The 87088-nt window shown below is 64.6% G+C and carries 82 protein-coding genes and 1 pseudogene (1 of these 83 only partly in view); 38 read left to right on the plus strand and 45 right to left on the minus strand.

The features are described from left to right. Positions 1–382, minus strand: the start of a protein-coding gene (locus GGD67_RS08590) for a helicase-related protein (RefSeq protein WP_179732149.1). Its footprint begins 3041 nt before the window's first position; 382 of the gene's 3423 nt are visible here — the first part of the coding sequence; its start codon is at positions 380–382; the stop codon falls past the left edge of the window. 810 nt (positions 383–1192) lie between these two features. Continuing rightward, positions 1193–2002, minus strand: coding sequence for a DUF3108 domain-containing protein (locus tag GGD67_RS08595; RefSeq protein ID WP_179732253.1), 810 nt, complete (start codon positions 2000–2002; stop codon positions 1193–1195). A 589-nt stretch (positions 2003–2591) separates the two neighbouring features. On the opposite strand from GGD67_RS08595, the gene rpmB reads away from it, so the two are divergent. Then, positions 2592–2903 carry a 50S ribosomal protein L28 gene (rpmB, locus tag GGD67_RS08600; RefSeq protein ID WP_018316488.1) on the plus strand — a complete coding sequence of 104 codons (312 nt, stop codon included), beginning with the start codon at positions 2592–2594 and terminating at the stop codon, positions 2901–2903. A 128-nt stretch (positions 2904–3031) separates the two neighbouring features. Here rpmB and GGD67_RS08605 read toward each other — a convergent pair whose 3' ends face one another. The 3 genes from GGD67_RS08605 to GGD67_RS08610 form a co-directional block, all read right to left on the minus strand. After that, positions 3032–3511: a hypothetical protein gene (locus tag GGD67_RS08605; protein ID WP_179732151.1), complete on the minus strand. Its 480-nt coding sequence runs from the start codon at positions 3509–3511 to the stop codon at positions 3032–3034. Between the two features lie 3 nt (positions 3512–3514). Next, positions 3515–3643 carry a hypothetical protein gene (locus tag GGD67_RS39685; RefSeq protein WP_283814098.1) on the minus strand — a complete coding sequence of 43 codons (129 nt, stop codon included), beginning with the start codon at positions 3641–3643 and terminating at the stop codon, positions 3515–3517. 274 nt (positions 3644–3917) lie between these two features. Beyond that, the gene (locus GGD67_RS08610; protein WP_179732153.1) at positions 3918–5666 is read right to left on the minus strand and encodes an AIPR family protein; all 1749 of its coding nucleotides are present in this window, start codon (positions 5664–5666) and stop codon (positions 3918–3920) included. Between the two features lie 164 nt (positions 5667–5830). Between GGD67_RS08610 and GGD67_RS08615 the strand changes: the two are divergent. The 3 genes and pseudogenes from GGD67_RS08615 to ftsZ form a co-directional block, all read left to right on the plus strand. Continuing rightward, a pseudogene (locus GGD67_RS08615) lies at positions 5831–5992 on the plus strand (phospholipase effector Tle1 domain-containing protein); the annotation flags it as partial. A 154-nt stretch (positions 5993–6146) separates the two neighbouring features. Then, positions 6147–6641 (plus strand): hypothetical protein, encoded by a 495-nt coding sequence (locus GGD67_RS08620; RefSeq protein ID WP_246784341.1) that lies wholly within the window; start codon positions 6147–6149, stop codon positions 6639–6641. A gap of 51 nt (positions 6642–6692) precedes the next feature. Beyond that, positions 6693–7949: a cell division protein FtsZ gene (gene ftsZ, locus GGD67_RS08625; protein ID WP_179732156.1), complete on the plus strand. Its 1257-nt coding sequence runs from the start codon at positions 6693–6695 to the stop codon at positions 7947–7949. A gap of 566 nt (positions 7950–8515) precedes the next feature. Here the strand turns inward: ftsZ and GGD67_RS08630 are convergent. After that, entirely contained in the window at positions 8516–9364 is an 849-nt protein-coding gene (locus GGD67_RS08630) for a hypothetical protein (protein WP_246784340.1), read from the minus strand. On the opposite strand from GGD67_RS08630, the gene GGD67_RS08635 reads away from it, so the two are divergent. Together GGD67_RS08635 and GGD67_RS08640 are read left to right on the plus strand one after the other, a co-directional pair. Beyond that, the gene (locus GGD67_RS08635) at positions 9363–10688 is read left to right on the plus strand and encodes a DUF2235 domain-containing protein (protein WP_179732158.1); all 1326 of its coding nucleotides are present in this window, start codon (positions 9363–9365) and stop codon (positions 10686–10688) included. The two genes, GGD67_RS08630 and GGD67_RS08635, sit on opposite strands and share 2 nt — an antisense overlap. Before the next feature lie 342 nt (positions 10689–11030). Beyond that, entirely contained in the window at positions 11031–11276 is a 246-nt protein-coding gene (locus GGD67_RS08640; RefSeq protein ID WP_026201681.1) for a PilZ domain-containing protein, read from the plus strand. Positions 11277–11505: 229 nt separating this feature from the next. On the opposite strand, the gene GGD67_RS08645 is transcribed toward GGD67_RS08640, so the two are convergent. The 5 genes from GGD67_RS08645 to cobS all read right to left on the minus strand — a co-directional run bounded on the left by GGD67_RS08645 (position 11506) and on the right by cobS (position 17695). Beyond that, positions 11506–11913 (minus strand): hypothetical protein, encoded by a 408-nt coding sequence (locus GGD67_RS08645; RefSeq protein WP_018320584.1) that lies wholly within the window; start codon positions 11911–11913, stop codon positions 11506–11508. 326 nt (positions 11914–12239) lie between these two features. Continuing rightward, a complete protein-coding gene (locus GGD67_RS08650; RefSeq protein ID WP_179732160.1) occupies positions 12240–13352 on the minus strand; it encodes an NADH:flavin oxidoreductase/NADH oxidase in 1113 nt (370 codons plus the stop codon). A 220-nt stretch (positions 13353–13572) separates the two neighbouring features. Continuing rightward, positions 13573–14655 carry an esterase-like activity of phytase family protein gene (locus GGD67_RS08655; protein WP_179732162.1) on the minus strand — a complete coding sequence of 361 codons (1083 nt, stop codon included), beginning with the start codon at positions 14653–14655 and terminating at the stop codon, positions 13573–13575. Further along, complete coding sequence (gene cobT / locus GGD67_RS08660; protein WP_092261307.1) at positions 14652–16556, minus strand: cobaltochelatase subunit CobT; 1905 nt, start codon at positions 16554–16556, stop codon at positions 14652–14654. The genes GGD67_RS08655 and cobT overlap by 4 nt, the downstream gene beginning before the upstream one ends. Before the next feature lie 140 nt (positions 16557–16696). Beyond that, positions 16697–17695, minus strand: coding sequence for a cobaltochelatase subunit CobS (cobS, locus tag GGD67_RS08665; RefSeq protein WP_092261308.1), 999 nt, complete (start codon positions 17693–17695; stop codon positions 16697–16699). Positions 17696–17988: 293 nt separating this feature from the next. Between cobS and GGD67_RS08670 the strand changes: the two genes are divergently transcribed. Next, positions 17989–18648, plus strand: a complete 660-nt coding sequence (locus GGD67_RS08670; protein WP_179732164.1) for a DedA family protein — start codon at positions 17989–17991, stop codon at positions 18646–18648. Positions 18649–18808: 160 nt separating this feature from the next. Here GGD67_RS08670 and GGD67_RS08675 read toward each other — a convergent pair whose 3' ends face one another. Beyond that, positions 18809–20026 (minus strand): citrate synthase family protein, encoded by a 1218-nt coding sequence (locus tag GGD67_RS08675; protein ID WP_179732166.1) that lies wholly within the window; start codon positions 20024–20026, stop codon positions 18809–18811. A gap of 81 nt (positions 20027–20107) precedes the next feature. On the opposite strand from GGD67_RS08675, the gene GGD67_RS08680 reads away from it, so the two are divergent. Further along, the gene (locus GGD67_RS08680) at positions 20108–21202 is read left to right on the plus strand and encodes a citrate synthase/methylcitrate synthase (RefSeq protein WP_179732168.1); all 1095 of its coding nucleotides are present in this window, start codon (positions 20108–20110) and stop codon (positions 21200–21202) included. Between the two features lie 407 nt (positions 21203–21609). Here GGD67_RS08680 and GGD67_RS08685 read toward each other — a convergent pair whose 3' ends face one another. Next, positions 21610–22242 (minus strand): J domain-containing protein, encoded by a 633-nt coding sequence (locus GGD67_RS08685; protein ID WP_018320576.1) that lies wholly within the window; start codon positions 22240–22242, stop codon positions 21610–21612. 105 nt (positions 22243–22347) lie between these two features. Here GGD67_RS08685 and GGD67_RS08690 point away from each other — a divergent pair, with 105 nt between their 5' ends. After that, positions 22348–22617 (plus strand): BolA family transcriptional regulator, encoded by a 270-nt coding sequence (locus GGD67_RS08690; protein WP_179732170.1) that lies wholly within the window; start codon positions 22348–22350, stop codon positions 22615–22617. 38 nt (positions 22618–22655) lie between these two features. Here the strand turns inward: GGD67_RS08690 and GGD67_RS08695 are convergent, their stop codons facing one another. From GGD67_RS08695 to GGD67_RS08705, 3 genes are all read right to left on the minus strand, one after another. Next, a complete protein-coding gene (locus GGD67_RS08695) occupies positions 22656–24008 on the minus strand; it encodes a hemolysin family protein (protein ID WP_018320574.1) in 1353 nt (450 codons plus the stop codon). A 67-nt stretch (positions 24009–24075) separates the two neighbouring features. Further along, positions 24076–25218 carry a 3-dehydroquinate synthase gene (gene aroB / locus GGD67_RS08700; protein ID WP_179732172.1) on the minus strand — a complete coding sequence of 381 codons (1143 nt, stop codon included), beginning with the start codon at positions 25216–25218 and terminating at the stop codon, positions 24076–24078. Next, the gene (locus tag GGD67_RS08705; protein ID WP_179732174.1) at positions 25215–25838 is read right to left on the minus strand and encodes a shikimate kinase; all 624 of its coding nucleotides are present in this window, start codon (positions 25836–25838) and stop codon (positions 25215–25217) included. The genes aroB and GGD67_RS08705 overlap by 4 nt, the downstream gene beginning before the upstream one ends. 222 nt (positions 25839–26060) lie before the next feature. Here GGD67_RS08705 and GGD67_RS08710 point away from each other — a divergent pair, with 222 nt between their 5' ends. The 4 genes from GGD67_RS08710 (at position 26061) to GGD67_RS08725 (ending at position 30448) form a co-directional block, all read left to right on the plus strand. Further along, positions 26061–26207: a hypothetical protein gene (locus tag GGD67_RS08710; RefSeq protein ID WP_014439243.1), complete on the plus strand. Its 147-nt coding sequence runs from the start codon at positions 26061–26063 to the stop codon at positions 26205–26207. A gap of 17 nt (positions 26208–26224) precedes the next feature. After that, positions 26225–27184: a site-specific tyrosine recombinase XerD gene (gene xerD, locus GGD67_RS08715; RefSeq protein WP_179732176.1), complete on the plus strand. Its 960-nt coding sequence runs from the start codon at positions 26225–26227 to the stop codon at positions 27182–27184. 272 nt (positions 27185–27456) lie between these two features. Then, a complete protein-coding gene (locus GGD67_RS08720) occupies positions 27457–28419 on the plus strand; it encodes an acetyl-CoA carboxylase carboxyltransferase subunit alpha (protein WP_018320570.1) in 963 nt (320 codons plus the stop codon). A gap of 514 nt (positions 28420–28933) precedes the next feature. After that, positions 28934–30448, plus strand: coding sequence for a murein L,D-transpeptidase family protein (locus GGD67_RS08725; RefSeq protein WP_179732178.1), 1515 nt, complete (start codon positions 28934–28936; stop codon positions 30446–30448). Positions 30449–31537: 1089 nt separating this feature from the next. Here the strand turns inward: GGD67_RS08725 and GGD67_RS08730 are convergent. From GGD67_RS08730 to GGD67_RS39180, 8 genes are all read right to left on the minus strand, one after another. Beyond that, complete coding sequence (locus GGD67_RS08730; RefSeq protein ID WP_018320564.1) at positions 31538–32233, minus strand: ABC transporter ATP-binding protein; 696 nt, start codon at positions 32231–32233, stop codon at positions 31538–31540. Further along, entirely contained in the window at positions 32226–32957 is a 732-nt protein-coding gene (locus tag GGD67_RS08735; RefSeq protein WP_179732179.1) for an ABC transporter ATP-binding protein, read from the minus strand. Before GGD67_RS08735 ends, GGD67_RS08730 begins: the two co-directional genes overlap by 8 nt. Further along, on the minus strand, positions 32947–34059 hold the full coding sequence (locus GGD67_RS08740; protein ID WP_179732181.1) for a branched-chain amino acid ABC transporter permease: 1113 nt from the start codon (positions 34057–34059) through the stop codon (positions 32947–32949). Before GGD67_RS08740 ends, GGD67_RS08735 begins: the two co-directional genes overlap by 11 nt. Positions 34060–34065: 6 nt before the next feature. After that, the gene (locus GGD67_RS08745) at positions 34066–35283 is read right to left on the minus strand and encodes a substrate-binding protein (RefSeq protein WP_179732183.1); all 1218 of its coding nucleotides are present in this window, start codon (positions 35281–35283) and stop codon (positions 34066–34068) included. 2 nt (positions 35284–35285) lie between these two features. Next, positions 35286–36143, minus strand: a complete 858-nt coding sequence (locus tag GGD67_RS08750) for a branched-chain amino acid ABC transporter permease (RefSeq protein ID WP_179732185.1) — start codon at positions 36141–36143, stop codon at positions 35286–35288. Between the two features lie 36 nt (positions 36144–36179). Next, positions 36180–37694, minus strand: a complete 1515-nt coding sequence (locus GGD67_RS08755) for an amidase (protein ID WP_179732187.1) — start codon at positions 37692–37694, stop codon at positions 36180–36182. A 168-nt stretch (positions 37695–37862) separates the two neighbouring features. Next, entirely contained in the window at positions 37863–39047 is a 1185-nt protein-coding gene (locus GGD67_RS08760) for a substrate-binding domain-containing protein (protein ID WP_179732189.1), read from the minus strand. Then, positions 38938–39189, minus strand: a complete 252-nt coding sequence (locus GGD67_RS39180; RefSeq protein ID WP_179731495.1) for a hypothetical protein — start codon at positions 39187–39189, stop codon at positions 38938–38940. Before GGD67_RS39180 ends, GGD67_RS08760 begins: the two co-directional genes overlap by 110 nt. 37 nt (positions 39190–39226) lie before the next feature. Here GGD67_RS39180 and GGD67_RS08770 point away from each other — a divergent pair, with 37 nt between their 5' ends. After that, positions 39227–39670: a MarR family winged helix-turn-helix transcriptional regulator gene (locus GGD67_RS08770; RefSeq protein ID WP_018320557.1), complete on the plus strand. Its 444-nt coding sequence runs from the start codon at positions 39227–39229 to the stop codon at positions 39668–39670. A gap of 199 nt (positions 39671–39869) precedes the next feature. Here the strand turns inward: GGD67_RS08770 and GGD67_RS40050 are convergent, their stop codons facing one another. Together GGD67_RS40050 and secA are read right to left on the minus strand one after the other, a co-directional pair. After that, on the minus strand, positions 39870–40274 hold the full coding sequence (locus GGD67_RS40050) for a DUF6006 family protein (RefSeq protein ID WP_084674919.1): 405 nt from the start codon (positions 40272–40274) through the stop codon (positions 39870–39872). A gap of 495 nt (positions 40275–40769) precedes the next feature. Further along, positions 40770–43610, minus strand: a complete 2841-nt coding sequence (secA, locus tag GGD67_RS08775) for a preprotein translocase subunit SecA (protein WP_179732196.1) — start codon at positions 43608–43610, stop codon at positions 40770–40772. Positions 43611–43962: 352 nt separating this feature from the next. Between secA and GGD67_RS08780 the strand changes: the two genes are divergently transcribed. Next, the gene (locus GGD67_RS08780) at positions 43963–44877 is read left to right on the plus strand and encodes a peptidylprolyl isomerase (RefSeq protein ID WP_092261324.1); all 915 of its coding nucleotides are present in this window, start codon (positions 43963–43965) and stop codon (positions 44875–44877) included. Positions 44878–45007: 130 nt separating this feature from the next. Continuing rightward, complete coding sequence (gene argJ / locus GGD67_RS08785; RefSeq protein ID WP_179732198.1) at positions 45008–46249, plus strand: bifunctional glutamate N-acetyltransferase/amino-acid acetyltransferase ArgJ; 1242 nt, start codon at positions 45008–45010, stop codon at positions 46247–46249. Between the two features lie 191 nt (positions 46250–46440). Here the strand turns inward: argJ and GGD67_RS08790 are convergent, their stop codons facing one another. After that, positions 46441–47766 carry a TadE/TadG family type IV pilus assembly protein gene (locus GGD67_RS08790; RefSeq protein ID WP_018320553.1) on the minus strand — a complete coding sequence of 442 codons (1326 nt, stop codon included), beginning with the start codon at positions 47764–47766 and terminating at the stop codon, positions 46441–46443. Between the two features lie 137 nt (positions 47767–47903). Between GGD67_RS08790 and mutT the strand changes: the two genes are divergently transcribed. Then, the gene (gene mutT, locus GGD67_RS08795) at positions 47904–48314 is read left to right on the plus strand and encodes an 8-oxo-dGTP diphosphatase MutT (RefSeq protein ID WP_018320552.1); all 411 of its coding nucleotides are present in this window, start codon (positions 47904–47906) and stop codon (positions 48312–48314) included. 97 nt (positions 48315–48411) lie between these two features. On the opposite strand, the gene GGD67_RS08800 is transcribed toward mutT, so the two are convergent. Continuing rightward, a complete protein-coding gene (locus tag GGD67_RS08800; protein ID WP_179732257.1) occupies positions 48412–49281 on the minus strand; it encodes a methyltransferase domain-containing protein in 870 nt (289 codons plus the stop codon). A 145-nt stretch (positions 49282–49426) separates the two neighbouring features. Here GGD67_RS08800 and GGD67_RS08805 point away from each other — a divergent pair, with 145 nt between their 5' ends. From GGD67_RS08805 to GGD67_RS08820, 4 genes are read left to right on the plus strand one after another with little or no spacing between them, the layout of a single operon-like run. Further along, positions 49427–50236 carry a ComF family protein gene (locus GGD67_RS08805; RefSeq protein ID WP_179732200.1) on the plus strand — a complete coding sequence of 270 codons (810 nt, stop codon included), beginning with the start codon at positions 49427–49429 and terminating at the stop codon, positions 50234–50236. Positions 50237–50271: 35 nt separating this feature from the next. Next, on the plus strand, positions 50272–50547 hold the full coding sequence (gene grxC, locus GGD67_RS08810; protein ID WP_018320549.1) for a glutaredoxin 3: 276 nt from the start codon (positions 50272–50274) through the stop codon (positions 50545–50547). Then, a complete protein-coding gene (locus GGD67_RS08815) occupies positions 50544–51422 on the plus strand; it encodes a carbon-nitrogen hydrolase family protein (RefSeq protein WP_179732202.1) in 879 nt (292 codons plus the stop codon). Before grxC ends, GGD67_RS08815 begins: the two co-directional genes overlap by 4 nt. Beyond that, entirely contained in the window at positions 51419–51901 is a 483-nt protein-coding gene (locus GGD67_RS08820) for a DUF1178 family protein (protein WP_018320547.1), read from the plus strand. The genes GGD67_RS08815 and GGD67_RS08820 overlap by 4 nt, the downstream gene beginning before the upstream one ends. Here GGD67_RS08820 and GGD67_RS08825 read toward each other — a convergent pair. From GGD67_RS08825 to GGD67_RS08840, 4 genes are all read right to left on the minus strand, one after another. Beyond that, the gene (locus tag GGD67_RS08825; protein ID WP_179732204.1) at positions 51898–52797 is read right to left on the minus strand and encodes an EamA family transporter; all 900 of its coding nucleotides are present in this window, start codon (positions 52795–52797) and stop codon (positions 51898–51900) included. The two genes, GGD67_RS08820 and GGD67_RS08825, sit on opposite strands and share 4 nt — an antisense overlap. A 278-nt stretch (positions 52798–53075) precedes the next feature. After that, positions 53076–53345, minus strand: a complete 270-nt coding sequence (locus GGD67_RS08830) for a GIY-YIG nuclease family protein (RefSeq protein ID WP_409411116.1) — start codon at positions 53343–53345, stop codon at positions 53076–53078. A 100-nt stretch (positions 53346–53445) separates the two neighbouring features. Further along, positions 53446–54219, minus strand: a complete 774-nt coding sequence (gene ubiG, locus GGD67_RS08835; RefSeq protein WP_018320544.1) for a bifunctional 2-polyprenyl-6-hydroxyphenol methylase/3-demethylubiquinol 3-O-methyltransferase UbiG — start codon at positions 54217–54219, stop codon at positions 53446–53448. 14 nt (positions 54220–54233) lie between these two features. Further along, positions 54234–54701: a PH domain-containing protein gene (locus GGD67_RS08840; protein WP_018320543.1), complete on the minus strand. Its 468-nt coding sequence runs from the start codon at positions 54699–54701 to the stop codon at positions 54234–54236. A gap of 149 nt (positions 54702–54850) precedes the next feature. Here GGD67_RS08840 and GGD67_RS08845 point away from each other — a divergent pair, with 149 nt between their 5' ends. The 3 genes from GGD67_RS08845 to prfA all read left to right on the plus strand — a co-directional run bounded on the left by GGD67_RS08845 (position 54851) and on the right by prfA (position 59892). Then, a complete protein-coding gene (locus tag GGD67_RS08845) occupies positions 54851–56107 on the plus strand; it encodes an aspartate kinase (protein ID WP_179732206.1) in 1257 nt (418 codons plus the stop codon). Positions 56108–56481: 374 nt separating this feature from the next. Beyond that, positions 56482–58749 (plus strand): phosphoenolpyruvate--protein phosphotransferase, encoded by a 2268-nt coding sequence (ptsP, locus tag GGD67_RS08850; protein WP_018320541.1) that lies wholly within the window; start codon positions 56482–56484, stop codon positions 58747–58749. A 57-nt stretch (positions 58750–58806) separates the two neighbouring features. Next, a complete protein-coding gene (prfA, locus tag GGD67_RS08855) occupies positions 58807–59892 on the plus strand; it encodes a peptide chain release factor 1 (protein ID WP_018320540.1) in 1086 nt (361 codons plus the stop codon). A gap of 8 nt (positions 59893–59900) precedes the next feature. Here the strand turns inward: prfA and GGD67_RS08860 are convergent, their stop codons facing one another. After that, positions 59901–60371 carry a MarR family winged helix-turn-helix transcriptional regulator gene (locus tag GGD67_RS08860; protein WP_179732208.1) on the minus strand — a complete coding sequence of 157 codons (471 nt, stop codon included), beginning with the start codon at positions 60369–60371 and terminating at the stop codon, positions 59901–59903. Between the two features lie 122 nt (positions 60372–60493). Continuing rightward, positions 60494–60973, minus strand: coding sequence for a hypothetical protein (locus GGD67_RS08865; RefSeq protein ID WP_246783478.1), 480 nt, complete (start codon positions 60971–60973; stop codon positions 60494–60496). A gap of 390 nt (positions 60974–61363) precedes the next feature. Between GGD67_RS08865 and GGD67_RS08870 the strand changes: the two genes are divergently transcribed. The 4 genes from GGD67_RS08870 (at position 61364) to GGD67_RS08885 (ending at position 66223) form a co-directional block, all read left to right on the plus strand. Further along, complete coding sequence (locus GGD67_RS08870) at positions 61364–62698, plus strand: substrate-binding protein (RefSeq protein ID WP_179732212.1); 1335 nt, start codon at positions 61364–61366, stop codon at positions 62696–62698. A gap of 104 nt (positions 62699–62802) precedes the next feature. Continuing rightward, positions 62803–63678, plus strand: a complete 876-nt coding sequence (locus GGD67_RS08875; RefSeq protein ID WP_179732214.1) for a branched-chain amino acid ABC transporter permease — start codon at positions 62803–62805, stop codon at positions 63676–63678. 11 nt (positions 63679–63689) lie between these two features. Then, positions 63690–65528, plus strand: coding sequence for an ABC transporter permease subunit (locus GGD67_RS08880; RefSeq protein WP_179732215.1), 1839 nt, complete (start codon positions 63690–63692; stop codon positions 65526–65528). Next, entirely contained in the window at positions 65525–66223 is a 699-nt protein-coding gene (locus GGD67_RS08885; RefSeq protein ID WP_179732217.1) for an ABC transporter ATP-binding protein, read from the plus strand. Before GGD67_RS08880 ends, GGD67_RS08885 begins: the two co-directional genes overlap by 4 nt. Positions 66224–66249: 26 nt before the next feature. Here the strand turns inward: GGD67_RS08885 and GGD67_RS08890 are convergent, their stop codons facing one another. Further along, a complete protein-coding gene (locus GGD67_RS08890; protein ID WP_018320533.1) occupies positions 66250–66675 on the minus strand; it encodes an HIT domain-containing protein in 426 nt (141 codons plus the stop codon). A gap of 90 nt (positions 66676–66765) precedes the next feature. Between GGD67_RS08890 and prmC the strand changes: the two genes are divergently transcribed. After that, positions 66766–67662 (plus strand): peptide chain release factor N(5)-glutamine methyltransferase, encoded by an 897-nt coding sequence (gene prmC, locus GGD67_RS08895; RefSeq protein ID WP_179732219.1) that lies wholly within the window; start codon positions 66766–66768, stop codon positions 67660–67662. A 462-nt stretch (positions 67663–68124) separates the two neighbouring features. Next, on the plus strand, positions 68125–68913 hold the full coding sequence (locus GGD67_RS08900) for a DUF4167 domain-containing protein (RefSeq protein WP_018320531.1): 789 nt from the start codon (positions 68125–68127) through the stop codon (positions 68911–68913). A gap of 90 nt (positions 68914–69003) precedes the next feature. Here GGD67_RS08900 and GGD67_RS08905 read toward each other — a convergent pair whose 3' ends face one another. Beyond that, positions 69004–69750: a methyltransferase domain-containing protein gene (locus tag GGD67_RS08905; RefSeq protein WP_018320530.1), complete on the minus strand. Its 747-nt coding sequence runs from the start codon at positions 69748–69750 to the stop codon at positions 69004–69006. 108 nt (positions 69751–69858) lie between these two features. Between GGD67_RS08905 and gloB the strand changes: the two genes are divergently transcribed. Both gloB and GGD67_RS08915 read left to right on the plus strand, forming a co-directional pair. After that, complete coding sequence (gene gloB, locus GGD67_RS08910; protein ID WP_018320529.1) at positions 69859–70626, plus strand: hydroxyacylglutathione hydrolase; 768 nt, start codon at positions 69859–69861, stop codon at positions 70624–70626. A gap of 66 nt (positions 70627–70692) precedes the next feature. After that, positions 70693–71115, plus strand: a complete 423-nt coding sequence (locus GGD67_RS08915; protein WP_018320528.1) for a cupin domain-containing protein — start codon at positions 70693–70695, stop codon at positions 71113–71115. A 48-nt stretch (positions 71116–71163) separates the two neighbouring features. Here GGD67_RS08915 and GGD67_RS08920 read toward each other — a convergent pair whose 3' ends face one another. The 3 genes from GGD67_RS08920 to GGD67_RS08930 all read right to left on the minus strand — a co-directional run bounded on the left by GGD67_RS08920 (position 71164) and on the right by GGD67_RS08930 (position 74305). Continuing rightward, entirely contained in the window at positions 71164–72033 is an 870-nt protein-coding gene (locus GGD67_RS08920) for a DMT family transporter (RefSeq protein WP_179732221.1), read from the minus strand. Between the two features lie 114 nt (positions 72034–72147). After that, entirely contained in the window at positions 72148–72873 is a 726-nt protein-coding gene (gene phbB, locus GGD67_RS08925) for an acetoacetyl-CoA reductase (RefSeq protein ID WP_018320526.1), read from the minus strand. A gap of 253 nt (positions 72874–73126) precedes the next feature. After that, on the minus strand, positions 73127–74305 hold the full coding sequence (locus tag GGD67_RS08930) for an acetyl-CoA C-acetyltransferase (protein ID WP_026202376.1): 1179 nt from the start codon (positions 74303–74305) through the stop codon (positions 73127–73129). Positions 74306–74625: 320 nt separating this feature from the next. On the opposite strand from GGD67_RS08930, the gene phaR reads away from it, so the two are divergent. Both phaR and GGD67_RS08940 read left to right on the plus strand, forming a co-directional pair. Further along, complete coding sequence (gene phaR / locus GGD67_RS08935) at positions 74626–75222, plus strand: polyhydroxyalkanoate synthesis repressor PhaR (RefSeq protein ID WP_018320524.1); 597 nt, start codon at positions 74626–74628, stop codon at positions 75220–75222. A gap of 188 nt (positions 75223–75410) precedes the next feature. After that, positions 75411–76028, plus strand: a complete 618-nt coding sequence (locus GGD67_RS08940) for a trans-aconitate 2-methyltransferase (protein WP_179732223.1) — start codon at positions 75411–75413, stop codon at positions 76026–76028. Between the two features lie 127 nt (positions 76029–76155). Here GGD67_RS08940 and GGD67_RS08945 read toward each other — a convergent pair whose 3' ends face one another. Next, positions 76156–77043, minus strand: coding sequence for a branched-chain amino acid aminotransferase (locus GGD67_RS08945; RefSeq protein ID WP_179732225.1), 888 nt, complete (start codon positions 77041–77043; stop codon positions 76156–76158). 219 nt (positions 77044–77262) lie between these two features. Here GGD67_RS08945 and GGD67_RS08950 point away from each other — a divergent pair, with 219 nt between their 5' ends. Beyond that, positions 77263–78198 (plus strand): alpha/beta hydrolase, encoded by a 936-nt coding sequence (locus GGD67_RS08950; RefSeq protein ID WP_179732226.1) that lies wholly within the window; start codon positions 77263–77265, stop codon positions 78196–78198. 9 nt (positions 78199–78207) lie between these two features. Here the strand turns inward: GGD67_RS08950 and GGD67_RS08955 are convergent, their stop codons facing one another. Next, positions 78208–78453, minus strand: coding sequence for a hypothetical protein (locus tag GGD67_RS08955; RefSeq protein ID WP_018320520.1), 246 nt, complete (start codon positions 78451–78453; stop codon positions 78208–78210). Between the two features lie 213 nt (positions 78454–78666). Between GGD67_RS08955 and GGD67_RS08960 the strand changes: the two genes are divergently transcribed. Continuing rightward, entirely contained in the window at positions 78667–79539 is an 873-nt protein-coding gene (locus GGD67_RS08960; protein WP_179732259.1) for a hypothetical protein, read from the plus strand. 233 nt (positions 79540–79772) lie between these two features. Then, positions 79773–81356 (plus strand): diguanylate cyclase, encoded by a 1584-nt coding sequence (locus tag GGD67_RS08965; protein WP_312009935.1) that lies wholly within the window; start codon positions 79773–79775, stop codon positions 81354–81356. 16 nt (positions 81357–81372) lie between these two features. On the opposite strand, the gene GGD67_RS08970 is transcribed toward GGD67_RS08965, so the two are convergent. The 3 genes from GGD67_RS08970 to GGD67_RS08980 form a co-directional block, all read right to left on the minus strand. After that, the gene (locus GGD67_RS08970; protein WP_179732228.1) at positions 81373–81933 is read right to left on the minus strand and encodes a carboxymuconolactone decarboxylase family protein; all 561 of its coding nucleotides are present in this window, start codon (positions 81931–81933) and stop codon (positions 81373–81375) included. 123 nt (positions 81934–82056) lie between these two features. Next, entirely contained in the window at positions 82057–83202 is a 1146-nt protein-coding gene (locus GGD67_RS08975) for a PLP-dependent cysteine synthase family protein (RefSeq protein ID WP_179732230.1), read from the minus strand. Between the two features lie 43 nt (positions 83203–83245). Further along, a complete protein-coding gene (locus GGD67_RS08980; protein WP_179732232.1) occupies positions 83246–83710 on the minus strand; it encodes an Lrp/AsnC family transcriptional regulator in 465 nt (154 codons plus the stop codon). 158 nt (positions 83711–83868) lie between these two features. Between GGD67_RS08980 and GGD67_RS08985 the strand changes: the two genes are divergently transcribed. Continuing rightward, positions 83869–84885, plus strand: a complete 1017-nt coding sequence (locus GGD67_RS08985; protein ID WP_018320514.1) for a 1-aminocyclopropane-1-carboxylate deaminase — start codon at positions 83869–83871, stop codon at positions 84883–84885. A 126-nt stretch (positions 84886–85011) separates the two neighbouring features. Here GGD67_RS08985 and recQ read toward each other — a convergent pair whose 3' ends face one another. After that, positions 85012–86877, minus strand: coding sequence for a DNA helicase RecQ (recQ, locus tag GGD67_RS08990; RefSeq protein WP_179732234.1), 1866 nt, complete (start codon positions 86875–86877; stop codon positions 85012–85014). Positions 86878–87088: the final 211 nt, after the last annotated feature.

The following is an 87088-nucleotide window of genomic DNA, read 5'->3' on the forward strand; positions in this document are numbered from 1 at the left end:
TGCGATCGGTGAAGACATGGCCGCGTTCGAGATCGGAAGCGATCTGGACCTCGTCGACGGCGAGGAAGGAAAGGTCGAGGTCCCGCGGCATCGCCTCGACGGTCGAGACCCAATAGCGCGGATTCCTGGGCTTGATCTTCTCCTCGCCGGTGACGAGCGCGACCGCTTCGGCGCCGACCCGGCCAGCGATCTTGTTGTAGACCTCGCGCGCGAGCAGGCGCAGCGGCAGGCCGATCATCCCGGACGGGTGCGCCAGCATCCGCTCGATGGCGAGATGGGTCTTGCCGGTGTTGGTCGGCCCGAGCACCGCAGTGACGCCGGCGCCAGGCACCCGATCGGACGGCGCGCGCTCGGAAGCGAAGGGGGAGGAGGAAAAGGGCATCTGGGGGATTAGGTAGTGGCGATTTGGGCGAATGTCAGTGCTGTCTGGGGCGGGGGCGGGGCTTGGGGGCTGATCCGCCCACCATCAGCCCGTCATCCTGAGGCGCGAGCCATGCGGCGCATCGCGCCGCATGGGAAGCCTCGAAGGATGAACGGCCCGGGTGCCAACCCAGCGAATGTCCGCGGCGCCAGCCGGGCCCGTCGCCCTTCGAGGGCCGCTGAAGAAGCGGCCACCTCAGGGTGACGGGATGTGGCAGCGGAGAATCCGGCGCCTCCCCAAACCTCGCGCAACTGTCTCACTTTGCGACGCTTTTCCCGTTGGCTTTAAGCTTCGGAACGACTCTAGAACGAATCGCGGCCGAATCGCTGACTCCCTCTGGAGTCATGTTCCGTTCACGCAACATGTCGCGGGAGTCTTGTTGGCTGCAACTAGATGGAGTTTTGGGCCGCCGTACAAGTGACGTTTCGATGGCGCAAACCCTTAAGTTGGGGACGACGCGGAGTCGAATCAGAATCGGGGAGGAGTCAAATGGATTCCAAGATCGAGGCCGCCCAAACTCGTTTTCGCGAAAACAACCCCATGCACAGTAGGGGTGTGCTTGAAATCACGACACTTCTTCCGTCATCCTGAGGTGCGAGTGGCGCGGTGCCCCGCACCGCGCCGGGAGCCTCGAAGGATGGACGGCCCGGTTGCGACGGCTGGCGCTGGTTTCCTCGCGGTGAGAGCCGGGCTGTCGCCCTTCGAGGGCCGCCAAAGAGGCGGCCACCTCAGGGTGACGAGTTAACAAAGGACAGGCGCGGAAACAGCCGCTTACTGCGTCTTCGCCACCCTTGGCGGCTGGGCCGTGGTGATGAAGCTGGTGGCTTCCAGCATGGCCGGCCCCAGCGGCGTCGGCACTTTCAGCCAGAACGGGACCAGGATGCGGGTGCCGGCGACGGGGGCAAACGCGATCTCGATGTTGCGCTGGGCGGCGAGGTATTTGATCACGGGGCGGTCGGGGATGTAGCCGGCGACGGGAACGAAATAGAGCGAACAGACCACCACCGGGCCATGATAGCCCTTCTCCGCCTTCACGCTCTCCATGCGCTTGAAATCGAGCTTCAGATCGTAGCGCATGCGGCCATCGAACACGGGCGCCGAGTTGTGGCAGGCGTCCGGCGAGACGGGGTCGCCATTGCCGGGCACGCGCAGCAGCGAGGCCGTCATGGGGTCCCAGACGCCGCGGCGATGTGCGTCGGTGACGACGATACGGTCCGGATCGACCGGCGGCTCCGGCAGAATGGCAAAATCCTTCACATTGCCCTTGTCGAGCGTGATGCGGATCTCTTCGGTCTTCTTCGAGGTGGTGGTGGAGGCCTGGTAGCCGGTCGCAACCAGCGCGCCGCCAACGATGCGCCCTTGGCTAGCGCCGGTGCCGGACCCGCCGGTGAACGACTTCAGCAGCCCCGAGGTGCCGCCCGCGGCCGCCGCCGAGAACACGTCGTCCTGGATGTCGATGTTCCATGCGCCCTTGCCGACGGGAATGCCGGCCAGCGAGGCCTCATACTGCGCCTCGAGCTTGCCCTGCGCCGCCGCCGGCACCGCGCCCCACGCCACCACCACGCCGCAAAGCGCCGCCAGCCAGCCGGCAATGCGCGGGCGGACTGAGCGCTGTTCAGGCGCAAGAGGGGACGGTGTGAGCACGAAACAATCCAATCGGGGCGCGACGGTTGTTACTTAAGCCAAAAACCGCGGCAAACAATGTGTCCGGGCGGGTCGAGCCGGGAACTCCACCGGAGTCTTCAGGCGCGAATACGCCCTTTATGTGATGGTAAGGCGCGACAAACATTGCCGTTTTGGTGATCGGCGGTAGCCGCGGGCTCCCAGCCTCTCCCGCTTGCGGGAGAGCACAGGCCGCCTTCGGCGGCCGTCCTCTTGAGAACGCCGAGGCGGAGCCTCGGCTATGGCGAAGCGCGGGTGAGGGCTTTCTCCTCTGGGGGGCACTAGCTAGTGTCCCCCAGAGGAAAGAGCCCTCTCCCCCACCCTCTCCCGCAGGCGGGAGAGGGAGCGCACCACCCCGGCGGCCCCAAAAGACCGCCCAAAACCTTGACTGCCCGCCCCTTCCCCCCTATACGTCCGCCCGCTCCCTGCAAGGACAAAAGAATTAGCCCCCGTGGCGCCCAGAATGGCGGCCGCAATCGTTGGGGGATCGAACTCAAGGATTTATGCCATGTCTCGCCGCTGCGAACTGACGGCCAAGGGCCCCCTCGTCGGCCACAAGGTCAGCCACTCCAACATCAAGACCAAGCGCCGCTTCCTGCCGAACCTGGTCAACGTGACCTTCATCAGCGAAGCCCTGGAGCGCAACGTGCGCCTGCGCGTCTCGACCAACGCGGTCAAGAGCGTCGACCACAATGGCGGCCTCGATGCCTTCCTGCTCAAGGCCAACGCCGACGTGCTGTCGCCGCGCGCCCTCGAGCTGAAGCGCGCCATCCAGAAGAAGGTCGGCCCGACGGCCGCGCCAGCCAAGAAGGCCAGCTAAGTTTTTTAGGTTAGGGCGGGGGCTAAGTTGCGTCGCGTGGCGTAGGCTTAGCCAGTAGAGTTTTGAGTCGCGGCCGGATCGAAAGATCCGGCCGTTTTTGTTTTTTGGGGGGGGCGACTTATCGCGGCTTAGCGCGCCTTCTTGGTTTTCTTAGTCTTCGCGTTCTTTGCGTTCTTGACCTTCTTAATTTTCTTTTTCGTCCTTGTAACCATCGGCACCGGTCCCCGTTTAGGGGGCGAACGTTCAGCGCGGTCGTTAAGTGCGGCCTCAAGATCCTCTATTGTCTCGTTCAATTTGATTATCGAGGCAATTAATCGCCTGATCGCCCTTTTGTTTGGTTTCGCGTCTTCCTGACCATAATGATTTACTTCTTCTTGAATCTCATTTCGGAGCTTTATCTTTCCATTCTTCAGTTCATCTAAAGCGCGCGCTGTGCCTAGACTCACTGCCAACTCTCGCTCTAGATCACCAAGATCTATTTGCTGCAATGCAGCCCTTACCTCCCATTGGCTATCGTTAAAATCGCCGAGCACCCGCCGAAGGCGGGCCGGTTGGATCTTCTTGTTTTCCAAAACGTCCGCGAGAAGGCTAATAACGCCGTCCGGCATGAACTAGATAGTGCGCAGAGCGGAGCACACACGCTCTCTTGCTCTTTTGTCTTTCGCGCTTTTCTCAGGAAGCAAACGCTTGAATGCATCAACCAGCACCAATCCTGTTTTAACAATCGTCAATGCTTCCATGGATTGTCCTCCGCCAATATCCTCCAAAGTGACCAGCCGTTCCTTGAGTCTCGTGATTCCAACTCCTCGTCCTCGAGCTAAAGCGCGTTACGTAGAAGAAGGTTGAGATACCGCGCCGGCGAAGAAGGAGAACAACGCTTTTCAAAAAGACAAGATCCGGCGCGTAACGCAGGCTAAGCTAGTAAGGTTTTGCATTGCGGTCGGATCGTAATATCCGGCTGTCCTTGTTCTTGCGGCTTGCGGGAGCCTCTGGTTCAGCCTTGAGATCGTGCAATTAATCCACTTTGACCTTGGACGCGAAACGCTTGTAGACCGACTTGTTCGCCCCGCTCACAGACGCCGCCACGTTCCGAAACGCCGGGATCGCGCTTCTCACCAATTCAGCGGTGATGCGGTTGTTAGAAAAAGCTGAGTTCAGCACGGTAACTAGCGCGAGCAGCGGGTCTAAGACTTCCATCCATAACTCTTCAGCATCCTTTGGGGACATTTTATCGCCGAAGGAAAGCCGGAATTTGTTGGGGATTGCTCTCCCGACTACGGTCTCCAAGCAGTCGGCCATCGCCGCACAGATCAGTAGCAGTGCTCCCTTCTTATCCATGAAGCCAAGCTGATCCTGCTCGATTCCTGTGAGAGACTCGCCCGACCGCGATTTCTCTACCAAGGCCATCTTCTTTTTCCCGATCGCTTTGAAAAGCGAATATACAAACACAATATGCTTCGCTGTGGTCTCCTGATTGAAGTATCGGGAGTAAGTTTGATCATCGACCCAAATTTCAGATTTTCTATTGTATGCCGTCGCGGGATCGCCGTGAAATGCCGCCAGTGCTTGTCCCACGGTGTAAGACGGAAGTGCGTTAGGGCGTCTCTTAATGGTGTCGCTTGCTCCGCCCCGTCTTCCACCTTCGTACTCTGCGTCTGGAATTGCCTGAAATTGATCCTTCAGCCGTTTCTGGATTGCGTCATTGCTTCTGAAATCAGATGCAGAAATCTTGTTTTGGCTGTTGTTGTACTTGATTATGTTTTCGACGAGCTCTTCATCTTTTGTCCAAATGAATCGAATGGGTACTGTCAACTTTGATGCGGGCCTGTGGTCGAGAGACCCAATTGCTCCTGTCGTCTGGGCTCCGTTCACAATAGAGAGCCCCTTTGCTTTTAGCCTATAGCCCTTCTTGAGCTTTCTCGGCGTCAAGCTGTTCACAAGGGCAGTGACACCGTTGTTGAAAACCCAGAAGTTATCGGGCTCGCTCTCTGCTGTAGCTTTTATGCCGTTGTTGATATTGGAATCGCTTAGTCGAGAGCCGAGGTAGTCGCGAATGTTCGCACTGAATAGCTCAGTCCCGTGTTTTTGATACAGATCGAACAGAGTGCGACCTGGTAAAGAAGTTTGGAATGCGGACCAGTTTTTGCCGGAAATTTTGAAGCCATCGGGTACAGAGAAATCGAAGTCGCCGGTCACCAGGATTGGTGACTCGCTAGAGCGATACAAAGCTCGCAAAGTCTCTGCGCCGATCTCTCGGCCCATAATTCTAACCGTAGAAGCGGAATTCAGCTTCTTTACTGCTGCGTCGGCAGCATGCTCCACAGCAAGCAGTTCGTTCTTCACGTTCACGCTTTCCGGCAAGTTGTGAACGTACCATATGTAGATCTCGCGAAGCGTTCCACTGTGCACCGCCTCGCGCAGTTCCTCCGCGGTAGGCTTCAGTCTGGCAGGAAGCTTGTTAAAGGGACTCGATAAAAGCCAAGCGATCGCGGTGTTAAGATCGGACGCCTTGTTTGCCGGAGCAGATGGCTTCTTATTCCTCGCCACAAGACATTGCGCCACGATGCAGCGGTTCTCCTCCTTGTCGAAGTAGAGGAGATCACATTTTTTGTCGTCGTTGCCCCCTGTAACGATTTCGTTGCCAAGGGTGTCAAGATCATCGAACGCGAATTGAAGTCCTAAGGCAAAAAGCCCGATTGCATCGTCACCAAACTTCGATTGGCCGAAACGAGCATTGTACGCTTCCTCCCATGCCTCGGTCATCATCCGCCCCTAGGTTGACGCTTCGCCAAGCTAGTTCCAAGCGCCGCCGTCACGCAAGGGATGGGTTTAAGTTTTCTGGGCACAACGCATGATTGAGAATGACTTCAGCTTAATTCCTCATTTCCGCTATACTCGCCCCGGTAGCATCACCGGAGGTACATCCCGTGGAGCGCGACCGCAAAGTCGAGCCGAAAAACCTCGTCATCTTCTGTGACGGCACCGGCAACGAGATCTCCGACAACATCTCCAACGTCCTGAAGCTCTATCGCGGCCTGCGCAAGACGGACAGGACGCAGCCGCGGCAGATGGTGCTCTGCGATCCCGGGGGTCGGCTCGGTGGCGGGCACTCGTAAACACCCTCCGCGCGCGTTAACCGTTCATTAACCAACGCATCCTAGCCTGCTGTAATCGTCCAGCCATCATTAGCTCGAAATGCCTTCCCGGTTCGCTCCAGGAGAAGCGCCGATGTGCGTTGCGTTGTTGACGTATGCCGATCTCAGTGCCCGCCTCAATATCTCGCGCGAGGCCGCGCGGTCGCTGGCAAGGCGACGCCGGCTGCCGCGCTCGCGTTCGGATGACGGCAAGGCCCTGGTGAGCGTTGATCTCGACGAGCTCCGGTACACGCCCCGCCCGCGACGTGCCCGCCGGGCAGACCCCATCGCCGCCTCCATGGCAAGGATCGAGGCCGTCAAGTCCGAAGCCTTCAAGGCGGAGATCGCGCGGCTCGAAGACGTCGCAACCGCCTACAGGGCGGTGTTCGAACGCGAGCGGGAGCGCGCCGATCGCCTCGCCGTCGAGCTGCAGCAGGCGACCGCCGAGACCATGGCAGCCAATTCGTGGGCGTCGCGACTGGAAGACGAAGTGACGGCGCTGCGGAGCGATCGCCGGGGCGGCTCGATCGCGGGACACGCCGCGCGTCGATTGGGACATCTGGCCGCCGCCATCGTCAAAGCAGATCGCGCGGCTTGCAGGTAGCACTCGAAGACTTCTCCATCCCCGGCTTGCCGGACCAATCGCGAGGGAAAAATGGCTGGCAATATCGATATTCATGAAATGAAGGCCCGCATCGTCGTGTTCGGTGTCGGCGGCGCAGGCGGCAATGCCGTCAACAACATGATCACGGCCGGGCTGCAAGGGGTCGAGTTCGTGGTCGCCAACACCGACGCGCAGGCGCTGGCCATGTCGAAGGCGAAGCACCTCATCCAGCTCGGCACACATGTCACCGCAGGCCTCGGCGCCGGCTCGCAGCCGGAACTGGGCCGCGCCGCAGCCGAGGAGGCCATCGATGCGATCCGCAATCAGTTGACCGGCGCGCACATGGTGTTCGTAACCGCCGGCATGGGCGGCGGCACCGGCACCGGGGCTGCGCCGGTCGTCGCCAGGACCGCGCGTGAGCTCGGCATTCTCACGATCGGCGTGGTCACCAAGCCGTTCTACTTCGAGGGCCAGCGCCGCATGCGCTTTGCCGAGGCCGGCATCGAGGAGCTGCTGAAGACGGTCGACACCCTCCTGATCATCCCGAACCAGAACCTGTTCCGGGTGGCCAGCGACAAGACCACATTCGCCGATGCCTTCGCCCTTGCCGACCAGGTGCTTTATTCGGGCGTGGCCTGCATCAGCGACCTCATCGTCAAGGAAGGCCTGATCAATCTCGATTTTGCCGACGTCCTCTCCGTCATGAAGGAGAAGGGCAAGGCCATGATGGGACGAGGCGAGGCCTCCGGCGAGAAGCGCGTGCTCGCCGCCGCCGTCGCCGCGATCTCCAATCCGTTGATCGAGAACCCCTCGATCAAGCGCGCCAGTGGCCTCATCATCTCCATCACCGGCGGCAAGGATCTCATGCTGTACGAGGTCGACGAAGCGGCCAGCCGCATTCGCGACGAGGCCGACCCGGACGCCAATATCATCGTCGGCGCGTCCTTTGACGAAAGCCTAGAGGGCATCGTCCGCGTCTCGGTGGTGGCGACCGGTATCGACAATCTCGACCCGGCGCAGGCGCTGCCGGTGGAAACCGCCCTCACGCAGCTCGCCGGCAGGCTGCGCAACGACAGCCGGCGCATCGCCGATCGCATCGAGCGCAGCGCACCGGTTCCGCAAGCGGGCAGCCCGCCGCTCCGCCCGCAGCCGCACCACCCGGTGGGGCCACCGGCACGGCCGGGTCTGGACCATGCGCGGCAGCCGGCGCTTCAGCCGCTCGATCCTTACGGCCGCGCGCCTGCGCGCAATGCGCCCGACGAGGCCGTTCTCGATATCCCGGCCTTCCTGCGCCGCGCCGCCAACTGAGGGGGTGGCGAGAGCCGCGGTTGCCAATTCCGGAACTCAATCGCCGCTACGCGACAACGCGCTGAGATTAGCCTTGTTCTAGCCAGGCACGTGGTGGCTCCCTCTCCCGCTTGCGGGAGAGGGTTGGGGAGAGGGTGCTTCCGCAATGGGACACTCCCGATGTGGAAAGAGCCCCCACCCGGCGCTTCGCGCCGACCTCCCCCGCAAGCGGGGCTATCGCATATGAATTTCACGAGGACCGTGGGCTTGCTCCGCCTCTCCCGCTTGCGGGAGAGGCCGACGCGCCCCGGGCGATGCGAAGCATCGTCCCGAGCGCGGCGGGTGAGGGTTCTCACCACTCGGGGACATTCGCCGCGATTCTCAACAATCCCAATGCGGAGACAGCCCCCACCCCAGCCCTCCCCCGCAAGCGGGAGAGGGAGCCGACTGCCAATGCCGCCGCTTCGTGCACGCCATCAGCGATAGCCCTGCCCGCAAGCGGGAGAGGGTGAGCGAGCCCGCGGCCCGCTCGATCCAACCAAAAGCCATCCTGCTCCAGATCCGCGCGCTTAGAGCGCGCAGATCATTCACGCTGCCGTGCTGCGCGGGCTCTCCGCGGTTTCCTTCTTGTCCGGTTCCTTGTCGCGCGACAGCCAGGCCGGAAAGCGAAGCAGGCGTTCGTTGGTGTCTTTCGGCAGCTCGATCGGCGGCGCTTCAACGGCCGAACTCGGCAAGTCCAGCGCGGCCTGTCCGGATCGCACTGCATCCGCACGCTGATCCAGTTCGCGCAAGAGGGGATCGAGCACGCTGTCGATCTCGGTCGCCACCGACACGAGGAAACTATTGAGCTCGCGCGCCTCGGGCACGACAGCCGCAGCCGATTCGATCGCGCTGGAGAGACCGTCGACGACGGGCGCAAACGCGCCGGCGGCTTGCTTCACTCGCGTCTTGATCATTTCGATCTCGCTCAGGACGCGCTCACGCTCCCGCCTTTTCTTCTCTTCGATGAGGCGCGCTTCGATTTCGGCGATCTGGGCCGTCAGGGTCGTGGCTTCGGATGCGAGCGCATCGCGTCGTCCGCGCGCGCGATCGAGATCGCGGCTGAGATTGTCCACTAAGTCGTCCTTTCCGAACATGGCTTTGCTCCGTAGGACAGGCGCTTTGCCCTGTAGGACGGCCTTGGCGCGAACCGCCAGCCTCGCCACCGACCGGATGGCCGGATCGGGCGAAACAGGCATCAACCTTGGTCGCGTCACATGGGCCGACATGGTGATCCCCCCATCGTCAACATTAGGCAACCGCATGGTTAACAAGAGGTTAATATCAACAGATGATGGGCAATGGGGCTCGGTGCCCGCGAGGCCGCCTTCGTCTCCTCGCTGCCACCTCTTTCCGCTATACTCGCCCCGGTAGCATCCCCCCGAGGCGCATCCCATGGACCACGCGCGCGACCCCGCCCCCAACCCCTCCCCGAAAAACCTCGTCATCTGCTGTGACGGCACCGGCAATGAGATCAGCGAGAACATCTCCAACGTCCTGAAGCTCTATCGCTGCCTGCGCAAGACCGAGAAGACGCAGCCGCGGCAGATGGTGTTTTACGATCCCGGCGTCGGCACGGTGACGGAGCCGACGACGTGGCACCGGCTCAAGGCCAATATCAATCTGGTGCTGGGGCTCGCCACCGGCTACGGGCTCGATGACAACGTGCTGTCAGCCTATTGCTTCCTGGTCGAGCATTACGCGCCGGGCGACAAGATCTATCTGTTCGGCTTTTCGCGCGGGGCCTACACGGTGCGCGTGCTGGCGGGGCTGATCCACAAGGTCGGGCTGATCAGGCCGGAGCAGGCGAACCTCGCCGGCTCGGGCCTCGTCGCCTACAAGCAATATTCCGGCACCGGGCGCGGCAACGACATCGAAGACCTCAGGAACGTCGCCTTCGACGACCAGGGGCCGCTGCCGAAGGACGAGTTCGATCTCGCGGCGCAGTTCGCGCGCATCACCTCGACGCGCTGGCCGACCATCCACTTCATCGGCGTGTGGGACACCGTGGCGAGCGTGATCGTGCCGCGCGCCGACCGGCTGTTCTGGCCGAGCCTGGAGGAGCTCGCCTTCACGCTGCGCAACCCCAGCGTCAAGATCTTCCGGCAGGCGATCGCGATCGACGAGCGGCGCTGCATGTTCCGCCTGAAAAAATACGAAGAGCCGCAGGAGTTCTGGAGCAACCGCTACGTTCCTGATGAAAAGAAGGTGCCGCAGGACATTCTGCAGGTGTGGTTCGCCGGCGTGCACAGCGACGTCGGCGGCGGCTATCCGGAAGCCGAGAGCGGGGACTCCAAATATCCGTTGCTGTGGATGATCGACGAGGCGGAGAAGGCGGGGCTGAACTTCAACCCCGCGACCATCAAGCAGCTCGCCTGGGGCATCCAGCGCAAGAACTCGCCGTTCCAATATGTCGAGCCGGCCTACACCGGGAAGACGGGCATGCTGCACAATTCGATGACGGCGGGCTGGCGGCTGCTGGAGTTCTTGCCGAAGAGCGCGAAGTACAAGGAGTGGCCGGAGCGAAAGGTCTATTTCGGCTTCTACATCCCCGATTGCGAGCCGCGCCCCATCCCCGAAGGCGCGCATGTGCATGAGAGCGTGTTGAAGCGGATGGCGGTGGAGCCGGATTACCGGCCGGTGAATCTGCCGAAGGATTATGTGACGGTGCCGATGCCGGTGGGGCCGCAGCATGCGGAGGCGGAGACGGTGGGGGTGTGAGGAGGGCGGCGCTCTCATTGACGGGTGCAGGTGCGCGCCAACATCACCGCTGTCGTCCCTGCGAAAGCAGGGACCCATAACCACAGGGAGGGGTCTGGCGACGATCAGTCGTTCGGGATTGCTACCGCGCGCAATCGATGAATCACGCGGTATGGGTCCCTGCTTTCGCAGGGACGACAGGGGAGTCTGAGGCGAACCCCCACCCCGCTACCGCCGCTTTCTTCCTTCGCCGCTACTTTTCATTAAAATTCTTCCGCCCGCCTTAGCTGGATCGCATCATCTGCGTTCCATCATTGGCTCCGAACCCGCCGCGAGAACCTGCGGAATTGGAGGAGAGTGCCAATGTATCCGCGTAAATATGCCCGCGTGAAGCCTGCCGGGCTGGTGTCGCGCCAAGCCAAGATCATCACCGACCCGCGCGCGCCTGTCATCAACTGCACGCTGATCGACTATTCGCCCGGCGGCGCCTGCGTCGATCTCGGCGGCCAGGTGAACATCCCCGACCGCTTCGAGCTGCTGCACGTCAACACCAAGAAGCGCTGCCGCATCGCCTGGAAGCGCGGCACGCGCGTGGGCGTGGTGTTTTGAGGGACGCTGGAGTCACAAGCGCCGCTGCGCTGTAGGTGCGCTCCCTCCCCCGCTTGCGGGGGAGGGCTGGGGAGAGGGTGTCTCCGCAGAGGGATTCCCCCAGCGGAGAGAGCCCCCACCCGGCGCGCGGGACGATGCTTCGCATCGCCCGGAACGCGCCGACCTTCCCCCGCAAGCGGGAGAGGTTGTAGCGAGCCCGGAGCACGATTGTTCTCCAACAATTCCCCCGTTACTTCCGCATCCTCGCTTTGGCGCCGCCGACGATCTGCATGGCGACGCCGGCGATCCAGCCGAGCAGAGCGAGCCAGGTCCAGACCAGATGCGGATCGAGGCGGAGCACGATGACGGCGACGGAGGCGAGCGCGGTGAGCGTGGCGCAGAGCGTGCCGGCGGCGCTGAGGAATTCGGCGGCGTCGATCTCGCTATGCGCTTCGTCGAACGGCAATTGCGGCGTGTCGATGCCGAGATAGAAGCCGACGAAGCCCAGCACCATCATCACCAGCAGAAAGCCCTGCGTGGTGAGCGCTGATATCGCCGATCCCACATAGGCGCCGACGAACAGCCCGCACGCCGCGCCGGCCATCGCAAGCCCGACACGCTCGAACACATGAGCCGTATTGCGAACACGAAACCGCATGGCAGGCCTCCGCGAGGAGTTGGGTCGCGCAAGGTTAGGCCAGTTTTGCGGGGGGTGGAAGCTGGGGGGATTTACGGATGCGGAAGGTGAGGGGCGTGCGGAGGATGCCGTTGCGTGAGAGACGCGAAAGGCACGCCACATTCTCCGCTGTCGTCCCTGCGAACGCAGGGACCCATAACCACAGGACGTGGTTTGACGAAGACTCTTAGTTAAGTTGTCAACGCACACCGCGGATCATCGATGGATCACGCGGTATGGGTCCCTGCGTGCGCAGGGACGACGGTGGTGCGCCGCTCTCGCACCACACGCGCCTCAACCACACACACCTACCGCGCCCCGAACGTGGTCTTGCCGAACAGCGCCTTCTGCGTCGAGGGCTGCGAGCGCCAGTATTGCGGCGGGGCTTCGACCTCGCCGCCGACATCGGCGGCGGCGTGCCAGGCCCAGCGCGGGTCGTAGAGCATGCCGCGGGCGAGCGCGATCATGTCGGCCTTGCCGGATGCGACGATCTCCTCGGCCTGCTTGCCCTCGGTGATCAGGCCGACGGCGATGGTCGGCAATCCGGTCTCGCGCTTGATGGCCTCCGCAAACTGCACCTGGTAGCCGGGGCCGAGCGGGATCTTCTGCAGCGGCGAGACGCCGCCGGAGGAGGCGTCGATCCAGTCGACGCCGCGCGCCTTCAGCGCGTTGGCGAACTCGATCGTCTGCGCCAGATCCCAGCCGCCCTCGACCCAGTCGGTCGACGACACCCGCATGCCCACGGGCTTGTCGTGCGGGAAGGCCGCGCGCACGGCGTCGTAAATTTCGAGCGGGAAGCGCATGCGGTTCTGCAAAGACCCGCCATATTCGTCGGTGCGCTTGTTGGAGATCGGCGATAGGAACTGATGCAGGAGATAGCCGTGCGCGCCGTGCAGCTCGATGGCGTCGATGCCGATGCGCTCCGCGCGCTTGGCGCTGTCGACGAAGGCCTCGCGGATGCGCTTGAGGCCCGCTGCATCCAGCGCCAGCGGCGCCGCCTCGCCCTCCTTGTGCGGCAGCGCCGATGGCGCCACCGTCTGCCAGCCGCCCTGCTCCACCGGGATCAGCTGGCCGCCGTCCCAGGGCCGCGCGCTACTGGCCTTGCGGCCCGCATGGGCGAGCTGCATCGCGATCGCGGTGGAGGAATGCTTGCGCACCGAAGTGAGCACCTGTTTCAGCGCGGCTTCGGCGGCATCGCTGTAGAGTCCGAGACAGCCCAGCGTGATGCGGCCGATCGCCTCGACATGGGTCGCCTCGATGCAGAACATCGCCGCGCCCGACAGGCTGAGATTGTTGATGTGGGTGAAGTGCCAGTCATTGGCGACGCCGTCGTCGGCCGAATATTGGCACATCGGCGACACCACGATGCGGTTCTTCAACGTCAGGCCGCGCAGCTTGATCGGGGAAAACAGGACGCTCATGCGGGGGAGTTCCGGGGATGAGAGGGGCAGTTGAGAGAGTGTAGTGGGCGGGCGGCGGATTGCCAGTTGCGCGAGGGGAATGGCGGGTAGTGGCGGCACGCATTGCGACCGCGGCTTGACGCGAGACCGCGCCACACATTCTGCCGTCGTCCGGACAAGCGTCAGCGCAGATCCGGGACGACAGTGGAGATTGGGGGCGCCCCGGGACGACGGCGGAGAACTACTCCGCCAGCGTGAACTGCAGCAGCAAGGTCCGCTGCAGCATCGAGAAATTGTCGTCGGAGATCAGCGTCAGCACGGTCTCGCCGTCGGCCGTGACGTGGGCGTCGATGCCTTCCATGTTGTCGATCTCGTGGCCGAGATCGGCGGCGAACAGCGCGGGGCCGTCGACCAGCGCGCCGGGGTTGATGGATTTCAGGGGGATCGAGCGGATGCGGATGTTGACGCCGGTGAACCAGGAGAATTTGCGTTCGAGGATCAGAAGCTCGCCGCTCGCCAGCAGCACGGCGTCGCTGATGTCGTATTTCTCGGTACAGCGCACGCTGAACTGGCCGGGCGAGGGCCCGCCGATCAGGAAGGCTGTGAGGTTGCCGTCATGGTCCAGCCCGCGCTCCGAGAAGGCGATCAGGGTGCCCGCCAGCGGCATGTTCTGGTCTTTGCCTTTGGGCACGACGACCAGCGCCTCCAGCCCCTTGTTGGAGGGCAGCTTGCGGATTCCCGCCGGCACCGGCACCACCTCGCCGCGCGCGCGCGTGCCGCCCTTGGAGAAATCGTAGCGCAGGATCTGGTTGACGCGCTCGAGCCCGACATAGACGAAATTGCCGTCGCGCGCGATCGATTCCGAATCCCACCACAGCCGCTTTTCCGTGATCGGCCGCCCCTCGGCGCCGAGCAGCGGCGCGGCCTCGACGTCGTCGAGGCCGGTCATCTTGCCACCGGAATAGCGGATGCGACCCGTGAACCAGCCGCCCTGGTCGGACACCGCGAGGAAGCCCTCGCCCTTGGCGTCGAGCCGGATGCCGGACAGGCCGCCAAAGCCGCGATAGCGCGAGGTCAGCACCAGGCCGCTGCGATATTCCAGCGAGCCGAAGCGCGTCCGCGTGCGGTCACGCGGCTCGAAATTGGGAATGACGCGCGCGTTGACCTCGACGCTGACGGGCTCGACGACAGCGTTCTCGACCTGAAGCGGACGCGGCGGCGGCTCGGCCACCCCTTGCGCCAGCGCGAAGCGAGAGGCCGCGAGAGTGGAGAATCCCGCCGCAGCGTGCCTGAGGAAGCTGCGGCGGGATGGATGCGTGCTCACGAATGCAATTTGCGTCGCGGGCGACCGGCCGGCTGGGTGGGTGCGGTGTTGGTCTCGCTGAAGAGTTCGGCGAGCTTCTCGGTGATGGCGCCGCCGAGCTCTTCGGCATCCACGATCGTCACCGCGCGGCGGTAATAGCGCGTCACGTCGTGGCCGATGCCGATCGCGATCAGCTCGACCGGCGAGCGGGTCTCGATCTCCTCGATGATGTGGCGCAGGTGCCGCTCGAGATAGTTGCCGGGATTGACCGACAGCGTGGAATCGTCGACCGGCGCGCCGTCCGAGATCATCATCAGGATCTTGCGCTGCTCGGGCCGGCCGAGGAGGCGCTTGTGCGCCCAGTCCAGCGCCTCGCCGTCGATGTTCTCTTTCAGCAGGCCCTCGCGCATCATCAGGCCGAGGTTCTTTCGCGCACGACGCCAGGGGGCGTCGGCGGACTTGTAGATGATGTGGCGGAGATCGTTGAGGCGGCCGGGATTGGCCGGCTTGCCGGCGGCCAGCCACGCTTCGCGTGATTGCCCACCCTTCCAGGCGCGCGTGGTGAAGCCCAAAATCTCGACCTTGACGCCGCAGCGCTCCAGCGTGCGCGCGAGGATGTCGGCGCAGGTCGCGGCGACCGTAATGGGTCGTCCGCGCATCGAGCCGGAATTGTCGAGCAGCAGCGTCACCACGGTGTCGCGGAACGTCGCCTCCTTCTCGTGCATGAAGGACAGCGGATGATAGGGATCGGTGACGACGCGCGACAGGCGTGCGGGGTCCAGAATGCCCTCTTCGAGATCGAACTCCCAGGCGCGGTTCTGCTGCGCCATCAGGCGGCGCTGCAGGCGGTTGGCGAGGCGGGCGACGATGCCCTGCAGATGCGCGAGCTGCTTGTCGAGATAGGCGCGCAGGCGCTCCAGCTCGTCATGGTCGCAGAGATCCTCGGCCGCGATGATCTCGTCGAACTTGGGCGCGAAGGCGTGGTATTCCGGCCCGCGCGGCTCGTTCTTGCCGTGCTGGTTCGGACGCGTCGCCTCGCCCGGGGTCTCGTCGTCGCCGAGCTCGCCGTCGTCGAAGGTGTCGGAGGTCGAGGCCTGCGCGCTTTCCATCGCGCTCTCGCTCATCTCCTCGCTCGACGCCTGCGCCTGGTCGGCACTCATCTCCTGCGCAGCGTCGGAATCGGGCGAGCCCTCGGCGCCGGACTGGTCGTTGTCGCCGTCCTGGTTCTCGTCGTTCTCGTCATCGTCCTCGCTGTCGGCGTTGCGCTCGTCGCCGATATCGAGCGCCGTCAGGAGATCGTGCACGGCGTCGCCGAACCGGGTCTGGTCCTCGACCAGGGTGTCGAGCCGGTCGAGCCGCTTGCCGATCTTGTCTTCGAGGATGGGACGCCAGAGATCGACCATCTTCTTCGCCGCGGTCGGCGGCGCCATGCCGGTCAGGCGCTCGCGCACCAGCATCGCCAGTGCGTCCGCCAGCGGCGCGTCGGCGCGGTCGGTGATCTCGTCGAACTTGCCGCGGTGGAAATGGTCGTCGAGCATCGCGGTGAGATTCTTCGCAACGCCCGCCATGCGGCGCGCGCCGATCGCCTCCACCCGCGCCTGCTCCACCGCCTCGAACACGCCGCGCGCCTGCGGATTGCCGGGCATCAGCTTGCGATGCAGTTTTGCATCGTGACAGGCGATCTTGAGCGCGATGGAATCGGCGTGACCGCGCACGATCGCCGCATCACGCTTGGTCATTTTGCGCGCGGGCTCGGGCAGCCGCGCCTTGCCGGGCGCAAGGCCCGGCCGCTCGGCCGCGAAGGAGACGTCGAGCTCCGGCGTCTTGGCGATCGCCTTGAGACAGGACGCCACCGAGCGCTTGAACGGCTCGGTCGGCGCTTCCTTGGTGTTACGGAATTTGGAGTTGGAGGTGGTGCTCATCTCGATCTCACCGTCGTCCCCGCGAAAGCGGGACCCATAGCCACCGGCGGTAGTCAGTCAGGGAAACTATCAGCGCGCTTCAATCGAGACATCACGCGGTATGGGTCCCGGCGTTCGCCGGGACGACACACCGAGAGAAATCAGCTCAGTGCCACGTTGACCGCCGATTCCGGCAGCTCCGCGTTGAAGCAGCGCTGGTAGAACTCGGCGACCAGGGGACGCTCGAGCTCGTCGCACTTGTTGAGGAAGGTGACGCGGAACGCAAAGCCGATATCGCCGAAGATGTCGGCATTCTCAGCCCAGGTGATCACCGTACGCGGGCTCATCACCGTCGACAGATCGCCGTTGGCGAAAGCGTTGCGGGTGAGATCGGCAAGGCGCACCATCTTGTTGACGATGTCGCGGCCTTCCTGGGTGCGATAGTGCTTGGCCTTCGCCAGCACGATCTCCACTTCCTCGTCATGGCTGAGATAGTTCAGCGTGGTGACGATCGACCAGCGGTCCATCTGGCCCTGGTTGATCTGCTGGGTGCCGTGATAGAGGCCCGAGGTGTCGCCGAGGCCGACGGTGTTGGCGGTCGCGAACAGCCGGAAGGCCGGATGCGGCTTGATCACCTTGTTCTGGTCGAGCAGCGTCAGGCGTCCGGAGACTTCGAGCACGCGCTGGATCACGAACATCACGTCCGGGCGGCCGGCGTCGTATTCGTCGAACACCAGCGCGACGTTGTTCTGCAGCGCCCAGGGCAGGATGCCGTCGCGGAATTCGGTGACCTGCTTGCCGTCGCGGACCACGATCGAGTCCTTGCCGACGAGGTCGATACGGCTGATGTGGCTGTCGAGGTTGACGCGGACGCAGGGCCAGTTCAGGCGGGCGGCGACCTGCTCGATATGGGTGGATTTGCCGGTGCCGTGATAGCCGGTCACCATCACGCGGCGGTTGCGCGCGAAGCCGGCGAGAATGGCGAGCGTGGTGGCGCGGTCGAAGCGGTAGTCGGAATCGACTTCGGGCACGTGAGGATCGACTTCGGAATAGGCGGGGACTTCGAGATCGCTGTCGATCCCGAACACCTGCCGCACCGACACCTTCATGTCGGGCTGACCGGAAACTTCCTCAACTTTGGACAGAGCGGCGGTCGTCATCAATCCTCCGAGGTCCCGGGCGGTCCCGAAACCGGTTATTCGCACGTTGGCTGCGGCTGGGTGCTGAAAATCAACCTATCAGAGACAACGTGCCGGCAGAAGCCCGGCCACCAATCAAAGTTCCGTTGTCTTTTCATTTAGATAGGCAAGGAACGCAGATTTTGGAGGGCTGCCTTGCGAATCACGCCCAAATTCGGGCGCGTCACGCCCGTTCCGTGCGAATGGCACTTTGGCCGTATGCGGTTACTTATGTAGGGTCCAAAGCTCCGAGCTCCAGCCCCTCAAGAGACGACGTGACGTCCTTCCTTGATCCCCTCATATCCTTCGTTTCCGCCCATCCGTGGCTGGCCTATCTGACCCTATTCCTGGCGGCCCTGCTCGAAGCGGTCCCGGTGGTGGGATCGGTCATCCCCGGCTCGACTATCATCCTGGCGCTGAGCGCCCTGGTTCCGGGCGGTGAGCTGAAGCTGCCATGGGTGCTGCTGGCGGCCGCCGCGGGCGCCGTGCTGGGCGACGGCTCGGCCTACTGGATCGGGCACCGGCAGCAGCGCGAGATCCTCAACACCTGGCCGCTGACCAACTATCCGCGCGTGGTCGCGGAGAGCGAAAGCTTCTTCCACCGCTTCGGCACCTGGGCGGTGTTCTTCGCCCGTTTCGTGCCGCCGATCCGCGCCTTCGTGCCTGTGACCGCCGGCGCGCTCGGCATGGCGCCGGCAAGATTCTACGCCGTGGCCATCCCGGCGATCCTGGTCTGGGCTCCCGCCCACGTGCTGCCGGGCGTGCTGGCGGTATCGGCCCTGCACGAATACGCCGGGCTGCATCACCACGGCCATGTCGGCAAGCATATCTGGATGCTGACGGTGGTTGGGGTTGCGATCGTTGGCGGCGTTGGCGTGTGGATCTACCGGCGGCGGAATGGCAGCGGTGTCGCGGCGGCGAAGCGGCAGGGGTAGGCTGCCGCCACACCAAAGGTGTCGTCCCTGCGAAAGCAGGGACCCATAACCCCAGGGAATAATTTGGCGAGACTGGGCCGTTCGGTACGCCTGCCGATCGCGCCGATAAATCACGCGGTATGGGTCCCTGCTTTCGCAGGGACGACAGCAGAGAGATATTCTAACTAACCCCCACCCTTCTCCCCGGCGCAGGCCCCACATACCTCGCCCTTGGCCTGATCAATTTCCCGAACTGCAACTGCTCGCTGGCGTGCGCGATCCAGCCGACGCTGCGGGCCATCGCGAACAGAGCGAGCTCGCTGCCGGCGGGGAGGCGCAGCGCGTGCACCAGCACCGCGAGGGCATAGTCGATGTTGACGAATTCGCCGGTCGCCTCTGCGATCCGCTCCGGCACCTCGCGCGTGAACTTTCGCGGCGCGCCTGCACGAGACAGCGCATTCAGCAGCGATTGCGCGCGGGGATCGCCGCGCTTGTAGACGCCATGCCCAAAGCCGGCAAAACGTTCGCCGAGCGCGACGCGCTCACGCACCATCGGGGCGACGTCGCGATCGATCAGGGTCTTGACGAGCTGCGAGGCCAGCACGCTCGCGCCGCCATGTTTGGGCCCCTTCAATGCGGCGAGACCGGCGATCACGGCATCGTAGAGATTGAGGCCGGTCGAGGCGGCGCAGCGCGCGGTGAAGGTCGAGGCGTTCAGCTCGTGATCGGCGAGCAAAACGAGGGCGCGGCGGATCAGATCGGGCGCGTGCTTGTTATCCGCCGCCCAGGCTGTTGCGATCTGCTGATGCAGCGGCTCGGCCGAGGGTTCGGCATTGAGCATGGTCGCGACCAGCAGCCGGACGATGCGACCACCGACCATGGCGCGGCCGTCGGGCGCGCGGGTGAAGGCACGGGGATCGACGCTCGCGGCCAGCGCGAGCACGGCGATGGCGCGGTCGATCGGCGCGGCCCGGCGTGCGGCTTGCCCGATCGTGCGCATTTCTTCGGAGAGCGCGGGCTGATTGTCCGGGGCGAATGGATCGACCTCGGAGACATCCCAGAGCAGCGTCGCCGTGTGCTCCAGCGTGTCGTTCTCGGCGAGATCGACGCAATTGACGCCGCGATAGATCGCCCCCTCTTCGGTGATGGTGGAGATCTCCGTGTCCATCACCGGCAGGTCGGCGTCGAAGCTGCGCAGGCCGCGCGGCTCCGGCGACGGCACCCGGCGCTCCTTCAGCGCGCGGACGTCCTCGGCACGGTAGCGGTTTTTGCGCGAATCCGGCGTCGGCTCGGAGCGGATCAGGCCGCGGCTGACATAGGCGTAGAGCGTGGCCGGCGAGATCGCGAGCTCGGCGGCGGCTTCCCGGGCGGAGAGGTAAAGCCCCTCGGAATTATTCATATTGATTTATGTAATCAAGATTGATCAATCTGTCGAGAGGGCCGAATTTTCCCTGGTGCAACGCAAAGGGAGATTTGGGTCATGAACATCCACCTCACCAAAAGCCAGATCGGGCTGGACGGCGTTCCCGCGGCCGAGACCGTGCTGAGCCATGTCGACGGCGAGCGCGGCGAACTGATCATCGCCGGCGAGCATGTCGGTCGCCTCGCCGCTCTCTCGAGCTTTGAGGGCGTCACCGCCCGGCTCTGGAACGGCGCCAGCAAGACCACCCTCACCGAGGCCAATGTGCGGGCGAGCCTCGGCCTTGCGCGCGAACGCGCCTTCGCGCGGCTGCCGGACCTGCTGCCGGCAACGCGCGGCATGGGCGTCATCGACGGGTTTCGCGCGGCGGTCGCGGGGCTGCGCGCGGAGAACGGGCTGGAGCACGAGGCGACGATCGTCGGCGCGTTTCCGGTGATCGCAGGCGCGCTGGTGCGGCGCGCCAAGGGGCTCGAGCCGGTCGCGCCGGATCCCAATGTCAGCCATGCTGCCGATACGCTTCGGATGTTGCATGGGCGCGCACCGGCCGCACGCGAAGTCACCGCGCTCGATGCCTATCTCGTCACCGCCAGCGACCACGGCATGAACGCCTCGACCTTCACCGCGCGCGTGGTGGCTTCGACGCAGGCCGATCTGTTTGCCGCGGTGACCGCGGGCTATTGCGCCCTCACCGGTCCGCTGCATGGCGGCGCGCCGGAGCCGGTGCTGGAAATGCTGGACGCGATCGGCTCGCGCGAGCGCATCCAGCCCTGGGTGGATGCGGCGCTGGCCCGCGGCGAGCGGATGATGGGCTTCGGCCATCGCGTCTACCGCGTGCGCGATCCGCGCGCCGATGTGCTCAAGACCGCAGTCGAGGCGCTGGCGTCCAACGGCACCGATTTGCCCTTCGCCGGCGAGGTCGAGGCCTACATCCGCGCCGCCTTGCGCAAGAAGAATCCGGAGCGGCCGCTGGAGACCAATGTCGAATTCTTCACCGCGATCCTGCTCGATGCGCTGGCGATCCCGCGGCAGGCGTTCACGCCGATCTTCGCAGTCGCGCGCGCCGCAGGCTGGACCGCGCATGCGCGCGAGCAGCAGCGGACCGGGCGATTGATCAGGCCGAGCTCGTCGTATGTGGGGGCGATGCCGGAAGCTTAAGAGCGGATGTTTCCGCGAGCCCGGAAATCGTAGGGTGGGCAAAGGCGCACTTGCGCCGTGCCCACCATCAATCCGAAATCGCAACAGGCGCGTGGGCACGCTTCCGCCGTCGCTCTTCGAGCTATGGCGGACAAGTCGCTTTGCCCACCCTACGATACTAGCGCAAGAGGAGACGGCGTAGCCAATCACTCCGCCGTCGTCCCTGCGAAAGCAGGGACCCATACCGCGTGATTTATCGATAAGAGGCAGGTGAGAGTACCGCCGCGAGACTCTTCAGCTACGAATCTTCGCCAAACGTCTCCCTGGGGTGGGTCCCGGATCTACGTTCCGCTTCCCTGCGTTCGCAGGGACGACACCGAGGGTGTGGCGCCGGGGTGCCTGGCACCTACACAGCGCGCGCAAAGGCCCTACGCCTCGCGCACCACCGTCTTCAGATAATTATAGGCCTTGATGATCTCGATCAGGCGATCTTCCGTCGAGCGGTCGCCGCCATTGGCGTCGGGGTGGTGCTGCTTGACCAGCGCCTTGTACTTGGTCTTGACGTCGGCGAGCGTGGAATCGGGGCCGAGGCCCATGACCTGGAGCGCCTTGCGCTCGGCGTTCATCACCTTGCGCGTCTCGGCCTTGGGCTGAGCATCCGGGCCCTTCCGCCAGCCCGCGCGGCCGTTGATCTCGCTGAACATGCTGAACGGGTCGGCCGCCATGTCGATCTCGGCTTCCGCACCCTTCTTGCCGCCATTGGCGCCCATCTTCCAGGTCGGGCGGTGACCGGTCAGCGCATCCTTCTGATAGCGCGCGACGGCATCGGCGTTCATGCCGGAGAAGAAATTGTAGTTCTGGTTGTACTCGCGCACGTGGTTCAGACAGAAGTGCCAGTACTCACGCTGGTTCTCACGGCCCTTCGGCGCGCGATGCGCGCCCTTGTTCTGGCATCCGGCCCATTCGCAACCGACCGCGGTGTCGCGCGGCTTCACTTCCGGCTGCTTGCCCCGCGGCTTGACGCGGATGGAGTCGAAGAACTTTGATGAATCGATCGGCATGGCTGACTTTGACTACGCAATGCAAAAACCTTCAAGTCTTGACATTGCAATTCGCTGCAAACCCGGCAAATAACGGGTGTGATCTCTGCACCCGAATGGCACAACATGGCTATGCGCGACACTATCAGCAACAAGTTGCAGGAAGCTTTCACGCCGGAAAGCCTGCAAGTCGTCGACGAGTCACATTTGCACGAAGGCCATGCCGGCCATCGGCCCGGCGGTGAGACGCACTTCCGTGTTTATATTGTATCTGATGGCTTCAAAGGGAAGAGCCGGGTCGAGCGCCACCGCATGATAAATTCGGCGCTGGCCGCGGAACTCTCCGGCAGCGTGCACGCGCTGGCGATCCAGGCAAAGGCGCCGGGGGAAGGCTGACTTCGCTTACCCTCCCCTGGAGGGGGAGGTAAGAGAAATCAAAACGACGTCCCCGCCCGTCTCGGCTTGGCTTCTTCCAGCTCCGCCTCGCGAGCTACCGGTGAAATACGGAGCGCGGTGATGCGGTTGCGCTCGCGGCGCAGGACGCGGAAGCGGAAGCCGTGGAAGGTGAAGCTCTGGCCGCGGTCGGGGATGGAGCGCGCCTCGTGAATGACGAGGCCCGCAACCGTCGTTGCCTCTTCGTCGGGCAGGTGCCAGTCCAGCGCACGGTTGAGATCGCGGATCGGCACCGAGCCGTCGACCACGACGGAGCCGTCGGGCTGGCGCCTTACGCCGGCGACCACCACGTCGTGCTCGTCGGAGATGTCGCCGACGATCTCCTCCAGAATGTCTTCCAGCGTCACGAGGCCTTCAACCTCGCCATACTCGTCGACGACGAGCGCGAAATGGGTCTTGCGGCGACGGAACGCCTTGAGCTGCTGGGATATTGGCCGCATTTCCGGCACGAACCAGGGCGGCAGCATGATGGTGGTGACGTCGATGCGCGAGGTATCACCTTCCGAGACGCGGATGGCCCGCAACAGATCCTTCGCGTGCAGGATGCCGATGATGTTCTCCGACTTGTCGCGCCACAGCGGAATGCGGGTGTATTCGGTGGCCAGCACCTCCCGCACCAGTTCTTCCGGCGGAAGGTCGGCATTGATCATCACCATGGCGGTGCGGTGAACCATCACGTCGGACACGGTGAGCTCGCCGAGGCGGAAGACGTTGTGAATGTATTCGGCCTCGCCGCTCTCGATCTTGCCGTGCACCGCGGATTCCTCGACCAGGCCCTCGATCTCGGAATCCGTCAGGATCTCGTGCTGCGAAAACTCCTGGACGCCGATCAGACGCAGGATCGCGCCTGACGCCGTGTTGAGACACCAGCTCAGCGGATAGAACACGAGGTAGGAGGCATAAAGCGGATAGGCGATCCACTGCGACACCGGCATCGGCTCCCTGATTGCAAGCGTCTTCGGCACCTGCTCGCCGATGATGATGTGCAGGGAGGAGAAAACCAGGAACCCCGCCACGAACGAGGTGAAGTGCAGCGTGGCCTCCGATAGTCCGAGCGGCTGGAGGATCGGGCTCAGCAGCGCAGACACGGTCGGCTCGCCGATCCAGCCAAGACCGAGCGAGGCCATGGTGATGCCGAGCTGGCAGCAGGCCAGATAGGATTCGATGTTTCCCATCATGGTCTGCAACAGGCGCGCGCCGAAGCGGTTCTGCTCCACCATGGCCTTGACGCGGAAGCCGCGGCTCTTCACGAGCGCAAATTCGGCTGCCACGTAAAACGCGTTGGCGGCGAGCAGGAGGACCGCAAGCAGCAGATTGATCGAGATCGAACTCATGTTTGCCTCGCGACCGCCTTGATCATCCGCGCCTCATTGCGGGCGGCCGATCCAGACGATGCCGCCATCACTGCGATAATTTCGACTTCAGGAAGTCCCGCACCGGGGCCGGCTCGACATCCTTCGCGATCACCGCGCGCCCGACGGCCTCCAGCAGGATGAAGGTGAGCTTGCCGCGCGTGACCTTCTTGTCCTGAGCCATCAGCGCCATCAGCGCGTCGGCATCGGCAAGCCCCTCCTGGGCGAAGCCGGCGATGTCCTGCAGGCGCGTCGGCAGGCCGGCTTCGATCAGATGCCGCTCGACGCGCGACGCATCGGCTTCGCCGATCATGCCGAGCTTGGCCGAGAACTGCGCCGCCAGCGTCATGCCGATGGCAACGCCTTCGCCGTGGAACAGGCGGTCGGAGAACCCGGTCGCAGCTTCCAGCGCGTGGCCGAAGGTATGGCCGAGATTGAGCAGCGCGCGCTCGCCGGTCTCGCGCTCGTCGCGCGAGACGACGCCCGCCTTGGCGCGGCAGGAGGTCGCGATCGCGTGCTCGCGGGCGGAGCCGCCCTTGAAGATGTCGGAATGGTTCTTCTCCAGCCAGGTGAAGAAGGCCTCGTCACCGAGCACGCCGTATTTGGCGACCTCGGCATAGCCGGCGCGGAACTGCCGCGGCGACAGCGTATCGAGCACGGCGGTGTCGGCGACCACCAGCACCGGCTGGTGGAACGCGCCGAGCAAATTCTTGCCCTGCGGCGAGTTGATGCCGGTCTTGCCGCCGACGCTGGAATCGACCTGCGCCAGCAGCGAGGTCGGCACCTGCACGAAATCGACACCGCGGCGCAGGATCGCCGCGGCAAAGCCGGCGAGATCGCCGACCACGCCGCCGCCGAGCGCGATGACGAGATCGTTGCGCTCGATCTTCGCGGCGATCAGGGCTTCGCTGACCTTTTCGAGGCCGGCATAGGTCTTGGAGATCTCGCCTTCCTCGACAACGATGCGCGAGGTTGGGATGCCGCTGGCGGCGAGCGAGGCCTCGGTGGGCTCGAGCCAGTGCTTGGCCACCGTGCGATCCGTCACGATCGCGGTACGCACGCCGGGACGCAAGGCGGCGACCCGTTCGCCGAGCGAGGACAGCACCCCGCGGCCGATGACGATGTCATAGGCGCGATTCCCCAGCGCGACCTCGACGTTGACAGGGTCGGAATGTTTCAACGGCGCAGTCATCGTATGGCACTCGCAACGTCGGCAGGTGGTTGGGCGGCTTGCTCACCACAGAGATGCGCGCGCAGCGCCTCGATGGTCTCCTCGACGATCTTGTCGTGCGGCACGTCGCGCGAGGCGATGGTGAGATCGGCATGGCTGTAGACCGGCTCGCGCTCGGTGAGGAGGCGCGTCACGGTTCCCTCGGGGTCGGCGGTCCGGAGCAGCGGGCGGTCGGCACGGCGCCGCACCCGGCGCATGATGACGTCGTGGTCCGCCTTGAGCCAGATCGAAACCGCCTTCGCCGCGATGCGCGCACGCGTCTCTTCGCGCATGAAGGCGCCTCCGCCGGTCGCCAGCACCACCGGCCCGCTGTCGAGCAGCCGCGCGATCACCCGCGCCTCGCCGTCGCGGAAATACGGCTCGCCGTGGCGCTCGAAGATTTCCGGGATGGTCATCTGGGCCGAGGTCTCGATCTCGGTGTCGGCATCGACGAAGGGCAGCTTGAGCCTGCTCGCCATGCGGCGGCCGATGGTGGATTTGCCCACCCCCATCATACCGACGAGCACGATCGAGCGCGCCCCGAGCGCCGACAGGATGTCGGCTTCGGGCGAAGCTGGTATCGGCAACGCGGCGTCGGACATGGATATTGCTCTGGATATTGCTCTGGATCTCGCTCTGGATCTCGCTCGATCTGCCGCCAAAGGCGGCATGCTTTGGCCACCTATACGACCCCGCAGGGGGCCTCGCCAGTGGACTCTTGCCACGAAACGGCGAACATGTTGGATGATTTCATTGGTTAATTTGCCCGCCGAGACCCTAACCAAGTCCCTGAACGCCAAAGTCCCTGCAGAGACCCCAGAACGATGCCCAGCCTGTTCCGCTTCCTGACGGTCGTCGCCGTGATCGCCGGCATCGTCTATGGCGTGGTCTTCGCACTGGCCAATTTCGTCAGTCCCAAGTCGCGGGAAATGACGGTGACGATCCCGCCGGACAAGTTTCTCAAGAAATAGGAGCTAGCCTCCCGGGCATGCGCAACCCGCCCTCAGATGCCAAGCTCACCGGCCTGTTCCTCGACATGCTCGCGGCGGAACAGGGCGCCGGGCCCAATACGCTCGACGCCTATCGCCGCGACCTCACCGATTTCTCGGAATTTTTGGGCCGCGTCGGCCACAGCTTTGCCGACGCCGAGACGCAAAATTTGCGCGACTACCTCGCCGATCTCGATGCCCGCGGCTTCAAATCCACCAGCGTCGCGCGCCGGCTGTCGGCGATGCGGCATCTCTATCGCTTCCTGCTGAACGAACGCATCCGAGCTGAGGATCCCGCCGCGATCCTGTCCGGTCCCAAGCGCGGCCGCGGCCTGCCGAAGGTGCTGTCGATCTCCGATGTCGACCGCATGCTCCGCCGCGCCAAGGAATTGAGCGAGGCGCAGGATGCCTCGCCGTCGAAGCGGCTGCGCTCTTTAAGGCTCTATTGCCTGCTCGAGGTGCTCTACGCCACCGGCCTGCGCGTCTCCGAGCTGGTGGCGCTGCCGCGCTCGGCGGCCAAGCGCGATGCCCGCATGATCGTGGTGCGCGGCAAGGGCAACAAGGAGCGCCTGGTGCCGCTCAACGAGGCCTCCCGCCAGGCGATGGCGGATTATCTCGCCGCGACGGAAGCTGCGAAGACGGAGAAGAAGAAAGACAGCCTCGCCGCCTCCAAGTGGCTGTTCCCCTCGTTTGGCGAGAGCGGACATCTGACGCGCCAGCATTTTGCCCGCGACCTCAAGGAGCTCGCGGTCGCCTCGGGCCTTCAGGCGCGGCTGGTCTCCCCGCACGTGCTGCGCCATGCCTTTGCCAGCCACCTCCTGCACAATGGTGCCGATCTGCGCATCGTGCAGACCCTGCTCGGCCACACCGACATCTCGACGACGCAGATCTACACCCATGTGGTGGAGGAGCGGCTGAAGAGCCTGGTGCGCGACCTGCACCCGCTGGCGGAGAAGTAGTTGTCGCCGTAGCCCGGATGGAGCGCAGCGAAATCCGGGGTTCTCGCCCCGCGGACAGACCTTCCCGGATTGCGCTTCGCTCCATCCGGGCTACGGGCACCCCATGAAACCGCCTTGACTTCGGCCACATCTCCGCAGAAAGAGCCGGTGCCTTCGCATGATTTGACGGGCCCGCTCGCAACGCACAGGTCAACTCATTGAAGAAGCTACACTTCTTATCCTTGGTCTAAATCCGCTTCGCCGCCTCGCCCCGTCCTCCCTATATTGAGTTGATGCAAGACCAGATGCGCAGCTATCTCGACTTCGAAAAGCCGGTCGCCGAGCTCGACTCCAAGGTCGACGAGCTCAGGACGCTGGCGGCCTCCGGTACCGACATCTCCGATGAGATCGGGCGGATCGAGGACAAGGCGGCGCAGGCGCTGGCCGACCTCTATCAGAACCTGACGCCGTGGCAGAAGACGCTGGTCGCGCGGCATCCGCAGCGGCCGCATTTCAACGATTTCATCAAGGGTCTGATCACCGAATTCACCCCGCTCGCCGGTGACCGCAAGTTCGGCGAGGACGAGGCGCTGGTCGCCGGCTTCGGCCGTTTCCGCGGCGAAGCGATTTGCGTGATGGGCCAGGAAAAGGGCGATTCCACCGAGAGCCGCATCAAGCACAATTTCGGCATGGCGCGACCGGAAGGCTATCGCAAATGCGTGCGGCTGATGGAGATGGCCGAGCGGTTCGGCCTGCCGGTGCTGTCGCTCGCCGATTCCGCCGGCGCCTATCCCGGCATCGGCGCCGAGGAGCGGGGACAAGCCGAAGCGATCGCGCGCTCGACCGATGCCTGCATGGCGCTGACGGTACCGAACGTCGCCATCATCACCGGCGAGGGCATGTCGGGCGGCGCGATTGCGATTACCACCGCCAACAAGGTGCTGATGCTGGAGCACGCGATCTACAGCGTGATCTCGCCGGAAGCGGCGTCCTCGATCCTCTGGCGCGACGGCACCAAGGCCCAGGAAGCCGCCAACAACATGAAGATCACCGCCCAGGACATGCTCCGCTTCGGGGTGATCGACAGCATCCTGAAGGAGCCGGTCGGCGGCGCCCACCGCGACCCCGCCGCCATGATCGCCACCACCGGCGATGCCATCGCCAAGGCCTTCGACGAGCTGCGCGGCCTGGATGGGGACGCCATCCGCAAGCAGCGCCGGCAGAAATTCCTCGATATCGGCCGGAAACTGGGCTGATTCGGCGGGATTCGGTGCCGTAGGGGCGGTGCGCTCCCTCTCCCGCTTGCGGGGGAGGGTTGGGGTGGGGGTATCTCCACGGGCGACACTCCCAATGCGGCGCGAGCCCCCTCCCGGCCTCCCCCGCAAGCGGGGGAGGTGAAGACCCCCCGGTAACCGCCCGTTAACCCTTTTTTTGCCCAAATCAGCGATCTGAGTCCCAGTCGGGCCGAAAGGCCCAAGTTCCGTCCCAACTCGCGTCCATTCAGTCTTCGTTGACCATGCCGATGGGCCAACGGGCTCGTGATCCCCGCTCGGGTTGCGACCACATGACCCAGAGGTTAGAATTTTAATCAATGGCTTCAGGGCATAAGCGCTGGGGCGTGAGCTGAAAAAGCCCGTCACGACGGGTCCGGTTCTCCGGTCGGATCATGCCCCATCAGAATTGGGGTTCGCGCTCTCTGCCCGGCACGGTGTGGGGTCCATCTTGATTTCTCGTTCGCTTGCTCGCGCGCTCTTGGCTTCGGTTGCGCTGATGACGGCCAGTGTTCTGCTGGCCGGCTGCGATACCGACCAGGTCTCGCTCGCGACCAATGCCAAGGCCAATCAGCCGGTGCCACCGAAGCTGCTCGCCGCGATGGTCGAGAAGGACATGGACCTGCAATCGCCGATCCTGGTCCGCCTGTTCAAGCAGGAGGCCGAGCTCGAGGTCTGGAAGCAGGCCCGCAACGGCCAGTTCGCGCTGCTCAAGACCTATCCGATCTGCCGCTGGTCGGGCGACTTAGGTCCGAAGGTGCGCGAAGGCGACCGCCAGGCGCCCGAGGGATTCTACTCGATCAACCCGAGCCAGATGAATCCGCAATCGGCCTATTACCTCTCGTTCAACACCGGCTATCCGAACGCGTTCGACAAGGCGCTGGGCCGCACCGGCTCGCAGCTGATGGTGCATGGCGACTGTTCTTCGCGCGGCTGTTACGCGATGACTGACGAGCAGATCGCAGAGATCTATTCGCTCGGCCGCGAATCCTTCTTCGGCGGCCAGAAGGCGTTCCAGCTGCAGGCCTATCCGTTCAAGATGACGCCGGTGAACATGGCCAAGCACCGGAACAATCCGAACATGCCGTTCTGGAAGATGATCAAGGAAGGCTATGATCATTTCGAGGTGACGCGGCAGGAGCCGAAGGTCGATTTCTGCGAGAAGAAGTACGTCTTCGACGCGGCGAAGCCCGCGGACGCAAAGCGCGATCCGGTGTTCGACGCCTCGGCAAAGTGCCCGGCCTATGTGATTCCCGAGGACGTCGTCGCCGCCGTGCGGGGCAAGCAAGCCAAGGACGAGGCGGAATACGCGAGGCTGGTCGCCAAGGGCACGCCGGTGGCGCGCATGAACACCGGCATCGACGGCGGCATGAACAAGATCTTTGCCGCGAAGATTCCGGAAGGCTCGACCGGCCTGTCCGAAGGCGCCGAAGGCACCACGCTGCAGATGCTGGCCATGGCCAAGGCGCCGGGCACGATCCCTGGCCACGTCAATCCGCCCAAGCCGAACCTCGACAGCGTGGCGTCCGCGCCTGCGCCGCAGGAAGAGCCGGTCGTCGCCGTCAGCGCACCCGCGACCAGTGCCCGCGTCGCCACGGCCGCGCCGGCTGAAAAGTCCGGCGGCTTCTTCTCCAATCTCGGCCGCAAGATGGGCATGGGCTCATCCGACACCACCGCCACCACCCCGCCGCCGCAAGCCACCGCATCCGTGGCCCCGGCCACCACGACCACGACGCCGCCGACCGCCGCGTCGCGGCTCAAGGCCGCCGTGACCCGCTTCGTGCCGGGGCATGACAAGTCCAAGGATGCCGCGAAGGATGCGCCGAAGCCGGCTGCGACCGTGGCCGCCAAGCCCGCCGAGCCGGCAAAGCAGCCCGACACCCGCCTCGCCGCAACGCGCCCGGCGCTGAAGCCGTCGGTGGCGGATGGTGCGACTGAAGCGACGCAGATCATGGGCGCCGCGCCGGTGATCTCGTCGAACTCGTTCGACAGCCGCTTCGGGGCGATGAAGTAGGCGGCGACGCCGCGCTCCTGTCTTTCACGATCGACAACATCTCACCGTCACCCGCGCAACGGCAAAGCCGTTGTCGCTGGAGGTGGCCGCTTCTTCAGCGGCCCTCGAAGGGCGACGGCCCGGCTGGCAGCTCGGCCGTTCCTTCGAGGCTCGCTACGCGGTGCTCATGCACCGCGCTGCTCGCACCTCAGCGATTCCGAGACTTATGACGGCATCAGCAGGGTGCGCAGTCCGAATGACGATCTATTCAATCGCTACTTCGGATAATAATAATTTCTCTTTACCCGAACCGCGACACACCCTATACTCCCTCGCCATCTCATCCTGCCGGAAGGGGCGGGTCGCGATCGTCACGGTTCGTGGGGTGAGTTGCGGTGGACGCGAGCGGTGTTGGCGCCAGATGCGGTCGCAGGGCGGGGTCTCCCCGTGAGCGATCAGCGGGCGCGGTACGACAGGCCGGCCGCGTACGGCAAAATCGTGTGGTCCTGGCGCCCGCAGGCTGGCGTCAAGTCTCCGCGGTGGTGTGCGGGCCCGACCGGGTTGCGCACATCAGCGATCTGCGAGGCGACGTGGGCAAGAGTGCATCGCTCCCCGGGGAGAGCGCGACATAAGCCGTCAACCCACTGCGCAGGGAAGGCCGGTTATCGGGCTGCACCTGTGTCTCCCCTGTGAGCGTCTATCCACGCATCATTGCACAGGGGCTCTCGGGTGCCAGCCGGTACCCGGCCTTCCCTGCGCCCTTCCGATTCGAAGGGCGCCAGAAGCGAAGCAAAACCCGGGCGCCAGAGCGCTGCGGGATCGCGATGTCATGTGGGCTGTTTGACAGTTGAAGATGATAAGACCGTGACCAGGCTTCTGGCTGACGTCGGCGAATTGCGGTGAAGTCGAGCCCACGCGACCATATCTCACCGTCACCCTGAGGTGGCCGCTTCTTCAGCGGCCCTCGAAGGGCGACGGCCCGGCTGGCCGGGCGGCCGTTCATCCTTCGAGGCTCGCTACGCGGTGCTCGTGCACCGCGCTGCTCGCACCTCAGGATGACGGGGCAGCCAGAGTGCTCGCTGCAGAACGGGCGGTGTCAAGCAGCGTCGCCTACGGCGCCAGATACCGCATCAGCTCCGGATTGCCCCGCACCGCGCCCGCCTCTCCCTGCAGCGCGACGCGGCCGCGGTCGAGCACGTAGGCGTAGTCGGCGACGCGCAAGGCGAGGTCGAGGTGCTGCTCGACGATGATGACGGCGATGCTCTTGGCGAGCTCGATCAGGCGCTCGGTGATCTCCTCAATGACGCCGATCCAGACGCCTTCGGTCGGCTCGTCCAGCAGCAGCAGCTTTGGATCGCCCAGCATGGCGCGGCCGATCGCCAGCATCTTGCGTTCGCCGCCGGACAGCGTGCCGGCGGGCTGGTCGAGACGCTGGCCGAGCTTCGGGAAGATGGTCAGCACCTGGTCGACGGCGTCAGCCTTCTTGCTGGCGAGCGAGCCGACGGCGAGATTGTCGCGCACCGACAGGCGCGCGAACACCGAATGCTCCTGCGGCACGTAGCCGATGCCGGCGCGCACTCGCTCCTGCGTGGCGCGGCGACTGATGTCGCGGCCGTCGAAGGCGACCTCGCCCTTCCACGCCGGCAATTCGCCGACGATGGTCTTCATCAGGGTGGTCTTGCCGGCGCCGTTGCGCCCGAGCACGGCGACGCCGCCGCGCCAGGGAATGCCGAGGGTGACGTCGAACAGCACCTGGCTGCGGCCATAGCCGGCATCGAGATGTCTAATGTCCAAAAATTCAGGCACGGCGCAGATAAATCTCCTGGACGGCGTTGTTGGCCTGGATCTCGGACACCGTGCCTGACGCCAGCACCTTGCCCTGGTCGAGCACGGTGAGGCGATCGCAGATGTCGCGGATGAAATCGAGGTCGTGCTCGACGATGACGAGCGAGCAATGCTGCTTGATCGGCTGCAGCAGCTCGCCGGTGACGCGGCGCTCCTCCAGGCTCATGCCGCCGGTCGGCTCGTCGAGCAGCAGCAGTTTCGGCCTGCCGGCGAGCGCCATCGCGATCTCCAGCCATTGCTGCTGGCCGTGCGACAGCGCCGCTGCGGCCTCGAAGGCGCGATTCGCGAGGCGGAACTGCGTCAGCATGGTCATGACCTGATCGTGCAGCGCGCCTCTCGTGCGCGAGAACACGAGGTCGACCAGCGAGGACTGCGCCTGCAGCGCAAGCAGGATGTTATCATACAGCGTCAGCGACGGCAGCACGGATGTGATCTGGAATTTCAGGCTCATGCCGGCGCGGGCGCGCTCGGTCGGCGTGAAGGCGGTGATGTCGGTGTTGACGAACGAGACCTTGCCTTGCGTCGGCACCTCGGCGCCGGCGATGCACTTCATCAGCGTGCTCTTGCCGGAGCCGTTCGGGCCGATCAGGCCGTGGAACTCGTTGGCACCGACGGTGAGCGCGGCGCCGTCGAGCGCGGTGAGCTTGCCGAAGATTTTCGTGATGCCGGCGGCTTCAAGGAGCATCGCGATTCTCCTTGACGTTCTCCTTGAGGTTTTCTTTGGCCCTGGCGCCGAAGCTGCCGACCCGCTCACGCTCGCCGAGCACGAAGCTGATCAGGCCGAGCGGGCGGAACAGGATGACGAGCAGCAGCAGCAAGCCCAGAATGATCGGCCAGATATCGCGATAATTGTCCGAGAGCCAGAAGCTGACGCCCTCGACGATGACGGCGCCGATGACGGCGCCGATCAGCGTGCCGGAGCCGCCGAACAGCACGTAGAGCACGACTTGCGTCGAGACGACGACGCCGACCATGTTGGGCCAGACGAAGCCTTCGTGGAAGGCGTAGAGGCTGCCGGCGAGCCCGGCAACGCCGCCACCGATGGTGAAGATGATCGCCTTCAGGTGCTGCGCCTTGTAGCCGAAGAAGGCGATGCGCTGCTCGTTCTCGCGCAGGCCGGCGAGCGCGAGGCCGAATTGCGAGCGCACCAGGAAGCGGCAGAGCAGGTAGACCACGACGAGGATGCCGAGGACGAGATAATAGAACGCGGGCCCCTCCGTGAACTCGTAAGTCCCGAGCGACATCGGCGCGATCGAGGGGATGCCATTCTGGCCGCCGAGATAATACCAGCCGCGCGCGAGGCGATCGGCGGCGTAGGAGCCGGTCAGCGTGCCGAGCGAAACGAAGATCACGCTGGAGGGATGCCGCCCGAGCAGCAGGAAGCCGCCGAGCAGCAGCGCGAAGGTAAGGCCGATCAACGTGCCCGCGGGCAGCACCAGGAAGATGTTGGTAATGTCCAAGTCGCGCGCGAGCAGCGCCACGCCGTAACCGGCCGAGCCGAAGAACAGGGCCTGGCCGAAGCTCATGATGCCGGCGTAGCCCCAGACCAGATCGAACGACAGCGCGAACAGCGCGAGGATGATCACGCGCGTTGCGAACACCGTGAGATAGTCCTGCAGCACCAGCGGCGCGAGCAACGCCGCGACCAGCACGACGCCCTCGACGATCGGCAGCACTTTTCGCGCCGACGCTCGTTCCGTCGTCCCGCCGCTATCCATGGCGACGTCCGCCTCCCCGCCGATCTCGGCGGGGATCGCCTGTTTCACTGCGCCCATCGACTTCAGCATTCCAAATCAGCATTCCTTGGGATCGACGAGGCCGTTGCTGCGCCCGACGATCTCGTAGTTTCCGCCCTTGGCGACCGCGGTGTACATCTTCATCTTGCAGTGCCGCTTGCCCGGCACCATCTCGGCAGGTCCGCCGGGGCCTTCGGCGATCTTGGCATGGTCGAGCGCGGCGGCGACCGACTCACGATCGATCTTGCCGGCCTCCTTGACCGCGGCCTCCCACAGCTTCAGGCCGCGATAGGTGCCGGTGGCGGCGCTGCCGGCGGCGAACAGGAAGTTGCCGGGGAAATCCTTCTCGTAGGCCGCCTGGATTTTGGCGTCGAACGGGTTCTCCTTGGTCAGCACCTTGAAGTAATCGAGGCAGCTGGCGAGTCCCTCGATCTCCGCGGCCTGATTGATGTTGAGCGTGTTCTCGTCATAGTAGACGCAGGCGAGCCGCCCGCCGTTCTTGAGGAAGCCCGCTTCATAGAGCTGCTTGAAGAACGGGCCGACGCCCGGCGGGATGACGGTGTTGAAGACCACGTCGACCTTGTTGGAGATGATGCGATTGACGGTCGCGGAGAAGTCGACCTGGTCGAGCGGGTAGTATTCCTCGAACACGACCTCGCCGCCGTTCGCTTCGATCACCTTGCGGGCATAGACGTTGAGCGTGTGCGGCCAGACATAATTGGCGCTCGGCAGCGCGAACTTCTTGCCGCCGTTCTTGATCAGCCAGGGGATGAATTCGTCGCATTGCTGCGCCGGCGTCGGCCCGGTGCAGAACAGATAGGGCGTGCACTCCTTGCCCTCGTAGAGCTGCGGATAGATGTAGAGCGTCTTGCCGCGCGCCACGATCGGGTCCTTGATCGCGTTGCGCATCGAGGAGGTGATGCCGCCAAGGACCATGTCGACCTTGTCGCGCTGGATCAGCTTGCGGACGTTGCCGACGGCGACGGATTCGTTGGAGGCGGTGTCCTCGATATAGAGCTCGAGCGGACGGCCGAGCAGGCCGCCGCCGGCGTTGATCTCCTTGATCACCATCTTGGCGACGTTGGCGTCGGCGTTGCCGGCATAGGCGATCGGGCCGGTGAGGTCGGTCGCGATGCCGACCTTGATCGGTGCTTCGGCGGCATTGGCCCAAGGCGCCGGGATCACCCAGCTTCCGACCCCGGTTGCGACCGCGCCGGAGGCAAAGGCGAGATTGGAGAGGAAGCGGCGACGTGAGAGCTGAGTGCGATCGAACATGACTAAACCCCTTTTCCAGCGATGAGGCCCTGCGGGCGGAATTTGATGAAGACAATGGCGAGCACGAAGACGAGCACGTCGGCGACGACGGGCGCCATCACCCAGGGCAGCGCAGCGCTGAGCGTGCCGATGACACCCGCGCCCGCGACCGGTCCGATGAAGGAGCCGACGCCGCCGACCATGACCGCGACGAAACCCTGGATCAGGAAACGCAGGCCGAGATCGGCGTAGAGGCTGAACACCGGCACGATCAGCGCACCGGCAAGGCCGGCGAGCGCGGAGCCGAACGCGAAGGTGGCGCCGTACATCAGGGGCGTGGAGATGCCCGAGGCGCGCGCCAGCGATGGATTCTCCAGCGTGGCGCGCATCCGCAGACCAAAGTTGGTGCGGGACAGCAGCAGATAGCAGCCGGCCATCACCAGGAGCGTGATGACGATGATGGTGAAGCGCCAGGCCGAGATGTGCATGGCGCCGATGTCGATCGAGCCGCCGATCGGCTCGGGCACGGTGAGATAAAAGCCGCCGATCAGCCCGCGCACGGATTCGCGGATGATCAGGCCGAGCGCGTAGGTGCCGAGCATCGCCACGATCGGCGCGGCGTAGAATCTGCGGATGATCAGCGCCTCCAACACGAAGCCGAGCGCGCCGACGACGAAGGGCGCCGCGATCATGCCGGCCCAGATCGGCAGGCCCTTGGCGTAGGCGAGATAGGTGATGTAGGCCCCGAGCAGGACGAACTCGCCCTGCGCGAAGTTGAAGATGCCCATCATGCTGGCGATGATCCCGAGCCCCAGCACGATCAGAACGATGATCGCGCCGAAGCTCAGGATCTCGAACGCCGCGACGAACGCGTTAGCCATAGGGTGGTCTTCCGTCCGCCTGCATCAGAGCCCCGCTCACATCTTCTTCCAGTCGCCGATCTGCTCGAAGGCGTGGGCGGCGCGGTAGATGGTGGATTCCTCGAACATCCGGCCGACCAGCATCAGGCCGACCGGCAGGCCGTCGACCATGCCGCATGGCAGCGACATCGCGGGATGATGGGTGATGTCGAACGGCGCGGTGTTGGAGATCATCTCGAGCGCGCGGGCAACGTATTCCTCGCGGCTGGCATTGGGCTCCGGCAGCTTGGTCGCCTTCATCGGCGTGGTCGGCATCAGCAGCAGATCGTAATCGCCGAACGCCTTGTCGTAGGCCGCGGTCAGCCGGCGCGAGATGTTGAGCGCCTTGCCGTAGAAGCGTGGACCGAAATTGTTGTTGATGTAGGTGCCGAGCATCATGAACAATTTCGTGGTCTCGGACAGCGAATCGGCCTGCCGGCGCCAGCCGCGATGGAAATCCATCAGCGAGGTCGAATAGAGATCGCCGCGGGACAGGCCATAGCCGTCGCCGAACATCATGGTCTGGGTCAGGCCTTCGGTGCCGATCGGCGTCCAGATCGCGCCGCCCAGCAGATGCATCGGGATCGACACCGTCTCGACGGTGGCGCCCAAATCCTTGAAGCGTTTCGCCGCCTCGCGCACGCTTTCATTCACCGCGGCCTCGGCCGTCGGCTGCTCAAAGCCTTCCTTGACGATGCCGATCTTCATGCCCTTGACGCCCTGGCCGAGCGCCTTGGTGTACTCCTCGACCTTCGGCGACTTGATGCGCGGATCGTAGCCGTCGTCGCCGGCGAGCACTTCGAGCAGCAGCGCATTGTCGGCGACCGTCGCCGTCATCGGCCCGGTATGGTCGACATAGATCTCGATCGGCATGATGCCGGTGTAGGGGACGAGGCCCCATGTCGGCTTCATGCCGTAGATGCCGCAGAACGAGGACGGCATGCGGATCGAGCCGCCCTGATCGCCGCCGATCGCCATGTCGACCTCGCCGAGCGCGACCACGACGCCCGAGCCCGACGACGAGCCGCCGGCCGAGTAGCCCATCTTGTGCGGATTGTGCACCGGCCCGTAGGACCCGGTGTGGCTGCCGCCGGACAGGCAGAAGTGCTCGCAATGCACCTTGCCGGCGATCTCGGCGCCGGCATCCAGCATGCGCGTGACGATGGTGGCGTCGAAATCGGGCACATAGCCTTCCAGCGTCGACGAGCCGTTCGTCATGGGAACGCCGGCCAGCATGATGTTGTCTTTCAGCGCGACGGTCTTGCCCTTGAGCTTGCCGCTGGCGGCGCCCTTCACGGTCGACTTGCGATACCAGGCATTGCGCGGGTTCTCTTCAGCCGAGGGCCGATAGCCCGGGGTGCGCGGATATTTCACCTCGGGCAGTTCGTCCGGCATCGCGGCGACGAGATTGTAGGCCTCGATCGAGCCCTGCATCAGGCCACGGAACGAGGTGACGTCGTCATCGGTGAGCGAAAGGCCGCATTGCTCGGCGACACTGCGAAGTTGGGCGGGGGTGGGAAGGACAACTGTCACGGCGCTCTCCTCTGAGGCTTCTTGATCCCTGGCTTTTGGACGGACGCCTCGCGGTCGCGCCTGCACAAGCGCGGGCCGTTCGGCTACCGTGTCGATATTACAGACGGAAATATTTTCCTTTTCAAGTATTATTTCGCAAAGCCGCTGCGACGTATCAACAGCCGCCCTTCAAAGCGTCTTGATGATCTTGAAGTCGAGACCGTCGGCTTCAGCGAGGTACATCGGCATCTCGGCGCGCCCGTCGCGAAGAACCACGGGACCGCGGCCCGCCGAGTAAGCGGTGTTGCGTGCGGCCTTAAGCAGCGGACGAAAGGCCAGCGAGCCGGCACGGTTGGCCACCGACTCCAGGAACCGCAGCCCTTCATAGTTCGACTGGCCGACCGAGCCGACCGGCGGCGCGTGCGGGCCGAACATGGCCTGGTAGCCGCTGAGAAACTCGTCATTGGCGCGCGAGGCCATGCAGTTGAAATAGCCGGAGGCGCAGAACAAATTCTCGGTGTTGTCGGCGCCGATGCCGAGCAGCACCGTCTCGTCCATCGCGCCGGCAAGCCGCAGCGTCGAGGTCGCAAGGCCGGCTTCCGCGAAAGCGCGGTTGAAGGTGATGCTGTCGGTGCCGATCAGCGAGATCAGCACGACATCGGGCTTGGCTGCGCGGATGCGCGCCAGATGCGGCTCGTGATTGTCCTCGCCGACCGGGACGAACTCCTCGCCGACGACCTGACCGCCGGCCTCCTTGATGTAGCGCTTCACCGCGCGATGCGACTGCCAGGGCCAGACATAGTCGCTGCCGATCAGGTACCAGCGCGCCGCCTTCTTGACGTCGGCGAGCCAGTGGATCGAGGGGCGGCTCTGCCAGCGCGGCGTCTCGCCGATCGCCATCACGCCCGGCGTGCGCTCGCCGCCTTCATAGACGGGAGTGTAGATGTAGGGGATGCGGTTGCCGGTGACCTTGCGCAGGGCAACACGGACGGCGCTGATATGCGAGCCCATGATCAGGTCGACCTCGTCGAAGGCGATGGCCTGCTCGGCGCGCCGCACGACGTCTTCGATCGGGCCGCCGGAATCGTAGATCGAGAGCTCGAGCTCGCGCCCCAATATGCCGCCGCGCTTGTTGATCTCGGCGACCGCCAGCATGGCGCTGTTGGTGGAGGTCGGGCCCCAGATTCCGGGCGAGCCGGTGAAAGTGAGGAAATTGCCGATGCGCAGCTTGTTGCGGGCGCCGCGGCGTTTCATGACGTGGATGTCAAATGGCGATAGGTCGAAATCCGCTGCCGCGGACGACAGATTCCTGAACAGCAAAGACGGTGGCAACGCCGGACCGCCATGAGCCGGGAAGTTTACCGTCGCGCGCACGCCAACTCCTGTCTGGCACCAGACCTGAAAGCACATTGAGCAGGCGGCCGCGGCTTCCGCCCTTTTGTTGTGCAATGATCCTATTTTGAAAATATTGAATATTCAAGAATTGAAGTGCATATAGATGCAGCATTGATTGCAAGACATTCACTCAATTGGGTCAAGACGAAGTCTTAGCCGTGGCAAAACCGTCGAAAGAAAACACCCCGATCACCGAACACCTCGCTTACCTGCTCGCGCAAGCCAACCGGGAGATCAACCGGCAGCTCGAACTGAGGTTGAGCAAGGAAGGCGTGCCGGTCGAGCAGTGGCGCATCCTCAAGGTGCTGTCGGATGGCAACGGCCATTCGATGGGCGAGCTTGCAGGCGCCGTGCTGCTCAACCATCCGACGCTGACCAAGATGATCGACCGCATGGTCTCCGACACGCTGGTCTATCGCGTGCAGGACCCGGGCGACCGCCGCAAGGTGCTGATGTTCATCTCCGACCGCGGCAAGGTGCTGTGCAAGAAGCTCAACTCGCTCGCGGTCGACCAGGAGGAGCATATCCTGGAGAGCTACGGCGACAAATCGACGAGCGAATTGAAGCGGCTGCTGGAGAGCTTGATCGATAGTTCGAATTAGACCTCGTGAATTGGAGCGTGGGCGCCTTGCGGAGCCGACACACTCGTCTGCCATTCAATGCATGGAGAGGACCTCCATGAAAAGCACGCGCGCTGGTCACGCCGGCTTGGTGGCGCTCACAGAGCGCATCCGGGCCTTATTCAATTCTCAAGGCTCGCCCTTGAGTCCAGGCGGAATGAGCAGGCGCCGCATGATTGCATCATCGCCAGCACGAGAGGCGATAGCGTTGGCCGTTCCATGTCGTCCAGCCCACGGACTTGTTGCTGACCGGTTTGGCTAGATACCATTTATTGCCATCGGCATGGTTGAAGTATACGCCGCCCTGCGTTCCGCTGCGTGGATTTGTTAACTTCACCCATCGCGAGCCATTATCTGAGAAGTTGCCTGCCCAGCGTGCTCCCGAGCTGCTGGTGCAAGTGCCGCCGCTGCAGCTTGTCTGACTGTCATCAACGGCGGCCCATTTCATCCGGGCCGGCCGGCCGTCTATGTTGCACGACCATGTTCCGCCCCACCATCCGCCCACTTGGCTCGCAGGGGCGGAACCGCAAGCGTAGAAACTCAGGGCAAGAACGCAAAAGGTGGTTGGCAGCGCGCGTTTGGACATTGTCTGGCTCCCAATTTTCGGGCCGCGTATTGTGATTCAATCAAAACACGGATCGAGCTCGGTAGAGGTGATCCAGATCACAATGAGCAGTGGCAAAAGATTGGATGATCTACCCGCAGGTGTTCTCCGAGACACGATGCCGCGCTTTGACCATCGGCTTTCGGGCTTCAGCTGCGCGGCCGGGGGAGCGAGTGGCCGCCGACAATCTGCAGCAACAGCACTCGGAAGTGATCACAGGAACAGGCGCCGCAGGCCACGCGCATGCAACAGAGCTATGCTTCTCGCCTGTTCGCTCAGCATCGGGGCCGGTTGCCAGGTGGCCAAAGCGTGCTCAGCCGCGCGTGAATGTAAGCCAGCCATCCTCGATGACGTGGGCCTACCATTCGTGAAGCGCCCTAAAGATCAGCAGGCACCATATGGATCGGAAGCATTTCAACCCCTCGCGAACTCGTAGGCCAATACAGCACCGCGAGTTCGCTGGGTATTGATCATCGATCAAGCATACCGCCCGTGACAGTGCTTGTACTTCTTGCCTGAGCCGCAGGGGCAGTCCTCGTTGCGGCCGACCTTGCCCCAGCTTGCCGGGTTCTTCGGATCGCGCAGCGCGGCGTCGGAGGTCTGGGCGCCGAGCGTGACGCTAGCGAGCGCCATTTCGTCCTCGCCGGTGTTCGGGTCGAACTTGTGCGCCTCCATCGGCGGCAGCACCGGCGCTTCCTGCTCGGGCGGGACGATCTCGACCCGCATCAGCTGCGCCGTGACCGCCTCGCGCAAGTGAGCGCTCATCTCCTGGAAGAGATTGAAGGCTTCGGTCTTGTACTCCTGCAGGGGATCGCGCTGACCATAACCGCGCAGGCCGATGACCTGGCGCAGATGGTCGAGCATGATCAGATGCTCGCGCCAGAGATGGTCGAGCGTCTGGAGCAGGATGGTCTTCTCGACGTAACGCATCACGTCGGGACCCCATTGCGCCACCTTGGCCGCCATGTGCTCGTCGGCCTTGGTCTCGATGCGCGTCAGCAGCTCCTCGTCGGCGATGCCCTCTTCCTTGGCCCAGTCGTCGACCGGCAGGTCGAGATCGAGCACGCGCTTCAATTCGTCCTTCAGGCCGGCGACGTCCCACTGCTCGGCATAGGCATGCTCGGGCACGTGCTTGGCGACGAGGTCGTCGATGAAGGCGTGACGCATGTCGGTGACGGTCTCGGCGACGCTCTCGTCCTTCATCAGGTCGACGCGCTGGTCGAAGATCACCTTGCGCTGGTCGTTCTGGACGTTGTCGAACTTCAAGAGGTTCTTGCGGATGTCGAAGTTGCGCGCCTCGACCTTCTGCTGCGCCTTCTCGAGCGCCTTGTTGATCCAGGGATGGATGATGGCCTCGCCCTCTTGGAGGCCGAGACGCTGGAGCATGCTGTCGAGGCGATCCGAGCCGAAGATGCGCATCAGATCGTCTTCCAGCGACAGGAAGAATTTCGAGCGGCCGGGATCGCCCTGACGGCCGGAACGGCCGCGCAGCTGATTGTCGATACGGCGGGATTCGTGGCGCTCGGAGCCCATGATGTAGAGGCCGCCGGGCTTGGTCACGGTCTTGGCGGGCTTGTTGCCCTTCGCCGGTTCGACCTCGACGATCTCTTCCGCCTTCAGCACGATGTCGCGGAAGCGCTCGACGTCGGCCTTGATCTGCTCGATCTTCCTGGCCTTCTCGGCCTCGTCCTCGATGCCCGCGGTCTCCTTCGGGATGCGCATCTCGAGCGAGCCACCGAGCTTGATGTCGGTACCGCGGCCGGCCATGTTGGTCGCGATCGTGATCGCGCCGGGTACGCCGGCTTCCGCGACGATATAGGCTTCCTGCTCGTGGAAGCGCGCATTCAGCACCGCGAACAGTTTCGCCGGCTTGCCGGCGCGGGCGGCAGCGTAAAGCTTGTCGAGCGCGTTCTCCTTGCCGAAATCGATCTGCTTGTAGCCGTTCTGCTTCAGAAACTCGGCCAGCACTTCCGACTTCTCGATCGACGCCGTGCCGACCAGCACCGGCTGGAGCCGCGAATTAGCCCGCTCGATCTCGGCGAGGATGGCCGCGTATTTTTCCTTATGGGTGCGATAAACCTCGTCGTCCTCGTCGAGGCGGCCGATCGGCACGTTGGTCGGGATCTCAACGACTTCGAGCTTGTAGATGTCGAACAGCTCGTCGGCTTCGGTCAACGCCGTGCCGGTCATGCCGGCGAGCTTCTCGTACATCCGGAAATAGTTCTGGAAGGTGATCGAGGCCAGGGTCTGGTTTTCCGGCTGAACCTGTACGTGCTCCTTGGCTTCCAGCGCCTGGTGCAGACCCTCGGAATAGCGGCGGCCCTGCATCATGCGTCCGGTGAATTCGTCGATGATGACGACCTCGTCGTCGCGGACGATGTAATCCTTGTCGCGCGTGAACAGCGTGTGCGCGCGCAGCGCCTGGTTGATGTGGTGCACGACGGAGACGTTCTCGACGTCGTAGAGCGACTCGCCCTTGAGCTGGCCGGCATCGCGCAGCAGGGTCTCGATCTTCTCCATGCCGGCTTCGGTCAGCGTCACCGTGCGCTGCTTCTCGTCGACCTCGTAGTCGGTCTTGTCGAGCTTGGGCAGGAAGCCGTCGATGGTGTTGTAGAAATCGGAGCGGTCGTCGAGCGGACCGGAGATGATCAGAGGCGTGCGCGCTTCGTCGATCAGGATGGAATCGACCTCGTCGACGATGGCGAAGAAGTGCGGGCGCTGGACCATGTCCTCGAGCCGGTACTTCATGTTGTCGCGCAGATAGTCGAAGCCGTATTCGTTGTTGGTGCCGTAGGTGATGTCGCAGGCATAGGCCGCCTTGCGCTCGGCATCGTCGAGGCCGTGCACGATCACGCCGGTGGTCATGCCCAGGAAGCCGTAGATCTGGCCCATCCAGCCGGAGTCGCGGCGGGCGAGGTAGTCGTTGACGGTGACGACGTGGACGCCCTTGCCGGCGAGCGCGTTGAGGTAGACCGCGAGGGTCGCCACCAGCGTCTTGCCTTCGCCGGTCTTCATCTCGGCGATGTCGCCCTCGTGCAGCACCATGCCGCCGATCAGCTGGACGTCGAAATGGCGCTGGCCGAGCGTGCGCTTGGCGGCCTCGCGCACGGTGGCGAAGGCGGGGACCAGCAGGTCGTCCAGCGTCTTGCCCTCGGCAAGCTGTTTCTTGAAGTCGGCGGTGCGGGCCTTGAGCGCCTCGTCGGAGAGCTTCGAGACCTCTCCTTCCAGCGCGTTGATCGCGTTGACGCGGGACTGATATCCCTTCACCCGCCGGTCGTTGGCGGAGCCGAAAAACTTGCGGGCGAGCGCGCCGATCATGCCTGGTTCCTGTGTTCGCGATTCAACCGCGTTGGCCTAAGAAGTTGTCACCCGCCTGCCTATCAACTCACCGTGACGCTTCGCGGCGTCAGAGCCCGGACTGCGGGGGTCATCCGCCATATGGGTGGGAATTGGGCAAGTCTGGGTTCAACGGCCAAAAACGCAGCAAAATAAACGCCATCGCCATGGTCGCGACCGGGCAGAGATATGGCCCGGTCAGGGCCTTGTCAACGGCGGGCGCATTGCGGCTAATTCATCATTTTGACAGACTTTTCGCGTTGCCAAGCCCCCCTGTATTGGGCGAGTGTCCGCCCCGCTCGAGCAGCCCCCTGCTTCAACATAAGGATTTTCCATGACCACCTCGTTCCCGGTAACCACCGGCCAGCGTTTCCGCAGTGCGTCCGCCCTGGCTGGCAGCCTCGCTCTGGCGCTGTCCCTGGCGTTCGCAGGCCCGCTCCGGGCCGCCGACGATCCGGTGCTGGCGAAGGTCAATGGCGCGGAAATCAAGAAGAGCGACGTCGCCATGGCCGAGGAGGAGCTCGGGCCGAGCCTCGCCCAGATGGACCCGGCGACCAAGGACGAGAACGTCCTGTCCTTCCTGATCGACATGAAAATCGTCAGCAAGGCTGCCGAGGACAAGAAGGTTGCCGATAGCGAGGAATTCAAGAAGCGCCTGGCATTCGCCCGCAACCGGCTTCTGATGGACAGCCTGCTCGCGGGCGAGGGCAAGGCCGCCACCACCCCCGACGCCATGAAGAAGGTCTATGAAGAGGCTTCCAAGCAGATCACCGGCGAGCAGGAAGTGCGCGCCCGCCACATCCTGGTCGAGACCGAGGACGAGGCCAAGGCGGTGAAGGCCGAGCTCGACAAGGGCGCCGATTTCGCCGAGCTGGCCAAGAAGAAGTCCAAGGATCCGGGCTCGGCCGACGGCGGCGATCTCGGCTTCTTCACCAAGGAGCAGATGGTGCCGGAATTCTCGGCGATCGCCTTCGCGCTCGAGCCCGGCAAGATCTCCGACCCCGTCAAGTCGCAGTTCGGCTGGCACGTCATCAAGGTCGAGGAAAAGCGCAACCGCAAGGCGCCGGACTTCGAGCAGGTCAAGGCCCAGATCGAGCAGTACGTCACCCGCAAGGCCCAGGCCGACTACGTCGCCAAGCTGCGCGCCGAAGCCAAGGTCGAGCGGCTGGACCAGCCGGCGGCGGACGCCAAGCCGGCGGATGCGGCGAAGCCCTCCGACAGCAAGATGGCGCCCCCTGCGAAGAAGTAAGAATTCGCTGTCACTCCGGTGACGTGAAGAGTATCTAAGCCTTTGTGATGCCCGGCCCCCAACGCGAAGCGCGTCTTCGCACAGAGGGGCCGGGCATCTGCATATTCAGATCCCACCAAGGCGCCCCGCGATGTCCTCCTCCGTCTCCCCGCTCGCCCCGAAAACAGTTCCCGACATGCCCACCATTGCGGGCATCCGTCTCGCGACGGCCGAAGCCGGCATCCGCTACAAGAACCGGACCGACGTGTTGCTGGCGGTGATGGACAAGGGCACCGCGGTCGCCGGCGTCTTCACCAAGTCGAAATGCCCCTCCGCGCCGGTGGAATGGTGCCGCGCCAAGCTGAAGGGCGGCAAGGCACGGGCGCTGGTCGTCAATTCCGGCAATGCCAATGCCTTCACCGGCAAGACCGGCCGGGCCTCCACGGCGCTGACCGCCAAGATCGCGGCCAAGGCGGTCGGATGCAGCGAGGGCGAAATCTTCCTGGCCTCGACCGGCGTGATCGGCGAGCCGCTGGACGCGACCAAGTTCGACGGCGTGCTGGGCCGACTGGCTGAAGCCGCCGAGCCCGGCGACTACCTCGCCGCGGCCAAGGCGATCATGACCACCGACACCTTCCCGAAGGTCGCGACCGCGACCGTCAAGCTCGGCAAGGCCAAGGTCACCATCAACGGCATGGCCAAGGGCGCCGGCATGATCGCTCCCGACATGGCGACGATGCTGTCCTTCATCTTCACCGACGCACCGATCGCGCCTGCGGCCTTGCAGGCGCTGCTCAAGAGCGGCGTCGAGGACACCTTCAACGCGGTGACGATCGACGGCGACACCTCGACCTCGGACACGCTGCTGGCCTTCGCCACCGGCGCTGCCGCCGAGCACGGCGCACCGAAGATCAGCCGCGCCAGCGATCCGCGCCTGAAGGCCTTCGTCAAGGCGTTCAACCAGGTGCTCGCCAACCTCGCCGAGCAGGTCGCCCGCGACGGCGAAGGCGCGCGCAAGCTGGTCGAGATCACCGTCGAGGGCGCCAAGACCAAGGCCTCCGCGCGCAAGATCGCGATGTCGATCGCCAACTCGCCGCTGGTCAAGACCGCGATCGCCGGCGAGGACGCCAATTGGGGCCGCGTCGTGATGGCAGTCGGCAAGGCCGGCGAGCCGGCCGATCGCGACAAGCTCTCGATTTCCTTCAACGGCATCCGCGTCGCCAAGAGCGGCGCGCGCGATCCTGACTATGACGAGGCGCAGGTCTCGGAAGCGATGAAGGCGCCGGAGATCGCGATCAAGGTCTCGCTCGGCCTCGGCAAGGGCCGCGACCGGGTGCTGACCTGCGATCTCACGAAGGAATATGTCGCGATCAACGGCGATTACAGGTCGTAGGGCTCACGACACCTTCTTCGTCATCCTGAGGTGCGAGGGATGGGGCGCGGAGCGCCCCATCGGGAGCCTCGAAGGATGCAGGGCCACCGCTACAGCCGCGTGGAGAGAGCCGGGCCGTCGCCCTTCGAGGGCCGCTGAAGGAGCGGCCACCTCAGGGTGACGGTAAGAGAGCGCGAGAGCCGTGCTTCAAATCACCCTGAAATCCGCGCGTCCGCGACCGCTTTCTTGAACAGCGCGTTCATGGCGTCCGAGATGCCTTGCGTCGGGCTCACCTCGAAATAGAGCCCGGACGACGCGCAGCTCTGCATGTTCTGCGCGATCTCGCTGTTCGGCGACGGCCCGTAGGGGCCGGTATTGAACGGAGCGATCCATTTCATGTACCAGCTGTTGGTGGGCAGCGCGAGGTACGTTGTGTACAGCACGGCAATCTTGACGCCCCGGTCCTTCATCGTCTTGCAGAGCGCAGCATTGAGCGGCGATTGGCACCGCGTGGTGCCGGAGAGCGGTTTCAGACATCCGGTGTTGCTCTCGTCAGCGACCCCGTCGGAGACGAAGAACAGATATTTGAGCGGGCTGGACGGCGTGCCGGTTCCGGGGGAGCTGATCTCGCCGTTGATCGCAGGGAATATCGCGGTGAATGCCGTGTCCTGGTCGTTATTCTCGTTCTGACCGTTCACCGACATCAGGTCGATATTGCCCGCCGCCGTCTTGGCGCTGGAGAGAGAGGCCGACAACGAAAACAGATTGCGCAGGCCGAGCGTGCTTGCGGAGCCGCCGAAATCATAGATCGCCATTCTGAACTGGTTTGAATAGGTCTGGGTCACACTCGCCGTATCCATCAACGACTGCGTTGCGGTCCGAAGCACGTCGATCCGGGTAGTCACGCCAAGCTTCTTGGCAAGGTCGTAGTAATTGTTCTTGTCCTTGAGGTCGTGGCAGGCGAAAGCGCACTTGTCCGATGTGTTGTTGACCATCGTCTGCACGTCGGTCGGCGTCGCGCCGACACCCATCGACGGCGAATTGTCCAGCAGCAGGTAGAAATCGATATAGAGCGGCATGCTGGCCGTCGCTTTCGACGTACCGGACAGCGTCAGCGCGGACTTACCGATCAGGCCGAGAAACATGGTGTTCATGGTGGCGTTGAACGCAACGGTCGAGGTGACGGTCGATCCGGTTTTGACCACGGTCGGCGTGACGCTGTTGAGAGTGTAGCCGGTCTGATTGGCGCGATTGGCGTCGAAGATGTTCTGGGCGTCGGTGACGCCGACGGAAATCGACCCATCCGACGTCATGGTACCGGCGGCCTTGAAGGCCGGTGAGGCCTTGGCGATCGAGCCGACGCTGGCGGCATCGGCCGCGGCCTGAAGCTTGGCCCGGGTCTGCGTCGCGCGCGAGTAGTCGACCGCGCAGCCGACCGCAGTGATCAGGGGGACGCAGGCGAGCGCGAAGATCACCGCGATATTGCCGCGCCGGTCGTTGACGAACCGGCGGATGATGGTGGAAAGCGCAGCGCGCATGATTGGGGCCCGGAGTGGTTTAAGCGTTCCCACTCTAGGAACCGTCGATTAAATATGGCTTATGGGAACCTCGGAAACACGGGCCGCAACAGGGTTAATAAACCGTTGCGGATGATCTTCAGCGAGCGACATCACGTATGGCCGATCTGAAACTGACCCTGGTTGTGGCTTGCGCGCTGATCGACGCCGACAAGCGCGTCCTGATCGCGCAGCGCCCCGCGGGCAAGACGCTGGCCGGACTCTGGGAGTTTCCCGGCGGCAAGCTCGAGGTGGGCGAGCGGCCGGAGCAGAGCCTGATCCGCGAGCTGCACGAGGAGCTCGGCATCACCGTCGCCGAGCCGTGCCTGGCCCCGCTGACCTTCGCGAGCTACGGCTACGAGACCTTCCACCTCCTGATGCCGCTCTATATCTGCCGGCGCTGGGAGGGACAGGTGACGCCGCGCGAAGGCCAGACCCTGGCCTGGGTCCGTGCCAACAAGCTGCGCGACTACCCGATGCCCCCGGCGGACATTCCGCTGATCCCGCATTTGATTGATCTGCTGATGTGAGACCCCTGTCATTCCGGGGCGGTCCGCAGGACCGAACCCGGAATCTCGAGATTCCGGGTTCTCGCTGCGCGAGCCCCGGAATGACGGTGCTAGTAGCCTAAGTCTTCCCCGCCTTCTTCACCGCCTCCGCCAGGCTCGCTTTCGCCGATCCCGGCTTCAGCGGCTGCTGCTGGCTCGCATGCGGGGCCCAGCCGGAGAGCCAGATGATGTCGAAGGTGGCACGGATGCGGCCGTCGGCATCGGCAAAGCGCTCAGTGTAGATCTCGGCCATCCGCAGCAGCGTCGCGCGCCGGCTCGGTGTTCGCCGCCGCTCGATCAGCACATTGGCGGCGCCCATGCGCCGGAGATCCTGCATCAGCGCGAATGCGTTGGAATAGCGCACCACGACGCGGTCGACATCAGTCACCGGCAGCGCAAAGCCCGCCCGCTGCAGCAGCGCGCCGATGTCGCGCAGATCCGCGAACGGCGCGACGCGCGGCGACACGCCGCCCTCGCATTCGGCTTCCGCGGCGGCAAAGGCCTGGCGCAGCTCGGTCAGGCTGTCGCCGCCGATCATCGCGGCGAGCAGCAGGCCATCCGGCTTGAGCGCGCGGCGGATTTGCGCGAACACGCCCGGCAGATCGTTGACGAATTGCAGCGCCAGCGCGGAGACGACGAGATCAAGGCTTTCGGGCGCGAAGGGCAGCGTCTCTGAACCCGCAGCATCGAGCGCGATCCGCTGGAGGGAAGACAGCCGCGCACGCAATTCCGCCAGCCCCTCACCGGGCGTCCAGAGATCGGCCGGGGCGTGAAACTCCCGCATCACCGCAGCCAACCGGTCGGACATGTCCTCGGCAACACGATCGAGCAGGAAGGTGACCTCGCCCTGCGGCTGCACACGCCGCTGCCGCGCGTGCAGCAAGGCGCGATCGAACAACGCGGGCGGGGTTTGCGGGGTCTGGGCCATGCCGCTGGTTACGCCGATCATGCAGGTCATTGCAATCTCCCCTCTCGTGTCCCGGACGCGCCGCAGCGCCCCTGGCGATGCTTCGCATCGCCGGCGTGGCGCTGCAGATTCGGGGCACGAGAATGAGTCGCTTGAGCGCCGCCAAGCAGAACGCTAGCCTTCCCGCATGGACGCCAACGCCGCCCCCACCCGTTCCCTCGCCGCCCCCTTCCGGGCGGCATGGACGGCCGGCCGCCACGCGCTGTCGCGCGCGGCACGGCTCGCGCTCGACATCGCGCTGCCGACGCAGTGCGTATCCTGCCGCGAACCGGTCGAGGGCGAGGGCGTTTGCGCTTCGTGCTGGGCGCGGCTGTCATTCATCGAGCGGCCCTATTGCCCGCGGCTCGGCATTCCCTTCGTCTATGATCCCGGCCCCGACATGCTGTCGATGGAGGCGATCGCGAGCCCGCCGGCCTACCAGCGCGCCCGCGCAGCGGTGCGCTATGACGACGTCGCGCGCACGCTGGTGCATGCGCTGAAATACCAGGACCGCACCGATCTGGCGCCCGCCATGGGCCGTTGGATGGCGCGCGCAGGCGGCGAGCTGCTGGCGGGGGCCGACATGCTGGTGCCGGTGCCCCTGCATTGGCGGCGGGCCTGGCGCCGCCGCTACAACCAGTCCGGGGCCTTGGCGCAGATCATCGAGCGGCAGAGCGGGGTCAAGGCGAGGGCTGAGGTGCTGCGCCGGGTGCGCGCCACCGAGCAGCAGATCGGCCTGTCGCGGGCCCAGCGCGCCACCAATGTGCAGGGCGCGTTCCAGGTATCCCCCGACCGTCAGGCCGAAATCCAGGGCCGCCGCATTGTCCTGATCGACGACGTCCTGACGTCGGGGGCGACGCTGGATGCCTGCGCGCGGGTCCTGCTCCGGGCCAAGGCCGCCCAGGTCGACGTGCTGGTCTTCGCCCGGGTTGTCGAGAGCGGCCCCCGTCCCATATAATTCAATGACTTCATGACATGAGAGCGTCGGACGCCATGACTTCTGCTGTCGAGATCTACACCAGGCCGGGCTGCGGCTATTGTTCCGCGGCGAGGTCCCTGCTGACCCGCAAGAAGGCAATCTTTACCGAATTTGACGTCGCCAAGAACCCCTCTTGGCGGGAGGAGATGTACGACCGCGCCGGCGAGGGCTCGACCTTCCCGCAGATCTGGATCGGTGGAACTCATGTCGGCGGCTGCGACGATCTCTACGCACTCGACCGCGAAGGCAAGCTTGACGGCATGCTGGAAGGTGTGAAGGCCAACTCATGAGCGAGAACCGCACATTTACGGCCGCCATGGTGCAGATGCGCACGGGTCTGATGCCCGGGCCGAGCCTCGAACAGGCCACGAAGCTGATCCGGCAGGCGGCGGCCAATGGCGCCGACTACGTGCAAACGCCTGAAGTCAGCAACATGATGCAGCTGAACCGCAAGGCCCTGTTCGAGCATCTGCAGAGCGAAGAGGACGACACTTCGCTGAAGGCCTACCGGGCGCTCGCGGCGGAACTGAAGATCCATCTCCATGTCGGCTCGCTGGCGCTGCGCTTCTCGGCCGAAAAGGCGGTCAACCGCTCCTTCCTGATCGGGCCCGAGGGCAATGTGCTCGCGAGCTACGACAAGATCCACATGTTCGACATCGAGCTGCCGGACGGCGAGAGCTATCGCGAATCCGCCAACTACCAGCCGGGCGAAACCGCGGTGATCTCCGATCTGCCCTGGGGCCGCGTGGGCTTGACGATCTGCTACGACGTGCGCTTCCCCGCGCTCTACCGCGCGCTCGCCGAGAGCGGCGCTTACTTCATCACCGTCCCGTCCGCCTTCACCCGCAAGACCGGCGAAGCGCACTGGCATGTGCTGCTGCGCTCGCGCGCGATCGAGACCGGCTGCTTCATCTTCGCAGCTGCCCAGGCAGGCACCCACGAGAACAAGCGCGAGACCTATGGCCATTCGCTGATCATCGATCCCTGGGGCGAGATCCTCGCCGAAGGCGACGTCGAGCCCGGCATCATCATGGCCAGGATCGACCCCGCCAAGGTCGAGACCGCACGCCGCGCGATCCCCTCGCTCCAGCACGGCCGCCGCTTCGGCGTGTCCGATCCCAAGGCCGGGCCGGATCATTTGCACCTCGTGCGGGGATCAGCATGATCCGCTACGCGCTCCATTGCGATCGAAACCACGCGTTCGAGAGCTGGTTCCAGAGCTCGTCGGCCTATGATTCGCAAGTGAAGCGCAAGCTCGTGACCTGCCCGATCTGCGGATCCGCCAAGGTCGACAAGGCGATCATGGCCCCGCGCATCGTCGGCAAGAAGGGCCGCGGGCGCGCGACGCCGCCGCCGGAAGCGACCACTACTCCCACGCCCGAGGCCGCGCCATCAGGTCCGACCTCGCTGTTGATGGCGCAGGAGAAAGAGCTGCGCACCAAGTTGAAGGAGCTGCGCGATCACATTGTGAAGAACGCCGACAATGTCGGCGAGCGCTTCGCCAACGAAGCTCGCGCGATGCATTACGGCGACAAGGAGCACCGTCCGATCTACGGCGAGGCCTCGCCGGAGGAGGCGAAGTCGCTGATCGACGAGGGCATCGAGGTGTCGCCGCTGCCGACATTGCCGGAAGACCGGAACTAGGCCCCCACCAGCATCGCCACACCGATGATGATCAGCGCGATACCTGCAAGCTCGCGTGGTGCGATCGGCTGCTTGAACGAATAATACGCCACCGCTTGCGCGAACAGCACCTCGATCAGAGCGAGCGTGCGGACATTGGCGGCGGCCGTCAGCGCGAACGCCAGGAACCAGAATTGTGAGGCGAAGGCGCCCATGAAGCCGGCCAGCATCGACGGCTTCCACAGGCCGAGGATCGCCTGCAGCACCTTTGGCGCGCGCCAGAGCAGATAGATCGTCAGCACCAGCGTCTGCACGAACAGGCCGAGCACCAGCGTGAACGAGGCCGAGGTCACGAAGGAGACGCCGGGCACGTTGATGATCGCGCCGCGAAAGCCAACCGCAGACAGCGCGAACGCGGCAGCCGCAACGAGGCCGGTGATGGTCGGCTTCAATTCGGCAAAACTCTTCTCGCCGCCGGGCCTCAGCGCGGTGATGACGACGCCGACGGTCGCGATCACGATCGCCAGCACCTTCAGCCAGGTCAGGTGATCGCCAAGGAAGACGAAACCGAAGATCGCGGTCTGGATCGCCTCGGTCTTCAGATACGCCGTCGTCACCACGAAGGAGCGGTCGTTCATGGCAAGCAGCATCAGTCCGGTGGCGACGATCTGGCTGAGCGCGCCGAGCAGGAGCCACGGCCAGAATACGGTCGGCGGCATGCCCAGACGATCGCCGGTGGCGACCAGCACCACGCCGAGGAACAGCACCGAAAACGGGAAGCCGAACAGGAAGCGGATATTGGTCGCGCCCCAGGTCCCCAGCGGCTTCGTCAACGACCGCTGCATCGCATTGCGCGCGACTTGGCCGAGCGCAGCAACGAGGGTGAAGGGAATCCAGAGGCTGGCGATGGTGAGCATGGGGTGGGGCGGGCATTAGCGGGAAATAACTGCGGCCAACCTGCAAGTTGAGGCCAGCGCGGTCAACCGCACGGACGTCATGGGAGCGATGCTCTCGCCACAAACTCGGTGTCGTCCCTGCGCACGCAGGGACCCATAACCCCAGGGAGAAGTTTTGTGAGAGCTGCTAACCCGCCCACCCAACACCGCTCGCTACCGATAGATCACGCGGTATGGGTCCCTGCGTTCGCAGGGACGACAGCATTTTCTAGGCCGCGTCACACCGTCAAACCAACAGATCACTTAGATCCCGCCACTCGGGGTTCTCCCGCTCGATCAGCTCGATCTTCCAGTCGCGCTTCCAGCGCTTGAGCTGTTTTTCGCGGGCAATCGCTTCTTCCGCTCGCTCGTAAGCCTCGGTGTAGACGAGGCGGTGCACGCCGTAGCGCTTGACGAACTCCGAGCCCTTGCCGGCGCTGGTGCTGCTCCAGGCGTTTCTGGAGAGAGTTGGTTACGCCGATGTAGAGCGTCCCATGATGGCGGCTGGCGAGGATGTAGACGTAGTACATGCTCGGGGCGCCTGATTGGGCTAACTAGACGGGCCTGTGGCTATGGGTCCCTGCGTTCGCAGGGACGACACCGGCAGAGGAGTCGCAACTCGCATCTCACTCACACCATCCCTTCCGCCACCACCATGTAGTTCACGTCCATGTCCGACGAGAGCGTCCATTTGTCGGCGAAGGGTGAGTAGACCACGCCGGTCTGCTCGGTGATGACGAGGCGGTTGTCGAGCAGGTATTTTGTCAGCTCGTCGGGGGTGACGAACTTATTCCATTCGTGGGTGCCGCGCGGCAGCCAGCGCAGGACGTATTCGGCGCCGACAATGGCGAGCGCGAAGCTCTTCCAGTTGCGGTTCAGCGTCGAGACCACCATGAGGCCGTTCGGCTTCAGCATCGCGGCGCAACGCTTCAGGAAGACGCCGACATCGACGACGTGCTCGACCACTTCCATCGCCAGCACGATGTCGAAGCGCTCGCGCGGGTCGATCTCCTCCACCGTGGTGCAGCGGTAGTCGATCGCAAGATGGCCCTTGTCGGCGTGCAGCTTGGCCGCGGCGATGTTGCTCTGGGAAGGATCGACGCCGATGACCTGCGCTCCGAGCCGCGACAGCGGCTCGCACAACAGGCCGGCGCCGCAGCCGATGTCGAGCACGCGAAGCCCGCCGAGGCAGTTGAGGCTGCGCACGTTGCGCTCGAATTTGCGGCAGGCGGCGTCGCGGATGTAGCCGAGCCGCAGCGGGTTGATCCGGTGCAGCGGCGCCATCTTGCCGTTGGGGTCCCACCACTCCGCCGAGAGTTTCGAGAACTTTGCGATCTCGGCGGCGTCGACGGTCGAGCCCGGCTGCGGGCTGACGGAGAGGGAAGTATTTTGCTGCATGCTCATGGTTACGCGCGGTCCTACCGCGTGGTGATCGAACTACGGAAGGCGAGCGGCGAGGCGATGGTCCGGATGGTTTCGCGACCTTCGCCGACGCCGTTGATGGTCACGTCGCCGTAGTTGAGAATACGTCCAAGAATCGTCTGATTGACATCGACGCTCTCGACCTTGTCCAGCGCCATCTCGAAGGTGCGGCGCTTGATGAAGCCGGTCTTGTGCACAATCCTGAGATTGGTGACGTCGGTCTCGGTGGTGAAGCGATGGAACCAGCCCTTCACGGTCCAGAACAGGGCCGCCAGAGCCACCACGCCCGAGGCGATGAGACAGAGAATCAGGAGCCCATTGACCGTGGTCTGCCCTGACAGGACGAACAGGGCGAAAGCCGCGATCCAGGCCAGGATGGCCGGAAAATAGAAAATCCAGTGCGCATTGGTCGAATACAGCACCCGCTCGCCGGGCTGCAGGATTTCGTCAATATAGCGCGCCATAACCTCTGATAACCCATTGCCCGGATTGGCCGCAGCAGGAACCCGCTTGCCCCCGGCCCCGCCCCTCTGTATACGCGCGGTCGGGTGCCCGCAGCATCGTCTCGCGCGGGCCACCATACTGATCCCTTTGAAGGAATGCACGCGTCGTCATGAGCCGCCTCGTGATGAAATTCGGCGGCACATCCGTCGCCAACATCGAACGTATCCGCAACGTCGCACGCCACGTGAAGCGTGAGGTCGACGCCGGCCACGAAGTGGCCGTGGTCGTCTCGGCGATGTCCGGGAAAACCAACGAGCTGGTGGCCTGGTGCACCGAGGCCTCGCCGATGCACGACGCGCGCGAATACGACGCCGTCGTCGCCTCCGGCGAACAGGTCACATCCGGCCTGCTTGCCATCGCGCTCCAGGGCATGGGCATCCAGGCCCGCTCCTGGCAGGGGTGGCAGATCCCGATCAAGACCAGCGACGCCCACGCCTCGGCCCGGATCGAGGACATCGACGGCAGCGAGATCATCAGCCGTTTCAAGGATCGCAAGGAAGTCGCGGTCATCGCCGGCTTCCAGGGCATCAATCCGGAGACGGGTCGCATCACCACGCTCGGCCGCGGCGGCTCGGACACCTCGGCTGTGGCGATCGCCGCCGCCGTCAAGGCCGACCGCTGCGACATCTACACCGATGTCGACGGCGTCTACACAACCGACCCGCGAATCGTGCCGAAGGCCAAGAGGCTCGACAAGATCGCATTCGAAGACATGCTGGAACTGGCCTCCCAGGGCGCAAAAGTGCTCCAGGTCCGCTCGGTGGAACTCGGCATGGTCCACAACATGCCGATCTTCGTCCGCTCGAGCTTCGACAAGCCCGAGGATATCGACCCGCATGCCAACCAGCCGCCCGGCACGCTGATCTGCAGCGAGGAGGAGATCATGGAAAGCCACGTCGTCACTGGTATCGCCTTCTCCAAGGACGAGGCCCAGATCTCGGTGCGCCAGATCGAGGACAAGCCGGGCGTTGCGGCGTCGATCTTCGGCCCGCTGGCGGATGCCAACATCAATGTCGACATGATCGTGCAGAACGTCTCCGAGGACGGCAAGACCACCGACCTCACCTTCACGGTGCCGGCGGCCGACTATACCCGCGCCAAGGACACGATTGCCGCCGCCAAGGGCAAGATCGGCTATGCGCGGCTCGATACCGCCACCGATGTCGCCAAGATCTCGGTGATCGGCAGCGGCATGCGCAGCCATGCCGGCGTCGCTGCCCAGGCGTTCTCAGCCCTCGCCGGACGGAATATCAACATCCGGGCCATTACAACCTCCGAGATCAAATTCTCGGTTTTGATCGACACCGCCTATACCGAGCTTGCGGTGCGCACCCTGCACACGCTCTACGGTCTCGATCAGGCCTGAAACGCGACCATCGTCGCGCTTCAGGCTGTTGTTTGAGCATGGTCTTTCCGGAAAACAGCTTCGCCCTTTCCGGACCATGCCTGGACTAATTTTCTCTTAGCGGTCGCAGCAAACGCGAAGGTGTACACACCTTCGCGTTTGGCAGGCGTTTTGCTTGGCAAAACAAGCCTCAATTCGCTATACGGCGAACAGGGTGGGCTGCCGCAGACTGTGTCCCAGTTCGGGGCGGCGCTGATTCGGTGCAGGCGCTAAATCTCAAGGGGATTTTGGGCTTGTGCCGGCGCCGGACAAACAATTTGGTTGTTTTTCTGGAATTTTAGGCCAGCCGCCGGCCGATACCGCCGGGTCGGGCAGACGGAGGAGATTGACGAGACATGCGGAGCGCGTCGGGAGGTCCCCGCGTCTTGTTGAGACGGCTCCGCGAAACCATGGCGGAGCAGGTCTCTGCCCAGGAGCGGCTGGACAAGATCGTGGTGCTGATCGCCGCCAACATGGTGGCCGAGGTGTGCTCGGTCTATGTGCTGCGCATCGACAACACGCTGGAGCTCTACGCCACCGAAGGCCTCAACCGCGAGGCGGTGCACCACACCGTGCTGAGCGCCCATGAGGGCCTGGTCGGCCTCGTCGCCAGCGAGGCGACGCCGCTCAATTTGAGCGATGCGCAGAGCCACCCGGCCTTCTCGTTCCGCCCGGAGACCGGCGAGGAAATCTACCACTCCTTCCTCGGCGTGCCGATCCTGCGGGCCGGCAACACGCTCGGCGTGCTGGTGGTGCAGAACCGCGCCAAGCGCAATTATGTCGAGGAAGAGCTCGAGGCGCTGCAGACCACCGCCATGGTGCTGGCCGAGCTGATCGCCTCCGGCGAGCTCTCCGCGCTGGCCCAGCCGGGCCAGGAGCCCGCGGCGCGCCATTCCGCGCAGAAGGTCGGCGCCATCCTGTCGGAGGGCATCGCGCTCGGCCATGTCGTGCTGCATGAGCCGCGCGTCGTCATCAAGGACTACATCGCCGAGGACCTGCCCAAGGAAATCAAGCGGCTCGACACCGCGCTGGCCAAGCTCCGCGCCGATCTCGACCGCATGCTGGAGCGCGGCGACGTCGCCGAGGGCGGCGAGCATCGCGAGGTGCTGGAAGCCTATCGCATGTTCGCCAACGACCAGGGCTGGTCGCACAAGCTGCATGAGGCGGTCGCCACCGGCCTTACCGCGGAAGCCGCCGTCGAGCGCGTGCAGTCCGACACCCGCGCGCGCATGCTGCGCTCGACCGACCCCTACTTGCGCGACCGGCTGCACGACCTCGAGGATCTCGGCTACCGCCTGATGCGGCAGCTGGTCGGCCAGGACCACGCGCCCTCGCGCGAGCAGCTGCCCGACAACGCGATCGTCATCGCGCGCGCGATGGGCCCGGCGGCGCTGCTCGACTATGACCGCAAGCGCCTGCGCGGCATCGTGCTGGAGGAAGGCACCGCCAACTCCCACGTCTCGATCGTGGCGCGCGCGCTCGGCATTCCTGCCGTTGGCGAGGTGCCGAACGCGCCCGGCATCGCCGATCCCGGCGACGCCATCATCGTCGACGGCACCTCCGGTTCGATCTATGTGCGTCCCTCGCAGGAAGTCGAGGCGGCCTTCGCCGAGCGCGTGCGCTTCCGCGCCCGCCGCCAGGCGCAATATCTGGCGCTGCGCGACCTGCCCTGCGTCACCAGGGACGGCCAGAAGGTCGAGCTGATGATCAACGCAGGTCTTGCCATCGACCTGCCGCATATCGAGGACACCGGCAGCGCCGGCATCGGCCTGTTCCGCACCGAGCTGCAATTCATGGTCGGCCAGAGCCTGCCGCGCACCAGCGACCAGCTGGCGCTGTATCGTACCGTGCTCGATGCGGCCGGCACCAAGCCCGTCACCTTCCGCACCCTCGACATCGGTGGCGACAAGGCGTTGCCCTATATGGAAGCGGTGATCGAGGAAAATCCCGCGCTCGGCTGGCGCGCGATCCGGCTCGGGCTCGATCGTCCCGGCCTGCTGCGCGGCCAGATCCGTGCGCTGCTGCGCGCCGGTGGCGGCCGCGCGCTGCGCATCATGTTCCCGATGATCTCGGAGGTCGCCGAATTCGATTCGGCGAAGGCGCTGGTCGAACGCGAGCTCACCTATCTGCGCCAGCACGGCCATACGCTGCCGGAGCGTATCGACATCGGCACCATGGTCGAGGTGCCCGCTTTGCTCTACCAGCTCGACGAGCTCCTGAAGAAGGTCGACTTCATCTCGGTCGGCTCCAACGATCTGTTCCAGTTCCTGTTCGCGGTCGACCGCGGCAATGCAAAAGTCTCCGAGCGCTTCGACACCATGTCGGCGCCGATCCTGCGCGCGCTGCGCGAGATCGCACGCAAGTCACAGGCGGCGAAGAAGTCGCTCTCGCTCTGCGGCGAGATGGCGTCCAAGCCGCTTGGCGCACTGGCACTGATTGCGCTGGGCTACCGCTCGCTGTCGCTGTCGGCAACCGCACTCGGCCCCGTCAAGGCCATGGTCATCGACCTCGATGCCAAGAAGGCCGAAGCCGTGCTCGGCCCGCTCCTGGACGCGCCGGCGGGCAGCGTCTCGATCCGGCAGAAACTGACGGAATTTGCCGAGGCCGAAGGCCTGGCATTGTAGCGGGCCTGTCGCCGCTCCCTGCCGCCTCGCCTCCTTCCGCCATTTGAGACTGAACCGATGTCGTCACTCCCCGAAGCCAAACTGGACGTCCTCCTTGCACATCATGCCTCTCTTGAGGCCGAATCGCTGGGGCAGCTCGCCTCCGAGCGCTATGTGCAGATCACGCGCGAGCTCGCCGAGATCACCCCGCTGATCGAGGCGGTGAAGGCCTATCGTGCCGCGGTCAAGGAGCTCGCCGACACCGAGGCGCTGATCGCCGATCCCGCGACCGATGCCGAGATGCGCAGCATGGCGGAAGCCGAACGCGACGAGCTGACGCCGAAAATCGAGGAGCTGGTCCAGAAGATCCGGGTCGCTCTGCTGCCCAAGGACGCCATGGACGACCGCAACGTGGTGCTGGAAATCCGCGCCGGCACCGGCGGCGACGAGGCCTCGCTGTTTGCTGGCGACCTGTTCCGGATGTACGAGCGCTTCGCTGCCTTGCAGGGCTGGAAGGTCGAGGTGATCTCGGCCAGCGAAGGCACCGTCGGCGGCTACAAGGAAATCATCGCGGAGGTGCAGGGCCGCGGCGCGTTCTCGAAGCTGAAGTTCGAATCCGGCGTGCATCGCGTGCAGCGCGTGCCGGACACCGAGACGCAGGGGCGCATCCACACTTCGGCCGCGACGGTGGCCGTGCTGCCGGAGGTCGAGGACGTCGACGTCGACATCAAGAACGACGATTTGCGCATCGAGACCATGCGCGCGCAAGGAGCCGGCGGTCAGCACGTCAACAAGACCGAATCGGCGATCCGCATCACCCACATTCCGACCGGCATCGTGGTGATGATGCAGGACAGCCGCTCGCAGCACAAGAATCGTGCCTCGGCCATGAACATCCTGCGCTCGCGCATCTACGACGCCGAACGCCAGCGCGTCGATGCGGCACGGTCGGCCGAGCGCAAGGAGAAGGTCGGCTCAGGCGACCGCTCCGAGCGCATCCGCACCTACAATTTTCCGCAAGGGCGCGTCACCGACCATCGCATCAACCTGACGCTCTACAAGCTGCCGCAGGTGATCGCAGGCGAAGCGCTCGGCGAGTTGACCGACGCGCTGACCACCGAGCACCAGGCCGCGCAGCTCGCCGCACAGGGCGCGGCGGCCTGATCCCTGCCTCAGCGCACCTTTGCCAGAAACGATCGCAGGATCTTGCCCAACGCGGGTGCAGCGGCGCTCAGCTCGTCCAGGTGAATGCGCGAAAGCGAGCGCAGCTTCTGCTCGCCCTTGGCCGTCAGCTTGACCAGGACGCGCCTTGCATCCTCGGGATCGGCCTCCCGAGCGATCAGCTTCAGCTTCGCCATGCGGTCCACCAGCTCCACCGCCGTATGGTGCCGGATCAGGAGGAAGCCGGCGATGTCGCCGACGCTGGCGCCGTTGGGGTCGGCCAGCCCCTTGATCGCCAGCAGTGCCTGGTGCTGCTGCGGCGTCAACCCGGCGCTCTGGGCCGCCGCTTCGCTGAAGGCGAGGAAGGTGCGCAGCTGGTAGCGGAATTGGGCGAGCGCCGCATAGTCAGCCTCGCGCATCGCGCCGCCCCTCGAGGGCGCAGCGCGCGCCGTGCGTCCAGTCTTCCGCTTCGCGTCAGCCATTCCGTGCCTTTCGAACTCCGCCCGCCGGCGGAGCGGGCGCTGCCGAGACTAGCAAGGAAGGCCGGGCGGAACCACCGACGGGCCTTGCAGATGCACAAGTATAGGAGGGGCTTGCAGCCCTTCTATTCGAAGTGGGAGAGCAGGATCTTCACCAGGATGACCTGAAATGCGATCGGAATACGAACGCTCTTCCGCCTGATCGAGCGCTGGAGCGCACTGACGATCTCGGCGCTGGTCAAGGCGCCTTCGGATGCATTCGTGATCAACTCGCCCCACATCTGCGACAGCGAGCCGCCGGGCGGGATCACCGGCTTGATGGTCACGCCGCAACCCTGCGCCCAGTCGACAATCTCCCGCATGGTGTGAGGACCGCAATTGCGCGTCGTCGCAAGCCGCTCCGCCGTCAGCGCGAGCAGCAGCTCGCGCGAGGGCGACCAGGTCCCCTTCGGCGGCTGCTCGCCGGTGAGCTCGACCGCGAGCTCCTTCAGGACATTCTGGGCCCGCACGCTCAGTCTCTGCATCGGCACCGGCGTGCGCTTGGCCTGAACGGACCCGACGGCCGGCCCTCGCTGACCGGCGGACCGGCCACGCGGCTCCGGCATGCGCGAGGCATCGCCGGGCTGCGGCGATGCGCGCTGGTCGCTCCCCTCCCCGGCAGGCCACGCCGCCTCCTGCCGCTCCGCTTCTTGCGGCCAGGACCGTCGCTTCCGGGTACCCGCTACTGTCGTCTGCCGCGGCATCTCTCTCGCCGAACCCGCCAATCTCGTACTCACAAAGACTAATATATATCGTGATCCGATATGTTTTCACGCGATAATTTTCATCGTTCGACCAAAGGCGAAATTGACAGAAGGTGTTCACGAGCAATGTTTACGTCCAGGAGCTACACGCGGATGTGACGTGCCCGGTGCAGGCAGGCCCTTCGAGGCCGGTTGCCGCCGGACAGGTCGTCCTTTGCCTGCAAACAAGAACGATATCCGGAGGAAACGCTCATGACGGACCATCTCATTCGCCGTGGCCTCTCGCGCCGCGGCCTGCTCCAGACCACGGCAGGCCTCATCGGCGGCTCGGTGCTGCCTGCGATGCCGGCCTTCGCCGAGGACAAGCCGGCGATCGGCTCCTATCCCGCGGGCGTTTCGGGTTCCACCGCCTTCATCGGCATCTCGGTGCCGCGCACCGGCACCTATGCCGTGCAGGGCGAGGACGAGCTCAAGGGCTATCAACTCGCGATCGAGCACATCAACGGCGGTCACGACCTGATCAAGAAGATCTCGCCGAAGACCAGCAAGGGCGTGCTCGGCAAGGAGCTGAAATTCGGCGTCGCGGATTCCGCGGCCAAGCCCAACGAGGCGGTGCAGGCGCAGCAGCGCTTCATCAGCGAGAACAAGGCGATCATGATCACCGGCGGCACCTCGAGCGCCGTTGCGGTCGCGCTGAACAAGCTCGCCCAGCGCGAGAAGGTGATCTTCGTCTGCGGCATCTCCGGCTCGAACGACACCACCGGCAAGGACTGCGTCCGCTACGGCTTCCGCCAGAACTTCTTCGGCCAGACCGCCGCGGCGGCGATCGGCCCCGTCATGGTCAAGGAGTTCGGCAAGGGCAAGAAGGCTGCGTATCTCACGCCTGATTACACCTACGGTCACACCGTCACCAAGTCGATGCAGGACTTTCTTGCGACCGCCGGCTGGACCACCGTCACCAACCAGGTCGCGCCGCTCGGCGCGCCCGATTATTCCTCCTATCTGCTGAACGTCGCGAATTCCGGCGCCGACGTGCTGATCAACGTCAACTGGGGCCACGACGCGGTGCTGTCGACGCAGCAGGCCAAGCAGTTCGGCGTGCTCGACAAGATGAAGCTGGTCGTCCCCTACCAGGTACCCTTCATCGCGCGCGAGACCGGCGGGTTGATGCAGGGCGTCTACGCCGCCACCGACTATTGGTGGACGCTCGAGGACAAATTCCCGCTCGCCAAGATGTTCAACGAGGCCTTCGAGAAGAAGTACGGCTACAAGCCGGAATGGGGCGCGGAGAACGCCTATGTCAGCTTCGCGCACTGGGCCCGCATGTGCGAGCAGGCCGGCAGCTTCAGCCCGCCCGACGTGATCAAGGCCTATGAGAAGGGCGAGACGCTGCCGTCCCTGGTCGGCGACGTGCATTACCGCCCCGAGGACCATCAGTGCGTCCGCCCGGTGATCATCGTCAAGGGCAAGCAGCAGAAGGACATGAAGACGAAGGAAGATTGGTACGATGTGGTCGAGGTCGTCCCGGGCGAAGCCTTGATGCAGAAGCCGGACGCCTTCGGCTGCCATCCCGGCGACTACAGCTGAGCTCGCGCTAACCCCCTGTGACGCCGTAGGTCGCTTCCGGCTCCTGCGGCGTCACCCATTTTTTGCGCATCGCCGGAACGCGCCGCCACAACCGTGATCCCTGCATGATTAGTTGGCCCAACCTCGTCTCGCAGCTCTTCAACGGGCTCGCGCTTGGCGCGCTGCTCGCGCTGATCAGCTCCGGCCTGACCATTATCTACGGCACGCTCGGCGTGCTCAACCTCGCGCATGGCGCGATGTTCATGATCGGCGGCTATGCCGGATTCGTCGCCTACCAGTACACGGAATCGTTCATCCTCGCCGTAATCGCCGGCTCGCTGTTCGTGATGCTGCTCGGCGTTGCGATGGAACGCGTCATCATCCGCCATTTCTATCATCGGCCGCACGAGGATCAGTTGCTCGTGACTTTCGGGCTCGGCATCTGCTTCGTCGAGATCATCCGGCTGATCTTCTCCAGCCAGTCGCAGCTGGTCCCGCCGCCGGCGATATTCCAGGGCATCACCAATCTCGGCTTCATGTTCTATCCGACCTACCGCCTCGCGGTGGTCGGCATCGTCGCGATCGCGCTCGGCGCGCTGTTCATCATCCTCTACCGGACAAGGCTCGGCATGATCGTGCGGGCCGGCATCGAGGACTCCGTGATGGTGGATTCGCTCGGCATCGATGTCTACCGGGTCTTCATGGTGGTGTTCGGCATCGGCGCGATGGCCGCCGGCTTTGCCGGCATCGTCAACGCGCCGGTAGTGTCGCTGACACCGGGCATCGGTGACGACATCCTGGTCCAGACCTTCGTGGTGGTGGTGATCGGCGGCGTCGGCTCGTTCCCAGGCGCGATCCTGGGCGGCCTGATCGCCGGCGAGATCATCAGCGTCACCTCCATGTTCAACCCCGGCTACGCCTATGTGATGCTGTTTGCGGCAATGACGCTCGTGCTCGTGGTGCGACCGCATGGCCTGCTCGGCGTCCAGGGCCGCGAGTAAGTGATCTCCTGATGCTCAAGCAACGCCCCTTCCTGATCGAGACACTGACGGCGATCGGCCTGATCGTGGCCCCCTTCGTGCTGCCCCATCTCGGCTTCGCGCCCAACACCGTGAACCGGATCCTGGTCTGGGGCCTGTTCGGTCTCGGCTTCGACATCCTGTTCGGCTTCACCGGCCTGCTGTCGTTCGGCCAGTCCGCTTTCTACGGTACCGGCGGCTTCGTCGCGGCGTACCTCCTGACCCGCGCCGGCTTCGGCAACGTGCTGGGCGCGCTGATCATCGGCATGATCGCGGCGGCCGCGACCGGCTATCTGATCGGCCTGATCGCGCTCCGCCGCACCGGCATCTACTTCGCCATGATCACGGTCGCGATCGCGGAAGTGTTTTTCTTCGTCGAGTTCAATCCGCTCTCCGACTTCACCGGCGGCGAGAACGGCCTGCCGGGCGTGCCAACGCCGAGCTTCAATCTCGGCTTCACCACCCTCCACTTCACCAATGGCTGGTCGCTCTATCAATTCATCGCGCTGTGCTACTTCGTCGGCGTCATCATTGCGCTGAGGATCGTGCGCTCGCCGGTCGGCGCCATTTTCAGCGCGATCCGCGACAATCCGCTGCGCGCCACCGCGGTCGGCCACAACATCCATGGCTACAAGCTGACTGCTTTCGTGATCGCAGCGGCCTATGCGGGGTTTGCCGGCGGCCTGCTCGGCGTGCTCCAGGCCTTCATGCCACCCGACGCGTTCACCTTCGACACGTCCGGCCAGCTTGTGATGCAGACCGCCATTGGCGGTCGAGGCACGCTGTTCGGGCCTCTGGTCGGCGCGACCGTCTGGCTGTTCCTCCAGGATTTCCTGCAATCCGCGCTGGGCTTGGGTGCCGCCTGGAAGCTGGTGCTTGGCGTCGTGTTCGTGCTGCTGGTCTGCTTCCTGCGCGGCGGCATCATCGGCGGTCTTGCGGACCTTTATCGCCTCCTCTCCGGCAGGCGTAAGCGGAGCGATACGGAGGCCGAGCCGGACACTGACACGACACTGCACCTAGCGCCCGCGCCGATGCAGGCCAAGGAGGTCGCGCACCCCGCTTATTCCGGGCCGATCCTGAGAGCCACCGGCTTGACCAAGCGCTATGGCGGCCTCGTCGCCAACAGCGACATCGATTTCAGCGTCAATCAAGGCGAGCTGCGCGGCATCATCGGCCCCAACGGCGCCGGCAAATCGACCTTCTTCAAGATGCTGACCTGCGAGATCGCGCCGACCTCCGGCCAGATCGTATTCGAGGGACGCGACATCACGGGATTGAAGGTCACCGAGGTTTGCCAGCTCGGGCTCACCAAGAGCTATCAGGTCAATCAGCTCTTCACCGGGCTGACGGTGCGGCAGAACCTGACGATCGCCGCGCTCGCCGAGCTGCGCGGCAAGTTCCGACTCGATCTCTTCCGCAAGCTCTCCGGCGTCAAGGGCCTGACCGAGCAGGTGGAGCATACGCTGGCGCTGGTCAACCTGACCCGCCGCGCCGACACGCCGGTCGCCGAACTCGCCTATGGCGAGAAGCGCCGGCTCGAGATCGGGCTCGCGCTCGCGACCTCGCCGCGCCTGCTGCTGCTCGACGAGCCGCTCGCGGGCATGAGCCCGCGCGAGCGGGTCGAGACCGTCAAGCTGCTCAAATCGATCGCGCGCGGCCGCACCATGATCATCATCGACCACGACATGGATTCGCTGTTCGAGCTGGTCGAGCGCGTCACGGTGCTTCAGGAGGGCAAGGTGCTGCTCGACGGCACGCCGGAGGAAATCCGGACCAACGCCGCGGTGCAGGAAGCCTATCTCGGCGGCGTGAATGGGGAGATCGCCGCATGAGCCTGATCGAGGTCAACGGCCTGAACAGCTATTACGGGGATTCCCACATCCTGTTCGACGTCGCCATGCACGTCGAACGTCACGAGGTGGTGGCGCTGCTCGGCCGCAACGGCGCCGGCAAGAGCACGACTCTGAAGAGCCTGATGGGCGTCGTGACGCCGCACAGCGGCAGCGTGAAATTCGACGGCGTCGATATCGCCGGACGCAGGAGCCACAGAATCGCGCAGGCGGGCATGCAGCTCGTGCACGAGGAGCGGCGCATCTTCGGCAGCCTGTCGGTGGAGGAAAACATCGTCCTTGCCGGGTTCACCGCGCCGAAACGCTGGCCGCTCGACCGCATCTACGAGATGTTTCCGCGGCTGAAGGAGCGACGCAACAACCGCGGCACCGAGCTCTCCGGCGGCGAGCAGCAGATGCTCGCGATTGCGCGGGCGCTGGTGCGCGATCCCAAGATCGTGCTGCTGGACGAGCCGTTCGAGGGGCTCGCGCCCGTCATCGTCCACGATCTCGTCAAGGCCTGCCGGGAGCTGGCGGCGGCCGGCCAGACCATCGTGCTGGTCGAGCAGAATTTGGCGGCGACGCTGGCGCTGGCGAACCGGATCTACATCATCAACAACGGCCACATCGTGCACGAGGGTCCGGCGCAGGAGCTCAAGGCCCAGCCGGAGCTGCTGCAGCGCTACCTCGGCGTTTAGTCGGCCGCCGAGTTCGGCTGTCAGGTTCAGCCGCCGAGGGCTGCGATCATCCGTTTGGCATGATCGGCGAGCACAGCCATATCTTCCTTGCGCGTCTGCGCCGGCAAGAGGTCGACGCCGGCCCTGACAGGCATGACGTGCATGTGCAGGTGAAGCACCACCTGCCCGCTGGCCGGCTCGCTGAACTGCTGGAGGATGATACCCTCCGCGTCAAACGCCTTCATCGCCGCAATCGCGATTCGCTTGGCCGTCCGGGCGACGGCGGCAAGATCGTCCTCCGCAATATCCAGGATGCCGCGCGCCGGCGCCCGCGGAATCACCAGCGTGTGCCCGGGCGCGCGCGGCATGATGTCGAGGAAGGCCAGGCTGCGCTCGTCCCTGAAAACCTCGAAGCAGGGAATCTCGCCGCGCAGGACCTTTGCGAAGACGTTCTGATCGTCATAGGCCGTCATGGACCCCTCCACGCTTGCGAGGCGCGATCAAACGCGCTCCTTTCCGTTGACGCAAGCGAGCCGGCCGATCTATCCACGATGGCAGGCAGGATGGCTCCATTGGCGACAAATATCTATCCCGGACATAATGTCGAGAGTGCGCGGCGCGCGCTCGCGGCACGGCTGCAAGCGGCCGGCATCGAGGAGGCGGCCCTCGATGCGCGCCTGCTCGTCGGGGCCGCGCTGGAGCTCGATCTGACCGGCATGGTGACGCAGGCATCGCGACAACTCACGCCTGAGGAGACCACGCAGCTCGAACGATACGCGCAACGCCGGCTCGCGCATGAGCCGGTCGCCCGCATTCTCGGCGTGCGAGACTTCTGGGGCATGCCGTTGCGGTTGTCCGAGGCGACGCTGGTACCGCGGCCGGATACCGAGACCGTCGTCGAACTGGCGCTCGAGATCTTCCGCGAGCTGGCGATATCGGGCCGGCGCCCGCGAATCGCCGATATCGGCGTCGGATCGGGCGCCATCCTGCTCGCATTGCTGTGGGAGATTCCCGACGCGTTCGGCGTCGGTACCGATGTCAGCCCGACGGCGCTCGATACGGCGCGCGACAATGCGGCCGCCCTCGGCCTCGCCGGCCGCGCCGGCTTCGTCGCCTGCTCCTATCTGACGGCGCTGCGCGGCCCGTTTGACCTCATCGTTTCGAACCCGCCCTACATTCCCTCCGCCGAAATTCCGAGACTGAGCATCGAGGTGCGCGACCACGATCCGCATCTGGCGCTCGACGGCGGCAATGACGGATATGACGCCTATCGCGCCCTCGTCCCGCAGGCCGCCGAGCGTCTCGCCCCCGGCGGAGCGCTGATCGTCGAGGCCGGACAGGGGCAGGCCAGAAATATTGAAACCTTGATGATAGCTGGCGCGTTAACGGTGGACAGGCCACCCAAGGCCGACCTGGCGGGCATTCCGCGGGCCGTTTCGGCCCGAAAAATGCCCCCATAAAAGCCGGATTGGCTTGCAAAAAGCTCTTGGAATATCCCTTGGGAACGACTACGTTCCGATCAACACATCGGTGCCGGCCCCGTAGACCTACGGGCGAAAGCCGGGCTCTCGGGCGAGAGCTTTACTGATAAAGGTTCCAAGCCGCAGGTCCTGTGAAGCGCGATAGCCAGTGGAGCTGCGCTGCTCTCCGACCGCAAAAGTGAACGAAAGCCTGATATTGCGCTTGAAGACTTACGCAACACAGCTGGGCTTGTTTCGGCAGGCAAAATGAATGGGTTCGCTGGCGATCAGTGCTGGCGGGTGGGGAACGCGTCCTTGTTGAACGCGACGGTCGACGAACATCGGCAGGGTTCGATCCGCTCTTGCGCGCGGTGCGCGCGAGCGATGTGAACCGCTGTCACCAGGTCACTCCTGGCAATCAGTAATGCGTGCAACGTTTAGGGCTGGAATTAAAGGCAGGACATGAGAAACGGTCAGAACAAGCAGCGGATGCGCAACCGCAACAATAACAATAACAACAACAACCGGCGCAGCCAGAACCCGATGACCCGGGTCTACGAGTCCAACGGACCCGACATCAAGATCCGCGGCACCGCCTCGCACATCGCTGAAAAGTATCTCCAGCTCGCACGCGACGCGCGCTCCTCCGGCGACCCCGTTGCAGCCGAGAACTACTACCAGCACGCCGAGCATTATTTCCGCCTGATCGCCGCGGCCCAGGAACAGTTCCGCCAGAACCAGCAGCCGCGCGGTGACGAGCCGATCAGCAGCAATAGCGACGACGGCGACGACGACGGCGAGAATTTCTCGAATTTCGGCCAGGAGCCGGGCTTCGTCCCGCAGCCGCAACAGCAGCAGCCCTTCGCGCGCGACCGCGACGGCCAGCGCGATCATCATCAGCGTGATCATCAGCAGCGCGACAACCAGCCCTATCAGCGCGATCAGCAGCAGCCGCGCGAGCATCGCGAGCGCGACCATCGCCCGCAGCCGCAATATCAGCCCCAGCCGCAACCGCAGAATCAGCCGCAGCCCGTCGTCACCGACGCCGGCAGCGTCGATCGCCTGCCCTCCTTCATCACCGGCGCGCAGCCGCAGGTGAACGGCGGCGCGAATGGCGGCCAGGCCGGTTTCGAGGGCGGAGCCGGCGGTGGCGAACGCTATCCGCGCCGGCGGCGCCGGCCGCATGGCCCGCGTCCCGAGCGCGAAGCAGCTCCGGCCGCATCCGGCGATGACCTTGCGCCCAGCGAGTAAGTCTCTTCTGATCGACTGATCTGGAATCGTCCCGGCCTCGCCGGGACGATTTTGTTTTTAACGACCACCGGTCGCGGCAACGCTTGTGACCTAACTGCGCGTCGCCGTCGTCGAAGACGGGACCAGCACGGGCTTCGCGAGCGACGGAATCAGCCGTGCCCGCTCGCGCTTGGCGGGGATCGCGCGGTAGACCTGCTTGGTCGCCTCCACGATATGGACGCCGGCAAAGGGCAGCGACAATGCCGCACCGGCGCGCTCCCACATCTGCGCCGATTTCAGCACCCAGCCGCCGGCATAGGGCGGCATGAACAGCGCCTCGCCCCAGGCGGTCGGCGTGAACCAGGTCTGGCGCAGCAGGTCGGTGATCTGCGAGCGCGAATACGGCCGGCCGTGACCGAACGGCGTGCTGTCGGTGCGGGTCCACACCCCGCGCCGGTTCGGGATCACCGCGATCACGCGCCCTGACGGCGACAGCACGCGCCATACCTCGCGCAGCAGCGCGGCCGGATCGTCCGACATCTCCAGAGCGTGGACCAGCAGGATGCGGTCGACCGCGGCGTCGGGGAGCGGCAGCGAGAATTCGTCGACCAGCGAGGCCAGCGCCGGCCGTCCCGTCGGCCATTTCAGGACGCCCTGGGCCGCCGGCATGAAGGCGAGGCAGCGCTCGGCGTCTTCGCGGAACAGCCCCAGATAGGGCGTGGGATAGCCGAGGCCGAGCACGCGCTGGCCTTCCGCCCTCGGCCAGCGTTCCCTGATGCCGCGATTGATCATTTGCCGCGCCACGATCCCGAGGCGGCGGGAATAGAACTCGCGGAGGTCGACGACGTCGATGGTCATGACGGCAATGTAACATGCGCGAGACCGCCGCCGCGCGCGGAATATTGCATTGCCTGCGCAACGTTAACGCCATATTTGTCTGGCGGGGCTGAGCCCGATGGAGATGACATGGCCGCCGAAATTCGTACTTTCACCTGTTTAAACGACAATTTCGGCTATCTGATCCACGATGTGGAAACCAAGGCGACGGCGTCGATCGACGCGCCTGAGGCCGGCCCCATCCTGGCGGCGCTGGAGCGCGAGGGCTGGCAGCTCACCGACATCCTGATCACCCATCATCACGGCGATCATGTCGGCGGGGTCGCCGAACTCAAGCAGAAATACAACTGCCGCGTCGTCGCGCCGCACGACAAGACCACCAAAATTGCGGACGTCGATCTGCGTGTCGCCAATGCCGACGTGGTCAAGATAGGCAATTTGCTGGCGCGCGTGCTGGAGACGCCGGGTCATACGCTCGACCACATCTCCTACGTGTTCGACACCGAGAAGACGGTGTTCGCCGCCGACACGCTGTTCTCGATCGGCTGCGGCCGCGTGTTCGAGGGCACCTATCCGATGATGTGGGATTCGCTTCTGAAGCTGCGTGCCCTGCCCGACGACTTCAAGCTCTATTGCGGCCACGAATACACGGCCTCCAACGTCAAGTTCGCGCTCACCGTCGATCCCGACAATGCAGCGCTCCAGGCGCGCGCGGCGGAGGTGACGAGGCTCCGGGCCGAGAACAAGCCGACCATTCCCACACTGCTTGGCGACGAGAAGCGGGCCAACGTGTTCCTGCGCGCCGATGAGCCGCAGGTCGCAGCGAGGCTGCACATGAAGGGCGCGGATGCCGCCGCGGTGTTCGGCGAGCTGCGCGAGCGCAAGAACAAGTCCTGAAGAACAAATCCTGAAGACCAAGTCCTGAACACAAAGTCCTGCAGAAGAAAGCCCTGACTGGAATCGATGCCGACTGCAGCCGAGATCATCGCGCGCCTCGAACTCCGTCCGCATCCCGAGGGCGGCCATTATCGCGAGACATTTCGCGACCAGACCACTGACGCCAACGGGCGTTCGCGCTCGACCCTGATCTACTTCCTGCTCGCACGCGGCGAGCGTTCGCACTGGCATCGCGTCGATGCGGTCGAGACATGGCACTATTACGCCGGCAGTCCCTTGATGCTGCGCATCGCCCATGACGGCTGCTCGCAGCACCAGGTGCGGCTCGGCACTGACCTTGCGAATGGAGACCGGCCGCAGGCAATCGTGCCGGCACAGGCCTGGCAATCGGCGGAGACGACGGGCGAGTGGACGCTGGTCGGCTGCACCGTGGCCCCGGCATTCGAATTCGCAGGCTTCGAGCTCGCACCACAGGGCTGGGAGCCGTAGGGTCAACTGTCATTTCGGGCATCGCATGCAGCATCGAGCCCGGAATGATCATCGCTTCCGCAGCACCATATCCTTCGCCGCAATCAGGCCGCCGCCGGCAATCAGGATCGCAGCAATCGCGATGTTGGCGCTGGCCTTGGCAAATCCGGCGGCGATGAGGAAGCCGGTCGAGAGCAGCGGCGTCGCGTAGGAGGCGGCGCCGAGCACGCGGATGTCACCGCGCTTCATGCCGATGTCCCAGGCGTAGAACGCGGCACCGACGGGACCGATGCCCAGCGCGATCACCGAGAGCCATTGCAGCGTGGTCTCCGGCCAGACGGTGGTCTCGAGCAGGCCGTGCATCAGCGCGGCAAGCACGGCGGTGGCCAGGCAGAATCCAGCGACCGCATCGGTCGGAACGGCCTTGAGCCGGCGCGACAGCACCGAATAGGCCGCCCAGACGAACGCAGCGATGAAGGCCGCGGCCAATCCCGGCACCTGCCCGGCCGCGAAGCCGGAGGTGTTGCCGGCGAACAGCAGCACGGTGCCGACGAGGCCGAGCATCGCGCCAACGATGTGATGGAGGGCGAGCCGCTCGCCCGGCAGGAAGGACGAGAACAGCACGATCAGCAGCGGCCACAGATAATTCAGCAGGCCGGCTTCGGCCGGCGGCGCGAAGCGCAGCGCGAGAAAATACAGTGCGTGATAGCCGAACAGGCCGCCGACGCCGACGGCCCAGACGACCAGCGGCTGACGCAGGCTCTTCGCCGCCTCGCCGCGGCCGATCCAGGTGAGCAAGCCGACCAGGCCACCGATCGCGAAGGTCATCGCGGCGAGCTGGAACGCCGGGATCGTTCCGGTGGCCACCGTCATTACCGACAGCAGCGACCACATCAGGATCGCGGTCAATCCGATCAGCGTGGCTGTGCGCGGGGTCATTGACGAAGGCTCTGAGGACAACGATGCCCGGCACGAGGCCGGGCATTGTCGTCTTCACTATCGCCTTGTCGCGCCTGAAGCTACAGGCTTTTGACCTGAAGATGTGGCGCCCTATCAGGCCTGATATTGGCCGCCATTGATGGTCATCGTCGAGCCCGTGATGAAACCGGCCTCGTCAGCCGCCAGGAACACCACCGCGCGGGCAATCTCTTCGGGCTCGCCGAGCCGGCTAACCGGGATCTGCGGGATCACGTTCTTCTCCAGGACGTCCTTCGGCACCGCCTGCACCATTTCGGTGTTGATGTAGCCGGGGCAGATCGCATTAACGGTGATGCCGCCCTTGGCATTCTCCAGCGCGAGCGCCTTGGTGAAGCCGATGTCGCCGGCCTTCGCCGCGGAATAATTGACCTGACCGAACTGCCCCTTCTGGCCGTTGATCGACGAGATCGAGATGATGCGGCCGAACTTGCGCGAACGCATGCCCTCGATGACCTGGCGCGTCATGTTGAACAGCGAGCCGAGATTGGTGTTGATGACCGCGTTCCACTGCTCCAGCGTCATCTTGTGGAAGGCGGTGTCGCGGGTGATGCCGGCATTGTTGACGAGCACCTCGATCGGCCCGAGATCGGCCTCGACCTTCTTCACGCCCTCGGCGCAGGCATCGAAACTACTGACGTCCCATTTGTAGACGGCGATGCCGGTATCGGCCTTGAACTTCTCCGCCGCCGTATCGTTGCCGGCATAGCTCGCCGCAACCTTGTATCCCGCCGCCTTCAGTGCCTTGCTGATCGCAGCACCGATGCCCCGCGTACCACCCGTGACCAATGCAACACGTGCCATGTCGTATTCCTTCCCTTGGACTCTTCGGACGTTTCTGAAGCGATTGTTTTTTAACGTTGGATTATGCGGTTGGTTTGACGGACATCAAGAACAAAACGCCCGGCGTTGAGCCGGGCGTTTGTATTTAGTCGAGGCTTGCGCGGTTGCGAAGAATATTTGATTTGCAACCGCTGCCTTTTTAGTCGCGTGCAACGCACTCACTGACGTGTGCAGCGCACGCGCAAACCGCGCGTAAGCTACGCGTCAGCTATCTTCAGTCGCGCGCGATGCACATTGCGATGCCCATGCCGCCGCCGATGCACAGCGTGGCGAGGCCCTTCTTCGAATCGCGCTTCTGCATCTCGTGCAGCAGCGTCACCAGCACGCGTGCGCCGGACGCGCCGACCGGATGGCCGATCGCGATCGCGCCGCCGTTGACGTTGACCTTGGAGGTGTCCCAGCCGAGATCCTTGTTGACGGCGCAGGCTTGCGCCGCGAAGGCCTCGTTGGCCTCGATCAGGTCGAGATCGCCGACATTCCAGCCGGCCTTCTTCAGCGCGGCGCGCGAGGCCGGGATCGGGCCGGAGCCCATGATCTTCGGATCGACGCCGGCCTGCGCCCAGGACACGATCCGCGCGAGCGGCTTCTTGCCTTCCTTGGCGGCCTGCTTGGCGGTCATCAGCACCACGGCGGCGGCGCCGTCATTGATGCCGGATGCCGAGCCCGCGGTGACCGTGCCGTCCTTCTCGAAGGCCGGCTTGAGCTTGGCCATGCCGTCGAGCGTGGCGCCATGACGCGGATATTCGTCGGCGCTGACGACGATGTCGCCCTTGCGGGTCTTGATGGTGACGGGGACGATCTCGTCGTTGAACTTGCCGGCCTTCTGCGCCGCTTCGGCCTTCTGCTGCGAGGCGACCGCGAACTCGTCCTGCTGGGCGCGGGTGATCTGCCACTGCCGTGCGACGTTCTCGGCGGTGTTGCCCATGTGGTAGCCGTTGAAGGCATCCCACAGGCCGTCCTTGATCATGGTGTCGACGAACTCGACGGCACCCATCTTGACGCCGCCACGCAGATACTGGGCGTGCGGGGCCATGCTCATGGATTCCTGGCCACCGGCGACGACGATTTCGGAATCGCCGTTGAGCAGCGCCTGGTAACCGAGCGCGACCGTGCGCAGGCCCGAGCCGCAAAGCTGGTTGACGCCCCAGGCCGGGCTCTCCACCGGAATACCGGCGGCGATCGAGGCCTGGCGGGCCGGGTTCTGGCCCTGGGCGGCGGTCAGGATCTGCCCCATGATGACTTCCGAGACCCGGCCGGGCTCGATGCCACCGCGCTCCAGCGCGGCCTTGATGGCGACGGCGCCGAGATCGTGGGCGGGAAGGGTCGCGAACGCTCCGTTGAAGCTTCCGACCGGGGTGCGGGCGGCGCTGACGATGACGACATCGTCTGACATGGGCATCTCCTGAGGCTTGAGGTTTCTTGAAAGGGGGCAGGCGGGGCTTTGAGAAAACGGCTCGCCAGTCTCGTCAGCCATCCTGTTAACGTCGTTGAGGCATGTCAATCGGCCGGCGACCGAATTCATGCCGCAGCGCATTCAAAATAGCGTTCTTGGCGCTTTCGCAAGCAAGATTTTGCTCTGCGATTAACCGTGCCGCACAAAACGGTAGCGTGAGCCCTTTGAAAATGCTTATTTTGTTGCGTTGCGTACTCTTCCCGCCCTGCGGCATGGCCCGCCGGGTTCCCGTTCTCCGCGTTCCTTGCAAGTGAGAGCCCATGGCGAAATCAGACCAACCCACAACCATCAAGAAATACGCGAACCGCCGGCTCTATAACACCGGGACGAGTACCTACGTCACGCTGGAAGACCTCGCCGCGATGGTCAAGGATGGCGAAGATTTCCTGGTCTATGACGCCAAGACCGGCGACGACATCACCCGCTCCGTGCTCGCCCAGATCATCTTCGAGCAGGAGAACAAGGCCGGCCAGAACCTGCTTCCGACCACCTTCCTGCGCCAGCTGATCCGCTTCTACGGCGACAGCATGCAGATGGTGGTGCCGAAATATCTGGAGCAGTCGATCGCGACCCTGACCCAGGAGCAAGAGAAGTTCCGCAAGCAGATCGCCAACACCCTGTCCGGCACTCCTTTTGCTCCTCTGGAAGAACAAGTCCGCCGCAACATGGAGCTGTTCCAGCAGACCTTCTCGATGTTCAAGCCGTTTGCTCCCAATGCGGGCCGTCCGGCGACCAGCCCGGAGCCGGAGCCCGACGCGAACGCCGAGGCGCCGAAGGACACCAACATCGACGATTTGCGCCAGCAGATGAAGGACATGCAGGAGCGTCTCGAGCGCATGTCGAAGAAGGACGAGTAGGACCTTTCGCGCCGACCAGCGCGTCCGCAGCGACGGACGCGCGATTGGCAATTTCGCGCGCGCCTACCATTTCTTCCTCATCGGCTTTAGCCCAGTCATCCCCGCGCAACGGCGAAGCCGTTGTCGCTGGAGGCCGCCGCTCCGCTCCGGCGCCTCAGGATGACGGCTTGACACGCACGGAGCGCGCCATGTCCGATCGCACCATGCATTGGGACAACGTCTACGCCACCAAGGGCGAGACCGAGGTCAGCTGGTTTCAGGACAGCCCGACGATCTCGCACGACATGATCCGCGCGGCCAATCCGGATCACGACGCGGCGATCATCGATATCGGCGGGGGCGCTTCGCGGCTGGTCGACGCTCTTCTTCAAGACGGATATCGCGATCTCACCGTACTGGACCTCTCCGCCAACGCGCTCGACGCGGTGAAGACGCGAATCGGTCAGGCCTCTTCCGCGGTCGACTGGATCATCGCCGATGCCACGGCTTGGCGGCCGGCCAGGATTTACGATGTGTGGCACGACCGCGCGGCCTTTCACTTCCTGACCGAGCCCCGCGACAGGGCGGCTTATGTCGAGCGGCTGCGATCCGCGATTGCGCCCGGCGGCCAGATCATCATTGCGACCTTTGCGCCCGATGGTCCGGAGAGATGCAGTGGCTTGCCGGTGCAACGCCATGACAGCGCCAGCCTTGCTGCAGAGCTCGGGCCGGAGTTCGAGTTGGTCGAGACGCGCAGCGAGACACATCATACGCCGTGGAATTCGACGCAGGCGTTTCAGTTCAGCCGGTTTACGCGAAGCCTTTAGAAACGGGTGTCATGCCCCGGCTTGACCGGGGCATCCAGTACGCCGCGGCTTATCGAGAAATCACAACTGGCTCTGGAATACTGGATCGCCCGATCAAGTCGGGCGATGACAGCGGAGTCAATGGCAGCTACGCCGCCAGCTTCACCGCATGCGCGAAGTCCCAATAGAGCTTGCGCGCTTTGGTGTAGAACGGGCCAGGCTTCAGCTCGCGCTCGTCGATGCGGATCACCGGAGCGACCTTGGCGAAATTGCCGGTCGAAAAGATCTCGTCGGCAGCCTGGAAGTCGGCATAGCGCAACGTCTTCTCGACCACGGTGACGCCGTCGCCGCGCAGCAGGGTGATGACGCGCTGGCGCGTGATGCCGTTGAGGAAGGTGCCGTTCGGCACCGGCGTATAGACCACGCCGTCCTTGGCCATGAACACGTTGGAATTGCCGAACTCGGCGACGTTGCCGAGCATGTCGAGCATCAGCGCGTTCTGGAAGCCGCGGGACGCAGCTTCCGCGAGCGCGCGCGAATTGTTCGGGTAGAGGCAGGCCGCCTTCGCCTCGACCGGCGCACATTCGGCGGTGGGCCTGCGGAACGGCGACAGGGTGATGGCGTTGCCGACAGGTTTGGGCATCGGCGCCTCGTAGATGCACAGGCACCAATTGGTGGTCTCGGGGTCGAACAGCACGCCGCCGCCCGAGCCGTTCTCCGCCCAATACATCGGACGGACGTAGAGCTCGGCATTGGCCGCAAAGCGCGCAATGCCCTCATTCGCAAGCGTGAGCCAGGTGCCGGTGTCGACCACCGGCTTCAGGCCAAAATTGATCGCGGATTGATTGGCACGGGCGACATGACGGTCGAGATCGGGCGCAACACCCTCGAACGCGCGTGCACCGTCGAACACGATCGAGCCGAGCCAGGCTGCATGCGTGCGCGGGCCCATGATAGGCACATTGCCGTCGTGCCATTTGCCCTCGAAGAAGGTCCAGCTCGGCGAATATTCGATCGGCTTCCTGATCTCGGCCATATCAGGCCTCCCCTTGCATATCCCCGCACTATTGTCCCAATTCCTAAACGATTTGCTGCGGGGATGAGGTGAGTTACCCTCTCCCCTTGTGGGAGAGGGTGGCTCGCCGCGTAGCGGCGAGACGGGTGAGGGGTATCTATCCGCGATCACATCTGCGGAGAAAACCCCTCATCCGGCGCTACGCGCCACCTTCTCCCACAAGGGGAGAAGGGAAGATCCATGTCGCTCGATCCGCTCGCAAAGCGCTTGTTGACCATGATGGCTGCGGCTTCGCCGCGGGCGAGGGGCCGGCCGAGCGTGGAGGCGCGGCGGCAATCGCTGGCCAAGCTGATGCAGTTCGCACGCACCGATGCGCCGGATGTGACGGCGCGCGACGGCATGCTGCCCGGCCGCGCCAGCGAACTGCCCTATCGGCTCTACACGCCTGCAAATGCCAATGAGCGCGCGCCGGGCTTCGTGTTCTTCCATGGCGGCGGCCTCGTCGCCGGCGGCATTGCCACGCATGATCGCATCGCGGCGGCGCTGGCGCATGCCACCGGCTGCCGCCTCGTCTCGGTCGACTACCGGCTCGCGCCGGAGCACAAATTCCCTGCCGCCGTCGATGACGCGATTGCCGCCACCGAATGGGTTGCGCGCGAGGCCACATCGCTCGGCATCGATGCGGACCGTCTGGTGGTGGGCGGCGATTCCGCCGGTGCAACGCTCGCTACGATCGTATGCCAGGAGGCGGCGCAGACCGCCGGCCTCGCCATCGCCGCGCAATGCCTGATCTGCCCGGTGCTGGATTTCGAGGAAACCTCGCCCTCACGCGAGGCCTTTGCCGAGGGCCATCTGATCGACCGCGTCACGATCGAGGCCGATCTTGCCGACTATCTGCCTGACGGCATCGACACCGCCGATCCCCGCGTGTCTCCCTTGCGGGCAACACGGCTGACGGGTCTGCCGACCGCGATCATCCACACGGCCGAGTACGACCCGATGCGCGATGAAGGCAATGCCTATGCCCGCAAGCTGCTCGCCGCGGGCGTCGCTGTCGAGCATGTCTGCCACGACGGCATGGTTCACAATTTCCACGCCATGGGCGCGATCCTGCCGCAGGCGCAGCTGGTGCTGTCGCAGATCGGCGAGCAGGTGCGACGCGCGGTTGCGAGGTAAGAGCGCGGATCAGGCGCGCGCATCGATAACGGCCCTGGCTGCCACAACATAGTCAGGCCAATGGGCGTCCGCATAACGTTCGGCCTGCCGGGCGCAGGTGACGTCGGGCGCATGCGCCGCGGCGATCATGCGCGCGAAGCGCTCTTCGGCAACCGTCGTGTCATCGGGCACTGGCGAAGATGCGGCCGCGACAGCGGTCGGAGCGACGGCGAGCCCCGCCATTCCGGCGAGCAGGATGCGGCGTGACGTGGTCATGGCTGTCGTCCTCCATTGTCCGGCCTCCTCCGGCCGCCGAGCGAGTCGGTGCAATCGCGACAAGGTAACCGCGCCTATCGATGCAGTCCATGGTTTGCGGATAGCGCTTGACCGCGGGAACGATCACGTTCCATCTAGCGCACGATTTCGCCATACAGTCCCCGCGCGCCGGATTGTCACGTGTCCCATCGCAGCCCATCGTATCGCCCGACCTTGCGCGCTGTCGCGATGGGACTGGCCTGCCTGATGGTTTCGGCCAGCGCCGTCTTCGCCGCCGAAGATGAAGAGGACGGGCCGGCGAAGCCAGCGGTCCCGAACCTTTATCTGGATCTGCGCACGACCTATGCGTCGATCCCGGCAGGCACGCTCGGGCTCGGCTTCGGCACCACGTCATTGTCGGCTGCGCTCGAAGCCCTGGCGGTGCGCAGCGGCGCAACGCTGCCGAACGGCCTGCCGGCCACCAAATCGATGGCTGTCGATCTGCCGCTGACCGTCGACGTCAACGACCGCGTCTCGCTTTATGGCGGCGTGTCGGGCTCGACGACCGACATTGGCGGCGGCTGGTCGACGTTCGACATCACGAGCTGGAACATCGGCGTGCAGGCCGACCTCTATCAGCAGAATGGCGGAACGATCCCGACCATCACGCTGCAATCGACCCTGACGCAGTCGGTGCCGAACGATCAGGGCATGACGAATTCATTGAACAACATCCTGGAATTCGACTACGCGCTCGACGAGGACGAGACGCGGGGCTGGCTCGCCGGCATGCAATACACTTACACCACCATCGCCAGCCCGTTCGCCAGCATCCGGCCCAACACGATCCTCTATGCCGGCGGCTATTACCAATGGCCGAGCAATTGGAAGTTCACCGGACGCCTCGGCATGCAATCGTTCGGAGGCGCGCAGCTCGCGGGCCGGACGCTGGCGGAGCCCTTCACGCAACCGTTCCTGCGGCTCGACCTCGATCGCATGGACGACAACGACAACCGCCTGTTCGGCATCACCGCGCAGATCGCCTGGACGCCGAAGCCGTCCTATCAGGTGACGTTGCGAACGCCGCTCTATGCGGTCCGGAACTGACTGGGATCATGGTGGATAGGAGGTAAACCGAATCTCCCGTTTTCCCGACATCGGTACAGCGGTCGCAATAGCCCGGCATTGACGATGAAGGACTTTCGCATTCGCCGCGGGGCCGCCCGCGGTCCTCCCGGGCCATGGGCTACACGTCGGTCCTCTCGTCAGAGTGCCCATCCAGTTACCTCTCGGCAATATGCTTGCGACAGACTGGGCCGGAGTCACGCGGGAGGCTGCGAGTGTCCCATTTGGTCCCGGAACGGACGTTGCTTGCTGGAAAGATCTTCTTCAATTTCGGCCAGTCGTCGATCGATTGCGTCGTGCGCCGGCTGACCGAGGAGGCGGCGACGCTCGAAATGGAGAGCGGCCTCGGCGTGCCCGAGCGCTTCCAGCTCAGGCTCGCGGGGCGAGATGTCCTGACCTGCCGCGTGATCTGGCGATCGGATCGTCAGGCCGGCGTCGCCTTCGAGCAATCGGGCAGCGTCGAGCGCGCCGCCGGCGAGGAGCGCGGGCGCTCGTCCGATGCGCTGATGCGCAGCCAAATGCTGGCGCTGCGCGCCGCACTCGATCATGTGCCGACCGGCATCGTGCTGCTCGACTCCAGCCTCAGGGCGCGCCTGATCAACCGGTCGTTTCGCCAGATGTGGCGCCTGCCTGACGAGGTCGCCGACAGCAATCCATCCATCCTCACGCTGCTCCATCACGGTCGTGACACCGGCGCCTATGAGGTGCCCGACCCCGAGCTTGATGCCCTGGTGGCGGAACGCGTCCGGGTGATCGAGGCCGGCGATCCAACGCCGATCGATCTGCGCCGGACCAATGGCGATGTCGTGCGCGTCCAGGTCACGCCCCTGCCCGATGGCGGACGCATGCTGACCTATACCCCCGTCACCGACATCGTTCGCGCTTCGGACGAACTGAAGCTGCTGCGGGACGCGCTGGAGAATGTTCAGGACGGGGTGCTGCTTCTCGACCCCGACCTGCACGCCACCTTCATGAACCGGCGCATGCGGCGCTTCTGGGAGGTCAGTGAAGCCGAGGCGACGGACCGGCCGGCCTATTCGTCGCTCGTGCGACGCCTGCACCGTGCCAGCGCGCCCAATCTTCCGACCAACGAGCTCGCGAGATTTCCAGCGCGGCGCGTCGCAGAGGTCATGGCCGGCGACCATGTGCGCGATTTGCAGACGCCGGACGGAAGGCGCATCAGGGCCCATTGCACCACGATGTCGAACGGCGGCCGCATGCTGACCTATGTCGACATCACCGACCTGACGGAAAAGGCTGCGATGCTGGAGACGCTCGCGACCACCGACCCGCTCACCGGCCTCTACAACCGCCGCCACTTCCTCGAGAATCTCGATGCGGAATGGAGTCGGTTTCAGCGCTATTATCGCTCGGTCTCGGTGCTGATGCTCGACATCGACCACTTCAAGTCGGTCAACGATCGCTACGGCCATGCTGTAGGCGACGCCGCGATCAGGGCTGTCGCGGCGGCGTGCCTCGACGGCAAGCGCAAGTCGGACATCGTCGGCCGCCTCGGCGGTGAAGAGTTTGCCGTTCTGCTGCCCGAGACCAGCCTGTCGCGCGCGAGGACTGTCGCCGATCGCATCCGCAAACGCGTGATGAGCGCGCAAATCGTCGCCGGCCAGATTCAGTTCGGCCTCACCGTGAGCGTCGGCATCGCCGAGGCCGCGGTCAGCATGTCCGGCATCGACGCGCTGATGGGCGCGGCCGATCACGCGCTCTATCAAGCCAAGGCCGAGGGCCGCAACCGCTGCATCGCCTTCGCGCCCCCGCCGCCCGCAACCAAGGCGGCGGAGTGATCGAAGGACGCAGCTTTTAGTCCGGTACCGGCACGTCGAAGGTGTTGAGCGTGACCGAGACCATGCAATAGACGCCGACGAGATAGGACAGCTCGGCCGCGCCGTGCTCGCCGAACTCCTTCACCGCGGCGCGCCAGGTCAATTCCGGCAGCACGCCACCCCCGACCAGCGCGGACGCCACGTCATATGCGATGGCCTCCTGTCTGGTGAGATCCACCGGCCGCTGGCCGGCGACGATGGTCGCGAGCTTTTCGTCGGACAGGCCGCGCTGCTCGGCGACCAGCACATGGGCATAGAGCTCGTAGCCGGAGCGGAAATGCGAGCCGGTGACGAGGATGGCGACCTCGCGCACCGGTGCCGGCAGCAGCGGGTTCGACGCGATCGCCTTGACCAGCTCCCACACCGGCTTGCCGAAGCGCGGCTCGCGGATCCAGGGATTCCAGGGCCCGAGCAGCGCGCCGTCGTCGCGCATGTTCACAAAACCCTTGAAGTGGTCCTTGATGCCCGCTCGCATGTCGTCATAGAGCGGCTTCTGCTCGTCGGTCAGATCTTTGAGATCGAGAATGGGAAGGCGCACGGGAGATCTCCTCGTTGAGAAGGGGTGAGGCTTGCCCGCAGGTGCGCGCAACGCAAGTGAAGTTGCCGTGACATGGCACGCCAAGCGGGCATTCCGACAAAATTCGACTATGTCGTATCGGCCCTACGCGCTCTGGGGATTTGCGAAATCGTCGACGGCGAGCGTCAGCGGCTCACCTGTCGCGAGGAACGACGACAAACTGGCCTCGAACGGCGCCGGATCGAGGCCGCGCGCCTTCAGCCATTCGGGCTCGTAATAGGTCTGCCGATAGCGCTCGCCGGAATCGCAGATCAGCGTCACGAGCGATCCTGTTACGTTCGCCTGCCGCATCTCCGAAGCGAGCCGGCACAGCGCCAGGAAATTGGTGCCGGTGGACCCGCCCACCGGGCGGCGCAGCCGACGCGACAGCACGTTCATCGCCGCGATCGTGGCCGCATCCGGGATCTTCATCATGCGGTCGACCACACCCGGCACGAAGGAGGGCTCGCAGCGCGGACGGCCGACGCCCTCGATCAGCGACGGGCGATCGCAGACACGGGAGCGGTCCTGCGAGCGGAAGCAATCGAAGAAGGCGGAATGCTCGACATCGGCGACGCACAGCCGCGTCGGATACTGTCGGTAGCGCAGATAGCGTCCGATGGTGGCCGAGGTGCCGCCGGTGCCCGCGCCCATCACGATCCAGTCCGGCAACGGCCGCGGCTCGCCCTGCAATTGCGTGAAGATCGATTCGGCGATGTTGTTGTTGCCGCGCCAGTCCGTTGCACGCTCGGCGAAGGTGAACTGGTCCATGTAGTGGCCGTTCAGGCGCGCGGCGAGCGCGGCGGCCTCCGCATAGAGCGCGCGGCCGTCGTCGATCAGATGGCAATTGCCGCCATAATGCTCGATCGCGGCGATCTTCTCCGCTGAGGTCGTGCGCGGCATCACGGCGTAGAAAGGCACGCCGATCATCTGCGCGAAATAGGCCTCCGAGACCGCCGTCGATCCCGACGACGCCTCGACGACCGGCGTGCCTTCGCGGATGTGGCCATTGCAGAGCGCGTAGAGGAACAGCGAGCGCGCTAGCCGGTGCTTCAAGCTGCCGGTCGGATGGGTGGACTCATCCTTCAGATAGATGTCGATGCCGGATAGCGCCGGCACGATCAGCCGGATCAGATGGGTGTCGGCGGTGCGGCACTGGTCGGCCTCGATCGCGGCCACGGCCTCGTCGACCCAGCCGCGCCGATAGGCCGGCCCGGCCGGATTGTGCGGGCGGAAGGGAAATGTCTGCATCGAGCGAATCTCTCACGACACGCATTGCGCATCAAGGGCGCGCTCAAAACTCCAGCGGCGCGTTGTCGACGACCTCCTTCATCACGAAGAAGGTGCGGGTCTGGCGCACGCCGGGCAGCGCGATCAGCTGCTCGCCATGGATGCGGTTGAAATCCTCCATGTCGCCGACGCGGATCTTGAGGAAATAGTCGAAGTCGCCGGCGACAAGGTGGCAGTCCAGCACGAATTTCAGCCTGGCGATCGCCTGCTCGAAGATGGCAAAGCTCTCCGGCGTCGAGCGGTCGAGCACGACGCCGACCATCACCAGCGTGCCCTTGGCCACCTTCTTCGGCGCGATCATGGCGCGCACGGCGGCGATGAAGCCATCCTCGAACAGCCGCTGGGTGCGGCGGTGGCAGGTGGCAGGGCTGATTGCGACATTTTCGGCCAGCTCAGCATTGCTGAGCCGACCGTTATTCTGCAGCAATCTCAAGATCTTAAGATCGGTGCGGTCGAGCCTGGCAGCCATGAAAGGAGCTTCCATTAACGGACGATATTCTGGAAGAATTCTTAGCACTTGGCCCTCTTTCCGCAAGAAGTCGCGCAATATGGGCGCAATATTCGAGAGCACATTTTTCCGACGCGATGCTAGGGAGCTGCCGACGCCAACGCCAATCGGGATGACCCATGAAGCTGGACAAATTTCCGCGCTATCCTTTGACCTTCGGCCCCACGCCCATCGAGAAGCTGGAGCGGCTGTCAAAACATCTCGGCGGCAATGTCGAGGTCTATGCCAAGCGCGAGGACTGCAATTCCGGCCTCGCCTATGGCGGCAACAAGCTGCGCAAGCTCGAATACATCATCCCCGATGCGATCGCCTCCAACGCCGACACACTGGTCTCGATCGGCGGCGTGCAGTCGAACCACACCCGCATGATCGCCGCCGTCGCCGCCAAGATCGGCATGAAGTGCCGCCTGGTACAGGAAGCCTGGGTGCCGCACGAGGACGCCGTCTATGACCGCGTCGGCAACATCATGCTCTCGCGCATCATGGGCGCCGACGTGCGCCTGGTCGACGACGGTTTCGACATCGGCATCCGCAAGAGCTGGGAACAGGCGATCGAGGAAGTGAAGGCGGCGGGCGGCAAGCCTTACGCGATTCCGGCCGGCGCCTCCGTGCACAAGTTCGGCGGCCTTGGCTATGTCGGCTTCGCCGAAGAGGTGCGCAAGCAGGAGAAGGAGCTCGGCTTCACGTTCGACTACATCGTCGTCTGCACCGTCACCGGATCCACCCATGCCGGCATGCTGGTCGGCTTCGCCGCCGATGGCCGCGCCCGCAAGGTGATCGGCATCGATGCCTCGTTCACGCCGGCGCAGACGAAAGCGCAGGTGCTCGAGATCGCGCAGAACACCGCAAAACTCGTCGAGCTCGGCCAGGAGCTCGTCGCTGACGACGTCGTGCTGATCGAGGACTACGCCTATCCCGCCTACGGCGTGCCGTCGGAAGAGACCAAGGAAGCGATCCGCCTGACCGCGCGTCTCGAAGGCATGATCACCGACCCCGTTTACGAGGGCAAGTCGATGCAGGGCCTGATCGACCTCGCGCAGAAGGGCTATTTCGAGAAGGGCGCGAAGATTCTGTACGCCCATCTCGGCGGCGCGCCGGCGCTGAACGGATACGCTTACGCGTTCAGGAACGGGTGAGTGAGGACATAGCTCTCGCCCGCTATCTTCGTAGCCCGGATGGAGCGCAGCGTAATCCGGGACTCGCGAATGCGGAAAGACTGCCCCGGATTGCGCTACGCTCCATCCGGGCTACGTCATCTATTCCTACCTTGTCCTGACGATCTGCAGCAGCTCGTCGCCGTAATGCTCAAGCTTCTTGTCGCCGATGCCGGGCACGTTGCGGAGCTCGTCGAGTGTCGTCGGCCAGGCCCGGACGATGCCGTCGATGGTGGCATCGTGCAGCACCACATAGGCCGGCACGCCGCGCTCGCGCGCGACCTCCGAGCGCCATGAGCGCAGCCGCGCGCGCAGTTCGGGATCGACATCGCCTTCCGGCGCGCCGGTCGCAGGCGCAAGGTCGCCGCGGCGGGATTTGCCCCGGCTTGCGCGGATGCGCGTGCCGGGCGCTTCCTCGCGCAGCCACACTTCGGTCTCACCGCGCAGCACGCCGCGCGCGGTCTCGGTCAGCTTCAGCGCGCCAAAGGCTTCGCTGTCGCTCTGCAAATGGCCCATCGCCACCAGCTGCCGCAGCACGGTGCGCCACTGCTTTTCGTTGAGCTCGCGCCCGATGCCGAACACGGACAATTTGTCATGGCCGAACTGCGTCACCTTCTCGGTCAGGCGCCCCACCAGCACATCGATCAGGTGCATCGCGCCGAAACGTTGCCCGGTGCGATAGACGCAGGACAACAGCTTCTGCGCCAGCACCTTGCCGTCGCGCATCTTCGGCGGCGTCAGGCAGTTGTCGCAATTGCCGCAGCTCTCGCCCATCACGATCTCGCCGAAATAGGCGAGCAGCCGCCGGCGCCGGCAGTGCGGCGTTTCGGCAAGGCCGACCAGCGCATCAAGCTTGCCGATCGAGACTCGCTTGAATTCGTCGGAGGCGCTGGATTCGTCGATCATGCGGCGCTGCTGCACGATGTCGGAGAGCCCGTAGGCCATCCAGGCCGCCGACGGCTTGCCGTCGCGGCCGGCGCGGCCGGTCTCCTGGTAATAGGCCTCGATGCTCTTGGGCAGGTCGAGATGGGCGACGAAGCGTACATCGGGCTTGTCGATGCCCATGCCGAACGCGACGGTCGCGACGATGACGATGCCGTCCTCATTGAGGAAGCGGTCCTGGTTGCGCGAGCGCACGCTGCTGTCGAGCCCGGCGTGATAGGGCAGCGCGGCAATGCCGGCCTCGTCGAGCGCGGCGGCGACCTCCTCGACACGGTTGCGGGACAGGCAATAGACCACGCCGGCGTCGCCGGCATGGCGCTCCCGGATGAACTCCTTCAGCTGCGACACCGCACTGCGCTTGTCGACGATCTCGTAGCGGATGTTGGGCCGATCGAAGCTGGAGACGAATTGCGGCGAGTCCGCGAGCTGAAGCCGCGCCACGATCTCCTTGCGCGTCAACTCGTCGGCGGTCGCGGTCAGCGCGATGCGCGGCACGTCCGGGAAGCGCTCGGCGATGATGGAGAGGCCGACATATTCGGGACGGAAGTCATGGCCCCATTGCGAGACGCAATGCGCCTCGTCGATCGCGAACAGCGCCACCTTGGCCTGCGCCAGCATCGAGAGGCAGCGCGGCGTCACCAGGCGTTCCGGCGCAACATAGAGCAGATCGAGATCGCCCGCGAGCAGGCGCCGCTCGATGTCGGAGGCTTCCTGGAAGCTCAGCGACGAGTTCAACGCAGCGGCGTTGACGCCGGCCTCGATCAGGCCCGCGACCTGGTCGCGCATCAAGGCGATCAACGGCGACACCACGATGCCGCAGCCTTCGCGCAGCAGGGACGGCAGCTGGTAGCACAGCGACTTGCCGCCGCCGGTCGGCATCAGCACCAGGCAATTGCCGCCGTCGGTGACGTGCCGGATGATCTCGCCCTGCGCGCCACGAAAACCCGGCAGGCCGAATACCGAATGCAGCACCGACAGCGCGTCACGGCCGTTGGCCGGCGCAGGTCGCGGAGCGGTGGAAGGGGCTGACATGAGAGGGCTGGAACCAAGGCCGTGAGATTCGTCACAAGGCCAGTCGCATGGCGGCGCGGGCGTGGCAAGCCCATCTTCTCCCTCTCCCCGCTCGCGGCAGGGGAATCGCATATGGATTTTGTCTAGCTATTGCATTGGAAGGCAAGACGGATTCTGAAGACGACTCCCGGAAGACGGAGGGGGTCGGATGCAGAAGTTCAGAAAGGCCTTT

The organism is Bradyrhizobium sp. IAR9, assembly GCF_013408065.1.
Classification (GTDB): domain Bacteria; phylum Pseudomonadota; class Alphaproteobacteria; order Rhizobiales; family Xanthobacteraceae; genus Bradyrhizobium.

Coding starts and splice junctions, on each gene's coding strand:
- rpmB (WP_018316488.1), top strand. CDS start 2,592: ATGTCTCGCCGCTGCGAACTGACGGCCAAGGGCCCCCTCGTCGGCCAC.
- GGD67_RS08605 (WP_179732151.1), bottom strand. CDS start 3,511: ATGCCGGACGGCGTTATTAGCCTTCTCGCGGACGTTTTGGAAAACAAG.
- GGD67_RS39685 (WP_283814098.1), bottom strand. CDS start 3,643: ATGGAAGCATTGACGATTGTTAAAACAGGATTGGTGCTGGTTGATGCA.
- GGD67_RS08610 (WP_179732153.1), bottom strand. CDS start 5,666: ATGACCGAGGCATGGGAGGAAGCGTACAATGCTCGTTTCGGCCAATCG.
- ftsZ (WP_179732156.1), top strand. CDS start 6,693: ATGGCTGGCAATATCGATATTCATGAAATGAAGGCCCGCATCGTCGTG.
- GGD67_RS08635 (WP_179732158.1), top strand. CDS start 9,363: ATGGACCACGCGCGCGACCCCGCCCCCAACCCCTCCCCGAAAAACCTC.
- GGD67_RS08630 (WP_246784340.1), bottom strand. CDS start 9,364: ATGGGATGCGCCTCGGGGGGATGCTACCGGGGCGAGTATAGCGGAAAG.
- GGD67_RS08640 (WP_026201681.1), top strand. CDS start 11,031: ATGTATCCGCGTAAATATGCCCGCGTGAAGCCTGCCGGGCTGGTGTCG.
- GGD67_RS08645 (WP_018320584.1), bottom strand. CDS start 11,913: ATGCGGTTTCGTGTTCGCAATACGGCTCATGTGTTCGAGCGTGTCGGG.
- GGD67_RS08650 (WP_179732160.1), bottom strand. CDS start 13,352: ATGAGCGTCCTGTTTTCCCCGATCAAGCTGCGCGGCCTGACGTTGAAG.
- cobT (WP_092261307.1), bottom strand. CDS start 16,556: ATGAGCACCACCTCCAACTCCAAATTCCGTAACACCAAGGAAGCGCCG.
- cobS (WP_092261308.1), bottom strand. CDS start 17,695: ATGACGACCGCCGCTCTGTCCAAAGTTGAGGAAGTTTCCGGTCAGCCC.
- GGD67_RS08675 (WP_179732166.1), bottom strand. CDS start 20,026: ATGAATAATTCCGAGGGGCTTTACCTCTCCGCCCGGGAAGCCGCCGCC.
- GGD67_RS08680 (WP_179732168.1), top strand. CDS start 20,108: ATGAACATCCACCTCACCAAAAGCCAGATCGGGCTGGACGGCGTTCCC.
- GGD67_RS08685 (WP_018320576.1), bottom strand. CDS start 22,242: ATGCCGATCGATTCATCAAAGTTCTTCGACTCCATCCGCGTCAAGCCG.
- GGD67_RS08690 (WP_179732170.1), top strand. CDS start 22,348: ATGGCTATGCGCGACACTATCAGCAACAAGTTGCAGGAAGCTTTCACG.
- GGD67_RS08695 (WP_018320574.1), bottom strand. CDS start 24,008: ATGAGTTCGATCTCGATCAATCTGCTGCTTGCGGTCCTCCTGCTCGCC.
- aroB (WP_179732172.1), bottom strand. CDS start 25,218: ATGACTGCGCCGTTGAAACATTCCGACCCTGTCAACGTCGAGGTCGCG.
- GGD67_RS08705 (WP_179732174.1), bottom strand. CDS start 25,838: ATGTCCGACGCCGCGTTGCCGATACCAGCTTCGCCCGAAGCCGACATC.
- GGD67_RS08710 (WP_014439243.1), top strand. CDS start 26,061: ATGCCCAGCCTGTTCCGCTTCCTGACGGTCGTCGCCGTGATCGCCGGC.
- xerD (WP_179732176.1), top strand. CDS start 26,225: ATGCGCAACCCGCCCTCAGATGCCAAGCTCACCGGCCTGTTCCTCGAC.
- GGD67_RS08720 (WP_018320570.1), top strand. CDS start 27,457: ATGCAAGACCAGATGCGCAGCTATCTCGACTTCGAAAAGCCGGTCGCC.
- GGD67_RS08725 (WP_179732178.1), top strand. CDS start 28,934: ATGACGGCCAGTGTTCTGCTGGCCGGCTGCGATACCGACCAGGTCTCG.
- GGD67_RS08735 (WP_179732179.1), bottom strand. CDS start 32,957: ATGCTCCTTGAAGCCGCCGGCATCACGAAAATCTTCGGCAAGCTCACC.
- GGD67_RS08740 (WP_179732181.1), bottom strand. CDS start 34,059: ATGCTGAAGTCGATGGGCGCAGTGAAACAGGCGATCCCCGCCGAGATC.
- GGD67_RS08745 (WP_179732183.1), bottom strand. CDS start 35,283: ATGTTCGATCGCACTCAGCTCTCACGTCGCCGCTTCCTCTCCAATCTC.
- GGD67_RS08750 (WP_179732185.1), bottom strand. CDS start 36,143: ATGGCTAACGCGTTCGTCGCGGCGTTCGAGATCCTGAGCTTCGGCGCG.
- GGD67_RS40050 (WP_084674919.1), bottom strand. CDS start 40,274: ATGTCCAAACGCGCGCTGCCAACCACCTTTTGCGTTCTTGCCCTGAGT.
- secA (WP_179732196.1), bottom strand. CDS start 43,610: ATGATCGGCGCGCTCGCCCGCAAGTTTTTCGGCTCCGCCAACGACCGG.
- GGD67_RS08780 (WP_092261324.1), top strand. CDS start 43,963: ATGACCACCTCGTTCCCGGTAACCACCGGCCAGCGTTTCCGCAGTGCG.
- argJ (WP_179732198.1), top strand. CDS start 45,008: ATGTCCTCCTCCGTCTCCCCGCTCGCCCCGAAAACAGTTCCCGACATG.
- GGD67_RS08790 (WP_018320553.1), bottom strand. CDS start 47,766: ATGCGCGCTGCGCTTTCCACCATCATCCGCCGGTTCGTCAACGACCGG.
- mutT (WP_018320552.1), top strand. CDS start 47,904: ATGGCCGATCTGAAACTGACCCTGGTTGTGGCTTGCGCGCTGATCGAC.
- GGD67_RS08800 (WP_179732257.1), bottom strand. CDS start 49,281: ATGATCGGCGTAACCAGCGGCATGGCCCAGACCCCGCAAACCCCGCCC.
- GGD67_RS08805 (WP_179732200.1), top strand. CDS start 49,427: ATGGACGCCAACGCCGCCCCCACCCGTTCCCTCGCCGCCCCCTTCCGG.
- grxC (WP_018320549.1), top strand. CDS start 50,272: ATGACTTCTGCTGTCGAGATCTACACCAGGCCGGGCTGCGGCTATTGT.
- GGD67_RS08815 (WP_179732202.1), top strand. CDS start 50,544: ATGAGCGAGAACCGCACATTTACGGCCGCCATGGTGCAGATGCGCACG.
- GGD67_RS08820 (WP_018320547.1), top strand. CDS start 51,419: ATGATCCGCTACGCGCTCCATTGCGATCGAAACCACGCGTTCGAGAGC.
- GGD67_RS08825 (WP_179732204.1), bottom strand. CDS start 52,797: ATGCTCACCATCGCCAGCCTCTGGATTCCCTTCACCCTCGTTGCTGCG.
- GGD67_RS08830 (WP_409411116.1), bottom strand. CDS start 53,345: ATGTACTACGTCTACATCCTCGCCAGCCGCCATCATGGGACGCTCTAC.
- ubiG (WP_018320544.1), bottom strand. CDS start 54,219: ATGAGCATGCAGCAAAATACTTCCCTCTCCGTCAGCCCGCAGCCGGGC.
- GGD67_RS08840 (WP_018320543.1), bottom strand. CDS start 54,701: ATGGCGCGCTATATTGACGAAATCCTGCAGCCCGGCGAGCGGGTGCTG.
- GGD67_RS08845 (WP_179732206.1), top strand. CDS start 54,851: ATGAGCCGCCTCGTGATGAAATTCGGCGGCACATCCGTCGCCAACATC.
- ptsP (WP_018320541.1), top strand. CDS start 56,482: ATGCGGAGCGCGTCGGGAGGTCCCCGCGTCTTGTTGAGACGGCTCCGC.
- prfA (WP_018320540.1), top strand. CDS start 58,807: ATGTCGTCACTCCCCGAAGCCAAACTGGACGTCCTCCTTGCACATCAT.
- GGD67_RS08860 (WP_179732208.1), bottom strand. CDS start 60,371: ATGGCTGACGCGAAGCGGAAGACTGGACGCACGGCGCGCGCTGCGCCC.
- GGD67_RS08865 (WP_246783478.1), bottom strand. CDS start 60,973: ATGCCGGAGCCGCGTGGCCGGTCCGCCGGTCAGCGAGGGCCGGCCGTC.
- GGD67_RS08870 (WP_179732212.1), top strand. CDS start 61,364: ATGACGGACCATCTCATTCGCCGTGGCCTCTCGCGCCGCGGCCTGCTC.
- GGD67_RS08875 (WP_179732214.1), top strand. CDS start 62,803: ATGATTAGTTGGCCCAACCTCGTCTCGCAGCTCTTCAACGGGCTCGCG.
- GGD67_RS08880 (WP_179732215.1), top strand. CDS start 63,690: ATGCTCAAGCAACGCCCCTTCCTGATCGAGACACTGACGGCGATCGGC.
- GGD67_RS08885 (WP_179732217.1), top strand. CDS start 65,525: ATGAGCCTGATCGAGGTCAACGGCCTGAACAGCTATTACGGGGATTCC.
- GGD67_RS08890 (WP_018320533.1), bottom strand. CDS start 66,675: ATGACGGCCTATGACGATCAGAACGTCTTCGCAAAGGTCCTGCGCGGC.
- prmC (WP_179732219.1), top strand. CDS start 66,766: ATGGCTCCATTGGCGACAAATATCTATCCCGGACATAATGTCGAGAGT.
- GGD67_RS08900 (WP_018320531.1), top strand. CDS start 68,125: ATGAGAAACGGTCAGAACAAGCAGCGGATGCGCAACCGCAACAATAAC.
- GGD67_RS08905 (WP_018320530.1), bottom strand. CDS start 69,750: ATGACCATCGACGTCGTCGACCTCCGCGAGTTCTATTCCCGCCGCCTC.
- gloB (WP_018320529.1), top strand. CDS start 69,859: ATGGCCGCCGAAATTCGTACTTTCACCTGTTTAAACGACAATTTCGGC.
- GGD67_RS08915 (WP_018320528.1), top strand. CDS start 70,693: ATGCCGACTGCAGCCGAGATCATCGCGCGCCTCGAACTCCGTCCGCAT.
- GGD67_RS08920 (WP_179732221.1), bottom strand. CDS start 72,033: ATGACCCCGCGCACAGCCACGCTGATCGGATTGACCGCGATCCTGATG.
- phbB (WP_018320526.1), bottom strand. CDS start 72,873: ATGGCACGTGTTGCATTGGTCACGGGTGGTACGCGGGGCATCGGTGCT.
- GGD67_RS08930 (WP_026202376.1), bottom strand. CDS start 74,305: ATGTCAGACGATGTCGTCATCGTCAGCGCCGCCCGCACCCCGGTCGGA.
- phaR (WP_018320524.1), top strand. CDS start 74,626: ATGGCGAAATCAGACCAACCCACAACCATCAAGAAATACGCGAACCGC.
- GGD67_RS08940 (WP_179732223.1), top strand. CDS start 75,411: ATGTCCGATCGCACCATGCATTGGGACAACGTCTACGCCACCAAGGGC.
- GGD67_RS08945 (WP_179732225.1), bottom strand. CDS start 77,043: ATGGCCGAGATCAGGAAGCCGATCGAATATTCGCCGAGCTGGACCTTC.
- GGD67_RS08950 (WP_179732226.1), top strand. CDS start 77,263: ATGTCGCTCGATCCGCTCGCAAAGCGCTTGTTGACCATGATGGCTGCG.
- GGD67_RS08955 (WP_018320520.1), bottom strand. CDS start 78,453: ATGACCACGTCACGCCGCATCCTGCTCGCCGGAATGGCGGGGCTCGCC.
- GGD67_RS08975 (WP_179732230.1), bottom strand. CDS start 83,202: ATGCAGACATTTCCCTTCCGCCCGCACAATCCGGCCGGGCCGGCCTAT.
- GGD67_RS08980 (WP_179732232.1), bottom strand. CDS start 83,710: ATGGCTGCCAGGCTCGACCGCACCGATCTTAAGATCTTGAGATTGCTG.
- GGD67_RS08985 (WP_018320514.1), top strand. CDS start 83,869: ATGAAGCTGGACAAATTTCCGCGCTATCCTTTGACCTTCGGCCCCACG.
- recQ (WP_179732234.1), bottom strand. CDS start 86,877: ATGTCAGCCCCTTCCACCGCTCCGCGACCTGCGCCGGCCAACGGCCGT.